Raw genomic sequence first — 114,235 nt, forward strand, 5'->3', positions numbered from 1 at the left:
CTTGACCTGCGCAACGCTCGTGGCTGGGTCAAGGCCAACAGCGCCGGCAAGTCCGTGCTCAACCTGTTCGCTTATACCTGCGGCGTTGGCCTCAGCGCTGCAGCAGGAGGCGCCCGCGAAGTGACCAACCTCGACTTCGCCCAGGGCAACCTGGCTGTGGGCCGTGAGAACGCAGGGCTCAACCCAGACCTGCCAACCATGCAGTTCATCCAGTCCGACTATTTTCCGGCCATCCGCCAGTTTGCCGACCTGCCGATCAGCAGTCGCCGCGGCCAGAAACTGCCGAGCTACCCGCGCCTGCAACCGCGCCAGTTCGATCTGGTATTTCTCGACCCGCCGGCCTGGGCCAAGAGCGCCTTCGGCACCGTCGACCTGCTGCGCGACTACCAGAGCCTGCTCAAACCGGCGCTACTGGCCACAGCCGACGGCGGCAGTCTGGTGTGCTGCAACAATCTGGCGAAGGTGGAGATGGAAGACTGGCGCCAACAGGTGCTGCGCTGCGCCGAGAAGCTTGGCCGCCCGGTACGCGACTGCCAGGTGATCAGCCCCGCCGCGGACTTCCCCTCGCAGGATGGCAAACCGCCGCTGAAGACCCTGATCCTGCACCTCTGACCTTGCTCCGACGCTCGACCGGGCAGCAGCAGGGACGACCGGAACCGAACCGTCGTGCCATACTCCAAGTCGTCTCCTCGTCTGGATAGATGCTGCCAAGCCATGCCCAAAGGACTGAAGCGCGCGCTGAGCGCACTGTTGATCACTCTTTTCCTGTACAGCCTGATCGGCTTCCTGATTCTGCCGGGTATCGCCCTGCGCGTCGCCAACCAACAACTGGCGCAGTACGCCACCGTGCCCGCTACCCTGCAGCGCGTGCAACTCAACCCCTTCACGCTCGAACTCAGCCTTTGGGGTCTGCGTATCGGCGACAGCGGTGAGGAACAGCTGGGGTTCCAGCGGCTGTACGCCAACCTGCAGAGCGACAGTCTGTGGAGCGGCGCACTGCACCTGAGCGACGTCGAACTCAATGGTGCGCATACGCAACTGCTGTTTGCCAAAGACGGCACGCTGAACCTGACTCAACTGTTCCAGCTACCGGCAAGCGAGCCGAAGCCGGAATCGACCAACAGCGAGCCGTTCCCGCTGCGCATCGACAACATCCGCCTGCGTGAGAAATCCCTGCGCTTTCAGGATCTGCGCCCCAGCGAGCCGGTGGAGTTCGCCTATGACAAGCTCGATCTGGAACTGCATAACCTCAGCACACTGCCAGGCGACAATGCAGACATGACGCTCACTGCCAGTGGCCCGCACGGCGCGCGGATCGACTGGCGCGGCCAGGTCAGCCTGACGCCGATCACCTCCAGCGGCAGCCTGAGCATCAGCGATGGTCACCTGAGCACTTTCTGGCCCTATGTCCGTGACGCCCTGCCACTGGTGCTCAAGGAGGGCCAGGTCGACCTCAGCAGTGACTACCAACTGGATCTGTCCGACGGCACCGAGCTGCAGTTGAGCAAGATCAAACTGCAACTGGCGCCCTTTGCCATCGATGCCCCTGACGGCAAGCCGCTGGTGCGCCTGCAACGCCTGGACGTCGACGGTAGCAGCCTGGACCTGGCCAAACAGCAGGTGGTGATCGGCCAGGTGCGCAGCCAGGGGCTGGAAGCCTGGGCCGCACGCGACGCCGATGGCCAACTCGACTGGCAGAAGCTGTTCGCCAAGCCAGCTTCTGCGCAAGACGCGCCTGCGACGCAAACCGAAGCCGAACCAGGCAAGGAGAGCAAACCCTGGCAAGTGCTGCTGCAGGACGTGCAACTGCGTGACTACAAGGCCCATCTGGCGGACCGCGTACCGGAACAAGAGGTGGCCCTCGAGGTTGGCCCGCTAAACCTTGACCTGCAGAACTTCGACAGCCAGGGCGACAAACCCTTCGACCTCCGTCTCGATACAGGCCTGGGCAAACAGGGCAAGCTGCAAGCTTCTGGCAATGTGCAACTGAGCCCCATCAGCGCCCAGCTCAAGGTCGTTACCAACGACATCGACCTGCGCCTGGCTCAAGCCTACCTGAGCCCTTTCATCCGCCTGGAACTGCGCAGCGGCCTGCTCGGCAGCGACCTCAACGTGCAACTCAAGAGCACCGAGCCACTGGCCCTCAGCGTCACCGGCAGTGCCCAGGTCGACCAGTTGCATACTCTCGACACCCTGCGCGAGCGCGACTTCCTGCGCTGGAAGCAGGTGCGGGTCAAGGGCCTGGATTATCGTCACGGCGAAAGCCTGGCCATCGAAGGCGTGGAGCTGGATCAGCCCTACGCACGCTTCGTCATCAATGAAGACCTGACCACCAATGTCAGCGAGCTGATCGTGCCGCAGCCGCAAGCCGCGGCCGCAAGCAAAGCAGATGACAGCAAACCGCTGGCGATCCATATCGGTGGCGTGGCCATCAACGACGGCTCGGCCAACTTTGCCGACTTCAGTCTGACGCCCAGCTTCGCCACCGCGATCCAGCAGATGAATGGCCGCATCGGGGTGCTCGACAACCAGAAACCCCAGGCCGCCAGTGTCGACATCACCGGCAAGGTCGACCGCTACGCGCCGATGAGCATCAAAGGCAAGCTGACACCCTTCGATCCGCTCAATAGCCTCGACATCGCCACCAGCTTCAAGAACGTCGAGCTGACCACCATCACCCCCTACTCCGGCAAGTTCGCCGGCTATCGCATTCGCAAGGGCCGCCTCAACCTCGACCTGCACTACCGCATCGAGCAGGGTCAGCTGAATGCCGAGAACAAGGTACTGGTGGAGAACCTGCAGCTGGGCGAGCGGGTCGACAGCCCCGACGCAGTGGACCTGCCGATTCGTCTGGCGGTCGCCCTACTCAAGGACACCCAGGGCCGTATCGCTATCGAGCTCCCCGTGCAAGGCGACCTGAACAATCCGCAGTTCAGCGTCATGCCCATCGTCTGGCAAACCCTGCGCAATCTGGTCTTGCGTGCCGCCCAGGCGCCGTTCAAGTTCGTTGCCGGACTGGTCACTGGCGGTAGCGATACCGACCTCAGTACCGTGCCCTTCGATGCCGGCTCGGCCGGCCTGGATGCTGATGCTCGCCAGGCACTGGATACCCTGGCCAAGGCATTGCAGGAACGTCCGGCGCTGCGCCTGGAAGTCGAGGGCCAGAGTGCAGAGAAAGCTGACGGCCCTCTGCTGGCCGAACAGCGCCTGCAACGTGAGTTTCGTGAAACTTGGTACAAGGTGCTGCAACGCCGTGGTGACAAGGTACCGGCTAGCGCGGAGGAGCTCGAGGTGGACGAAGACGAGCAGGCAGCGCTGCTCGAAGGCATCTATCGCGCCCGCCTGAAACAGCAGCCGCCGAGCGAGTGGAACGACCTGGATAGCGAACAACGCACGCAGAACATGCGCCAGGCGGTGGTGAATTCCTGGGCTCAAAGCAAGCTGCTGCTGCGCCAACTGGCTCAGCAACGGGCAGCGGCTATCAAGGATTATCTGGTCGAGCAAGGCAAACTGGATGACGAACGGGTCTACCTGATCGATGTCAATCTGGGAGAACCCGAGTCCAATGGACGTGTGCTCACCCCTCTGCATCTGGATAGTGAATGATGAAAAGCCATCACCTTCTGACCTTGGCGGCACTACTCGCGGTTACCGCCAGTCCGCCTCTGCATGCCGAAACCATGCGCTGCGGCAGCCAACTGGTCAGCCTGGGAGATCGAGCCTTCGAGGTAGAGCGCAAATGCGGCACGCCGGTGTATCGCGATCCAATAGGCTATACGCTGGGTGGCTATGACAGGCGTGAATATCGGGTAGAGGAATGGGTATACGGCCCCACCAACGGCATGCTCAGCATCCTCCGCTTCGAGGGTAACCGCCTGGTGGAAATCGAACGCCGCCGCGAGCACTGATCAGGAGTTCACCGTGCCGAACCGCAAACACCTGCTCTGGCTACTGCTGCTGCCCGCTCTGGCCGAGGCATCTTCCACCTATCGCTGCGGCAGTGCCTTGGTCAGCAAGGACGCGCCTACCAGTGAAGTACAAAGCAAATGCGGCGAGCCAGTCAGTCGCGACTTTCTCGGCTACAAGGAAGTCACCGATGTTTATGGCTTTCGCAATGAGGTGAACGTCGAGGAATGGATCTACGGCCCGAGAAACGGCATGTACCATTTTCTCCGCTTCGAGGGTGGTCGCCTGACCGATATACGCAGCAAGCGCGGCGACTGACAAAACGCTGGGCGCAAGCCCGGACTGGCGCTCGCCTCGCATAAAAATCAAGGCCCCGCCGGTCACACCGGCGGGGCCTTCGAGCGTCCGTGCTGGTCGCTATCCGTGCGGAGGTAGCGTCCATGCCTGCAGCCATCCGTGCTGGTGGACATCCATATCTGAAACGTTCCGTGAATCTATGGCATCCGTGCCAGGCTATCCGTGCTTAGAGCTTGTCGCTGAAGTCGCGCAGCTCTTGCTGGGCCTTTTCCTTGGTCCAGCCATAACGTTCTTGCAGCTTGCCGGCCAGGTATTCGCTGTGGCCCTCGGCGACGTCCACGTCGTCATCGGTCAGATTGCCCCAACGCTCCTTGATGCGACCGTTGAGCTGCTTCCATTTGCCTTTGATGATGTCGCTATTCATGGTCATTCTCCCAGTGACTGAGGGTGAGGCCGGGCGCTGGCCCGGCCGGCTCGGCTATCAGTCCGCGGTTTTCAGGGCATCGGCGGACACGTCACGCACACCCTCGATTTCCTTGGTCTTGGCGATAGCCAGATCACGCTCGGCATCGGTCGCCACTACGCCGGACAGGGAAACCACGCCTTGGTTGGTCTCGACCTTGATGTCCAGAGCGCTGAGATCCGAGTCGGCAACGAAAGTGGACTTCACTTTGCTGGTGATCCAGGTGTCGGATACCGCCTGCTCGGCTTTATCCACAGTGTCATTGGCTGCCAGCATGGTCGGCTCTGCGGCAAAAGCTGCGGAGGCCAGAGACATGCTCAGCACGGCAGCGGTCAGGGTGGTAGCGGCAAAACGGTTGATTGGCTGTTTCATGATTCGACTCCTGTACATTCCAGACAATCTGCAAACCAACTCCTGGTTGCAGGTTCACTAGTACTATTGCAGGGGCTGTGCCAGCTTTTTATATAAAAATAAATCCATTAAAAACAATGACTTAACTGAAATACAAGAAAGGCCATTGATTGCATTTCGCCAAGTCGGGAAAAATCTCTCGGGCAATTTGCACGGTTTTCCAGATGCACACCTTAACCAATGAGCATCACGCCAGTTACAGAGCCTCAGGTGAAACCAACGCGGTGTGCCTACCAACAACGTACCGCTAGGCAACTGCACCGAATGAAGCCCTTGAATGCAGACGAGCGAGACTGCCCATGGCCGATCCAGAGGCAGTCAGGAAAAAAGTTCGCGAGAGTCTTCCAGCGGTGGCCCGCAGCGTGACGGCCAGGGATGACAAGCCATAAAAAAGGGCTCCCGTAGGAGCCCTTCTCGTTCACGCTAGCGAGGGGTCGCTTAGACGCCGGAGGCCTCGGCAGCCGCTACGTCCTTGATCGACAGCTTGATACGGCCGCGGTTGTCCACGTCCAGTACCAGAACCTTCACTTCCTGGCCTTCTTTCAGGACGTCGGTCACCTTCTCCACGCGCTGATCGCTCAGCATGGAGATGTGCACCAGACCGTCCTTGCCCGGCAGGATGTTGACGAAGGCACCGAAGTCAACGATGCGCTCGACCTTACCGACGTAGATCTTGCCGATCTCGGCTTCCGCGGTGATGGCCAGCACGCGCTGCTTGGCAGCCTCGGCCGCTTCCTTGGTTTCGCCGAAGATCTTGATCGAGCCGTCGTCTTCGATATCGATCGAGGCCTTGGTCTCTTCGCAGATACCACGGATGGTGGCGCCGCCTTTGCCGATAACGTCGCGGATCTTGTCCTGGTCGATCTTCATCGCCAGCATGGTCGGAGCGTTGGCCGACAGCTCGGTACGCGACTGAGCGATCACCTGGTTCATCTGGCCGAGGATGTTCAGACGGGCTTCCAGCGCCTGCTCCAGCGCCTGCTCCATGATCTCTTCGGTGATGCCCTGGATCTTGATGTCCATCTGCAGTGCGGTCACACCGTTGGCGGTACCGGCTACCTTGAAGTCCATGTCGCCGAGGTGGTCTTCGTCACCGAGGATGTCGGTCAGAACGGCGAATTTCTCGCCTTCCAGCACCAGACCCATGGCGATACCGGCAACCGGCGCCTTCATCGGCACACCAGCGTCCATCAGCGCCAGGGAAGCGCCGCAAACCGAAGCCATGGAGGAGGAACCGTTGGACTCGGTGATTTCCGACACCACGCGGATGGTGTACGGGAACTCGTCGTCCTTCGGCAGCATGGCAGCAACGCCACGACGGGCCAGACGGCCGTGACCGATTTCGCGGCGACCAGTGGCGCCCATGCGACCACACTCACCGACCGAGTACGGCGGGAAGTTGTAGTGCAGCATGAAGGGGTCTTTCTTCTCGCCTTCGAGGGTGTCCAGCAGCTGCGCATCGCGCGCGGTACCCAGCGTGGCAACCACCAGCGCCTGAGTTTCACCACGGGTGAACAGCGCCGAGCCGTGGGTCTTGTCCAGTACACCGACTTCGATGTTCAGGCCACGCACGGTGCGGGTGTCACGACCATCGATACGCGGTTTACCGTTGACGATGTTCTCGCGCACGGTGCGGTATTCGATCTCGCCAAAGGCTTCCTTGACTTCACCGGCAGTAGGCTGGCCTTCTTCGCCGGAGAACTTGGCCACGACCTGATCGCGCAGCTCGCCCAGACGCGCGTAGCGGTCCTGCTTGATGGTGATGGTGTAGGCCTGGGAAATCGCCTCACCGAACTCGCCACGAATGGCGTTCAGCAGTGCGGTGTTTTCCGGCTTCGGCTGCCAGTCCCAGGTCGGCTTGCCAGCTTCAGCAGCCAGCTCGGCGACGGCCTGGATGACCACCTGGAACTCCTCATGGGCAAACAGCACGGCGCCCAGCATCTGGTCTTCGGTCAGCTCTTGGGCTTCCGACTCGACCATCAGCACGGCGTCCTTGGTACCGGCCACGACCATGTCCAGGCTGGAAGCCTTGAGCTGCTCGTAATTCGGGTTCAGCAGGTAGCCAGTTTCCGGATGGAAGGCGACGCGGGCGGCACCGATCGGGCCGTTGAACGGAATGCCGGAGATGGCCAGAGCGGCCGAGGTACCGATCATCGCAGCGATGTCCGGATCGGTCTTCTTGCTGGTGGAAACCACGGTGCAGATCACCTGCACTTCGTTCTGGAAGCCTTCCGGGAACAGCGGGCGGATCGGACGGTCGATCAGACGCGAGGTCAGGGTTTCTTTCTCGGAAGGACGCGCTTCACGCTTGAAGAAACCACCTGGGATCTTGCCGGCAGCGTAGGTCTTTTCCTGGTAGTGCACGGACAGCGGGAAGAAGCCCTTGCTTGGGTCGGCAGTCTTGGCGCCGGTTACCGCGACCAGCACGCTGACGTCGTTGTCGACGGTGACCAGCACGGCACCACTGGCTTGACGGGCAATACGGCCAGTCTCGAGGGTTACGGTCGACTGACCGAACTTGAATTGCTTGATTACCGGGTTCACGGTGTCTTCCTTCTCTTTGTTGCCTTGGGGGAAATCTGAAAGCGGCACGGGAGTCGGACCCAATGCATCCTTCGAAAAGCCAAAAGCTGGAAGCCCGGAGCCGCAGGTCAGGGTCATGCCCCGACTTGCCGCTCCGAACTTCCAGCTTCCAACTTGTGCAGCTCGCGTCTATTAACGACGCAGGCCCAGGCGACCGATCAGGGCGCTGTAACGACTGGTGTCTTTACCCTTCAGGTAGTCCAGCAGCTTACGACGCTGGTTAACCATGCGGATCAGACCACGACGGCTGTGGTGATCTTTACCGTTGGCCTTGAAGTGACCTTGCAGCTTGTTGATGTTGGCGGTCAGCAGGGCTACCTGCACTTCCGGGCTACCGGTATCGCCTTCAGCTTGCTTGTAGTCGTTAACGATCTGAGCTTTTTCTTCAACGCTGAGTGCCATGTTGGCTTCCTCTCATCTGGAAACTGCCGAAGCAGTCTCAATAGGCCGGGAATCGCTTCCCGTGTTTTAAAAAGAGGTATGACCGTGCCTACTAACAGCCACCCTCGCAGCACCGAATGACAGCTTCGCTACCACCCGGCTTCGACCTTGCGGTCGAACCATCCGGTGCTATGCACCGGTATAAATCAAACGACGCGGCGCGATACGCCCATCGTCACTCACTTCACCGATACCGATGAAGCGACCATTGTGATCCTGCACGCGGACCATACCGAACTTCGGTGCTTCCGGTGCCCGTACCGGCTGCCCTTGCAACCAGTAGAACGCGCTGTTCTCGGAGAACTGCAGCAGCGGCCAATCCAGCAGGCCGCTGTCGACCGGCTGCAGGAAGCGATCAAGCGCTTCATTGCCGCCTTCGGCATGCGCCGCTTCCAGCTCTTCCAGAGTCACGGTGCGTGACAGGTCGAACGGGCCAGCCTTGGTTCTACGCAGTTCGGCGACGTGTGCGCCACAGCCGAGCAGTTGGCCAAGATCCTCAACCAGGGTGCGAATATAGGTACCCTTGCTGCAATCGACCGCCAGCCGCGCCTGCTCGCCTTCACAGGCCAGCAATTCCAGGCGCGCAATAGTAACAGAACGCGCTTCGCGCTCCACTACTTCGCCTGCGCGCGCCAGCTTGTAAAGCGGCTGGCCGTCCTTCTTCAGAGCCGAGTACATCGGAGGTATCTGTTTGATTTCTCCACGAAAACGCGGCAGCAGGGCTTCGATTTCGCTGCGACCAACGGTCACCGGCAAACGCTCGATCACCTCGCCTTCGGCATCGCCGGTGGTGGTGGTCACGCCCAGTTGAGCGACCGTCTCGTAGCCCTTGTCGGCATCGAGCAGGTATTGCGAGAACTTGGTCGCCTCACCGAAGCACAGCGGCAGCACGCCGGTGGCCAGCGGATCGAGGCTGCCGGTATGCCCCGCCTTCTCGGCATTGAGCAACCAGCGCACCTTTTGCAGCGCCGCGTTGGAGGTAAAGCCATGCGGCTTGTCGAGCAGGATGATGCCGTCGACCTTACGACGAATACGTTTGACCTGAGCCACGCTTATTCCTCGCCGCCGCCCTGATGCTTGCGATCTTCCGCCACCGCACGCTCGATCAGCGCCGACAGCTCGGCACCACGGCGGATGCTGGCATCGTACTGGAAGTGCAATTGCGGGATGGTGCGTACCTTCATCGACTTGCCCAGCAGCATGCGCAGGTAACCGGCCGCCTCGGAGAGGATCTCCAGGTTGAGCTTGATCTGCTCGGCGTCGTCATCCTTGCCCATCACAGTGATGAACACCTTGGCATGGGACAGGTCGCGGCTGACATCCACGGCGGTGATGGTGACCAGGCCCAGACGCGGGTCCTTGATCTCACGCTGGATCAACACAGCCAGCTCTCGCTGCATCTGGTCGCCGATACGCTGGGTACGGCTGTAATCTTTGGCCATTTCTTACTTACCTTTCCTTCGCCCTGGCGCCTTGTCGGCACCGGACGTAAAAGCGGCAAACGCCCGGCCGCGCATGAGCGGGGCCGGGCGTTGCATGATCAAGGGGTTGCGCTTACAGACTGCGCGCGACCTGGACCTTCTCGAACACTTCGATCTTGTCGCCGACCTTGACGTCGTTGTAGCTCTTCACGCCGATACCGCACTCCATGCCGTTACGCACTTCGGCGACGTCGTCCTTGAAGCGACGCAGCGATTCCAGCTCGCCTTCGAAGATCACCACGTCCTCGCGCAGTACGCGGATCGGACGGTTACGGTAGACGGTGCCCTCGATGACCATGCAGCCAGCGACAGCGCCGAACTTAGGCGAACGGAACACGTCACGGACTTCCGCGGTACCCAGGATGTTCTCGCGAACATCGCTGCCGAGCATACCGGTGAGCGCCTTCTTGACGTCTTCGATGATGTCGTAGATGACGTTGTAGTAGCGCATGTCGAGGCCTTCGGACTCGACGATCTTGCGCGCACCGGCGTCAGCACGGACGTTGAAGCCGAACAGCACGGCATTAGAAGCCAGCGCCAGGTTGGCATCGGATTCGGTGATACCACCGACGCCGCCACCAACCACACGCACTTGCACTTCGTCGTTGCCGAGGGTGCTGAGCGAGCCTTGCAGAGCTTCCAGAGAACCACGCACGTCGGCCTTGAGGACGATGTTGAGGGTTTTCTTCTCTTCCTGGCCCATGCTTTCGAAGATGTTTTCCAGCTTGCCGGCATGCGCACGAGCCAGCTTGACCTCGCGGAACTTGCCCTGACGGAACAGAGCCACTTCGCGGGCCTTCTTCTCGTCGGCCACTACCATCATCTCGTCACCGGCATCCGGTGTGCCGTCCAGGCCGAGGATCTCGACCGGAATCGACGGACCGGCTTCCTTGATCGGCTTGCCGTTCTCGTCGAGCATGGCACGCACGCGGCCATAGTTGACGCCGACCAGGACCATGTCGCCCTGACGCAGCGTACCGTCCTGAACCAGCACGGTGGCCACCGGGCCACGGCCCTTGTCCAGACGCGACTCGACCACCACACCACGACCCGGAGCGGTCGGAGTGGCTTTCAGCTCGAGTACTTCAGCCTGCAGCAATACGGCTTCGAGCAGCTCGTCGATACCGGTACCGGCCTTGGCGGAAACCGGTACGTAGGGGGCATCGCCGCCCCACTCTTCCGGAATCACGTCCAGCGCGGCCAGGCCGTTCTTGATGTTGTCCGGGTTGGCTTCCGGCTTGTCCATCTTGTTCACCGCGACCACGATCGGCACGCCAGCGGCTTTCGCGTGCTGTACGGCTTCCTGGGTCTGCGGCATCACGCCGTCGTCAGCAGCGACGACGAGGATGACGATGTCGGTGGCCTTGGCGCCACGGGCACGCATCTGGGTAAACGCGGCGTGACCGGGGGTGTCGAGGAAGGTCACCATGCCACGCTCGGTTTCCACGTGGTAGGCACCGATGTGCTGGGTGATGCCACCGGCTTCACCGGAAGCCACCTTGGCGCGACGGATGTAGTCGAGCAGCGAGGTCTTACCGTGGTCGACGTGACCCATTACGGTCACCACCGGTGCACGGGACAGCGCCTCACCTTCGAACTTCAGCGATTCGGCCAGGGAATCTTCCAGAGCAGTGTCGCTGACCAGGGTCACCTTGTGGCCCAGCTCTTCAGCAACCAGCTGGGCAGTTTCCTGATCCAGTACCTGGTTGATGGTCGCCGGAGTACCCAGCTTGAACATGAACTTGATGATTTCAGCGGCCTTGACCGACATCTGCTGGGCGAGATCGCCCACGGTGATGGTCTCGCCGATCTTCACATCGCGCACCACCGGGCCGGCCGGAGCCTGGAAGCCATGCTGGTTGCGCTTCTTCATCTTGGCCTTGCCACGACCGCCGCGACGGAAGCTATCGCTTTCCTCGTCGACACTGCGCGGCGCACTGCGCGGAGCAGGAGCCTTTTCCTTGACGGTCGGGCGATGCTGCGTGTGCTTGCGATCGCGGCGCTCGTCTTCATCGCGCGCCTTTTCAGGACGACGGACTTCTTCCTTCTTGCGCTCGACCTCGGCAACCGGAGCGGCTACGGCCGGCTCACTGACAGGTGCCGGGGCAGCGACGGCAGGTGCCGTAGCGGCTTCACTGGCGACAGCAGCTGCCTGGCGCTTGGCTTCTTCTTCAGCCTTGCGCTTGGCTTCTTCCTCGGCCTTCAGACGCTCGGCCTCTGCAGCAGCCTGCTGGGCTTCCAGCTCACGCTGCTTCTCCGCTTCGAGTTCTTCCGGGCTGCGCTTGACGAAGGTCTTCTTCTTGCGCACCTCAACGCTGATGGTCTTGCTGCCAGCAACCTTGAGGGTGCTGGTGGTCTTGCGCTGCAAGGTGATCTTGCGCGGTTCTTCGACCTTGTCGCCGTGACTGCTCTTGAGATGGGCCAGCAAGGCCTGCTTCTCACTATCGGTCACTACTTGTTCGGCGCTACTGTGGGACAGACCAGCTTCACGCATCTGCAGCAGCAGGCGCTCTACCGGAGTGTCGACCACTTTGGCCAGTTCTTTCACCGTGACTTGCGTCATGCATCTTTCTCCTCAGGCCGCAACCGCTTATTCGAACCAGTGGGCTCGAGCGGCCATGATCAGCTTGCCGGCACGTTCTTCGTCGATGCCGTCGATGTCGAGCAGGTCGTCGATCGACTGCTCGGCCAGGTCTTCACGGGTAATCACGCCGCGCAGCGCAAGCTCCAGAGCCAGCGCCTTGTCCATGCCTTCCAGTTCCAGCAAATCATCTGCCGGATGGGCATCGGCCAACTTCTCCTCGTTGGCGATCGCCTTGGTCAGCAGACGATCCTTGGCCCGTGCACGCAGCTCGTTGACGATGTCCTCGTCAAAGCCATCAATGCTGAGCATTTCTTCCATGGGTACGTAGGCAATCTCTTCGAGACTGGTGAAACCCTCTTCGACCAGGACTTGAGCCAGTTCTTCGTCGACTTCCAGCTCGTCGATGAAGGACTGCATGATGTCGCCGGTTTCCGCCTGCTGCTTGGCCTGGATGTCCGCTTCGGTCATGACGTTGAGCGTCCAGCCGGTCAGCTGACTGGCCAGACGTACGTTCTGACCGCCACGGCCGATGGCCTGCGCCAGGTTGTCCTCGCCAACGGCGATGTCCATGGCATGGGCATCTTCGTCAACGATGATCGCCGCGACTTCTGCCGGCGACATGGCGTTGATGACGAACTGGGCCGGGTTGTCATCCCACAGCACGATATCGACACGCTCACCGCCCAGCTCGCCGGACACGGCCTGAACGCGAGAACCACGCATACCGATGCAGGCGCCCTGCGGATCGATGCGCTTGTCTTTGGAACGTACGGCGATCTTGGCGCGCGAACCCGGATCACGGGATGCGGCCTTGACGTCGATCAGCCCTTCGGCGATCTCCGGCACTTCGATACGGAACAGCTCGATCAGCATTTCCGGCGCGGTGCGCGACAGGATCAGCTGCGGGCCGCGGTTCTCGGTACGAATTTCCTTGAGCAGGGCACGCAGACGCACACCAACGCGGAAAGTCTCACGCGGGATGATGTCTTCGCGGGCCAGCAGTGCCTCGGCGTTATTACCCAGGTCTACGATGACGTTGTCGCGGGTCACCTTCTTCACGGTACCGGAGATGATTTCGCCCAGGCGCTCGCGATAGGCATCGACCACTTGCGCACGCTCGGCTTCGCGCACCTTCTGCACGATGACCTGCTTGGCGGTTTGCGCGGCGATACGGCCGAACTCGATGGACTCGATCTTCTCTTCGAGCACGTCACCGATCTTGGCGCTGGCTTCGACAGCCTGCGGCATGTCATCGGTCAGCTGGTAAGCCGGGTCTTCGAACTCGGACTCGTCCACCACCGTCCAGCGACGGAAGGTCTCGTAACTGCCGTTGTGTCGGTTGATCGACACACGCAGATCGACTTCGTCTTCGAAACGTTTCTTGGTGGCGGTCGCCAGAGCCAGCTCCAGCGCCTCGAAAATCACGCCTGCCGGTACACCCTTTTCATTGGATACCGACTCAACAACCAGCAGTACTTCTTTGCTCATCGTACGCCTCGCCTTTCGCAATCCATTGGTTCTGCGCAACCTGCGTCACGTTCACGCCATTGGCGCTGGATACGTGCACTGCCGCGCTACCTTCACGCTATCTGCGCCTGCATGCGGCACCACCACGTGGGGCACGGCCAGTACGCAGAAATCGCGCCTCAATCAAATCGGGGGATGATGTTGGCCTTGTCGATCAGGTCGATCGGCAACAGGTATTCGTGGTCATCCACCTGCACCACCACGTCCTGCTCCTCCACACCACGGAGAAGGCCCTGGAAGTTGCGTCGCCCATCGAAAGGCGAGCGCAGCTTGATCTTCACCTGTTCACCGACATGTGTCGCGAACTGTTCAAGAGTGAACAACGGACGATCCATGCCAGGAGAAGAAACTTCCAGCGTGTACTCCGAGGAAATCGGGTCCTCGACGTCGAGTACACCACTGAGCTGACGGCTGACGATTTCGCAATCATCGATGAGAATGCCGTCGGCCTTATCGATATAGACACGCAGTAGCGAATGACGCCCCTGCGACAGGAACTCGATGCCCCAACATTGATAACCGAGCGCTTCGATTACCGGGGCCAACAAGGCCTGCAACTGTTCTAGCTTGCTCGACACTTAACGGCCCTCGTGCATGCTGTGCAAATAAAAAATGGGCGAAACGCCCATCCCGTCAGTCCGCCTAAAGGTGGACTGTGTATCCAACGAAGAACCTTTCTACGATCTCGCGAGCTAGAGCCATGCAAGGCAAAAACAAGCGAGGATGCGGAGTTTACGAGCTGCAAATGAGCAATCCGAGCCTGTTTTTAACGCAGCAGGGCCGACGCGCAGCAGATCGTAAACGGTTCTAACAAAAAGCCCCTGAAAAGGGGCTTCTGAAACTGGTTGCGGGGGCAGGATTTGAACCTACGACCTTCGGGTTATGAGCCCGACGAGCTACCAGACTGCTCCACCCCGCGTCAAAGCTGGGCCGAAATTATACGGCCACCCCCTTACGGGGGTCAACCAAACACTCCAGCAACAAGAAAGCCCGCGAACTGCGGGCTTTCTTGAGTATGGTACCGAGGAGGGGACTCGAACCCCTACAGCCTATGGCCACTACCACCTCAAGGTAGCGTGTCTACCAATTCCACCACCTCGGCAAAACTGTTACTGCTCTGGAGCCTCCGGCACATCCGAAGCATCGGACGCTGGAGCTTGCTCTTCGAGCACCGGCACGTCTTCGACAGCCGGTTTTTGTTGAACCTCCAGAACCGCTGGATCTGGCAGCCCAACCTGAGTCAGTGCATCAGCTTTTTCTTTAGCAAAGAACGCTAAACCCAAGCTGGTAATGAAAAAACCTGCGGCAAGTATACCAGTAAACTTACTCAGAAAGGTAGAGGAACCTTGGCTTCCGAATACAGTTGCCGAAGCCCCCGAACCGAACGACGCACCTGCGTCAGCACCTTTACCCTGCTGCAGCAAAACCAGCACTACAATCCCGATCGCACCCAGCAGGTGCAGAACAACAATGACGGTTTCCAGCATTCTTCAGTTTCCTGCAGCGCGACAGATCGCACCGAATTCATCCGCATTCAGAGAAGCCCCACCTACGAGCCCCCCATCGATATCCTGCATACCGAACAACTCGGCTGCACTGGCGGCCTTAACACTACCGCCATAAAGAATTCTTAGCCCGTCCGCCACCTCGACATCCTGCAGCGCAACTTGCGCACGGATCGCCGCGTGTACCTCCTGGGCTTGCTCAGGCGTGGCGGTCAGGCCGGTACCAATGGCCCATACCGGCTCATAGGCAACCACAGCATTCTTCAGCGACTCGACACCCAAGGCATCGATCACCGCAGCCAACTGGCCACCTACCACACCCAGCGTTGCATTCGCTTCACGCTCTTCGCGGGTCTCACCAAGACAGAGCACAGGCGTAAGCCCGGCTTTCTGTGCAGCTGCAAACTTGCCGACGACCACATCATTGCTTTCACCCAGAATCAGGCGACGCTCAGAGTGTCCTACCAGCACCAGCTCACAACCACCATCGACCAACTGACTTGTCGCCAGCTCACCAGTCAAGGCGCCCTGCTCTACCTGTGCCGCACAGTCTTGCGCGCCCACCTTCACAGCGCTACCAGACAGACCAGAAACGACCTGTGCGATATGCATACTGGAGGGGAACACCGCGACCTGCACACCAGCAGGCAAGTCCTGCTGACACAGCCCTTCGATCAGTTCTGCGACGCTTGCGCGGGTACCGTGCATTTTCCAGTTACCAGCGACTAAGGGGCGACGCATGTTTTACCTCGTCGATCAAAGAGGGCGCAGATGTTACCCAAGAGCATCTTCGGTAGCAAGCAAATCAGGCACAGACTTCAGCAACAATTTTAGCCAATTCATCAGCATAGCTACGTACAGCGTCCGCCTCATCGCCCTCGACCATCACCCGAACGAGCGGCTCGGTACCGGACTTGCGCAGCAATACACGACCACGCCCAGCCATTTGCTCGGTAACGCGTGCACATGCCTCTTTGACAGAGGGGTGCTCGAGCGGATCAACCGCACCGGAGAAACGCACATTAACCAGAACCTGAGGACACTTCTTCAGATCACTGCGAGCCTCGACCAACGTCTGCTCACGACGCTTGAGCGCCATTAGCACCTGCAACGCAGCGATGATGGCATCGCCGGTAGTCGTGTGTTGGAAGCACACCAGATGTCCGGAGTTTTCCCCGCCCAACAGCCAGTTGCGCTCCAGCAGTTCGGCGATCACGTAGCGGTCACCCACCTTGGCGCGCACGAAAGGAATGTTCAGTTGCTCGAGCGCCAGCTCGAGCCCCAGGTTACTCATCAGCGTACCGACTACGCCACCGCGCAGACGTCCGCGCTCCTGCATATCGCGAGCGATGATGAACAACAACTCGTCGCCGTCGACGATCGCACCGTACTGATCGACCATCAGCACGCGATCAGCATCACCGTCGAAAGCGATGCCGAGATCAGCCTGTTGCGCCACGACCTCTGCTTGCAACGCGGCAATGTGGGTGGAACCACAGCCATCGTTGATATTGAGGCCATCGGGCTGCGCCGAGATGACCCGCACTTCGGCGCCCAGCTCGCGGAACACGCTCGGCGCAACCTTGTAGGCCGCACCGTGGGCGCAATCGATGACAATCTTCAACCCCTTGAAGCTGGTACCACTGGGTACGCTGCCCTTGCAGAACTCGATGTAACGCCCGGACGCATCGTTGATACGCGAAGCCTTACCGATCTCAGCAGACTCAACCACAGTCATCGGTTGATCGAGCAGTTCCTCGATCATCAACTCGACATCATCCGGCAACTTGGTGCCTTCACTGGAGAAGAATTTGATGCCGTTGTCATCATGCGGATTGTGCGACGCACTGATGACAATCCCCGCGTCAGCCTGAAAGGTACGGGTGAGGTAGGCGATGGCAGGCGTTGGCATCGGCCCGAGCAACTGCACGTCAGCACCCGCTGAGGCCAGACCAGCCTCGAGCGCTGACTCGAACATGTAACCGGAGATGCGCGTGTCCTTGCCGATCAGGATCCGGCACTTACCCTGCTTGCGAAAAGCCATGCCCGCAGCCCAGCCGAGCTTGAGCATGAAATCAGGAGTGATCGGAAACTGTCCAACGCGACCACGGATGCCATCTGTGCCGAAGTACTTTCTAGCCATGAGTCTTTCCTTGTTATTGCGCTGCTTCAACCGCAGCGATCATGCGCACGACGTCGACCGTCTCGGCGACATCATGCACACGTAGAATATGTGCACCCTTGGTCAACGCCAGAGCAGCCAGCGCCAGACTGCCGTACAAGCGCCCTCCGACCTCATGACCGAGCACCTTGCCGATCATGCTCTTGCGCGAGACACCCACCAGTAGCGGCCGACCCAGTTCGGAGAGCTCGCCCATGCGCTTGAACAGCGCCAGATTATGCTCCAGCGTCTTGGCAAAACCGAAGCCCGGATCGAGCACGATACGCTCAGCGCGAATACCAGCCGTCGCACATGCCTGCATGCGCTCGACAAGAAAGTCATGCACCTCACTGACGATATCCGGGTACTGCGGATCATCCTGCATGTTGCCCGGCTCACCACGCATGTGCATCAGACAGACCGGCAGACCACTATCGGCTGCAGCGTCCAGCGCGCCATCACGCTGCAAGGAGCGCACGTCGTTGATCAGCCCCGCACCCAGACGCGCGCTTTCACGCATGACGGCAGGTGTCGAGGTATCGACCGAGATGATCACATCCAGCTCACGCGCAATGGCCTCGACCACTGGCGCGACTCGCTCCAACTCCTCGGTCGGTGACACAACACGCGCACCAGGGCGAGTGGATTCACCACCGACATCGATCAACGTCGCGCCGGCACTGACCATCGCCGCGGCATGACGCAACGCCGCATCGCGAGCCGTGAAGCGGCCACCATCGGAGAAAGAATCTGGGGTGACATTGAGGATGCCCATCACGTGCGGGCGGGACAAATCAAGAAGCCGGCTGCCACAGGGCAGCCGGCTCGGGTGTTGCGTGAAGGACATAGACGACCTTAGTGCTCGGCGGCAGGGCCACCAATAGGCTTCTCGGGACGACTGGGCTCATCGACCTTGGTTTGCGGTGCACCAGAGTCACCGCCACCATCCCAACCGCGCGGCTCGCGAGGCTCGCGGCCATTCATGATGTCGTCGATCTGATCGGAGTCGATGGTCTCGTATTTCATCAGCGCTTCAGCCATGGCATCGAGCTTGGCCCGATTCTCCACCAGCAGCCGCTTCGCGGTGTCGTAGCATTCGTCGATGATGCGACGAACCTCTTCGTCGATCAGCTTGGCAGTTTCGCCGGAGACATTGCTGTGTTGGCTGCCCATGCTGCGCCCCAGGAAAACCTCGCCCTCTTCCTCAGCGTACATCAGCGGACCGAGCTTCTCGGACAGACCCCACTTGGTGACCATATTCTTGGCCAGCTGAGTGGCACGCATGATGTCGTTGGAAGCACCGGTGGTGACGCCGTCGAACCCCAGGGTCATTTCCTCGGCGATACGGCCACCGAACAGCGAGCAGATCTGACTGATCAGAGCCCGCTTGCTCAGGCTGTAACGATCCTCTTCCGGCAGGAACATGGTCACGCCAAGAGCGCGACCACGCGGAATGATGGACACCTTGTAAACCGGGTCATGCTCGGGAACCAGCCGGCCGACGATCGCATGCCCCGCCTCGTGGTAAGCGGTATTGAGCTTCTCCTTGTCGGACATGACCATGGTCTTGCGCTCGGCGCCCATCATGATCTTGTCCTTGGCCAGCTCGAACTCCTTCATCTCCACCAGGCGCTTGCCAGCACGGGCAGCGAAAAGGGACGCCTCGTTGACCAGGTTGGCCAGGTCGGCACCGGAGAAGCCCGGAGTGCCACGCGCGATGACTGCAGCGTTGACGTCATCACCCATCGGCACCTTGCGCATGTGTACTTTCAGAATCTGCTCACGACCACGGATGTCGGGCAGGCCTACGACCACCTGACGATCGAAACGGCCGGGGCGCAGCAGCGCGGGGTCAAGTACGTCAGGACGGTTGGTTGCGGCGATGACGATGATGCCGTCGTTCATCTCGAAGCCATCCATCTCGACCAACAACTGGTTGAGAGTTTGTTCACGCTCGTCGTGACCACCGCCCATGCCGGCGCCACGATGGCGGCCGACCGCGTCGATCTCATCAATGAAGATGATGCACGGCGCATGTTTCTTGGCCTGGTCGAACATGTCACGGACACGCGAAGCACCAACACCCACAAACATTTCCACGAAATCGGAACCGGAAATGGTGAAGAACGGCACCTTGGCCTCACCGGCCACAGCCTTGGCCAGCAAAGTCTTGCCGGTACCCGGCGAGCCGACCATCAGCACGCCGCGGGGGATGCGGCCACCAAGACGCTGGAACTTGCCCGGATCACGCAGAAACTCGACCAGCTCACTGACCTCTTCCTTAGCTTCATCGCAACCGGCGACGTCAGCGAAGGTGGTCTTGACCTGATCTTCGGAGAGCAGACGCGCCTTGGACTTGCCGAAGCTCATCGGCCCGCCCTTGCCGCCGGCACCACCCTGCATCTGGCGCATGAAGAACATGAATACCGCAATGATCACCAGGATCGGGAAGCTCGCCACCAGCAACTGGGTCCAGATGCTCTGCTGCTCCGGCTGCTTGCCCTCGATAACGACGTTGTTGTCGATCAGATCGCCAATCAAGCCGCCGTCCTGGATCGCCGGACGAATGGTCTTGAAGCCGTCACCGTCGGTGCGCTTGCCGGTGATCACATAACCGTCAACAGTGACGCGCTCGACGCGCCCCTCCTTGACCTGCTCGATGAACTGCGAGTAGCTCAGGGTCTGCGGCTCGCTCGGGCTGGAAAAATTGTTCATCACGGTAACCAGCACCGCCGCGATGATCAGCCACAGAATCAGATTCTTTGCCATGTCGTTCAATTAGCTACCCTCTGGAGCAGGCCTCGTGGTGAAGCACGCTTCCCATGACGACCAATGATATACCGGCCTAACTTACACCAAACGCCTGCATCCCGCAGGCACCGTCTGTAACCCTTTATGAGGCTCCTACCTCTTTAGACCGACAGGTCGGGCGGTCGTTGCAGCTCACAACCCGCGAAACCCTCGCGCTAACAGATACTGCTCACGAGAACGATCGCGCGAAGACAGTGGCTTGCGCATTTGCACCTTGTCGAAGGACTCACGGACCTGCTTGTGGTACGCATCGAAGCCTTCGCCCTGGAAAATCTTGATCAGAAAATCACCGCCCGGACGCAAAACCCGCCCGGACAGATCCAGCGCCAGCTCGCACAGATACATGGCGCGCGCCTGATCAGCGGTCCTCACCCCACTCATATTGGGGGCCATATCCGAAATAACAAGGTCTACCGGATTTTCTCCGATAGCCTGGAGAATCTGCTCGAATACAGCGTCCTCGGTAAAGTCCCCTTGAATGAAGGTCACATCCGGGATGCTGTCCATCTCGAGAATATCGGAAGCGATCAGCCGTCCCTTGTCACCGATCACCCGGCTGGTGACCTGCGACCAGCCACCCGGCGCGGCGCCGAGATCGACCACGGTCATGCCGGGGCGCAGAATGCGGTCCTTCTCCTGAATTTCCAGCAGTTTGTAACTGGCGCGCGAACGATAGCCGTCCTTCTGCGCCATCTTCACGTAAGGATCGTCGAAATGTTCTTTCAGCCAACGCTGGCTGGTCTTGGAACGTGCCACTGAAACCTCGGACTCAACGGGTCATGAATAACTGCGCGGGCTCGGGTAAGATAGGCGCCGTTTTCCAGACCGAATTAGGTACTAACGATTATGCCGCTCACTCAAGAGCAGAAGAAACAATTCAAATCTATCGGCCACCACCTGAAACCTGTATTGATCGTGGCCGACAATGGTTTGACCGAGGGCGTGCTGGCAGAGCTGGACCGTGCCCTGAACGATCACGAGCTGATCAAGGTACAACTGCGCCTCGCCGAACGCGAGGACCGCCAGGCCGCCATCGTGGCCCTGTGCGAAAGTGGACGCGCCGAACTGGTTCAGTCGATCGGCAAGGTCGCCCTGCTCTATCGCAAGAACCCCAAGCCGAATCGCAGCCTGTCCAACGTGATTCGCTACCAGGGCTGACACCGGCAGGCGGCGTCATCAGGCGCCGCGCGTCTTCCCCGGCACGGGTTGCAGCACCAGCAGCAACCCGCAGAACGCCATTACCAGATAGCTGAAGCGTAGCCAGTACTCGCTCTCGGGCCAGTAGTACAGAACGGCGAGGTAACTCAGCGCCATCAGCGCAACGGTCAGCAGCAGCTGGCCGCGCACATCCCTCAGCAGACTGGAAAGCCCCTCGGCACGCAGCAAGGCCAATGCCTGCAGCGCGACGCCGACTGCTGCCAGACCGACCAGCAACGGCGCCAGGCGCGCAGCGATTTCCTGCACCAGCAAGGGAGCCAGGCCGGTCTGCTCAATGGCCGGCAGGATGACGAATTGCAGCAACCACAAGCCGCCCACCCAAAGGGTCTGGGCCAGCTGCCAACTGACAGCTGAAGCCCGCGACGGCTGCCTTGGCTTAAATGTGGCGGACTTCGACAATCTCGTACTCGATCAGGCCGCTAGGGGTTTGCACGCCGACCACATCACCCTCGCTCTTACCCACCAGAGCACGTGCGATGGGAGATGCGACGGAGATCTTGCCCTGCTTGATGTCGGCTTCGTCTTCACCGACGATCCGATAGGTCACGCTCTCGTCGGTTTCGACGTTGGCGATCTCCACAGTGCTGCCAAAGATCACCTTGCCGGTGTGCTCGATGGTGGTGACATCGATGATCACTGCGTTCTGCAAGCGGCCTTCGATATCGCGCACACGCGCCTCGACCATGCCCTGCTCTTCACGGGCGGCATGGTATTCGGCGTTTTCCTTGAGGTCTCCCAGCTCACGCGCCTCGGCGATCGCCTGGCTCAGTGCCGGACGACGCACCTTGGTCAGGTGCGCCAGCTCCTCTTCCAGGGCGCGAGCGCCCTGGACGGTCATGGGGTATTTGTTCATGCCTTGATTCCTGCATGCAGATCCTGCAGACGGCGCACGGTCTTCTCCGGACCGAATTTGAGCGCCTCACAGACCGCCTGCCCCGCCGCGATGGTGGTGGTGCAGTAGATCTTGTGCTGCAGAGCGTTACGACGGATCGAGTAGGAGTCAGCAATGGACTGACGCCCCTCGGTGGTATTGATGATCAGGGTGACCTCGTCGTTCTTGATCATGTCGACCACGTGCGGACGACCTTCGGTCACCTTGTTCACCCGGCGTACCGGCAGCCCGGCAGCCTCGATCACCTTGGCGGTACCGGCAGTGGCGACGACTTCGAAGCCCAGGCTGACCAAGTCACGAGCGACCTGAACGGCCTCGGCCTTGTCATCCTCACGCACGCTGATGAACGCGCAGCCGGTGTTCGGCAGGATCTCGCTTGCACCGACCTGAGCCTTGGCGAAGGCTTCGCCGAAGCTGTCGCCGACACCCATGACCTCACCGGTGGATTTCATCTCTGGGCCGAGAATCGGGTCGACACCCGGGAACTTGGCGAAGGGGAACACCGCTTCCTTGACGCTGAAGAACGGCGGGATGATCTCTTCGGTGTAGCCCACTTCCGCCAGAGTCTTGCCAGCCATGACGCGCGCAGCCACCTTGGCCAGCGACTCGCCGACGCACTTGGAGACAAACGGCACGGTACGCGAAGCGCGCGGGTTCACTTCGATGACATAGATGTCTTCGCCCTGCACGGCCATCTGCACGTTCATCAGACCGACCACACCGAGCTCCAGGGCCATTTTCTTGACCTGTTCGCGGATCTCGTCCTGGATGTGCGCCGGCAGCGAGTACGGCGGCAGCGAGCACGCGGAGTCACCGGAGTGCACGCCTGCCTGCTCGATGTGCTGCATGATCGCGCCAATGACCACGGTCTCGCCGTCGCTGACCGCATCCACGTCCACCTCGATGGCGCAGTTGAGGAAGCGATCCAGCAGCACCGGGCTGTCGTTGGACACTTTCACCGCTTCGCGCATGTAGCGCTTGAGCTCTTCTTCCTGGTAGACGATTTCCATCGCCCGGCCGCCCAGTACGTAGGATGGACGCACCACCATCGGGTAACCGATGTTCTTCGACAGGGCCAGGGCCTCGTCTTCGCTACGCGCGGTGGCGTTGGCCGGCTGACGCAGATTCAGGCGCTGCACCATCTGCTGGAAGCGCTCACGGTCTTCGGCGCGGTCGATGGCCTCGGGGCTAGTACCGATGATCGGTACGCCAGCTTCTTCCAGGGCGCGGCAGATCTTCAGCGGCGTCTGACCGCCGTACTGGACGATCACGCCTTTCGGCTGCTCGACGCGGACGATTTCCAGCACGTCTTCCAGGGTGACCGGCTCGAAGTACAGGCGGTCGGAGGTGTCGTAGTCGGTGGAGACGGTTTCCGGGTTGCAGTTGACCATGATGGTCTCGTAACCGTCTTCACGCATGGCCAGCGCCGCGTGTACGCAGCAGTAATCGAACTCGATGCCTTGGCCGATACGGTTCGGACCGCCGCCGAGGATCATGATCTTGTCACGAGTGCTCGGATTGGCCTCGCACTCTTCCTCATAGGTCGAGTACATGTAGGCGGTGTCGGTAGCGAACTCGGCAGCGCAGGTGTCGACGCGCTTGTACACCGGCAGCACTTTCAGCTTGTGACGATGAGCACGCAGGCTCTTCTCGGAAACGCCCAGCAGCTTGGCCAGACGCGCATCGGAGAAGCCTTTGCGCTTGAGCTTGAACATCAGGTCGCAGTCGATGGCCGACAGACCCAGGGTCTGCACGGTGGCTTCGTCCTTGATCAGATCCTCGATCTGTACCAGGAACCACTCGTCGATACGGGTCAGATCGAAGACTTCAGCCACGCTCTTGCCGGCGCGGAAGGCATCGGCCACATACCAGATGCGGTCAGCGCTGGGCACGGTCAGCTCGCGACGCAGCGTGCTTTCGGCTTCCGGGTCGTTCAGATCGAGCTTCGGATCGAAGCCGGCAACGCCAACCTCCAGACCGCGCAGGGCCTTCTGCACCGACTCCTGGAAGGTACGGCCGATGGCCATGACCTCACCGACGGATTTCATCTGGGTGGTCAGGCGGGCGTCGGCCTTGGGGAATTTTTCGAAGGCGAAACGCGGAACCTTGGTCACCACGTAGTCGATGGCCGGCTCGAACGAAGCCGGGGTGCGACCGCCGGTGATGTCGTTCTGCAGTTCGTCGAGGGTGTAACCCACTGCCAGCTTGGCGGCGATCTTGGCGATCGGGAAGCCGGTGGCCTTGGACGCCAGTGCCGAGCTGCGCGATACGCGCGGGTTCATCTCGATCACGACCATGCGGCCGGTGTTCGGGCAGATGCCGAACTGCACGTTGGAACCGCCGGTTTCCACACCGATTTCACGCAGCACCGCCAGCGAGGCGTTGCGCATGATCTGGTATTCCTTGTCGGTCAGGGTCTGCGCCGGCGCAACGGTGATCGAGTCACCGGTGTGCACGCCCATCGGGTCGAAGTTCTCGATGGAGCAGACGATGATGCAGTTGTCCTTCTTGTCGCGGACAACCTCCATCTCGTATTCCTTCCAGCCGATCAGCGATTCGTCGATCAGCAGTTCGTTGGTCGGCGACAAGTCCAGACCACGGGCGCAGATTTCTTCGAACTCTTCACGGTTGTAAGCGATACCACCGCCGGTGCCGCCCATGGTGAAGGACGGACGGATGATGCACGGAAAACCCACCTGTTCCAGCACGCCGTAGGCTTCTTCCATGCTGTGAGCGATACCCGAGCGCGGGCAGGCCAGGCCGATGTCCTTCATCGCCTTGTCGAAGCGCGAACGGTCTTCGGCCTTGTCGATGGTGTCGGCGTTGGCACCGATCATCTCGACACCGAACTTCTCCAGCACGCCGTGGCGCTCCAGGTCCAGGGCGCAGTTCAGCGCGGTCTGGCCGCCCATGGTCGGTAGCAGTGCATCCGGACGCTCCTTCTCGATGATCTTGGCCACGGTGGCCCACTTGATCGGCTCGATGTAGGTGGCGTCGGCCATGGCCGGGTCGGTCATGATGGTGGCCGGGTTGGAGTTCACCAGGATGACGCGGAAGCCCTCTTCACGCAGGGCCTTGCACGCTTGCGCGCCGGAGTAGTCGAACTCACAGGCCTGGCCGATGACGATGGGGCCGGCGCCGAGGATCAGGATGCTTTTGATATCTGTACGTTTTGGCATGGTCTTCTCGAATTCTCTGCTCGGCGGGCTTAGCGGCGTTTGGCCATCTCATTGATGAAACGGTCGAACAGCGGCGCAACGTCGTGCGGGCCTGGGCTGGCTTCCGGGTGACCCTGGAAGCTGAAGGCCACCTTGTCGGTACGCTCGATGCCCTGCAGGGTGCCATCGAACAGCGACTTGTGAGTGGCGCGCAGGTTGGCCGGCAGAGTCGCCTCGTCGACGGCGAAACCGTGGTTCTGGCTGGTGATCATCACCACGCCGGAATCCAGGTCCTGCACCGGGTGGTTGGCGCCGTGGTGACCATGGCCCATCTTCACGGTCTTGGCACCGGAGGCCAGCGCCAGCAACTGGTGACCCAGGCAGATACCGAATACCGGGATCTCGGTTTGCAGGACTTCCTTGATCGCGGCAATCGCGTAATCGCACGGCTCGGGGTCACCGGGGCCGTTGGAGAGGAACACGCCATCGGGATTGAGCGCCAGCACTTCGCTGGCCGGAGTTTGCGCCGGCACCACGGTCAGGCGGCAGCCGCGGGCGACCAGCATGCGCAGGATGTTCAGCTTGACGCCATAGTCATAGGCCACCACGTGGTACGGCAGTTCACCCGCCGGAATCAGCGGATGGCTGTCGCTTTCCAGATTCCACACACTGGAACGCCACTCGTAGGAACTGGCGCAGGTCACTTCCTTAGCTAGGTCCATACCTTTGAGGCCTGGGAAGCTGCCCGCCAACTCCAGCGCTTTCTCTTCGGTGGCATCAGCGCCGGTGAGGATGCAGCCGTTCTGCGAACCTTTCTCGCGCAGGATGCGGGTCAGGCGACGGGTATCGATACCGGCGATGGCAACGGTGCCGTTCGCGCTCAGGTACTCGTCCAGCGGCTGCTTGTCACGCCAGTTGCTGGAGATCAGCGGTAGGTCGCGAATGATCAGGCCGGCAGCCCATACGCTGCAGGACTCGGCGTCCTCCGGCGTGGTGCCGGTGTTGCCGATGTGCGGATAGGTCAGGGTAACGATTTGCTGGGCGTAGGATGGATCGGTAAGGATTTCCTGATAGCCGGTCATGGCGGTATTGAACACCACCTCTCCGATGGTCTGGCCATCGGCCCCGATGGAATCGCCGCGAAAAATACTGCCGTCAGCAAGGGCCAAAATGGCAGGTTTGGGGGCTGGCTTAGTCAAGAAGACCTCCGTCTCGATCAAGGCTTGAAGCAAACGCAGGTTGTAAAAAAGCGGGATGACGTGTGAAGGTCATCCCGCTTTTTTATTTGAGCCATTCTGCGTAACTTTTAGTGGACACACTAAAACAGGAAGCTTACAGGAAAACCCTTTTTCGGTCCACCCGAGAAGACGCCTCCCTCACACATTTCTCAACGCAGCCCCAGCACATCCTGCATGTCGTACAGCGCAGGCGAACGCGATTGCAGCCACAGCGCCGAACGCACTGCACCCTTGGCGAAAGTCATACGACTGGAAGCCTTGTGGGTAATTTCTACGCGCTCGCCTTCGGCGGCGAACAGCACGGTGTGATCGCCGACCACATCACCGGCACGCACAGTGGCGAAGCCGATGGTCTCGCGCTCACGCGCCCCGGTCTGCCCTTCGCGGCCATAGACGGCAACTTTCTGCAGATCGCGACCCAATGCATCGGCCACCACCTCGCCCATGCGCAGCGCCGTACCCGATGGTGCATCGACCTTGTGCCGGTGATGCGCCTCGATGATCTCGATGTCCACGTCATCGCCGAGCACGCGCGCCGCCGTATCGAGCAACTTCAGGCACAGATTGACGCCAACGCTGAAGTTGGCGGCAAAGACGATGGGAATCTGCTTCGCCGCTTCGCTTAGTTGCTGCTTTTCCTCGGAGGTGAAGCCGGTGGTACCGATGACCATGGCCTTGCCTGCCTGACGACAGACCTCCAGATTCTTCAGGGTCACCGACGGATGAGTGAAGTCGATCAGCACGTCGAAATCATCGACCACCGCAGCCAAGTCACCCGCCAGGGTCACGCCGATCTTGCCCAGGCCGACCAGCTCACCCGCATCGGCGCCAATCAGGCTGCTATCGGCACGGTCGACAGCGGCGCTGAGCTTGGCACCCTCGGCCTGGCTCACCGCCTCGATCAGGGTCTTGCCCATGCGCCCGGCGGCGCCCATCACTGCAATACGTTGCATAGCCATTCAGCTCCAAGCTGGCGCCCCGGCAAACAGCCGGGGCGCTGAGGGATTAAACGTCGCCGAAGAAGCGCTTGACGCCTTCGAACCAGCCACTGGCCTTGGGCGAATGGGAGTCGTCACCCTGCAGCGACTTGCGGAACTCCTCGAGCAGCTCGCGCTGACGCTTGTTCAGGTTGACCGGGGTTTCCACCGCCACCTTGCACATCAGATCGCCCGCCGCACCGCCGCGCACCGGAGCCACGCCCTTGCCACGCAGACGGAACAGCTTGCCGGTCTGCGTGCCTTCCGGAATCTTCAGCTTGACCCGGCCATCAAGGGTCGGCACTTCCAGCTCGCCACCCAGCGCTGCGTCGGCGAAGCTGATCGGCACTTCGCAGTACAGATGCTTGCCATCGCGCTGGAAGATCGCATGCTCACGGACGTTGACCACGACATAGAGGTCACCAGCCGGGCCACCATGCGAGCCAGCCTCGCCTTCGCCGGACAGGCGGATGCGATCACCGGTATCGACACCTGGCGGCACCTTGACCGACAGCGTCTTGCTCTCTTCCACACGACCCTGGCCATGGCAGCTGCCACAGGGGTCGGTGATCATCTTGCCGCTGCCGTGGCAGCGCGGGCAGGTCTGCTGTACGGAGAAGAAGCCCTGCTGCATGCGCACCTGACCGATACCGCCACAGGTGGTACAGGTGACCGGGCTGGTGCCCTTCTTCGCACCAGTGCCATCACAGGTCTTGCAACCCACCAGAGTCGGCACGCGAATGGTCACGGTGGTACCGCGCACGGCCTCTTCCAGGTCCAGCTCCAGAGTGTAGCGCAGGTCAGAGCCGCGCTGAGCGCCGCCACGCGAACCGCCACGACCACCAGCCCCCCCGAAGAAGTCACTGAAGACGTCGCCAAAGATGTCGGAGAAGTTGGCACCACCGAAACCGGCACCGCCGCCAGCGCCCATCTGCGGATCGACCCCGGCATGGCCGTATTGGTCATAGGCCGAACGCTTGCTGGCGTCGGAGAGCACCTCGTAGGCCTCGTTGGCCTCCTTGAATTTCTCTTCGGCCTCTTTGTCGTCCGGGTTGCGGTCCGGGTGGAACTTCATCGCCAGGCGCCGGTAAGCCTTCTTCAGCTCGGCCTCACTGGCGCCGCGCTCGACCCCCAGAACCTCGTAATAGTCTCGTTTTGCCATAGTTGTGCTGCACTCTCAGATTCGTGAGCTCCAGATACGCCGACGCGGGAGAAGGCTCCCGCGCGGCGAATCCTGACCGCCTGATGCGACGGCGGAGCGATAAGCAGAGGGCGACACACCCTTCGCACTAACTTGAGTGAAGGGTGCACGCGCATCCCTTACTTGTTCTCCTTGACCTCTTCGAACTCAGCGTCGACCACGTCGTCACCGGCATCCTTGGCGTCATTGGCATCCGCCTGAGCGGCACCGGCCTGCGGCTGCTCGGCATACATTTTCTGCGCCAGCGGCGAAGTCGCTTCGGACAGGGCGTTCATCTTGGCTTCGATAGCCTCTTTATCATCGCCCTTCACCGCCACTTCCAGCTCGCCAATGGCTTTCTCGATGGCAGCCTTCTCTTCGGCAGTGGCCTTGTCGCCCGCCTCGGTGAGCATCTTGCGGGTGGCGTGCACCAGCTGGTCGCCCTGGTTGCGCGCAGTGGCCAGCTCTTCGAACTTGCGGTCTTCCTCGGCATTGGCCTCGGCGTCACGCACCATCTGCTCGATTTCTTCCTCGGACAGACCAGAGTTGGCCTTGATCACAATGGACTGCTGCTTGCCGGTGGCCTTGTCCTTGGCGGACACATGCAGGATACCGTTGGCATCGATATCGAAGGTCACTTCGATCTGCGGCACGCCACGTGGAGCCGGCGGAATCTCGGCCAGGTCGAACTTGCCCAGAGACTTGTTCTGACCAGCCTGCTTACGCTCACCCTGCAGCACGTGAATGGTCACGGCGCTCTGGTTATCGTCGGCAGTGGAGAACACCTGCGATTTCTTGGTCGGGATGGTGGTGTTCTTCTCGATCAGCGCGGTCATCACGCCACCCATGGTTTCGATACCCAGGGTCAGCGGGGACACGTCCAGCAGCAGCACGTCCTTGACGTCGCCAGCCAGAACCGCGCCCTGAATGGCAGCGCCCATGGCCACGGCTTCGTCCGGGTTGACGTCCTTGCGCGGCTCCTTGCCGAAGAACTCGGCAACGGTCTTCTGCACCAGCGGCATGCGAGTCTGACCACCGACCAGGATCACGTCGTCGATCTTGCTGACGTCGATACCGGCGTCTTTCAGCGCAGTGCGGCACGGCTCGATGGTGCGCTGCACCAGGTCTTCGACCAGCGACTCCAGCTTGGAACGGGAGATCTTCACGTTCAGGTGCTTCGGACCTGTGGAATCTGCAGTGATGTACGGCAGGTTGACGTCGGTCTGCTGACTGGAGGACAGCTCGATCTTGGCCTTCTCGGCAGCTTCCTTCAGGCGCTGCATGGCCAGCGGGTCGCCCTTGAGGTTCATGCCGGTTTCTTTCTTGAATTCGTCGACGAGGTAGTCGATCAGGCGGATGTCGAAGTCTTCACCACCGAGGAAGGTGTCACCATTGGTAGCCAGCACTTCGAACTGGTGCTCGCCGTCGACTTCGGCGATCTCGATCACCGACACGTCGAAGGTGCCGCCACCCAGGTCATAAACGATCACGGTGTGGTCGCCCTTGGCCTTGTCCATGCCGTAGGCCAGCGCAGCTGCGGTCGGCTCGTTGATGATGCGCTTGACGTCCAGACCGGCGATGCGACCGGCATCCTTGGTGGCCTGACGCTGGCTGTCGTTGAAGTAGGCCGGCACGGTGATCACCGCTTCGGTCACTGGCTCGCCCAGGTAATCCTCGGCGGTCTTCTTCATTTTCTTCAGCACTTCGGCGCTGATCTGCGGCGGCGCCATCTTCTGGCCGTTGACCTCGACCCAGGCGTCGTTGTTGTCAGCCTTGACGATCTTGTACGGCACCATCTGGATGTCTTTCTGTACGACATCCTCGTCGAAACGACGGCCGATCAGACGCTTAACCGCGTACAGGGTGTTGTGCGGGTTAGTCACTGCCTGGCGCTTGGCCGACTGGCCAACCAGGGTTTCGCCATCGTTGGCGTAAGCGATGATGGACGGCGTGGTACGAGCGCCTTCGGCGTTCTCCAGCACCTTGACGTTGCCGTTTTCCAGAATGGAGACACAGGAGTTGGTGGTCCCCAGGTCGATACCGATGATTTTGCCCATGAATATTCTCCCGAAACTTTGATTTTTCCGTCGCCGCGCTTCGCAGGCGCCGGTAGCACTAAAACGCTTGACTCAGAAATGGGGTCGCCCCCGAAAATTTCAAGCCTGCTCGTCGATGGACGGCGGCGGCGTGGTCGGCGCCTTGCTCACCACAACCATGGCCGGACGCAGCAGGCGACCGTTGAGCAGATAGCCCTTCTGGAACACCTTGAGCACCGAATTCGGCTCGACATTGACGCTCTCTTCCATCGCCATGGCCTGGTGATGCTCCGGGTTGAACGGAGCACCATGCGGGTCTACTGCTTCCAGCTGGTGACGCGCCAGGGTGTCGATCAGCAGCTTGAGGGTCAGTTGCATGCCCTCGCGCACCCCCTTGATCGCCTCATCATCCGGGTTGGACAGCTCCAGGCCACGCTCCAGACTGTCGACGATCGGCAGCAGGTCGTTGGCGAATTTTTCCAAGGCGAACTTGTGCGCCTTCTCCACATCCTGCTCGGCGCGACGGCGCACATTCTGCAGCTCGGCAGCCGTGCGCAACGATTGATCCTGCGCCGCAGCCAGCTGCTCTTCCAGGGCCTGTACACGAGCCGCCAGGTCGTCGCTCGACGCAGCGTTCTCGGCTGCCTGAGCCTCGGGGTTCTGCGTATCCAGGTTCTGTTCGTCAGCCATGCCTATCTCCTCTCGAATGAATCGGCGCGAGTCCGACTCGCGCACCTGCCGCCTATATGGAGTCAAATCCACAGCTTTCAAGGGGCGATAAAGGAGGATTGTCAGGGAAAGAAAAAACACTGTATAAATAACCAGACATCAAATTCGGGAGCGTTCGCCATGCTGGTGCACCTGTCCATCCACAATTACGCCATCGTCGACCACCTGGACCTCGAGCTGGATGCCGGCATGAGCGCCATCAGCGGCGAGACCGGCGCCGGCAAGTCGATCATGCTCGACGCCCTCGGCCTGTGCCTGGGTGACCGCGCTGACAGCGGCGTTGTGCGCCCAGGTAGCGACAAGGCGGACATCCTCGCCAGCTTCGACCTGGCCGAGATTCCCGAAGCCCGCGCCTGGCTCGCCGAGCGTGATCTGGACAACGACGGCCCGTGCATCCTGCGCCGGGTGATCACCGCCGAGGGCCGCTCGCGCGGCTACATCAACGGCAGCCCCTGCCCGCAGGCCGACCTCAAGGCACTGGGTGAGCTGATCATCGATATCCACAGCCAACACGAACACCAGTCGCTGCTGAAAGCCGACACCCACCGCCGCCTGCTCGACGAGTACGCAGGCAGCCAGGAACTGGCGCGCCAGGTGCAACTGGCCGCACAGCGCTGGAAGCAGACGCGCAATGAACTGCAGCGCATCTCCAGCCAGGGCGACGAACAACGCGCCCGCCACCAGCTACTCAGCTACCAGCTGGAAGAGCTGGAAAACCTCGCCTTGGGCGAAAACGAACTGGAGCAGCTGGAGCAGGAACACAAGGCCCTGAGCAACGCTGAAGCCCTGCTCGGCGCCTGCCGCCAAGTACTCGACCTGTGCAGCGAAAGCGATGCCGGCAACGTGCTGTCGGCGCTCACCGCCAGCCTCAATCGTCTCGGCGGCTTCGGTGGCCAAGGCAGCGCACTGGGTGAAGCGAGCAACCTGCTGGCCAGCGCACAGATCCAGGTCGAAGAAGCGGTAGGCGAACTGAACCGCTTCGTCGACCATTTCGACGCCGACCCCGAACGCCAGCAGTTTCTCGAGGAACGCCTGGACAGCATCTACACCCTGGCGCGCAAGCACCGCGTCCAGCCCAGCGAACTGGCCGCACTGCAACAGCAGTTATTCGAAGAGCTGGAAGGCCTCAACGCCGATGACCAGGCCAGCGAACGCCTGACCGAAGAGCTGGCAGCCTATGAACGCCACTATCAGGAAAAAGCCGCGGAACTCAGCACCCTGCGCGGCAATGCAGCCGAGCGCCTGGCGGCAGCCGTCGAGCAGGAAATGCAGGCACTGGGTATGCCAGGCGGCCGTTTCAATATCCAGCTACAGGCCATCAACAGCGAGGAGCCGCACGGCAACGGCCTGGAAGCCGTGGAGTTCCTGGTCAGCGCAAACCCCGGTCAACCGCTGCGAGGCCTGGCCAAGGTTGCCTCGGGCGGTGAGCTGTCGCGCATCAGTCTGGCAATCCAGGTCATCACCGCACAGACCTCACGGGTGCCGACTCTGGTGTTCGATGAAGTGGACGTCGGCATCGGCGGCCCGACCGCCGAAGTGGTCGGCCAACTCCTACGCCGCCTAGGTGAACGTGGCCAGGTACTGTGCGTCACCCATCTTCCGCAGGTGGCTGCGCAGGGCCACCAACACCTCTTCGTGCACAAACGCCGCGGCGAGGATGCCACGTCCACAGCTGTGAGCAAGCTGGACGAAAGCGGCCGCGTCGAGGAGATCGCGCGCATGCTCGGTGGCGTCGACCTGACCGAAGAATCTCTGGCGCACGCACGCAAGATGGTTACCAGCGCACAAGCTGCCTGAAACAACATGGCCGGTTGCAATCCGGGCTACGGCAAAACAAAAAGGCGACCCGAAGGTCGCCTTTTTCATCGCAGCAGAGCTATCAGCTCTTCTTGCGTACGTACAACACCAGGTTGTGATCAACCAGTTCGAAACCGTGCTCCCTGACGATTTCTTTCTGGCGCTTCTCGATTTCGGAATCGAAGAACTCGATCACCTCGCCGGAGTCGACGCAGACCATATGGTCATGGTGACCACTGTCGGCCAACTCGAATACCGCGTGACCGCCATCAAAGTTGTGGCGTACGACCAGCCCAGCAGCTTCGAACTGGGTCAGTACGCGGTATACGGTGGCCAGGCCAACATCCTCGCCCGCCTCCATCAGTGCCTTGTAAACATCCTCCGCACTCATGTGGCGGTGCTCGGCATTGTCGAGCATTTGCAGGATTTTGACCCGTGGCAGAGTCACCTTCAGTCCAGCTTTGCGCAGTTCGTTATTTTCAACCATGGTCTGCTTTCTCATGGATGCTGCTTCGCAGCACCCTTCAATACGGGTATGATCCGGGGTTCAAGTTGCCCAAGATAGTGGAAGTCACCCTCCGATGCAAAAAACCAAGCTCTTGCTGACCAGCCTGTCGCTGACCGGGCTCTTCGCACTCGCCGGTTGTTCATTCCCCGGGGTTTACAAGATCGACATTCAACAGGGCAATGTCGTGACACAGGACATGATAGACCAGCTTCGCCCTGGAATGACCCGACGCCAAGTGCGGTTTATCATGGGCAACCCGCTGATTACCGACACCTTCCATGCCGATCGCTGGGATTATCTGTACAGCATCCAGCCGGGCGGCGGTCAACGCCTGCAGGAGCGTGTCAGCCTGGTATTCGACGGCAGCGACCAACTGGTTGGCCTGGCGGGCGATTTCATGCCGGGTGTAAGCCGCGACCAGGCCATCCTCGGCGAAGACAGCGACACCACCAACGCACAGCCGCAGGCCAAGCCTGAGGACAATACACCGCCTGCTCCGGGCTCGCTGCTGGAGCAGATCCAGCGCGAAGTCGATCAGGTAGAGACCGTTCCGGTGCCGACTCCAGAACCACTGGATACCGAGCCGCAGTAGTCTCCTGAAATGAAAAAGCCCGGACTCGCTCCGGGCTTTTTCATATCTGCGCAGGGTGCATGCGATGAAACGGCGCTAATCAGGCTGACTCACTGCCCTCTTCCCTGGCCTTGGCTTTTGCTGCGCGCTGCTTACGCACTTCTTTCGGATCGGCAATCAGCGGTCGATAGATCTCAACCCGCTCACCCTCTTCCAGCACACGCTCTTCCGGCTTGTTGACTGCCTTGCCGAAAATCCCCAATGGCGCCTGGCTCAGATCCAGCTCGGGAAAGAACTGCTGCATGCCGGAGCACAGCGCCGCTTCGCGCACCGTGGTGCCGACAGGGACCGACAGGCGCAGCAGCTTCTGCCGCTCGGCCAGCGCATAGACCACCTCGATCGCGATGCTCGGCTTATCCATACAATTGCTTGGCTCGCTGACAGAAGGCATCGACCATGGTGTTGGTCGCTTGATTGAACAAAGGCCCGAGCGTGGCGCGCACCAGAGGGCCTGCATAATCGAAGGTCAGATCCAGGCTGATCTTGCAGGCTTTGTCGCCCAGCGCCTTGAACTCCCATACACCATTGAGGCTGGTGAACGGCCCCTCCTGCAAGTTCATCTCGATGCGCTGTCCTGGCTGCAGCACGTTACGCGTGACAAAACGCTGGCTGATGCTGCCCTTGGCCACCTCAAGACTGGCCAGCATGTGGACCTCGCTGACCTCCAACACCTCGCTTGCCCGGCACCAGGGCAGAAACTGCGGATAACTGGCAACATCATTGACGAGGTCAAACAGCGCCTGCGCCGGATAAGGCAGCAACGCCGAGCGCTGGATTCGAGTAGTCATTTACTTGCTCAGCTCCGCGATGAAAACGATCAGTACGCCGATTGGCGCTACCACGCGAATCAGCCAGAGGGCGAGATTGAACAGCAGCGGGCTCCTGATTGCCAACTCGTCACGTACCGTCTCACGACTCAGTACCCATCCGGCGAACATGGCAAAAGCCAAACCACCCACGGGTAACAGGATGCGGCTGGTCAGGTAGTCGATGCTGTCGAAGAAGGTCTTGCCCCCTTCTACCCCCCATTGCAACAGATGAAAGCCATCTTCGGCAAAGACGAAGAACTTGGCCTCGGCCCAGACATTGAATGACAGCACGGTGCCCATGCCCACCAGCCAGCAAAATAACGCCAGCACGGCAGTGACCGATGTGCGACTGCGGCCACTTTTCTCGACGAAATAGGCGACTGCCGGTTCGAGCATGGAAATCGAAGAGCTCCAGGCCGCAACCGCCACCAGGACGAAGAAGATCAGCCCCATGACCTGACCGAAGGGTACGTTGCCAAAGGCGATAGGCAGCGTCACGAACATCAGCCCTGGCCCGCCACCTGGTTCGAGACCGGCCGCAAAGACGATGGGAAACAGCGCCAGCCCGGCCGTCAACGCCACCAGCGTATCGAGCAGGCCGACGGTCAGCACCGTGGCACCAATCGAGGCCTTTTGCGGCATGTAGGCGCCGTAGACCATGATCGCGCCAACACCCACGCTGAGCGTAAAGAAGGCATGCCCCATGGCAGCGAGGATACCGCCCTGCACCTTGCTGGCATCAAAATGAAAGAGGAAGTCGAACCCCTCTCGGAAATGCCCGGTGGTGAAGCTGTAACCCAGCAACACCAGTAGCAGCACGAACAGCAGCGGCATCATGATGCGCAGGCTGCGCTCCAGCCCGGCCACGACGCCTCTGGCGATGACGAAAGCAGTAATCAGCATGAACAGGGTGTGCCACAAGGTCAGCCGCCATGGGTCCGCCGTCAGCCCGCCGAAGGCCGCGCCTGCACCTTCGGCACTGATGCCGGTAAAGTCGCCACGCCACATGCCAAGGATGTAATCCAGCGACCAGCCGGCTACCACGCTGTAGAAGGAAAGAATCAACAGAGCGGCGACCATCCCCACCAAGGCTGCCAGCGACCAACGCGTAGAAGCACCCGCTTCGGCCGCCAGGCTTTTCATCGCGTTGACCGGGCTCTGCCGGCCACGCCGACCGATTAGTGTTTCCGCCAACATGATTGGCACACCCACCAGCGCGATGCAGAACAGGTACATGACGACGAACGCTCCGCCGCCGTACACCCCGGTCATGTAGGGGAATTTCCAGATGTTGCCGAGACCGACAGCCGAACCGGTAGCAGCCAGGATGAATACCCAGCGGCTGGCCCATGCACCATGAATTGAAACCTTATCGCTCGCCATTACGGCCAACACCCCATTACCGCGGGAAAAAGATCGCGCATTGTCGAAGATTAGCCGGGGAGGCTCAAGCACAGCCCCGCAAAGTCCCATAGCGCAGGCGCTGGCGACTCCCTATAATGCGCGCCCTATGGCTAAGCAAAAGAAACATCCACAAGGCACCATCGCGCTGAACAAAAAGGCGCTGCACGATTATTTCGTCGAACAGAAGTTCGAGGCGGGCGTTGCCCTGGCTGGCTGGGAAGTGAAGAGCCTGCGCGCCGGCAAGGCGCAGCTGGTAGACAGCTACGTGCTGCTCAAGGACGACGAAGCCTGGCTGATGGGCGCACATATCACCCCGTTGAAAACCGCCAGCACCCACGTCATCGCCGACCCGATCCGTACGCGCAAGCTGCTGCTGAACAAGCGCGAACTGGACAAGCTGTTTGGCGCCGTGCAGCAGAAAGGCTACACCTGCGTCGCCTTGTCGCTGTACTGGAAACAGCATCTGGTCAAATGCGAAATTGCCCTGGCCAAGGGCAAGAAGGACTTCGACAAGCGTCACGTCGAGAAAGAGCGCGATGCCAATCGCGAAGTCCAGCGCGCCATGCGCAGCAAGGGCAAAGACGACTAAGAACAGCAGCGGCGCCGCGCTTTCAGCAGTCGCTGGCGCCTGCGTTCACAGTCCCTGACGCCGCTGAGCTCGCGCCACGCGTTGAGCCTCCAGCTGGACCTCAGACAGCACTTCCTGCACATAATCGATGTGTCGATTCGACAGGTCACGCGCCTCATCGGCACGTCCCTCAATGATCGCCTCGTACAACGCACGGTGCTGCGTGATGAGCATGTCGCGGGTTTCCGAACGCTGCGCATACATACCGCCAATGTTGGTCACCACGTTACGCTTGAGCAGATCGAACAGGCCACGAATGGTGTGCAACAGCACGGCATTGTGGCTCGCCTCGGCAATCGCCAGATGGAAACGCGCATCGGCCGCGCCTTCTTCCGCACGAGTCACCTTGCCTGCGCGCGCGTAGCAATCCTGCAGCGCCTCGAAGGCGTCGCTCAGACGCTGGCGATCGATATCCGTGGCGCGCCTGGCGGCGTAGTAGGCACAAGAACCTTCCAGCGTATGACGGAACTCCAGCAGATCACGCTGGGCGTCTTCCTTGTTCTCCAGCAAATTCAGCAGTGGGTCGCTGAAGGTCGAGCCGAGTGATTCGGCGACATAGTTACCGCCGCCCTGCCGACTGACCAGCAACCCCTTGGCGACCAGCTTCTGGATGGCCTCGCGCAAAGACGGCCGGGACACACCAAATTGCTCGGCAAGCGCACGCTCGGCAGGCAGCCGCTCGCCGGCACGCAAGGTGCCCTCGAGAATCATGGTTTCCAGTTGCGCGACGATGTCGTCCGAGAGACGACGCTGTCGCACCAGACCTACTTCCATCCCGCGCTTCTCCATTGGTTTGACCAGGCCGTATGCAGCATGGCGCAAGCCTATAGCGCCAGTCATCGACGAACAAGGCGGCATTCTACGACCAAAGTCTTAGCGCTGCGATTTGACAGCGCATTGATCGACTTTTAACCTGACCCGGCAATTTTGTAAATTGGTATTACCAATTTCTACTTCAATAACAAAAACGTGTCGTCGAGGTCACGCCATGAAGTTGCATAGCGCTGCACGTCTGCCGAATACCGCATCCCCTCTACTGCGCCGCGTGCGCTTCGCCGCGGAGTAAGCTCAATGTCCACCGGAATTCTCGCCCTGCTGGCGTTTTCGCCGATTCTTCTGGCCGCCATCCTGTTGATCGGCCTGCGTTGGCCGGCCAAACATGCAATGCCCTTGGTCTACCTGCTGACAGCAGCCGTCGGCCTGTTCGCATGGGACATGACCTTCACCCGAGTCCTGGCCTCAACCCTGCAAGGCCTGCTGATCACCCTCGGCCTGTTGTGGATCATCTTCGGCGCCATCCTGCTGCTGAACACCCTCAAGCACTCAGGTGGCATCACCGCCATTCGTGCCGGCTTCACCACCATCAGCCCTGACCGCCGTATCCAGGCCATCATCATCGCCTGGCTGTTCGGCTGCTTCATCGAGGGCGCCTCTGGCTTCGGCACACCGGCCGCCATCGCGGCACCGCTGCTGGTGGCCATCGGCTTCCCGGCCATGGCCGCCGTGCTGATGGGCATGCTGGTACAGAGCACACCGGTGTCCTTCGGCGCCGTGGGTACGCCGATCATCGTCGGCGTCAACACCGGCCTAGATACCGCGACCATTGGTGCTCATCTGCTGGAGCAAGGCTCTTCCTGGGCGCAGTTCCTGCAACTGATCACCAGTGAAGTGGCGATCATTCATGCCACCGTCGGCGTGCTGATGCCGACCATCATGGCGATGATGCTGACGCGTTTCTTCGGCGAGGAAAAAAGCTGGAAGGCCGGGCTGGCCGTGCTGCCGTTCGCGATCTTCGCCGGCATCGCCTTCGTCGTACCCTACGTCATCACTGGCGTGTTGCTCGGCCCGGAATTCCCGTCCCTGCTCGGCGGCCTGATCGGTCTGGCCATCGTAACCAGCGCCGCACGTGTCGGTTTCCTGGTACCGAAGAAGACCTGGGACTTCGCCCCGGCGGACAAGTGGCCAAGCGAGTGGCTGGGCACCGTTGAAATGAAGCTGGACGAGCTGACCGCCAAGCCGATGAGCGCCCTGCGTGCCTGGCTGCCCTACGTGCTGGTGGGCGCTTTGCTGGTGATCAGCCGTGTATTCCCGCAGGTGGGTAATGCGCTGAAAGCCGTGGTGGTGAACTTCCCTGACCTGCTCGGCGAGGCTGGCGTCAGCGCCAACTTCCAGCCGCTGTACCTGCCGGGTGGCATCCTGGTCGCAGTGGTTCTGGCCACCTTCTTCCTGCACGGCATGAAGGCGCGTGATCTGGGCAAGGCCGTGAAAGAGTCGTCCAGCGTTTTGCTCAGCGCCGGTTTCGTATTGCTGTTCACCGTGCCGATGGTGCGTATCCTGATCAACTCCGGCGTCAACGGTGCCGAGCTGGCCAGCATGCCGATCCTCATGGCTCGCTGGGTGGCCGACAGCGTTGGTGGCATCTATCCGTTGCTGGCACCGAGTATCGGGGCACTGGGCGCCTTCATCGCCGGTTCCAACACCGTCAGTAACATGATGTTCAGCCAGTTCCAGTTCGGTGTAGCCAGCAGCCTGGGTATCTCCAGCGCGCTGATCGTCGCAGTTCAAGCCGTGGGGGCGGCCGCCGGCAACATGGTGGCGATCCACAACGTGGTCGCGGCATCGGCCACCGTTGGCCTGCTGGGCCGCGAAGGCAGTACCCTGCGCAAGACCATCTGGCCGACGCTGTACTACGTGCTGTTCACCGGCATCATCGCGTTGATCGCGATCTACGTGCTGGGCATCAGCGACCCGCTGGTAGCTCGCTGAGCGAACGACCACGATGCGCCCCGGCCATGCCGGGGCTTTGGCCGTCAGGCTACGCTTCCCCTTTTCAAGCAACAGGATGAGCACATGATCATTTCTGCCTCTACCGACTACCGCGCCGCAGCTCAAAGCAAGCTGCCGCCCTTCCTGTTTCACTACGTCGATGGCGGTGCCTACGCTGAGCACACCCTGCGCCGCAACGTCGCCGACCTGTCAGACATCGAGCTGCGCCAGCGCGTGCTGAAAAACATGTCCGAGCTGGACCTGTCCACCGAGTTGTTCGGCGAGAAAATGTCGATGCCCGTTGGCCTGGCCCCGGTCGGCCTGACCGGCATGTTCGCCCGCCGCGGCGAAGTGCAGGCGGCCAAGGCAGCGGCGGCCAAAGGCCTGCCCTTCACCCTGTCCACCGTGTCGGTGTGCCCGATCGAAGAAGTGGCGCCGGCCATCGACCGGCCCATGTGGTTCCAGCTCTACGTGCTGAAGGACCGCGGCTTCATGAAGAACGCCCTGGAGCGGGCCAAGGCCGCCGGCTGCTCGACCCTGGTGTTCACCGTCGACATGCCGGTACCCGGCGCGCGTTACCGCGACGCCCACTCGGGCATGAGCGGCCCGAACGCGCCGCTGCGCCGTATGCTGCAAGCCATGACTCACCCGCAGTGGGCCTGGGACGTTGGCCTGCTGGGCAAGCCGCACGACCTGGGCAACATCTCCGCCTATCGCGGTAACCCTACCGGTCTGGCCGACTACATCGGCTGGCTGGGCGCCAACTTCGACCCGTCGATTTCCTGGAAGGATCTTGAGTGGATCCGCGATTTCTGGGATGGCCCGATGGTCATCAAGGGCATTCTCGATCCGGAAGACGCCCGTGATGCGGTGGCCTTCGGTGCCGACGGCATCATCGTCTCCAACCACGGCGGTCGTCAGCTCGACGGCGTACTGTCCAGCGCCCGTGCGCTGCCGGCCATCGCCGATGCGGTCAAGGGCGAGCTGAAGATCCTCGCCGACTCCGGCATCCGCACCGGCCTCGACGTGGTGCGCATGCTCGCCCTGGGCGCCGATACCGTGCTGCTCGGCCGCGCCTTCGTCTATGCCCTGGCTGCAGCTGGTGGCGCCGGCGTAAGCAACCTGCTCGAGCTGATCGAGAAGGAAATGCGCGTGGCCATGGTCCTGACCGGCGCCAAATCCATCGCCGAAATCACCCCGGACCTGCTGGTAAAGGAGCGTTGATCCAATGACCGCTGCCGTCAGCACCACCCTGGCCCGTGATGACCTTCTGGCGCAGATGCGCCAGATCGTCGGCGCCAGCCATGTCATCACCGATGAGCAGGCCACGCGGCGCTTCCGCAAGGGCCATCGTACCGGCGAGGGCAATGTTCTCGCGGTGGTACGTCCGGGCTCGCTGCTGGAACAGTGGCGTATTCTGCAGGCGGCGGTCGCAGCCGATCGCATCGTCATCATGCAGGCGGCCAACACCGGTCTCACCGGCGGCTCCACGCCCGACGGCGCCGACTACGACCGCGAGATCGTGCTGATCAGCACCCTGCGCATCACGGGCGTGCAACTGATCAACGACGGTCAGCAGGTCGTGTGTTTACCCGGTGCCACCCTCGACCGCCTGGAACAGGCGCTGGCACCGCTGAACCGCGAGCCCCATTCGGTGATCGGCTCGTCCTGCATTGGCGCCTCGGTGCTCGGCGGTATCTGCAACAACTCCGGCGGCGCCCTGGTGCGCCGCGGCCCGGCCTACACCGAACTGGCGCTGTACGCGCAGGTAAAGGACGACGGCTCGCTGGAGCTGGTCAATCACCTGGGGATCGAGCTGGGCGACAGCCCCGAGGAAATCCTCAGCCGTCTGCAGAAAGGTGATTACACCCCGCAGCAGGTGCGCAATGCAGACACCGGCAAAGCCTCCGACGCACGCTACGGCGAGCACGTGCGCGACGTCGACGCCGATACTCCGGCACGTTTCAACGCCGACCCGTCACGCCTGTTCGAGGCCTCCGGCTCGGCCGGCAAACTGTGCCTGTTCGCCGTACGCCTGGACACCTTCCCGAAGGAACCGAGCACGGTATTCTACATCGGCAGCAACGACCCGCACGACCTGACCGAAGTGCGCCGTCACCTGCTGGCCAAGCTGCCGCGCCTGCCCATTGCCGGCGAATACATCCACCGCACCGCCTTCGACATCGGCGAGAAGTACGGCAAGGACACCTTCCTGGTGATCGACAAGTTCGGCACCGCCAAGGTACCGGCCGCCTTCGCCATGAAGAGTCGGGTAGACGGGTTCTTCGAGCGCTTTGGCCTGCGCGGGGTGACCGACAAGGTGATCCAGGCCGTGATGAACCTGCTGCCCAGTCACCTGCCGCAGCGCATGCGTGAGTACCGCGACCGCTTCGAGCATCACCTGCTGGTACGAGTGTCCAACGACACCCTGGAGCTGACCCGCACCTTCCTCGCCGAGTATTTCGCTGGCAGCAACAGCGGTGCCTACTTCGAGTGTGACGCAGAGGAAGGCCGCAAGGCATTCCTGCACCGCTTCGCCGTGGCCGGCGCGGCGATCCGCTACCGCGAGGCACATCGCAGCAGCGTCGAGGACATCCTCGCCCTGGACATCGCCCTGCGCCGCAACGACCGGGACTGGGTCGAGACGCTGCCGGACGAGATGGAAGAGCGAATCATACACAAGCTCTACTACGGGCACTTCTTCTGCCACGTGTTCCACCAGGACTACATCGTCAAGAAAGGCAACGACCCGATCGCCATGGAACATGCCATGTGGAAGCTATTGGACGCGCGCCGCGCCGAGTACCCGGCCGAACACAACGTCGGCCATCTGTACGTGGCCAAGCCGGCACTGGCTGGCTTCTACCGCGAACTGGACCCGACCAACAGCTTCAACCCCGGTATCGGTCACACTTCGAAGAAGAAGCATTGGGGCGATTGCTGCTAAGACGCCAAAGCTTTACGTAGGAGCGGCTTCAGCCGCGAACCGACCACGAACTTCGTGGCTGAAGCGGAATGCCGCCCAGCCGCTCCCACAAAAGCTCCGCAGCCGGATGCAATCGCGGCATCCGATGCCGATTCCCCTACAAAAACGAAGGCCCGCCGAATTGGCGGGCCTTTGCATTTAACGCAGCAACCGATCAGGCGAAGACGATCTCGTCGCCATCCACCTTGGCCTTGACCTGCACACCGGGGGCGAAGTCGCCAGCCAGGATGCGCTGCGCCAGCGGGTTCTCGATCCAGCGCTGGATCGCACGCTTGAGCGGACGCGCGCCATACACCGGGTCGTAACCGACGGCGATCAGCTTGTCGAGCGCCTCCGGCGTCAACTCCAGGCTCAGCTCACGCTCAGCCAGACGGCCACGCAGACGCTGCAGCTGAATCTCGGCGATGCCGGCGATCTGCTCGCGGCCCAGCGGCTCGAACACCACCACCTCGTCGATACGGTTGATGAACTCCGGACGGAAGTGGCTGCCCACCGCGTCCATCACCGCCGCACGCTGCGCTTCCTTGTCACCGACCAGCTCCTGAATCTGCGCCGAGCCGAGGTTGGAGGTCATAACGATGACGGTGTTCTTGAAGTCCACGGTACGCCCATGGCTGTCGGTCAGGCGGCCGTCTTCGAGCACCTGCAGAAGAACGTTGAACACGTCCGGGTGGGCCTTCTCCACCTCGTCCATGAGCACCACCGAGTACGGCTTGCGACGCACCGCTTCGGTCAGGTAGCCACCTTCCTCGTAGCCCACGTAGCCGGGCGGCGCACCGATCAGGCGGGCGACGCTGTGCTTCTCCATGAACTCGGACATGTCGATGCGCACCAGCGCTTCTTCGGTGTCGAAGAGGAACTCGGCCAGCGCCTTGCACAGCTCGGTCTTGCCCACCCCGGTCGGGCCGAGGAAGAGGAACGAGCCGCTCGGGCGGTTGGGGTCGGCCAGCCCGGCACGGGAACGCCGCACCGCGTTGGAAACCGCCACCACGGCCTCGTTCTGACCGATCACACGCTGGTGCAGCAGGCCTTCCATCTTCAGCAGTTTCTCGCGCTCGCCTTCAAGCATCTTGCTCACCGGGATCCCGGTCCACTTGGACACGACCTCGGCGATTTCCTCGTCGGTGACCTTGTTGCGCAGCAGCTGGTTCTCGCTCTTGCCATGCTGATCGACCATCTGCAGGCTGCGCTCCAGATCAGGGATCACACCGTACTGCAGCTCTGCCATGCGGTTGAGGTCACCCTTGCGCCGCGCGGCTTCCAGCTCGGTCCTGGCCTGCTCGATCTTCTGCTGGATTTGCGCCGAACCTTGCACCTCGGCCTTCTCCGACTTCCAGATCTCGTCGAGGTCCGCGTATTCCTTCTCCAGCTTGGCGATGTCGTCTTCCAGTTTGACCAGACGTTTCTTGGTCGCCTCGTCATCTTCCTTCTTCAGCGCCTCGCGCTCGATCTTCAGCTGAATCAGGCGACGATCCAGGCGATCCAGCTCCTCGGGCTTGGAGTCGATTTCCATGCGAATGCGGCTGGCCGCCTCGTCGATCAGGTCGATGGCCTTGTCCGGCAGCTGACGGTCGGTGATGTAGCGGTGGCTGAGCTTGGCCGCGGCGATGATCGCGCCATCGGTGATGGTCACCCCGTGGTGCACTTCATAGCGCTCCTTGAGGCCACGCAGGATGGCGATGGTGTCCTCCTCGCTCGGCTCGTCCACCAGCACCTTCTGGAAGCGGCGCTCCAGCGCGGCGTCCTTCTCGATGAACTGGCGGTATTCGTCCAGGGTGGTGGCACCGACGCAGTGCAGCTCACCGCGCGCCAGTGCCGGCTTGAGCATGTTGCCGGCATCCATGGCGCCCTCGGCCTTGCCGGCGCCGACCATGGTGTGCAGCTCGTCGATGAACAGGATGATGCGCCCTTCCTGCTTGCTCAGTTCGTTGAGCACTGCCTTGAGGCGCTCCTCGAACTCGCCGCGGAACTTGGCGCCGGCGATCAGCGCGCCCATGTCCAGCGACAGCAAGCGCTTGTCCTTGAGGCCGTCGGGCACTTCGCCGTTGATGATGCGCTGGGCCAGGCCCTCGGCGATGGCGGTCTTGCCCACGCCGGGCTCGCCGATCAGCACCGGGTTGTTCTTGGTGCGCCGCTGCAACACCTGAATGGTGCGGCGAATCTCGTCGTCACGGCCGATCACCGGGTCGAGCTTGCCGTCCTCGGCACGCTTGGTCAGGTCGACGGTGTACTTGTCCAGCGCCTGGCGCGACTCCTCGATATTGGGGTCGTTGACTGCCTGGCCGCCGCGCAGGTTGGCGATGGCGTTTTCCAGGGCCTTCTTCGACACGCCCTGACCGAGCAGCAGCTTGCCCAGCTTGCTGTTCTCATCCATGGCGGCGAGCAGCACCAGCTCGCTGGAGATGAACTGGTCACCCTTCTGCTGGGCCAGGCGGTCGGCCTGGTTGAGCAGGCGCGCCAGGTCCTGCGACAGGTTGATGTCGCCGGTGGGGTTCTGCAGTTTGCCGAGCTGATCCAGCTCGCGGGTCAGGCCCTGACGCAGGCTGTTGATGTCGAAACCGACCTGCATCAGCAGCGGCTTGATGGAACCGCCCTGCTGCTCGAGCAGCGCCTGCATCAGGTGCAGCGGTTCGATGGCGGCATGATCCATGCCCACGGCCAGGGATTGGGCGTCGGAGAGTGCAAGTTGCAGCTTGCTGGTCAAACGATCGATACGCATAAATGTCCTTCCTCCAGAAGAGCGGGCCGGGACTACATCCCCGAAAACCGATACCCGCCGAGATGAAGACTAGATAAGGACGATTACGCCGTATTCAAGATCAGGCGATTTGATCCAGATCAACCGCGACTCATAGCCAGGTGACCTGCTGCTCGAGCGGGAAGCGCAAACGTGGGTTGTATATACCCTTATCACCCTGGCGACCGACGGCCAGGAGCATGATCGGTATCGCCTGGCGCGGAATATCCAGCACATGGCGCAGGCGCACTTCGTCGAAACCTTCCATCGGGCAAGTTGCATAACCATGGCTCTGGAAGGCCAGCATCAGGTTCTCCGCCGCCAGTGCAGTGGACTTCACCGCCCACAAACGCATGTCCGCCTTGCTGTTGGGCGTACGCATCAGGGCCTTGCGCAATCCCACCAGGCGCACCAATTGGCGCTTGAACAGCCCGAGCAGGCCCATTGGCCCCTGGTTGTACTGAAACGGCGCCGTCTTGCTGTAGAAACTGCGAATACGCGCCGGCACCTGCTCTTCGGGCCAGTAGTCGATGATGTTCTGGCAAGCCTGACGCCAGGTATCCGGGCGCGCCAACACGGCGATAATCAACGGCGCGCGTGCAGCGTTCTGGCCCATGCAGACCGGGTGCAGCTTCGCCAGCAGAGCCGGCTCACGAATGATCTGAAAGCTCCATGGCTGCAGGTTGCAGGAGTTCGGCGCCAGCACGGCCAACTCCAAGCAGTCGCGGATCACTTCCTCCGGCACCGATTCCGGGCTGAAACGGCGCACCGCCCGGCGACTCTCAATCAGCACGCGCAGTTCGACCGGCGAGGCGGCGGCAGGCTGGTGCTCGTTGGAAAAGCTGGTCATCGGTGCACTCCTCGGCAAGTCGTCCGATTAAGCAATCGTGCGAGCGCACGAACAAGAGCGCATGAAGAAACGGCCGCGAATTTGGCCGATTAACGGCGCCTGCACCTCATTGGAGAATGCAGGCGCAGCCACTTAGAGGCCGAGAGCTTTCTCGACAGCCTGGGTCAGCGCCGGATCATCCGGCGTGGTTCGTGGTGAGAAGCGCGCCAGCACACGGCCGTCCTGACCAACCAGAAACTTCTCGAAGTTCCAGGTGATATCGCCGGGAAACTCGGCGCCCTCACCGGCAAGCAGACGATACAACGGATGGCGCCCCGGACCGTTGACCTCCAACTTGCTGCCCAACGGAAAGGTCACCCCGTAGTTGAGGCTGCAGAACTCGCGAATTTCTTCCTCGCTGCCTGGCTCCTGACCTGCGAACTGGTTGCAGGGCACGCCGAGCACCGTGAATCCATTGCCCTTGTACTGCTGGTAGAGTTTTTCCAGCCCGGCGTATTGAGGTGTCAGGCCACACTTGGAGGCAACGTTGACCACCAAGACAACCTGACCCTTGTAGGGCGCCAGCGGCAGTTCCTGGCCGTCCAGCGCACGGAGATTGAGATCGTGAAAGGCACTCATGACGAACTTCCTCAGCGAATTCAGTGCGGCGGATGCGGGGCTCTGAAACGGTTGATACAGAGACATCGGGCATACATGAAAAAGGCGCCCTAAGGCGCCTTGATCGCAAGCTTCAGCTTAGCAGTGGTTCCGCCAGGGGGAACGACCGCAAGTCGCCCGACAGGCAACTCAGTGGTGATGACCACCTTCGCCGTGAATGTGACCATGGGCCACTTCTTCCTGGCTGGCGTCACGCACGTTAACCACCTTGACCTTGAAGTTCAGACGCTGGCCCGCCAGCGGGTGGTTGCCGTCTACGGTCACTTCATCGCCGTCGATGTCGCGGATGGTGACGATCTGCATGCTGCCGTCCGGACCGGAAGCGTGGAACTGCATGCCCACTTCCAGGGTGTCGACGCCTTCGAACATGGCGCGGCTCAGGGTAGCGACCAGCTCGGCGCTGTATTCGCCGTAGGCCTCTTCCGGCTCGACGGAGACTTCGACTTCGTCACCGGCCTGTTTGCCCACCAGAGCCTTCTCCAGGCCGACGATGATGTTGCCGGCGCCATGCAGGTACACCAGTGGCGCGCCGCCGGAGGAGCTGTCGATCACCTCGCCGGCATCGTTGGTCAGGGTATAGTCGATGGAGACGGCCTTGTTGGCGGCGATCAGCATGGGGAGACCTTTTGCGAAAGATAAATGAACGAACAAGTCTAACCAAGGCTGACCACGATTGCGACCCAACTCCAGACAAACGGGCCGTGCGTATCGTTGATTTTCGTCAGGATGAGCATGGCGACTGGGTGGCAGTCTTGTCGTGTGGCCATACTCAGCACGTCCGCCACCGACCACCCTGGCACAATCGGGCCTGGGTACTCGATCCCGAGCAGCGCCAGGCCAGAATAGGTAGCCCATTCGCCTGTGGCTGGTGTGCCCAGGATCGGTCGCACGAAGCCCCCAAGGAAACTTAAATGTCGGCACGCAACATTCTGGTGATCAACTGCGGCAGTTCGTCGATCAAGTTCGCGTTGGTCAACGAAGCGCAGGAAACCTTCATTCTCAGCGGTCTGGCCGAGCGCCTGGGCAGCCCCGAAGCGGTGCTGCACTGGCAGTTGGGAGATAACAGGGACAGCCTGGTGCTACCCGGCGCCGATCATCGCCAGGCCCTGTCCCACTTGTTACCGCTGGTGCAGCAGGCAGCGGCTGGTGAACTGCATGGCATTGGCCACCGCGTGGTACATGGCGGTGAATACTTCTCCGGCGCCAGCCGCCTGGACGCCGCCAGCCTGCAGGCGATCCGGCAGATCGCACCGCTGGCGCCATTGCACAACCCGGCCAACCTGCACGGCATAGAGGCGGCGATGAAGCTGTTTCCCGATCTGGTTCAAGTCGCGGTCTTCGACACCGCCTTCCATCAGAGCCTGCCCGAGCACGCCTTCCGCTACGCCGTGCCGCAGGCGCTGTATGCCGAACACGGTGTCCGGCGCTACGGTTTTCACGGCACCAGCCACCGTTATGTCAGCCAGAAGGCCGCGCAGATGAGCGGTCTGGCAATCGAAGCAAGTAGCTGGCTGGTCGCCCACCTGGGCAATGGCAGCTCCACCTGTGCCGTGGAAAACGGCCACAGCCGCGATACCAGCATGGGGCTGACACCACTCGAGGGCCTGGTAATGGGCACACGCAGCGGCGACGTCGACCCTAACCTGCACAGCCACCTGGCGCGCACCCTGGGCTGGAGCCTGGAACAGATCGACGCCATGCTCAACCACGACAGCGGCCTGCTTGGCCTCTCCGGCCTGTCCAATGACATGCGCACGCTGGAACTGGCGCGCGAGCAAGGCCACACAGGCGCGAGCCTGGCCATCGAAGTGTTCTGCTACCGACTAGCAAAATCGCTGGCGGCCATGAGCTGCGCCCTGCAGCGTCTCGATGGCGTGGTCTTCACCGGAGGCATCGGCGAGAACTCGGCGCTGATTCGGCGCAAGACCCTCGACCATCTCGGCCTGCTCGGGCTGCAGCTCGATGAGCAGGCCAATGCCCGCTGCGTACGTGGCATCGCCGGCGCAATTCACGCAGAAGGCCACCCGCGTGTGCTGGTGGTGCCGACCAATGAAGAGCGGCAGATCGCCCTCGACACTCTTGCCCTGCTCGACTGAGGCTTTTTCATGCATACATTCTTCATCGCCCCCACCGGTTTCGGTGTCGGTCTCACGTCCATCAGCCTCGGCCTGGTCGGTGCGCTGGAACGCAGCGGCCTCAAGGTCGGCTTCTTCAAGCCCATCGCCCAGCCGCATGCCGGCGACCTCGGTCCGGAGCGCTCCAGCGAACTGGTGGCACGCACCCACGGCCTGCACTCACCCAAGCCGCTGCCACTGAGCCATGTCGAGCGTATGCTCGGCGACGGCCAGCTCGATGAACTACTGGAGGAGATCATCAGCCTCTACGAACAGGCAGCCGCCGGCAAGGACGTGGTCATCGTCGAAGGTATGGTGCCAACGCGTCACGCCAGCTACGCGGCACGGGTCAACTTCCATCTGGCCAAGAGCCTGGACGCCGACGTGATTCTGGTCAGCGCGCCGGAGGACGAGAGCCTTACCGAACTGTCCGACCGCGTGGAGATCCAGGCCCAGCTGTTCGGCGGTCTCAAGGATCCCAAGGTGCTCGGCGTGATCCTCAACAAGGTGCGCAGCGAAGACGGCATCGAAGCCTTCGCCGAGCGCCTGGAAGAGTTCTCGCCACTGCTCAAGACCGGCGACTTCCGCCTGCTCGGCTGCATTCCCTGGCAGGATGAGTTGAATGCACCGCGCACCAAGGACATTGCCGAACTTCTCGGCGCGCGCATCCTCAATGCCGGCGACTACGAACAACGACGCATGATGAAGATCGTGCTCTGCGCCCGCGCCGTGGCCAACAGCGTGCAGTTGCTCAAGCCCGGTACCCTGGTGGTGACCCCCGGTGACCGTGACGACATCATTCTTTCAGCCTGCCTGGCCGCAATGAACGGCGTGCCGCTGGCCGGTCTGCTGCTGTGCAGCGACTCCGCCCCCGACCCGCGCATCATGGAGCTGTGCCAGGGCGCCCTGGCCAGCGGCCTGCCAGTGATGACGGTGAGCACCGGCTCCTACGACACCGCCACCAACCTCAACCGCCTGAACAAGGAAATCCCGCTGGATGACCGCGAGCGCGCGGAGAAAGTCTCCGACTTCGTCGCCGGCCACATCGACCATGACTGGCTGAGTACCCGCTGCGGCACACCACGCGAGCTGCGCCTGTCGCCACCGGCGTTTCGTTACCAGTTGGTGCAACGGGCCAAGGCTGCAGCCAAGCGCATCGTTCTGCCCGAGGGCAGCGAACCGCGCACCGTGCTGGCTGCCGCCATCTGCCAGGCACGCGGCATCGCCCGCTGCGTGTTGCTGGCCAAGCCGGAAGAGGTGCAGGCCGTTGCGCGCGCGCAAGGTATCGAGCTGCCGGATGGGCTGGAAATTCTCGACCCGGACCTGATACGCGGCCGCTATGTCGAACCGATGGTCGAGTTGCGCAAGGGCAAGGGACTCAACGCGCCGATGGCCGAGGCACAACTGGAAGACACCGTGGTGCTGGGCACCATGATGCTGGCGCTGGACGAGGTGGACGGCCTGGTCTCCGGCGCTATCCACACCACAGCCAACACCATTCGCCCCGCCCTGCAGCTGATCAAGACCGCACCAGGCTACAACCTGGTGTCCTCGGTGTTCTTCATGCTGCTGCCGGACCAGGTGCTGGTCTATGGCGACTGCGCGGTGAACCCCGACCCCAACGCCGAACAACTGGCGGAGATCGCCCTGCAGAGCGCAGCCTCCGCCCAGGCCTTCGGCATTCCCCCGAGAGTGGCCATGCTCAGCTACTCCACCGGTGACTCCGGCAGCGGCGAGGAAGTGGAAAAGGTCCGCGCCGCGACCCGCCTGGCTCGCGAGAAACGCCCGGAGCTACTGCTCGACGGCCCGCTGCAGTACGATGCCGCCGCCATCGAAAGCGTCGGCCGACAGAAAGCACCTAATAGCCCGGTCGCCGGTCGTGCCACTGTATTCGTGTTCCCCGACCTGAATACCGGCAACACCACCTACAAGGCCGTGCAGCGCAGCGCCGAGTGCATCAGCGTCGGCCCCATGCTGCAGGGCCTGCGCAAGCCGGTGAACGATCTGTCGCGCGGGGCACTGGTCGATGACATCGTCTACACCATCGCCCTGACGGCGATTCAGGCTGCCGACCGGCCGAGCTGAGTGCGGGTACGGACGTAGGGTGCGCCCTGCGCACCGCGCGGGGCGCCCCCTACGAGCAGATGGACCAACGGGTCACCACTGGCACTTGCAGGTCAGTGCACAACCGTTACCCTTGGCGCCAAACCAGCTCGCCGCACGGAACGCCGCAGCTCTTGCAAACGAAACGGGGCTCAGAGAAAGCCCCCATTCTCAGGCTGCCCGCCGGGCGCGCAGCCTGCTTACGGAGGCGTTCGCCCGATGCTGCACTTTCTCCCTGCGCCGCTACGCGGCCTGATCGCCGGGCTGTTGCTGGCACTCAACACCCTGTTCTGGTGCTGGCCGTTGTTCTTCGTCGCGCTGCTGAAACTGCTGCTGCCCTTCGCCACCATCCAACGTGCGCTGCGCTTTCTCATGCACGGCATCGCCGAAAGCTGGATAGGCGTGAACAAATTCTGGATGCGCCTGGTTGGCCATATCGAATGGAAGATCGAGGGCCTGGAACGTTTCGATACCCGTCACTCCTATCTGGTGACCAGTAACCATCAGAGTTGGGTCGACATTCTGGTGTTGCAGTACCTGCTCAACCGACGCATGCCGCTGCTGAAGTTCTTCCTCAAACAGGAGCTGATCTGGGTGCCGGTAATCGGCCTGTGCTGGTGGGCGCTGGAGTTTCCCTTCATGAAGCGCTTCAGCAAGGAATACCTGGCCAAATATCCGGAAAAGCGTGGCCAGGATCTGGCGACCACACGCAAGGCCTGCGCGCGTTACAAGACCAACCCGGTGGCGGTGTTCAACTTCCTCGAAGGCACGCGCCTGACTCCGGCCAAGCATGCCCAGCAGCAATCACCGTTCAAGTACCTGCTCAAGCCCAAAGCCGGCGGCATTGCCTTCGTACTCGACGCCATGGGCGAGCAGCTGCACGCCATCGTCAACGTCACCATCCACTACCCACATGGTGTGCCCGGCTTCTGGGACCTGCTCAGCGGGCGCCTGGATGCTGTAGAAGTGCGTTTCAAGCAGGTCGACATTCCAGGCGAATTCATCGGTCGCAATTACGATCAGGACGAAAGCTACCGCCTGGCGTTCCAGCAGTGGGTCAACCGCCTGTGGCAAGAAAAGGATGCGGAGCTGGCCGAACTTGACCAGAACGCCTAAGCGCCAACCTCGGCGCTCCTGGCGGATCATGGCCCTGGATTGCGTCCGGCTACGGTAAGGTGCGTCGTACGCGCCTGATCTTTCGCCGATGCCGGGCGGTGCGCGTCGCGCACCTAGGGTTTAGGCCCGGATAGCGGCAGCTGACTCCAGTCCAGCTGCGCCGGTATGTGCAATGCGGCATCGGCCGCGATACCCGGAGCCACCAGAAACCCCTGCATGATGCTGCAGTGATGCTGCGTCAGCCACTCCCGCTGGGCCTGGGTTTCAACACCCTCGGCGATGACCTCCAGGCCCAGGTGATGCCCCAGATCGATGATGGTGCTGACCACCGCGGCATCACGCGGTGAGTCGAGCATATTGCTGATGAACAGTCGGTCGATCTTCAGCGTGTCCAGCTCGAAATGGCGCAAGTAAGCCAATGACGAATAACCGGTGCCGAAATCATCGATGGCGATCTTCACCCCCAACTCGCGCAGGTGCCGCAGTTGTGCCTGAGTCAGCTCAAGATCCTGCATCAAGGCACTTTCGGTGACCTCCACCTCCAGCTGACTGGGTTTGAGGCCATGAATTTCCAGCACGCGCTGCAGATCGGTAACCAACTGCGGCATGCCGAACTGCACCGGGCTGACGTTGAGACTCAGCACCATGTCCTCGCCGAACTGACGCTTGAATACGGCCAATTGCCTGGCACCTTCGCGGAAGATCCACTCGCCCACGCGGTTTATCAGCCTGGTTTCCTCCAGCAAGGGAATGAACACGTTCGGCGCCACGGTGCCGGCCACCCGATGCTGCCAGCGCAGCAGCGCTTCGAAGCCACGCAGACGCCCGCTCGCCAGCTCGAACTGCGGCTGATAGACCAGCACGAAATCGTCATTCTCGATGGCGTGGCGCAGGCTTTCCTCGAGCATCAGTCGAGAGCGCGCGCGACCGTTCATCTCAGGCGAGAAGAAGCGGTACTGCTGGCGCCCGGCACGCTTTGCCTCGTACATGGCCATATCGGCAGAGCGCAGCAGGCCTTCGACACTCTGCCCGCATTCCGGAAAGCAAGCGATGCCGACGCTGGCGCCGAGGGTGAAATCCACACCGTCGAGGGTATGCCGTACCGATACCAGCTCGATCAGTTTTTCCGCGACCTTGGCGGCATCCTCCGGATGACCCAGGTTGTCCAGCAACGCGGTGAATTCATCGCCACCAATGCGCGCCAGGCTGTCGTAGGGGCGCAGGCACGCCTTGAGCTGTTCGCCCACCCGGCGCAGCAACTGGTCGCCAACGTCATGGCCAAGTGAGTCGTTGATGCGCTTGAAACCATCCAGATCCAGATAGAGCACCGCGACCCGCTGGCCGCTGCGTTCGATGCGCGCCAGTGCCGACTCCAGGGCCTGATGGAAACCGCGCCGGTTGAGCAGCCCCGTGAGTGAATCGGTTACCGCCTGCGACTCCAGCTGCGCGTGCAGGTTACGCACCACCGACATGTCCAGCGCGATCAGCACCATGGCCCGCTGCAACCTTGGTAGCGGAGAACAGGACAGCGCCACCGGCAGGCAGCCGCCGTCGAATGTGCGCAGCATGGCCTCATGCACGCGGTAAGTCGCTTCACGCCTGAAGTGCAGATAGAACTCCGACTGCAACCAGCCATCATCACTGATGGGGTTCTTGAGGAAGGACAGCAGCTCAGCGCCCTCAAGGTCGCCTACCTCGCCATTGAGCATCTGCGCCATGGCTGGATTGGCGAACTGGATACGGCCATCCTCACCGACCACCAGAATGCCCTCTGCGGCATTGGCCAGCACCGAAGCATTGAAGGCGCGCGCGCTATCGAGCTGCTGGGTAAGCTGCTGCAATTCGATACGGTTGCTTTCGTGCTCCAGCAGGCTGTGAATCTTGTGACGCAGCACGCTGGGGTCGAACGGTTTGAGAACGAAGTCCACGGCCCCTGTGCTGTAGCCACGCAACACCGCTTCATGGGTCTGCGCGATGGCGGAGACGAAAATGATGGGCGTCAGCCGGGTACGCGGGTTGCCGCGCATCAGTCGCGCGACTTCAAAGCCATCCATGCCAGGCATCTGCACATCCAGCAGCACCAACCCGACATCCTCTTCGAGCAAACAGCGCAGGGCTTCTTCGCCCGAGCTGGCGCAGCGCAATTGCCACTCGCCATCCTCGAGCAGCGCCTGCATGGCTTCAAGATTTTCTACACGGTCATCCACCACCAGCAGAACCTGCCTGGCGGGTACGGCGGCGGTCTTGCTCTGCGCCTGGGCCATCGTTACTCCCCTATCCTTCGCCCTTGCACCAATCACTCCTGTCTTCAGGGTAGATCATTGCCAGGTGATGGCACGGATGACGTACCCAACCAGCGCTCCAGCAACGCCAGCAGATCATCACGCTTGACCGGTTTGGCCATGTAATCGTCTGCACCGGCGGTGATGCACTTCTCGCGATCGCCCTTCATCGCGTGAGCCGTCAGCGCGATGATGGGTATCTCGCAGCCATGCTCCTGCTTGAGCAGGCGCGTAGCGGTATAGCCGTCCATATTGGGCATCGCCATGTCCATCAGGATCAGGTCGAAGGTATCGCGCTGATAGCAGGCGATGGCCTCCAGGCCATCCTTCGCAGAACTGACCTGCAAGCCAACCTCGTCCAGCAGAGCGGTCAGAGCGTAGACGTTGCGCACATCATCATCGACCAACAGAATGCGTCTGCCCTGCAGGGGATTTGCCTGCTGCGGTGTGCGCACTTCGCCCAGGAACCCTTGCACCGCCTGGCACAGCGCATCGGTGTCATCGCCATGCTTGCGCACCACGACCGCGCTGTAGCGGCGCAGACGCTGCAGGGTCTGCTGGGTAACGTCCACACCGGTGTTGATGACGAGACGCGTACCTTGCAGCGGGCGAAGCTGGTTGAGACTGTCGAGCAGCGCGAAACCATCCTGATCAGGCAGATCGAGATCAATCACCAGCGCGCAGAACTGCCCCTGCACGTATGCCAAGCGCGCCTGTTCGCCACTTGCGCAACTGGTGACCTGAAAGCCCAGTTCGGTCAGTTGCTGGCGGTAGTGTTCACGCTCTACCTCGACATCCTCCACAAGCAGCAACGCTCGTTCATGCGCAGCACCATGCTGCAGCTCGACGAAGACCTGTTCCAATTCATCGCGGCCGATGGGCTTGACCAGATAACGCGTACCGTCGTCATTCCACCCTGCTGGTTGAGGTACGCAGGAGATGATATGCACCGGTGTGTGACGGTGTGTCGGTTGCGCGCGCAGTCGTCGGAACAGCTGCCAGCCACTGAGATCCGGCAGCAGGATGTCGAGAATCACCGCATTGAAGGATTCCTGCTGCAGTAATCCGAGCGCCTGCATTCCGGTGCGACAGTGAACGCTGGAAAACCCGTGGGAATGAGCTTCTTCGGCGATCACTGCAGCGAAATTGGCATCATCTTCGACGATCAGCAGAGGCGGCCCTTCCCCTGCGCGCTGCGGCCCCTCGACAGGTACTTCGGCACTGACCACCCCTGCCTGCACCGGCAACCTGACCGTGAAGGTCGAGCCCTGCCCCGGCGCGCTTTGCAGGCTGATATCGCCATCCAGGGCGAGGATCAGTTGACGGGTGATCGCCAGTCCCAACCCAGTGCCACCGAAACGCCGGCTGGTCGAACCGTCGATCTGCTGGAAGGCCTGGAATATCTGCTCGTGTTGCGATGGATCGATGCCGATACCGCTGTCACGAACACTGAAACACAACAGCTCGCGCTCATCCTCCAGACGCCCCTGGCTGCTCACCGTCAGCGTGACCTCACCCTGATCGGTGAACTTCAGCGCGTTGGAAAGGAGGTTGCGCAATATCTGATGCAACCGTACCCGGTCGGTATGGATGATGCGCGGCACACCGGCGTCAAGCTGGGTATGCAGACGCAAACCTTTGAGCTCCGCCATGGGGCGCAAGCTGGCATCCAACTCCACCAGCACGTCCTGCATGTTGATCGGTTCGAGCTTGAGTTGCACTCGCCCGGACTCGACCTTGGCCAGATCCAGTACATCATTGATCAACTGCAGCAGATCGCTGCCGGCACGATGGACGATATCGGCATGCTTGGCCTGCTTTTCCGTGAGATTTCCCGCCAGGTTCTGCCGCAACTGGTCGCTGAGAATCAGGATGCTGTTGAGCGGAGTACGCAGCTCATGGGACATGTTGGCGAGAAATTCGGACTTGTAGCGGTTGGCCAACAACAACTGCTCGGCTTGCTCACGCAGCTTCTGCTCGGCAGCCTTGCGCTCGCTGATATCGATGATGACCGCCTGCACCAGATTTTCGTCGCCACTGCGAATGGGAGAGAGACCGACCTCGAGAGGGATCATGCGCCCTTCACGGTGCTGGCCGAACAACTCACGGTTACCCCCCATTCGCCGTTGCTCAGGCATCGCCTGATAACCGCGGCGCAGCCCTACATGGCTGCCCCGTTGAGCGGCGGGGAGCAGCATCTCGACCGGTTCGCCGAGCAGCATCTGCCGCTCATAACCGAAAAGCAGTTCGGTCTGCCTGTTGACCATGGCGATGCGCCCGAGCCCGTCCACCAGAACGATGGCGTTCGGCGAAGCCTCGACCACCAGGCGAAAGCGCTCCTCTGCCACCTTGCGCGCACGCAGGTCGACCAGGTTGATCAAATAGCTGCCGCCCTCGTGCAGAGGATTGAGGCTGATACTGACCGGAACGAGATCACCCCGTAGCGTGCGCACCGTGCGCTCATCACTTTCGGCCAATTGCTCCTGCAGTTCCTTGGGAGACTCGATACTCGGCAGTACGCGCAGGATGGATTCGCCCGGTAGTGCATTGAGCGTGCAGTCGAACAGCTCGGCGGCACTGCGGTTGGCCATCTCGATGCGCCCCTTGGCATCGCAGAGCAGAGTCGCAACCGGCAAACGTTCCAGTAGCAGACGGAAACGCTCCTCACGCTCGCGCAAGGCCAGGGTAGAACGCTCGCTGATCTGCAATTTGCGTTCGCGCTGGTAAAGAAATCCGCCCACCAGCAGCGACAACAGCAGAGTGGCCGCCAGTCCGGCCCAGAGGCCAAGAGTCCCCGTGCGTTCCCTCAGGCTACGCTCGTACTCGGGCGTTCCGACTATCTCCAGCGCCCAGACCCGTCCATACAGGGGCAACTCCAGATTGCGGCGGAACCGGGGCTCCCAGCCATCGTCCGGCAAAAAGCCATCCAGCAAGGCGACATCCGGAGCCCCCTGATCCTTGAGGTGCACGTCGAACAAGCGTCCCTGCGCCGCCAGAATGCCTTCCATCAGGTCATGGCTGCGGAATGCACCGTGAATGATGCCCAGCAACGCCTCCCGACGCTGTTCGAACGTATTGAGTGGTACGCCTTGGCGGAACACCGGCAGGAACAGCAGCACCCCCTGCTGGACGTTGACATCGGTTTCCTGACGCAGCACCACCGGCCCACTCAAACTGGCATCGCCGGTTTCAAGGCTGCGCTCTATGGACTGCTGCCTACTGGCCTCGCTGAGCATGTCAAAGCCGAGTACTCGGCGATTGCGCCAGTCCAGAGGGCTCACATAGTCGATCGGCAAATAGTGGTCCCGCTCCCCGGCGGGAAAGACCTGATAATCAAGACGCCCGTCAGCGTTCAACTCAGCTCGAAAATCATCCAGTTGCGCTGGCGTCAGATAACGCGACCAGGCCACCGCCTGGATACCCGGATAGCGGTCTTGCAGTTGCAGTTGATCCAGCGCCCTTTCCCACTCGGCGGGAGAAACGCGATCACTTCCCGTCATCAGCCCGGAAACGCCACGCAGAACCATTTCATAAGCCTGCATACGCGCCATTACCCGCTGGCCGATATCCTGCGCTTCAAGCTCGAAACGGTGCCGGTTGTCCTCCCATTCGCGCTCTTGCAGGGTGTTCCATTGCCAGAAAATCAAGCCTCCCAGCCCCAACAGCAAGCCCAACGCAACCAGCAAAGGCGTCCATGGCCGAGGTGGCCGCTCGACAGCTCTGTCTTCCATTCGCTCTCCTTCGGTCATCCAGAACCAACGCGCCCGGCCTGCGCCCGCGCGGACTTTGCAGAACCACTGCTAGCATTCTAGTCAGGTTTTGAATGGATGGCCTTTTGCCAGAGGAGAGACGACAAGCGGTCGGAGATAACCGCCAGCTCTTCGCGGCTGATGCTCAGCGAGCGGGCCGCAGACAAATGAAAAAGCCCCCGGGGAACGGAGGCTTTTCTGCTACGTAATAGCTGTTACAGCGGACGCAGGTTGATCTCTACACGACGGTTCTGGGCGCGTCCGGCCTCGCTGGCGTTGCTGGCAATCGGTTGGCTCGGGCCAGCACCGTAGGCGGAGATTCGCTGGCCAGGCACGCCATTGGCGGTCAGGTAGTTGGCCACGCTCTGCGCACGACGCTGCGACAGGCTCTGGTTGAGCTCTTGCGAACCGGTACTGTCGGTATGGCCGACAATGTTCACCCCGTTCTTGTCGAACTCCTTGAATACCAGCACGAGCGAATTGAGGGTCTGATAGAAACCACTGGAAATATCGGCCGAATTGCTGGCGAAGGTGATATTGCCCGGCATGATCAGTTTCAGATCATCGCCAATGCGCTGTACCTGCACCCCTGTACCTTGCAAGGTCTGGCGCAGCTTGGCTTCCTGAGTGTCGACGTAGTAACCGTAACCGCCACCGGCTGCGCCGCCAACGGCAGCACCAATCAAGGCTCCCTTGGCACGGTCTTTCTTGCTTGAAGTCGCCGCTCCGATCACCGCACCGGTTACGGCGCCGACGCCACCATAGATCCCCGCTTTACCGGCCTGCTGCTCACCGGTGTACGGATTGGTGGTGCAGCCAGCCATGATGGCCATGACCGCAGTGACTGCGATCAGATTACGCCTGGTCTTCATAACGTTTCCTTAGGATTTCTTCTGGTATCGGGCAGACATGCCGCCATCTTCGAGCCGCTAGAGGGCGGCGAAGTTCAACCTAAGCTTACCAGCCAACGCGTGGCAGGACTGCGACGCAGGGCAGATCCCCTGCCCGGCCGCCATGGCTATTGCACACCGGGTAACGGCCGCAGCGTCACTTCTACGCGACGGTTCTGCGCACGGCCCTCAACCGTCGCATTGCTGGCCACCGGCTGATCTGGCCCCATACCGCGGGTGCTCAGACGCCCCGGATCGACACCCTGAGCGAGCAGGTAATCGGCGACGCTCTGCGCACGGCGCTGCGACAGATCCATGTTGTAGCTGTGCGAGCCGGTACTGTCGGTATGCCCCACGATTTCGATGCTGTTCTGGTTGTACTGACGGAAGGAGTTGGCGAGGTTATTCAACGGTTGGTAGAAGCTGCTGGCGATCTGCGCAGAGTCTGTGGCGAAGGTGATGTTGCCTGGCATGACCAGCTGAATCACATCGCCCTGACGCTGCACCTCGACGCCAGTGCCCTGCATGCTGCGACGCAGCTCTTCTTCCTGCTTGTCGGCGTAATAACCATAACCAGCTGCAGCTGCGCCAGCCACTGCGGCGCCGATCAGGGCCCCCTTGCCGCGGTTATCGTGGTTGATCAAGGCGCCCGCCGCCGCACCCGCGAGCGCACCGATACCGCCGTAGGTCGCGGTGCGATTGGTACTGGGCGCGCTCTGATCGTAAGGATTCTGCGAAGCGCAGCCGGCCAGCAGCAGCGCAGAGGAGCAAAGGACAATCAAGGAGGAACGGAACATGAAGGCATCTCCATGAACGGGGGGATGATGGCCTTTTGATCGACATTTCCTCGATTAGTGCCCGTCAGGCGCGAATAAAGGGGTTCTCGCGCATCTCGTCGCCCAGCCGCGTATCGGGGCCATGGCCAGTCACCACGGTGGCATCTTCATCGAGCCTGTACAGACGTTGCTTGATCGAGCGCTCGATGGTGGCGTAGTCGCCGCCCCACAGATCAGTGCGGCCGATACCTCGGCGAAACAGCGTATCGCCCGCGATCAGCAGCTTGGCCTCTTCGAACCAGAAGCTCATCGAGCCCGGCGTGTGCCCAGGCGTATGCAGCGCTACGCCACAGCCGCAGGCCAGCGCCTCATCGTCATCCAGCCAGCGGTCCGGGGCCGGCACCGGCGTGTAGGGCACACCAAACATGCGGCACTGCATCTCGAGGTTGTCCCAGAGAAACTGATCGTCCTTGTGCAAATGCAGCGTGGCGCCAGTTTTCTCCTTCATCTGCCCGGAGGCCAGGAAGTGATCGAGATGGGCATGCGTGTGAATGATGCTCACGACCTTGAGCCCGTGGGCCTCCAGACGCGCCATGATCAGATCGGGATTGCCACCCGGGTCGACCACGATGGCCTTCTTCGTCAGCGGGTCACCGATGATGGTGCAGTTGCACTGCAAAGGCCCTACGGGGAAGGTTTCGCGGATCAGGGCTGGGCGTTCGGCGGTGCTCATCAGGTGGCCTCGTTTCGATAGTCGCCAGGCAGTTTACCGGTCCACTTGCGGAATGCACGACGGAAGTTGGATGAGTCGCTGAAGCCCAGCAACTGAGCGATCTCATAAAGGGGTAAGTGGGTAGTGGTCAGGTATTGCAAGGCCAGGCGCTTGCGCACGTCATCGAGCACCTGCTGGTAACTGGTGCCCATCTGCGCCAGATGCCGGCGCAGGCTGCGGCCACTGGTATGCAGAGCACGCGCAGCGCTGTCCAGGTCAGGGAAGTCGCCAGGGCGGGCCAGCAACAGTCGACGCACCCGAGTCAGCAACGCATCCTGCACATCGAGACTGGCCAGCAGCGCTTCGCACTGCTGCTCGCACATCTGTACCGTGGCCGGGTTGGCCAGGGCCATGGGGCGATCCAGATAATGCCGCGGTAAGCGTAGCCAGTGGCAGGGCTGCTCGAACTGGGCCGCGACGCCGAACACCTCGACATAGCGCTCAGCATACTCCGGCGCGGCATGCGCAAAGCCAACGGCGAGCCCTTGCAACGCTTCGCCCAGCAGAAAGCGCGCGATGGTGTGAATGCTGGTCAACAACCCCTCGGCGGCAAAACGCGATTGCCCGCCCATGGGGAAGGACTCGACCGCCCGCAACTCCATGGCATCGCCCTGCTCCACCAGCTCCAGCTCATACGCCAGGCCGAGTACGCGGTAATACTTCAAGGCAAACTGCAGCGCCTTGCCCAGATCCGCGCTGGACAGCACAGCATAGCCGAGGATGCCATGGGTGGAGACATTGAGGCGTTGCCCCAGCACCAGGCCGAGTGCCGGTTCATCACAGCGCTCCAGTGCGGCCTGGGTCAGCAGGTGGAAGTCGAGGAAGGACAGCCGGCCATTGGGGCTGGCCAGTACTTCGGGGCGTACTTGTGCGGCGGCAAACAGTTCGGCGCGTGTCTGGCCCAGCTCTTCGCTCAGCGCCAACAATGCCTCGGCGTAGGCCACAGGTACCAGTTCGGCAGTGAGGTTGAGGGCGTGCTTCATGAATGGGCTGTTCCGGCAACTGGCCGTAAATGACCGTCCTGAACACAAACCTTAACCCAGCGAATCACTGTTCGCGGTTGTACTGCCGCCCTAACTTTCTGCTGGAAAACGGCACTGGCCAGATATGACTGTCACCTTGGCTGTTACGAACCTGTGACGAGCCGCGCATGGCGCCCATAGTGGACGCCAGTCAAACAGCGCAATGGAGCCCTCATGGCCAGTACCACACCGGACGGTTTGCAGATTCGCCCCAGACACATGGACTTCGATCTGCCCAACCCGCTGCCACGCCACTGGAACGGCGGCGACGCCTTCAAGACCCATCTGTTCGACGCCATGTCGGTGTTGTTTCCCGACGGCGAACGTTTCTTCATCGATTCGGTGCGCCAGTTCCGCGACCGTATCGACGACCCTGTGCTCAAGGAACAGATTCGCGGCTTCATCGGCCAGGAAGGCCATCACAGCCGCGAGCACCTCGAGTACAGCCAGCGTCTGCGTGACCTCGGTTATAACGTTGAGCGCATCGAGAAGCGTGCCCGCGCGCGCATCCGCTATACGCAGAAGAAGTTCTCGCCACAGCGGCAACTGGCCGCGACCGCGGCGCTGGAACACATCACCGCGATCATGGCCGATGGCCTGCTGCGAAACGATGCGCACATGGCCGACGCCCATCCCACCCTGGCTCGCCTGTGGCGCTGGCATGCGCTGGAGGAGACCGAGCACAAGGCCGTGGCCTTCGACGTTTACAACCAGGTATGCGGCAGTCGCAAGCTGCTGCGCCGGGCAATGCTCATGGGCACCTTCTTCTTCGTGCTCGATACCACCCGGGGCCTGGCGCACATGCTCAAAGTCGATGGTCTGCTGTGGAACTGGCGCGTATGGCGCGACGGTATCCGCTGGATGTGGGGCAAGGAAGGCGTTTTCCGCCCGCTGATCAGCACCTACCTGGACTTCTTCAAGGACGGTTTCCACCCCTGGGAGCACAACAACCTCGACCTGCTGCACGCCACTCGTGAGGAGTTCGACGGCACACTGCAGTCCCAGGCCAGCGCCGCCTGAAGCGTGCAGCTGCCAAGCGATGCATGAAAAAGCCCGGCTCTGGCCTAATGCTGATCAGAAAGCCGCTTTGCGTAGGAGCCCCGGGGCGAAGCGCTTCGACTCCGCGTCGTACGGGTTCGCAGCGGGGCGCTGCTCCTGCACATTCGACACATTGGAGCTTAACTGACTGGCATTAGACTCTGGCGGGCTTTTTCATGGCCCGGATGTCTCCGGGCCACTTCCAGGGCGCGCTCACCCGCTCAGAAACCTCATCGCATCGGCGGCGCTCTGCTCGGGAATTTCCTCCATGGGGATGTGCCCGACGCCTGGGTAGACCTTGACCTGAATCCCCGGCAGATCACGCCGCCATAACGGCACGTGGCGAGGCGAAATCCAGCGATCACACTCGCCCCACATCAGCAAGGTTGGCGCCGTGATCTGCGCGACCTGCTCAGGCGTCGCGTGCAGTTCTTCCTTATTGACCTTCAGCAGCACACGGAAGATATCCATCATGCCGCGACGGTTACCCGGCCTGCGCGACAGGTCGTAGTAGCGATCGACCACACCTGGCTTGATACGCCCCGGTTCGCCATAGACCTCCTTGATGCCCTGAGCGATCAATGCACGCGGCATCCACATCGGCATGGCCAGGGTAGCGCCAGGCAAGGCGGCGGCGGCAATCATCCAGGGCACCTTGTGCATGGGGTAACCGGCCGGGTCGATGAGTACCAGCTTGCCGACCCGCTGCGGTTGGGCCAGGGCGAAGTTCCAGGCGATGTAACCACCCAGGGAGTTGCCGGAAATGTCGGCCTTCTCCACCTGCAGGTAATCGAGCAACAAGCCCAGCACATGAATCATGCGCTCAGCCGAGTAGCGGCCATCACGCGCAGGCCCGGTCAGGCCGAAGCCTGGGACATCGAAGCGGATGATGCGGTAGTCAGGGGCGAAGGCCTGCACCCAGCCATCCCAGGTGTGCAGCGAGGCGACCACGCCATGGATCATCACCAGGGTCGGCTTGTCGCGACTGCCCTCGTCACGGTAATGAATGTTGAAGCCGTCGAGTTCGATATAGCGCGAGCCCTGGGCCGCGTTGCCATAGCGCTCCTTGAGGCGTTCCAGAGGCAAGGCGCCAAAGCCCAAACGGGCCAAGCCGGCAGCAAGAGGCGGCTGCAAGGACAGGCTGTTAACGGTCATGCTCAGTACCCCGATCTTGTTGTAGGTATGGCCATCAGAACATGAGCAGCGCCAGCAGATCGCCCAACCTTGGGATTGTTACCGCCCCGAACCGAGCATCGAAGCGCGTCGAGGCGACTCCCCAACCAAGGCGCGGGTGACGTGACGCCACTGCCTGAGTACTCTGGAGCGACCCAAGCCACGGATAGCTGACGTGCCACGCCCCTCAAGATCTCGCCTGTTCCTGCCGCTGGGCCTCATGCTGCTCTGGCTATCGCCGGCCGGGGCGGCTGAGTTGTTCTATCTCGGCCAGCGCATACCGGATATTCACAAACCCTGGCGCAGTCATGACTACCGGCAGCTGCGTGAGGCTCTGGAAAAGGTCGACAGTACCCAGGCCAACGCCCTGCCGCGACGCAGTGGTGAATTCACCGGGCCGATCTACCAGCGCATGGTTTCAGCGGAAAATTTCCGCCCGCAGCTCAACATTTATTCACCTCTGGAACTGCGGCAGAACGAAGCCCGTGAGGTGTTGTTCGAGCTCAAGGAGCTGATGCGCCTGTACTTCGACTTTCGCGCCAAGCAGCAGCCCTATGCCGCCGAGGCCCTGGGGCTGATGAGCTATTCGCTGCGCCAGCAGGCCATCCTCTTCACCCTGACCACCGAGTTCTGGATGACCCTGTCGCAGGGCGAGCAGAGCAACCCGGTACGCCTGCAAGGCCTGCAGGAAACCAAGGCCGCAGCGGCCATGCTCAGCGGCAGCGCCCTGGACTACCTGGAACTGACCCAGGCCTTCGGCCGCGACGAGCTGCTGCTGTACAGCGTCGAGCTGAGCCAGCAACTACCTGAGCTGTTCGTGCACTTACCTGTGGATGTACAGGGGCAATTGCTGACTCGCATCGAAGATATCGCCACGCATCATCGTTATCCGCAGGTGGGCCAGGACATGGCCGCATTACTGCCGGTGTTGCAGATGATCCATCAGGATGTGCAGAGCAAGCTGTCGCAATCTGTCAAACCGGCAAGCAAAGCACCTGTGCTGGACCTGTCAGCACCGAGCTCACTGCAATAGACCGAGCCCTTTGGCCCGTGCGACAGCCTGAGTACGCCGTTCGACACCCAGCTTGCTGTTGATATGGCGGGCATGGGTTTTGACGGTATGCAGCGAGATGAATAACCGCTCGCTGATTTCCTGGTTCGAGCAACCACGGGCAATCAGTTGCAGCACGGCCAGTTCACGGCCGCTGAGTTTCTCGGCCAGCGGTTCCTGCTCCGGCATGGGCTCGTCGGTACTTTGCGACACCGCCGGCAACTGCGCCAGCAACTCGTCACGCAATGGGCAAGCCTGACGCAACAACAGGCGCTCACGCAGCCACCGCGGCTGATGCTGCAGCAACTCGATGAAAGGCAGCAAAGCACCGCCCTGAGCGATATCCAGACAGCTGTCGAGCAACTGCTGCGCCTCTCGCTCGCGCCCGGTCTGTTTCAGCAACTGCGCCAGCTGGGCCTGCGCCATCAGCCCGACCAGTTGTCCACCCAGCCCCTGGGCACGCTGCGGCAGGGCCCGAAGCCGGCGTTCGGCACGCTCCACCCCCCCCTGCAGACGCTCCAGAGCGGCGTACTGCAAATCGATATGCATGGCCAGTTGCGGATGAAACTCCGGCGCCAATGCCCGCCCCTGCTCACCATAGGTTTCTGCCAGTTGCGGCAACCAGGCAGCCGCCAGCTCGACCTGCCCCTGTCGCAGCCACAACTCGCACTTGATCAGCGTGATCATTGCCAGGTAATAGATCGCTGGCACATCCCACACATGCATCAAACGTTCGGCCTCACCGAGCAAGGCAAACGCCTCGGCAGGCCGGCCATCTTGCCCTTCCAGGCAGGCCAGCACGCAATAGCCGATCAGTACGCCCACATCGCGACAAGCCCTAGCCTCGGCGATCCCGGCACGCAAATGCGCAGCTGCCCGGGAGTCCAGGCGCAGGCTGAGCAGGTAGCCCTCATACAGGGTCAACCGCGCGCGCACGGAATAACTGCGTTGCACCGGCAAGCCTTTTAACAACTGCAGCCCCTGATGTACTTCGTCCTGCGCCCGCAACACTTCACCGCGTGCCTGCAACACACGAGCCCGTTCGTAATGAGCCAGCGCCTCGAACAGTGGATTACCGATACGCTGCGCCAGCTCCAGGGCATCACGATTGAGGCCGCGGGCGCGCCACAGGTCACCTCGCACCATGGCCAGGTTGGATAAAGCCGACAGGCACAGAAAATGCGGCCCATAACGCTCGACCGGCAGGCAGGCCAGCGCTTCGCTGCACTGTCGCTCGGCACGCTCGCCATCGCCACGGCCACGGGCAATTACGCCATCCAGCGCCTGCCACTGCGCCAGCAAACTGCGCTGGCTGGCCGGGTCGGCGGCGGGCAGAAAACGCCCGAGTTGTTCGAGCAGTTCCTGCGCCGCATCCAGCTGACAGGCCAGTGCCAACGCCCAGCCGTACAGCATGATCAACCGCGGTGTGCTGGCCAGCAGGTCGTCCGGCAGGTTGGTCTTCCAACGCAGCAGCATGGCCACGTTCTGCTCGGCCAGCATCTGTTCTTCGGACAGGTTCTGCACCAGGCTGGCCGCCACATCGGCCTGGCCGGCCAGCAGGGCCTGCTCGATGGCAGCGTCCAGCATGCCCTGTGCAGCGAACCAGCGGCAGGCACGCAAATGGGCGCCGTCATGCGAACGATGCAGCCCATCCCTGAAACGCGCATTGAGCAGGTCTGAGAACAGATGGTGGTAGCGGAACCAGTTGCCCTGCTCGTCGAGCGGGACGAGAAAGACCTGGTTGGCCTGCAACTGGCGGATGATGGCAGCACTGTCGCGACAATCACGCACCGCATCGCACAAATCAGCGCAGAAGCGCTCCAGACAGGCCGTGTCGTAAAGAAACTGCTGCACATCGACAGGCTGACGCTCGATCACCTCTTCGAGCAGGTACTCACGAATCAGCCCCTCACCGCCATGCAGTTCAAGGCATTCACCCGCTTCGCCCGACTCCTCCGCGGCCAGCATCCAGAGACGCAAACCAGCGATCCAACCCTCGCTGCGCTGGAGAATGCCCTCGACTTGTTGCTGCTCCAGATGCGAGCCCTGACTCGCCAGCAGCGCATCCAGCTCGGGCGCCGTCAGGCGCAGATCCTGCTCGTTGAGCTCAAGTAATTGCCGCGACAGGCGTAGCCGCGCAAGGTGCCAATCAGGTCGTTGCCGACTGGTGACCAGCAGCAGCACGCCAGGCGGCAGGTGATTGAGAAAAAACTGCAGACAGCGATCGAGGACCGGCCCCTGCGCAAGATGGTAATCGTCCAGTACCAGCAACAACGGCTGGCCATCATCCAGTTGCTGAGTCAGCTCATCGAGCAGGCCATCGAGCCACTGCTCGAAGGCGAAGGGTTGATGGCGCTGGCGCATCTTCAGAAGGCCGAGGGCCTCATCACCGAGCCTGGGGTAGAACTGCTGCAAACCTTGCAAAAGACGCTCGAGGAAACGTCCTGGATCGCCATCGCGCTCGCTCAATCCCAACCAGAGGCTATGCCAGTGATCGGGCAAGCCCTCGCAGAACTCGATCGCCAGTGAACTCTTGCCAAAACCGGCCGGAGCACTGACCAACAGCAAGCGCCCCTGCAAGCCCTGCTCAAGACGCTCGCAAAGCCTGGGCCTGGGCATATGCCCAGCAGGCAGAGGCGGCCGATAGAAACGAGCCTCAGCTGGCGTGGCCGGTGTGTAGGGAAAACCTGGCGAGCGGGAGAGATCTGTCATCGGCTGATTCTTGGAAGTGTTCTGTCTGCGTCAGCGGGCTCGATCTGGACTCAGCCTAGCGACTTGCAACAGCCATTAGAAGCGCTTGCTACAGTCCGTAACGAAAAAGCCGGCACAAGGCCGGCTTCGTCGTATTGCCTGGAGCAGGTTTAGCGAACGCCAGCCTGACGCAGAGCGGCCGGGGTGTAATCGCTGCCAGCGGCCTTGTAGTTGAAGTCGTAGGCCTGTTTCTCCTCGTTCTTCATACCCAGAGCCAGGTAGCGACCAGACAGCAGGTCGTACAGTGCTTCCAGCGTGTACCAGGGCACTTGCTTGTCGTAGTAGTACTGGGCATGAGCCTCAGCCACACGCCACAGGGTGCCACGGCCGTCGTAGTGGTCGATCAGCGCCGCTTGCCAGGTGTCCTCGTCAATGTAGAAGTCGCGTTTGGCATAGATGTGGCGCTCGCCCGATTTCAGGGTCGCGGTCACGTGCCATACGCGGTGCAGCTCGTAACGAGTCAGGTCCTGGTTGATGTGGCCGGCCTTGATGATGTCTTCGTACTTCAGGCTAGGCGAATCCAGCTTGTAGGCGTTGTAGGGGATGTAGATCTCCTTCTTGCCTTCCAGCTTCCAGTCGTAACGATCCGGCGCGCCGTTGTACATGTCGAAGTTGTCGGAGGTGCGCAGACCGTCAGCGGCGGTACCCGGGCCATCGTAGGACACCTGGGGCGCTCGACGCACACGACGCTGACCGGCGTTGTACAGCCAAGCCAGACGCGGTTCCTTCACCTGGTTGAGGGTTTCGTGCACCAACAGCACGTTACCGGCCAGACGCGATGGAGCGGTTACGCGCTGCTTGAAGTAGAACAGCACGTTGCTTTCCTTGCTCGGGTCGAAGTCGGTCAGCGCATCACGGAAGGTGAACTCGTCCTGGAAGTAGACCAACGAGTAGGAGCCGTTGGCCTGCGGTGTCGCCTGAGTCACCAGACGGCGCACGCTGCCACCACGGTAGCGGGTGATGTGGTTCCAGATCGCTTCCAGACCGTTCTGCGGGATCGGGAAGGGGTTAGCGGTCTGGAAGTTTTCCAGGCCGTTGCCGCCCTCCACCATTTTGGTATTGACCGCATTCTGCTTGGCTGCCTCGATCACCGCCGGCGGCAGGCTGGCCGAGCGGTGGGTCGGGTAGACCGGCATCTTGTAGCTGTCCGGATAGCGTTTGAACATCGCCAGCTGGCCGGGGGTCAGCTTGTCCTTGTACTGCTCGACGTTCTGCGCAGTGATGGTGAACAGCGGCTGCTCATTGGCGAACGGGTCGGACAAAAAGCCCTTGCTGTCGACGGTGCCGGCATTGGCAGGCAAACCACCGGTCCAGGCCGGAATCGAGCCATCGGCATTACCGGCCATCTCGGCGCCTATTGGCGTCAGGGTATTACCCAGCTTCGCCGCCTCGTCCGGCGACACCGCCGCCATCACGCTGGTCGCCAGCAGAGACAGGGTCAGGATACCGCTCTGCCACAGTTTTTTTGTTGTTTTCGCTTGCATCATCATTCCTCAAATTCGTGGCCGCTTAGAAGCTCATACCGAAGCTGAGCGCTACGAAATCGCGATCAACTGCAGTGTTGTATTTGCCATCAAAGAAGCTGGTATACGACAGGTCGGCGGTATAAGTGTTCTGATACTCGGCGTTCAGACCAAGGCTCACGGCCTTGGCACCTTCTGTGAACGAACCGTTCGGACCATACCCATCGACATCATGCGACCAAGCAACACTGGGGCGCAGGTTGATGCCCGCAAACACGTTCGGATAGTCCCAGATTGCCCGAGCGCGATAGCCCCACGCAGTACTGGTCACAAAACCATCGTCCTCACAATATCGAGAAACGTTTTTGCCATTCGGATTGTTACCCAAAGTAGAGGTATTCAAGCCCTGACAGGTCGGGAAGACGCCAACACCAGTTATCGCGTAGTTACCCGGCAAAGGCCCTGGCCCATAGATCGGGTCACGGCCATAACGAACATCACTGGAGCTCTCCAGACCACCGACATGCACGACGGCAACTTCACCAACCAGCGTCAAGCGGCTTGCACCCATGACCTGATCAAAGAAATGAGTGAAGGTTGTCTGAAACTGGGTGATCTCCTTACGCCGGTAGCCGTTCAGATCCTGCCCAGGCGCGCCATTGAGCAGTGAAACATTACCTACACCAGCACCAGCAAAAACTGGGGCCGCAGGGTTATAAGCTGCATCCGCCAATGGCTTGATACCCGCATAAAGAATATCAGTGGAGTTCAGTTGAACTGGAGCATTGGGACGGTAGCTCAACTCACCACTCCAAGCGGTTCCAGTAGGCAGTGTGGTGGCAAAGCTGATGCCATAAAGACGGATGTCCTCGGGATACTCCATAAAATAGTTGGAGTTGCCCGCAACCCTAAGAGGCGCCAGGGCAGCCAAAGCCCCCAGGGTTGTTGCGTTATAAAAGGCCGCGTCGGCACCGGCCGCACTAAAAATAGGAGTGCGGCTGTGATAGTTCATCGCGTAAAAGCCGAACTCAGTATCGAGCGGCTCGAACAAATAGCGGAAGGCAACCCCCCACTGCCCACTATCACGAGCATCACGGTCACCTGAGCGCGGAACGATAACCCCTTCACTACTAAACTCGACACCCTGAGCTTCAAGTACAGGGGCACCAGCGCCACCTGTCAGAGCTTGAACCTCGCTTCGTGTTCTCAGCACGGCGAGATTGCCGTCGCAACCATCAGCAACAATATCTGGCTGGGCAAAGAACGTACCGCAGTTATCAACAACCGTCTGATCCCACTCCAACTGATAAAAAGCCTCCATCGACAGGTTGTCGGTCAGGCTTTGCGACACATAAAACATATTGACCGGAATCAGACCTTCCTTGATTTCGGCACCTGGACGGCGAAACGCAGCAACATCGATAGGGTTGACCGCATTAACCCCTCCGCCAATGAATGTGCTCTCACCCCAGTTGACCACCTGTTTACCGAAGCGAACACTGCCCGGCATGTCACCAATGGCATAGTTGTGATAGATGAAAGCGTCGAGGATTTCCCCCCCGGAGGACTGAGCCCCCTCCTTGCGGTTGCTGTCACTGATGTCCTTGAACAGACGGCTCTCATCCTTCAGCTCAAAGTCATACCAGTACTTGCCACGTACGAATACGCCCGTATCGCCGTAACGCAACTCAAGGTCGTGCGTACCCTTGAATATCTTGGAGAAGGTTTCACCGCGCTTGAAGTTCAGCTTGGAGTCATCTGAGGTTTGCGACAGACCACGCCCACCATTGTTGAAACCTATCAAGTCCTTGTCAGCACTCTCGGTCGACCAACTTGCACCGACCGACAACTGCGAATCGAACTGACCTTCGATTTCACCGATATTGAAAGTGACGCCGAATGCCGGGGCGGCGAGGGTAGAAGCGAGGCTGACGGCCAGCGGCAGTTTTGCCAGGCGCCAGTAGGGTTTTGTTCTTGTTGTCATCGACGCTACTCCATGTGTTTTTTGTTATGGATGCATTGACTATAGCCAGCGGGTAGTACTGCTTGATCCCTCGAAAGTGTGATTTGCAGTCCCCAGGCACTCTGGCTCGCAGGTTTCAGGACCTGCGCCTAGCCAAGCATGGACGTGAAACAGCAATTAGCAAGCCAAACGCTTGTTTGACTGAGCGGTCACTTTCGCCGCCCAGTCACTCCGCACCTCACAGAGTGGAGAGAAACGCGCTGCCCGCCTCCTGCCACTGGGCGATTTCGACGCGAATGCGCTTCTTGTCCAATTTGCCGACACTGGTCTTGGGAATTTCAGTAACAAGCGCAATTTGCGTGGGAATCGCCCACTTGTTGATATGCCCCTGCTCGACGAAAGGCTTGAGATGTTCCTTCAAGCCCTTCGCATCCAGTGCTTCCCCATCACGCACCACCAGAAGCGCAAAAGGCCGCTCGCCCCACTGCGGATCGGGCACGCCAACCACAGCGACTTCGCGTACCGCGGCATGTCGGCTGATGAGATCTTCCAGTTCGAGCGAGGAAATCCATTCCCCACCGGTCTTGATCACATCCTTGATACGGTCGCGGATCTCGATGAAACCCATGCCGTCGATGGTTGCCACATCACCGGTGTGCAGCCAGCCGTGCGCCCAAAGCTCCTCGCCCTTCTCCGGCTCACGGAAATACCCTTGAGTCAGCCAGGGAGCACGCAATACCAATTCGCCTTGCGATTCGCCGTCGCTCGGCAATAGCTTGCCCTCGGCGTCCATGATCGCGGCTTCGACCAGCGGCACCGGAATACCAGCCTTGATGCGGTAGGCCGTGCGCTCGTCCTCGCTACCGGCACGCAGCTCCTCGTTGAGGTAGGCACAGGAGATCAGCGGGCAGGTTTCCGACATGCCGTAGGCCGCCGTCAGCTGAATCCCCCGCGCTTTGGCCGCCTCATACAAGGAACGGTTGAGCGCACTGCCACCGATGATCATCTTCATGCCGCCGAAGTCATGCCCCTGTGCGCCCGGCGCATTGAGCACCATCTGCAGGATGGTCGGTACGCAGTGGGAGAAGTTGACCTTCTCCTCCTTGATCAACTTACACAGCATGTCCGGCTCATAGCGACCGGGGTAGACCTGCTTGACCCCAAGCATGGTCGCCACATAGGGCACACCCCAGGCATGCACGTGGAACATCGGCGTGATGGGCATGTAGACATCGTCGTTACCCAGCAACCTGATGCTGTCCAGGCTACCCATGGTGGAAGCCATGGACAGCGTGTGCAGAACCAGTTGCCGATGAGTGAAGTACACCCCCTTGGGGTTGCCGGTCGTACCGGTGGTATAGAAGGTGGTGGCGACCGAGTTCTCGTCGAAGTCGGCGAAGTCGTAGCGCGGGCTGGCAGCCGACAGCAGGCTTTCATACTCCCCGACAAGATTCGGAAGCTCGGCGGTCTTGTCGTCTCCATCGGTCAGCAGCAGCGTCTTGTCGACAGTGGTCAGCTGTCCGGCAATCCCCTTGTACAGCGGCACGAACTCGCTGTTGACCAGCACGAAGCGGTCCTCGGCGTGGTTCATGGTGTAGAGGATCTGGTCCGGCGACAGGCGGATATTGATGGTGTGCAATACCGCACCCAGCATGGGAATGGCGAACATGCACTCCAGATAGCGATGACTGTCCCAATCCATCACAGCCACGGTATCGCCGGCCTTGACCCCCGCATCGCTGAGCACATTGGCCAGGCGAGCGACACGCTCGTTGAAGGTGGCGTAGCTGTAACGCAGCTTGTCGCGATAGACGATCTCGCGCGTTTTCTCATAACGACTACCGGATAACAGCAAGCGCTTGATCAGCAGCGGATAGGCATGAGCATTTTCAGCGGAAGGGATCAGTCGGGTCTGCAGCATGAAGTCACCTTGAGGCACGCTAGGAATGGGTATGCAGCGACTCTAGAGCGGTACCTGTACAGCGAAATCAGCCCAAAGAATGATTTGCTACGTGACCCTATGCTCACTTTTGGTCACAGGATAAGATCAATAACAGCACTCAGTATCCAAACTGGCCGTAGCAGGCCCTCCACTCCGCTTGAGGTAACACAATGTCCGATATAGTCATCGTCAGCGGCGCCCGCACCCCAATGGGCGGTTTTCAAGGCAGCCTGGCCAGTGTCGCAGCAGTCGACCTGGGCGCTGCTGCCATTCGTGAAGCGGTCAAGCGCGCTGGCATCGAGCCGGGCGACGTGCAGGAAGTGATCATGGGCTGCGTTCTACCCGCCGGCCTGAAACAGGGTCCCGCACGCCAGGCCTCGCTCAATGCCGGCCTGCCGGCGGCAACCGGCTGCACCACCATCAACAAATTGTGCGGCTCGGGGATGAAAGCCGTGATGATGGCCTTCGACTCGCTGAAAGCCGGCAGCAACCAAGTGATGATTGCTGGCGGCATGGAAAGCATGTCCAACGCGCCTTATGTGCTGGAGAAGGCCCGTACCGGCCTGCGCATGGGCCATGGTGAAATCAAGGACCATATGTTCCTCGACGGTCTGGAAGATGCGCGCACAGGCCGCCTGATGGGCTCCTTCGCCCAGGAGACCGCAGACAAGTACGGCATTACTCGCGAGGAAATGGACGCCTACGCCATCGAATCGCTGCGCCGTGCCCAGGCCGCGATCCACGACGGTTCGCTGGCGAACGAGATCGTGCCGGTTACCGTCACCTCGCGCAAAGGCGAGGTGATCGTGAAGGATGACGAGCAGCCGCTGACCGCCAACCTGGACAAGATCCCGACGCTCAAGCCAGCCTTCAAGAAGGACGGCACCATCACTGCCGCCAATGCCAGCTCGATCTCCGACGGCGCCAGCGCTCTGCTACTGATGAGCGCCGATGAAGCAGCCAAACGTGGCCTCAAGCCGTTGGCCAAAGTCGTGGCCCACGCCACCCAAAGCCAGGACCCGAGCGAGTTCACCCTGGCCCCCATCGGCGCGATGAGCAATCTATTGAAAAAGACGGGCTGGAGCAAAGACGAGATCGACCTGTTCGAGATCAACGAAGCCTTCGCCATGGTTACCATGCTGGCGATGCGTGAGCACGGCCTGGATCACGCCAAGGTCAACGTGTTCGGCGGTGCCTGCGCCCAGGGCCATCCGGTTGGCTCCACCGGTTCGCGGATCATCCTCACACTGATCAACGCCCTGCAGAAGAAAGGCGGCAAACGTGGCGTCGCCTCGCTGTGCATCGGCGGCGGTGAGGCCACGGCAGTGGCCATCGAGTTGCTGTAAACGCAAGCGTGGATACAACGGGCAACGTTCCGCGGCATCCACGATGAAGTTCCCGTAGGGTGCGCCGTGCGCACCGAGCAGGCACCGCACCCGGTGCACCCTACGAAGGAGCTGCTTCTAACGCATCTCAGTGAAGGCCAGTTTCACACCGATACCGACCAGCACCGCGCCCATCAGACGATCGAACCAATGCCCCATGCGCGCGAAACCGGCGCGCACGCGTTGTTGACTGAACAGCCAGGCCACCAGGCAGAACCACAACGCAGTCGCCAGCGCCAGGTAAAGGCCATAGCCAGCCTGCACGGCCAGCGGGGTATGCGGGTTGATCACTACCGTAAATAGAGAAAGAAAGAACAGCGTCGCCTTGGGGTTGAGCCCGTTGGTAACGAAGCCTGTCACGAAGGCGCCTCGACCACTGCGGACCTGCTCGACGAGGCTCAGCTCTGCGCTTGCAGGATCAGCCGGGCGAGCACGCAGCGCCTTGATACCGATATACAGCAGGTAGGCGGCTGCCAGCCATTTCAACGCATTGAACAGCACGATGGACTGCGAAACGATCAGGCCGATGCCCAGCAGCGAATACGTCACGTGCACCAGAATACCGGCGCCCACTCCGAAAGCAGTGAACAGACCCGCACGGCGTCCGTGGCCCACGCTCTCACGTACCACTATGGCGAAATCCGGCCCCGGGCTGGCAACCGCCAGCAGATGAATGAGGGCAACGGTGAGAAATTCACTCCAGTACATGACGGCTCCGCATCGACGATGAATGCTGTAATGGACTCTCCCCACACCACGGTTCTATACCGTAGTCACGACATTTGCCGAACGGGAGAGCGGTTATGAAGCGCATCGCTGTTGATCTGGCCAAATCCGTTTACCAAGTTGCCGAGAGTGTCCATTCCGGCCAGGTGGTGCAGCGTAGGCGGCTGAACCGAGAGGCGTTTGCTCGTTATATACAGGAGCAGAGCGAGCCCGTCGAATGGGTGATGGAAGCCTGTGGCACAGCGCACTATTGGGGGCGCACGATGCAGGCGCAGGGGCATCGGGTGATGCTGATTCATCCGCGTTATGTGCGGCCCTATCGCCGGCGCAACAAGACAGATCGTAACGACTGCGATGCCATGCTCGAAGCGGCTCGCTGCCGCGATATCCACCCAGTGCCGGTGAAAACGCAGGAGCAGCAGCACGTGCAACAGCTACACGGTCTGCGAGAAACCTGGAAGAAAGCCCGCACCCAGCGCATCAACTTGTTGCGAGGCATCTTGCGTGAAGCCGGAGTTGAAGCGCCGGCTCGTACCCGTGAGTTTTTGCGTGCGGCGCATGAGCTGATCGAGCGCCCTGAACTGGCGGCGCTTCGCCATCAATTACAGATCGTCCTGGCCGAGATCAACCTGCATGAGCAGTGCATGGCCGAATGCGAGCAACAGCTGCAGCGCTGGCACGCTGACGATGAGGTCGTGCGGGCGCTGGATGAAGTCAGCGGCATCGGCGTACTCACAGCCAGCGCGCTAAAGGCTGCTGTCGGTAAACCCGAGCGTTTTGCCAATGGCCGTCAGCTCAGCGCCTGGCTGGGTATGACTCCGCGCGAATTCAGTAGCGGCGACCGCCGCAAACTGGGGCATATCAGCCGGCAAGGCAATGTCTACGTGCGCACCCTTTTTATCCACGGCTCACGTGCCGCCTTACTGGCAGCTCAGCGTTGCCACGCACGCACACCGGAGAAACTGACGCAGCTACAGCGCTGGGCTATCGAGACGGCGGCGCGGATCGGCCACAACAAGGCAGCCGTGGCGCTGGCTAACAAGCTGGTACGGATCTGCTGGGCGGTGTGGTGTCACCAGCGACGCTTCAGCGGTAACTGGCAGAGCACAATGCCCGCCTGACGGCGGGCGTCATCAGGCAACATTTCTCGTGGTTGTGGTGAAGAGCGAAACTGTCGGAACAGGCGAGTCCTGCAGCGGAACAAGGCCGATAACAATGCTGATCCTGGTGATCGATTGAACGCTTGGCCCCCGCTGCGCGAACTACAGAATGGCCAGGGCGGTAGCGCCCACAACAGGCCGGATATACGAATGCAACCGCGCTGACGACAGGATCGAAAAGCTATTGCTCACTACTTGTGGGGTGAGTCCATATAGGTCTGTTAGGCTCGCCAATCTACTCTTGCGACCCTCCTGCGAAAAGGTACAGCTGATGAGCAACAGCCCACGCGCCGTCTTCCTCGACCACGCCTCCCTCGACCTTGGCGACCTCGACATGCAGCCCATGCAGCAGGTCTTCGCCGAGCTGACCCTGCACGCCCACACGCAGCCGGACCAGGTCGCCGAACGCTTGCGAGGCGCACAGGTTGCCATCAGCAACAAGGTGCCGCTGAACGCTGCCACTTTCGCCGCGTGCCCGGAGCTGAAGCTGGTACTGGTAACGGCAACCGGTACCAACAATATCGATTTGCAAGCAGCCCGCGAGCACGGCGTGACCGTTTGCAACTGCCAGGGCTACGGCACTCCATCCGTAGCGCAACACACCCTCATGCTGCTGCTGGCTCTGGCCACGCGCCTGCCGGATTACCAACGCGACATCGCCGCCGGCCGCTGGCAGCAAGCCAGCCAGTTCTGCCTGCTGGACTACCCGATCGTCGAACTCGAAGGCAAGACCTTGGGCATGCTCGGCCATGGCGAACTGGGCGGTGCAGTCGCCCGCCTGGCCGAAGCCTTCGGCATGCGAGTGCTACTCGGTCAGTTGCCAGGCCGCCCACCTCGAGCCGACCGCCTGCCGCTGCATGAGCTGCTGCCGCAGGTCGATGCACTGACCCTGCACTGCCCGCTCAACGAGCAAACGCGCAACCTGATCGGTGCCGCTGAACTGGCGCTGATGAAGCCGCGTGCCTACCTGATCAACACCGCTCGCGGCGGCCTGGTCGACGAACAGGCTCTGGCCGACACCTTGCGCAGTGGCCACCTGGGCGGCGCGGCCACCGACGTGCTGCTGCAGGAACCGCCGAAGGACGGCAATCCGCTGCTGGCCGCGGATATTCCACGCCTGATCATCACTCCACATAGCGCTTGGGGCAGCCAGGAGGCACGCCAGCGCATCGTCGGCCAGGTCGTGGAGAATGCCGCCGGCTTCTTCGCCGGTGCGCCGCTGCGAGTCGTCGGGTAAGCTGCGCAGCTTTTTCAGGCAGGTACCACCATGGATCCGCGAAGCGAAGTTCTCCTACGTCAGGCCGAGCTGTTCGATGGCAACGTGTTGCTGGCCGGCCTGCCAGCCGACGACCTGCTCGGCGGCTTGCCGCAGGCCAGCGGCTGGAGCTGGCATGCCGGCGACCTGGCGTCTCTGGCGGCGCGCTTCCCGGGCCGTAGCCACTTCGACACGCTGATGCCGGCAGGCGACTACTGCACGGCAGTGCTGTTCCTGCCCAAGTCGCGGGAACTGGCGGACTACCTGCTGCAAGCTCTGGCCGCACGCCTGGCGGGCAAACCGCTGTACCTGGTCGGCGAAAAGCGCGGCGGCATCGAACGCGCCGCCAAGCAGCTCGCCCTCTACGGCAAGCCGCGCAAGCTCGACAGCGCACGCCACTGCCAGTTGTGGTGCGTGACCATTGAACAGGCGCCGGCGCAACCGGACCTGCAGGCGCTGGCGCAGAGCTACTCCCTGCCACTGGCCGATGGCCCGCTGGAGATCGTCACCCTGCCAGGTGTCTTCGCCCACGGTCGCCTCGACCGTGGCAGTGCCCTGCTGCTGGAACACCTGCAGGATCTGCCCACAGGTCATCTGCTGGACTTCGGCTGCGGTGCCGGCGTGCTCGGCGCAGCGCTCAAGCGCCGCTATCCGTCCAGCCGGGTAACCCTGCTCGATGTCGACGCCTTCGCGCTGGCCAGCAGCCGCCTGACCCTGGCACGCAATGGCCTGGAAGCCGAGGTGATCGCAGGCAGCGGTATCGAATCCGCGCCTGACGAGCTGAGTGCCATCGTCAGCAACCCACCTTTCCACCAAGGCGTGCACACCGACTATCAAGCCAGCGAGAATCTGCTGGCCCAGGCTGGCCGCCACCTTACCAAGAGTGGCGAATTACGCCTGGTAGCCAACAGCTTTCTCAAGTACCCACCGCTGATCGAACGCCACCTCGGTCCGTGCCGCACCCTGGCCGATGCCGAGGGTTTCCGTATCTACAGCGCACGACGCTGAACAGGCTTGCTTCGCCCTAGGCACTTGTGCACAATTGCGCCCGTCCTAGGGGAGTAGTCTCCCGCGAGCGCCCAGCTCGCCAGGCATGCGTCAACACACTTGCTCCGCAGAGCATGGCGCATGCGACCCAAGGCCTACCCAGATAGGCCTGCGGTTTGACAAGACCTATGACACGCACAACCTCACCCGGGGCGGGAAGGTCGTTCGTGTCATATGCCGTGTCTACCCGCCCCTTTAGGAACCCTGATGCTGGAATCCCTGTTCGTCCCCACCTTCATCGTTGCCCTTGCCGAAATCGGCGACAAGACGCAGCTGCTTGCCTTGTTGCTGGCCGCACGCTTTCGCAAACCCTGGCCGATCATCTGGGGCATCATCGTCGCCACCCTGGCCAACCATTTCGCGGCCGGTGCAGTGGGCAATTGGGTAGCCAGCTTCTTCTCCCCCGCAACCCTGAGCTGGATCCTGGCAGCCAGTTTCGTTGCAGTGGCGGCCTGGACGCTGGTGCCGGACAAACTGGATGACGATGAAGCATCCGGCCTGAAGAAATACGGCCCCTTCCTCACGACCCTGATCGCGTTCTTCCTCGCAGAGATGGGTGACAAGACTCAGGTCGCGACCGTGATGCTGGCCGCCCAGTATCCGCACTTCATCCTGGTGGTAGCCGGCACGACGCTGGGTATGCTGCTGGCCAACGTACCCGTTGTATTAGCAGGCAATTTCGCCGCCGAGCGCTTGCCTCTCACACTGATCCGCCGCCTGGCGGCTTGTGCCTTTGCCGCACTGGCCATCTATGCCGGTTACCAGGCCATGAAACTCAGCGGCCTGATCTGACGCATTAATGACGTCAACAGACTGGCATTTCGGCCAATCCCCTCCCCCCATGACCTGCTGTTAAAGTGCGTTCCACGTCACACAAGCAGCAGCCAAGGCGCCAGTAGCAGGGAGAGCAACATGTCATTGGATGATCGTAAGAAGGTGGTGTGTCAGCACATCGACCTGGTCTGGAACAGGGGTCGTCTGGCTTTGGCCGAGCAACTGCACGCCCGCGACTTTCTCTACAAGAGCTCGTTCGTCGGGCACCCGCTCGACAGCGGCAACTTCGTCCAGTTGGTGCAGAGCATTCGCGCGGCCATGCCGGATCTGCAGGTCGTCATAGAGGAATGCATCGCCGAAGGCCATAAAGTGGTGACCTGGAGTACGCTGATCGGCACCATTGAAAAGCCGGCACTCGGCTATCAGCCCAGCGACAAAGTGCTGAGCATTTCGGCAATGGCCTTCTGGACGCTGACGCCAGGCAACGAAATCCAGGAAATTTGCACCATGTTCGACATGGAAAGCTTCCGCTCGCAACTAGGCCTGAACACACGCTCGTTCGCCGAGAAGGCCCTTCCCTGAAAAGACAGCGGCGCGCCAGCCACGCCGCGTCTCGTTCAAAGCACGCTCAGCGGCTCGCTCGAGCCTGCTCGTACAACGGCATGACCTTGGGAATCGCCGCCTGCAGAGAGGCGATGCGGCTGCTGGATGATGGGTGCGTGCTCATGAACTCGGGTGGCGCGCCGCCGCCAGCGGCCTCCATCTTTTGCCACAAGCTGATAGCGGCATTCGGGTTGTAGCCGGCCCGCGCAGCCAGCTCCAGGCCGATCAGGTCAGCCTCGTTCTCGTTACCGCGACTATTGGGCAATGTCAGGCTGTACTGCACGACGGTATCGGCCAACGCCAGGCCGCTCTCACCCAGTCCCAACAACGCGCCGGCGCCCTGTTTCGCCATTTCAATGCCATAGGCCTTGGACATGGCCTCGCGGCTGTGTTCACGCAGGGCGTGCGCCATTTCGTGCCCCATGATCGCCGCGATCTCATCATCGCTCAGCTTGAGCTGCTCGATGATGCCCGTATAGAAAATGATCTTGCCGCCCGGGCCACAGTTGGCATTGAGCTCGGGACTCTTGATCAGATTGACTTCCCACTGCCAGTTGGCGGCATCCGGGCGAAAACGCGGCGCTTGCGGAATCAGGCGAGCGGCGACGGTCTGCAGACGCTTGGCATTGGCACTGCTCTTGTCCAGCGCGCCCTTGCTCGACGCCTCACTCAGCGTTTGCTGATAAGACTGCGCATACATCTGGTTGACCTGATCAGCCGACAGCATGCTGAACATGTACTGCTTGCGCTCAACACCTACCGCACCAGCACTGGTGGTATTGACCGCCTGACAACCGGACAGCAGCAGTGCTGCCATCAGGCCACTCAGTTGAAAAACCTTGCTCATCGAGCGACCTCCTTGAATGGGACGCCCTATGCTAGGCCGCCCCCAGCACTCGGGCAACCGCACTACTTGCGTGATGGCCCAACGCAATCTTTGCTGAAAGCATCGCTGGCCGCGATCTCGCGCCACGTCGCTAAGGTTCTGCCCTACTACGGCCGATAAGCCGTAACAGGCGCAAGTTGCGTTCGGGAGCTCATATGAAGTTCAAGTCGATCCAGTTTTCCGTCGCGTTTCTCGCAGGTGCCAGCGTGCTGGCAGTCGTTGCCGCGCTGGTTCTCTACGCCCTCTTTGCCAGCGACCGCACCCAGACACTCGTGGAGCAACGAACCCAGACGTTGCTTGAGCAAGTCATCGAGCAACGCCTTGGCGCGCTGGCGCAGGCCCAGGTCAGTGCGATCCAGCGCGAACTGGAAGCCCCCTTGCAGATCACTGCGGATTTGGCGCGGATCAACGCCATGCTCGGCATGACAGACGACAATGGCAGCCCGCTGCTGAGTATCAGCCGCGAAGAGCTGGCCAATCTGGTGCATGAAACCACTGCGCAAAACCCCAAGCTGCTGGGCAGCTACATCGGCTGGGAGCCAAACGCCTTCGATGCCAGCGACGACCTTTATGCCGGCAGCAAGGAAAATGGCTATGACGGTACAGGCCGTTTCCTGCCCTGGTGGTATCGCAACGCCGACGGCAGCCTGGGCATAGATTCGATTGGCTCGACCGAAAGCGAAGAGCTCCTGCCCACCGGAGTAAGGGCAGGCGAGTATTACCTCTGCCCCAAGGAACGCAAACGTCCCTGCGTGATCGATCCGGCGCCCTATGACGTGGGTGGCAAGATGACCATGCTCGCGTCTTTCACTTCACCGATTCTGGTCAATGGCGAGTTTCGTGGCATCGCCGGGGCCGACCTCGCGGTCAACTTCATTCAGGACCTGCTGGTCAAAGCCGACTCGCAGCTCTACGACGGCGCCGGGGACATGGCGCTGATTGCCGCCAACGGACGCCTGGTCGCCTCCACCAAAGCGCCGGATAAGCTCGGCGAACCCGCCACCCTGCTGCTCGACGCCAACGAAGTAAACAATCTAGGCAAACTGCAGGCAGGTCACCCCATCTACTCCATCGATGCCGCAGAAGATCCGGAGCACAGCCATATCGAGCTGTTTCTCAGCTTCGCTATCGGACAGAGCGATGCACGCTGGGTGCTGATGGTGGTGCTGCCCCTTAAAGCCGTCATGGCAGACCTCTATCAACTACAGGACGACCTGACCGCTCAGCGCGACAGCGACACCCTCGGCATGACGCTGGTGGGCCTGCTCATTGCAGGCATCGGCCTGCTGGTTATCTGGTTCGTCGGTTATGGTATCGCCCGCCCGCTGCGGCAGATGGTCGGCATGCTCGACGATATCGCCAAGGGAGATGGCGACCTGACCGCACGCCTGCAGGTGGATCGCAATGACGAACTCGGGCAAATCGCCCAGGGGTTCAACGCCTTCCTGGCCAAACTGCAGGCGATGATCGCCAACGTGGTGACCTCGGTACAGCAGGTCAGCGACTCTTCCGAACACACGGCCGATATCGCCATCCGCACCAATCAGGGCGTGCAGAAACAGCTCGCAGAAATCGAACTGGTGGCCACCGCGGTGCATGAGATGACCGCGACCGCTCAGGACGTCGCGCGCAATGCCACCCATGCCGCAGAAGCGGCCAATCACGCAGATCGCGCAGCCAATGAAGGCAAGCAGGTGGTGCATGAAACCTCGGTAGCCATTGCCGCCCTGGCCAGCGAAATTGGCCGCGCCGTGGGCGTGGTGCAGAACCTGGCCAAGGACAGCGAGAACATCAATGCCATTCTGGTAGCGATTCGCGGCATTGCCGAACAGACCAACCTGCTGGCACTCAACGCCGCCATCGAGGCCGCTCGGGCTGGCGAGCAGGGTCGCGGTTTCGCCGTGGTCGCCGATGAGGTTCGCAACCTCGCGCAGAAAACCCAGCAGGCCACCGAAGAAATCCAGAGCATGATCCAGCAGCTGCAGCAAGGCACCCGCGAAGTGGTCAAAGTCATGGAGCAGAGCCAGAGCAAGACCGATGACAGCGTGCAGCACGCCAATCAGGCCGCCAGCTCTCTGGAGTCCATTACTCAGGCCGTCTCGGTGATCAATGACATGAACACCCAGATCGCCAGTGCAGCCGAAGAGCAGAGCGCAGTGGCCGAGGATATCAACCGCAACGTCACCAATATCGGCCAGGTCGCCAACGAAGTCGCCAGCGGTGCCGACGAAGCCAGCCAGGCCAGCGCCCAACTGACCAAACTGGCCGAACAGCAACGGCGTTTGATCAATCAGTTCAAGGTGTGAATGGAGAGGGTTGGCAGGGAGCAAGCCGCGCACCTGCCAATCGCCTTATCTCAAGCCGGTGTCAGACACTCCGGAGCGTCCAGCTTCGGATCGTTGACCAACGTCGCCAGAGGGCGTTCACGTAGCGCAGCAGAAGGTTTGCCCAGCAAGGCGGCCAACTGCTCGGGAGGAGTATCGCTGCCGAGCCAGAGCGCCTGCTCTGGCTCATCGAGAATCAGCGGGCGACGAAGCGAAGCTGCAGCTTGGGTCACCAGGGCGACGCTCAGGTACTCATGGCCGCCCACGGGATAAATTTCGTAGAGCGCGGCGAAATACATCAGCGGCTCACCATTGGTCATCCAGTACGGGCGCTTCCGCGCAGCTCCACGCCATTCGAAAAAGCCGTTGGCCGGCAGCAGGCCACGGCGCTGACGAAAAGGTTCACGAAACATCGGCTGCTCGGCCAGTGTTTCGGCACGTGCATGAGCCGGGGTTTTGGAAAGATCCTTGAGCCAGGCCGGCGTCAACCCCCAGCGCGCTGCAGCCAACTCCCTGCCTTCACTACCCGCACGCAACAGCAGCACCTGACTATTTGGCGCGAGATTCCAGTGCGGCTGCTGATCAGCGGGAAAGCCAGGCAGCGCAGCGAAAGCAGGCGACCAGCGAAACAGGGCGTAACGTCCACACATGAAACAGCTCGACAGGCAGGGGGCGATTCAACACAGCAATACGCCCTGGAACGACTCCGGCGCATCACCGGGTACAGGTTGTGCGGCATTGTACTCGGCGATCAGCACACGTGCTTGCTCAGCGTCCGCATCGCCCACCACCAGCGCCAACAGGCCGCATGCGGGCAATTCCCCCACAGCCCCCACCAGATGCTGCCCCTGCAAATGTGCGCCTATGCCCTCGCTGGCCAGCATATCCACCAGCAACTGCCCTTCCAGCAGGTTTTCCGGCTCGTAGATTCGCTGCATCAGTCATTCTCCCCGCGCACATCCAACTGCCATTCTTCCCCGTCGGTGCGCAACTCGAACTCGATGGGCCGGCAACACACCGGGCAATCCTCGATATAGGATTGGTCCCCCGCCGACAGGTCAAGCACGGCCTCGACCGGCTCCCCGCAGTAGGGGCAGTGATAGGCCTCGGTTTGAAGCATCGTAGGCTCCTTGTGACTTCGCGGTACAATCGCCGGTCTATTGCTGACCCTGCCAGACAGGTTGTCGTTTTTAACCTTAGTCGTTTTAGATCAAGAGAGCATGATGGGCGTATTCGATGCCATCCGACCTTATGCCGATGAAGAAGTGCGCCCGGTACTGGCGCGCCTGCTCGCCGACCCGGCGTTTCTCGGCACCCTCACCCATTTTCGCTTTCCGCGCTTGGCAGGGTCATTGGGCTGGCTGCTCAAGCCGCTGATTGCCCTGCGCCTGCGCAGCGAGTTCGCCGATGTCGACTCGGTAAGCAAGTTGCAGGCGAAGATCGAACCCTATATCGATCGCACCATCGAGCATGCCAGCGACGGCATCAGCTATTCCGGGCTCGAGCACTTGCAATCGGGCAAGCCCTATCTGTATCTGGCCAATCACCGCGACATCGTCATGGATCCGGCCTTTGTCAACTACGCCGTTTTTCATGCCAAGCTGCAAACGCCGCGCATCGCCATTGGCGACAATCTGCTGCAGCGCCCGTTCGTCAGCGACCTGATGCGCCTGAACAAGAGTTTCATCGTACACCGCTCGATCAGCGGTCGCCGCGAGAAGCTGGCGGCCTATCAGCTGCTCTCGGCCTACATCAACCACTCGATCCGCGAAGACGGCGAATCGATCTGGATCGCCCAGGCCGAGGGCCGCGCCAAGGATGGGGATGACCGCACCGACTCGGCCATCCTCAAAATGTTCCACATGAGCCGCAAGGACGAGTCATTCGCCGAGGTGATCGACTCGCTCAACCTGATCCCGGTGTCGATCAGCTACGAATACGACCCCTGCGATCTGGCCAAGGCCCGCGAGCTGAGCATTCGCGCCGCCACCGGCAGCTACACCAAGGCCGCCGGCGAAGACGACACCAGCATCGCCCTCGGCATTACCGGTTACAAAGGCCGTGTGCATCTGCACTTCAGCCCGCCGGCAGTTGGCCTGGAAGACACCAAACAACTGGCGCAGGCGCTGGATCGGCAGATCCTCGGTCAGTACCGCCTGTTCCCGGTGCACTACCTGGCCTACGCCATGTGGGAAGGCCGTGATCCAGAGCTGCAGGTGCCGGCAGCCAGCGAGCTGTTCAGCAAGGCAGATCTGAGCAAGGCCGAAGCCGAATGGAACAAGCGCCTTGGCGCCTGCAGCGAAGCGGAAAAACCCTTCCTTGTCCTGCAATACGCCAACCCGGTGCGAAATCAGTATCGGGTCAAGGCTGGCCTGCCACTCTAAGGCGGACCGCAATGAGAAACGGCAGCCTGATGGCTGCCGTTTTCGTTTATCGCGTCACCTACAGGCGAGTGCTGAACCAAGACAGCAGCAACGCCGAGCCCAGACAGATCGCACCAAAGCGATAGAAGAAGCGATTGATGCGCTGAGTGCGCTCATCCAGCAACAGCGCCTCATCCATCGCGCCCTGCGCGAACACCCGCGCCAGGCCGCGCTGCTCACGCACACGAGTGGCCAGGCACAGCCAGGCGCCCGCCAGGGCGAAGAACAACGCCAGAGCATTCACGGCTCCCGCGGGATGAGCCAGGTACAGCGACCACACGACCTGAAGCGACATCTGACACCTCGTGATCAGCTTGGTGCAACAATAGGGAAAGCGCACCAGGATAGGGATTTCAGGCTGAAATCAGCAGTATTTCAGCCACCGAAAGACGTCGCGCAGTGTACTGAAAGACCACTTTTATAAGGTTCGTTTCCGACGAACGTAGGCCGCTATCCCGAAATCGTCTGAAAACTGTCATAAGCCTGGCCTAGGGTTTGTATCTCTCAAGGTGACCAAACAGTCACGACTGTTCTTGGAGACTACCCCACGTCCTAGGAGGACTTGCCATGCTCAATCCCCAACCGCTGGATCGCGACTACCTGATCGACTCGCTGGATGAAGTGGATGCCGTGGTCGACGAACTTTCCTTCAACGTCCAAGACCAGCACTGGCTGGTGTACTGCGCCCTCGGCGGGCATGAGCATTACGACCTGCCGGACATCGACAACCGCACCGGCATGAGCCTGCCGGAGCTGTACGATCAGGCCGCCTGAGCCTCCGAACAAACGAAAACGCCCCGCAATGCGGGGCGTTGTTCGTTACGGCAGCAGCTTTACTGCAGCAACACCTGGCCGATGGTCGGGTCCTTGAACGCGCGAGTCAGCGCGTCACTGATCACATCGCCAACAAGTTTGCTGTTGGTCTGCTGGTTCGGCGCAGTACCGAAGCGCTGATTCAGCGAGGCACCATAGCGGCCGGTATAGCGGCGGCTGCCACCCTGCACATCGGCACGAATGGAGGCAGAGATGTCAGCCTCGGTGACGTACATGCCCTCTTTCGGCGACTGGTACTTCAGCTCCGCCAGAGTGATGGTCAGCTGCGGCGCATTGTAGGCATTGGCCGAAGGAGTGAACCCCAGCAGACGCACTGCCGCTTCGGCCTCGGCCTGAAGTTTGGGCAGCAGGTTCTCACCACTGACGCTGATGGAACTGGTTTCCGGGTACAGGCCGCCACGCGTCCCCAACACAGGCGACGAACGACCATCGACCACGCGCACCACCACCGGCTGTCCCTGCCCGACCGGGGTCAGCGAACTGGTCAGCTTGGGTTGCGGGGTGAGTTGCTGAGGGCTGAGGGCGCAACCAGCCAGAGTCAGGCTGGTGGCAGCAAGCAGGGCGATCAACGCACGGTGCAGCATGCTCATCTCTCCGAGTGAGGTAAAAGTGGCCGGCAGTATACCCAGCGCTGCCTGGCGCCAACAGTGGTAGGACTGCGCTGGCAGCGACGTGGTTCCTGTCATCACCCTGTCACTCATTCAGGGCATAAAGACTGCAGCCCTAAACGCTGGAGCTCAGTCATGCTATTGCGCCGCCTGTTCAGCCGCTCTCGTCCGATGCGCCATTTCGCCCTGCTCGATGCCCAGGGGCATTGCCGTGCCCTGCGGCAGATGCAGGAGCATCCGGCTCAGCCTGGCTGGGTGGAAGTCAGTGAGCCAAATGCATCCTGGCTGGGCGCTCCCCTGCCTGCCGGAGCCCGCATGACACCGGTCGTCACGCACGCACCAGCCGCTCGCCCGTTGGCGGCCTGACCGGCGGAAGAAGAAAAGTCACGCAAGAGCGATCAATTTCCCCTCTTTCACCGTTATACTCACGCCCCGATTATAAGGACGTCTCCTGATCGGGCCGCACGACCTCGCCGATGCAATGTCATCGCCCCGCCCCAGAGAGTCGCCCACTTCGAGCTGCCGTATCCGGCCAGCCGCTTTAGCCCATATGCAGAACCGATAGCAGCCATGCAATGCATGACATGCGCGGGCAAAAGCGCGCCAAGGCAGTCGAGCTTTTGAGGTTCACCGCTCCAAAAGAGCGTGAAAAAACGGTTTTTACAACTTCACAAGAGTGTGGCGAACAGATGAACAACTTTGCGTCCGCAATTCCCAGCCTTGAGCCTCCCCGCCGAACGGCCCGGCCTCACACCTGAGTCCGTCGGCATTGCCCTGAAAGGCCGAACGGCCACCCATCTGGTGCAGATTTTCTTGGAGAGAGGTTAATGGCGCATAACGATTACCAAAGCGTGGATGTAGTGCTGGTTGGCGCCGGCATCATGAGCGCGACCCTGGGCGTACTGCTCAAGGAACTCAACCCTGGTATCACGCTGGAAGTGGTAGAGCTGCGCGAATCCGGTGCAGTGGAAAGCTCCAATCCCTGGAACAACGCCGGGACCGGCCACGCCGCCCTGTGCGAGCTGAACTACACACCGGAGGGCGCTGACGGCAGCATCGACATCAAGAAGTCGGTGACCATCAACGCCCAATTCGAAGAGTCCAAGCAGTTCTGGGCCTACCTGATCGCAAAAGGCGCGATCGATTCGCCAAAGACGTTCATCAACCCCGTCCCACACATGAGCTTCGTGCGCGGCGATAGCGGCAAGGCCTTCCTCAAGAAGCGCTTCGAGGCGCTGCGCCAGCACCATGCCTTCGCCGACATGGAGTACACCGAGGATCGCGCCACCATCGCCGATTGGGCGCCGCTGCTGATCCCCGGCCGTGACAGCAACGAGCCGCTGGCAATGACCCGCGTGCAGGCCGGCACCGACGTCAACTTCGGTGCGGTCACCGAGCAGATGCTCGCTTACCTGACCACCCAGCCCAACGCCAAGGTCACCTGCAACCAGAAGGTCACCGACCTCACACGTGACAGCGAAGGCTGGCTGGTGGACATCAAGGACACCCGCTCCGGTGCCACGCGCAAGCTCAAGAGCAAGTTCGTCTTCCTCGGCGCCGGTGGCGGCGCGCTGCCGCTACTGCAACTGTCCGGCATTCCGGAAGGCAAAGGCTTCGGTGGCTTCCCGGTCAGCGGCCAGTGGCTGCGCTGCGACAACCCGGAAATCGTCAAGCAGCACCAGGCCAAGGTCTACAGCCAGGCTGCCGTAGGTTCGCCGCCGATGTCCGTGCCGCACTTGGACACCCGCGTGGTGGATGGCAAGAAATCCCTGCTGTTCGGCCCTTACGCCGGCTTCACCACCAAGTTCCTCAAGCATGGCTCGTTCCTCGACCTGCCACTGTCGGTACGCCCCAACAACCTCGGCCCGATGCTGGCGGTGGCGCGCGACAACATGGACCTGACCCGCTACCTGATCAAGGAAGTGATGCAGTCCGAGGCGCAGCGCCTGGAAACCCTGCGCGGCTTCTACCCGGAAGCCAAAGCCGAGGACTGGCGTGTGGAAGTGGCCGGTCAGCGCGTGCAGATTATCAAGAAGGACGCCAAGAACGGCGGCATCCTGCAGTTCGGCACCGAACTGGTGGCTGCTGCAGACGGCACTATCGCCGCCCTGCTCGGCGCCTCGCCGGGTGCGTCGGTGACCGTGTCGATCATGCTCGACCTGATCCGCCGCTGCTTCCCCGAACAGGCCAAGAGCGAAGAATGGCGCAGCAAGCTGGACGAGATCTTCCCGGCCATGGCCGACGTTCTGGCCAAGGACGCCGAGCGCTACCGCGAAGTGCAGGCGCAGTCGAATCAGCGCCTGCAGCTGGACCAGCCCAGCGCCTGATCCACTCGACAAAAAACCGCCCCTCGGGGCGGTTTTCTTTTAGATGCAGGGTGCGCCGTGCACCAGTCCAGGCATCGGATGTCGGTGCGCACAGCGCACCCTACGGCTTGCCCCAAGGCAGAATCGGAATGGCTGTCACCGCATTCTGCGGGCTGCCCTCGATCACCCGGTCGCTGTAGACCAGATACACCAGCGTGTTGCGCTTCTCGTCGAAGAAACGCACCACCTGCATGGTCTTGAACACCAGCGACGTACGCTCCTTGAACACTTCCTCGCCGTCCTTGAGCTTGCCCTTGAACGACACAGGCCCGACCTGACGGCAGGCCAGAGACGCCTCGGCACGGTCCTCGGCCAGACCCAGTCCGCCCTTCACACCGCCGGTCTTGGCTCGCGACAGGTAGCAGGTCACACCCTCGACCTTGGGATCATCGAAGGCTTCGACGACGATCTTGTCGTTCGGCCCAAGCCACTTGAACACCGTGGATACCTCGCCGATGGTCTCGGCCAGTACCAGCCCCGGCAGTAGCATGACACCCAGCGCAATGCCCTTGAACAGACGCATACCTTGCTCCCTATCTAGACCAGAATCAGGTTATCCCGGTGCACCAACTCGGGCTCATCGACGTAACCCAGCAACTTTTCGATGGCATCGGTGGACTGGCCAATGATCTTCTGCGCTTCCAGCGCACTGTAATTGACCAGACCACGGGCAATCTCCCGCCCGTCAGGCGCCACGCAAACCACCATCTCACCGCGGCGGAAACTACCCTGTACGGCCTTGACCCCCACAGGCAACAGGCTCTTGTGATCCTGTTTGAGCGCCTTGACCGCACCGGCATCGAGCACCAGGGTGCCACGCGTTTGCAGATGCCCAGCCAGCCACTGCTTGCGCGCTGCCAGCAAACCGCGCTCAGGCGCCAGCAAGGTACCCAGTCGCTCGCCGGCGTGCAGACGCGCCAGCACCTGCTCGATGGCGCCGCCAACGATCACCGTATGCGCACCAGAGCGCGCAGCCAGGCGCGACGCACGCAGCTTGGTCTGCATGCCACCACGCCCCAGCGCCCCGCCTACGCCACCGGCCACGGCATCCAGCGCCGGGTCATCGGCACGTGCCTCGGAAATCAGCTCGGCATCGGGGTTGTGCCGCGGGTCGGCGTTGTACATACCGTCGCGGTCGGTGAGGATCACCAACAGGTCGGCTTCCACCAGGTTGGCCACCAACGCGGCCAGCGTGTCGTTGTCACCGAAGCGGATCTCGTCGGTGACCACCGTGTCGTTTTCGTTGATCACCGGCACCACGTCGAGCCCAACCAGCGTGCGCAGGGTGCTGCGGGCGTTGAGGTAGCGCTTGCGGTCGGACAGATCGTCATGGGTCAGCAGAATCTGCGCGGTGCGCCGGTTGTGCTCGGCGAAGCTCGACTCCCAGGCCTGCACCAGGGCCATCTGACCGATAGAGGCAGCGGCCTGCAGTTCATGCATCGCACTCGGTCGCGCGGTCCAGCCCAGGCGACTCATGCCGGCGGCCACCGCGCCGGACGACACCAGTACCAGCTCCACACCCTGCTCACGCAGCGCCACCATCTGCTTGACCCAAACCGCCATGGCCGCACGGTCCAGTCCGCGCCCGTCGGCTGTCAACAACGCACTGCCGATCTTTACCACCCAGCGCTTGGCGCCGGTCACCTTGTCACGCATGATCTTCCTGCCTTAGTCAGACACGGCGGGTTCCAACCCACCTACAAAAACGCCGCAATTAAGCGGCGTTGGAAAATTTGCTTAATCCCGGACGTAAATGATTTCCGGGCCGTCGTCATCTTCATCGTCGAAGAAGTCGTCGTCCTCGTCGATATCCTCGACGCTGCGCACCCCCGACTTGCGCAGTGCACGCTGGTCGTCCAGGGCCTGCAGACGGGCACGCGCCTCATCTTCGATGCGCTGATCCAGCTCGGCCAGCTCCTCGGCGAAAACCGGATCCTCGGCGATGCGCTCACCACGCACCTCCAGGTAATGCATGATGTCGCGACTGATGCGCTCGGTGCCGTCGCGACTGATGGCGGACACCACATAAACCGGGCCCTGCCAGTTGAGACGGGCAACGATATCGGCCTTGCGCGCCTCGCGCTCGTCCTCCGGAATCTGGTCCATCTTGTTCAGCACCAGCCAGCGGTCACGCTCGGCCAGCGCCGGGCTGAAGCGGCCCAGTTCATCGATGATGATCTGCGCGGCCTCGGCCGGATCACTCTCGTCCAGCGGCGCCATGTCCACCAGGTGCAATAGCAGGCGAGTACGCGCCAGGTGCTTGAGGAAGCGAATGCCCAGGCCAGCACCTTCGGAGGCGCCTTCGATAAGCCCCGGAATGTCGGCGACCACGAAGCTCTTGAAGCGGTCGACGCTGACCACGCCCAGGTTCGGCACCAGGGTGGTAAAGGGATAATCGGCAACCTTCGGCTTGGCCGCGGAAACGGCGCGAATGAACGTGCTCTTGCCGGCGTTGGGCAGGCCCAGCAGGCCGACGTCCGCGAGGACCTTCAGCTCCAGCTTGAGATCGCGCGAGTCGCCCGGCTTGCCCGGCGTGGTCTGCCGCGGCGCACGGTTGGTGCTGGACTTGAAGCGCGTATTGCCCAGACCGTGCCAGCCGCCCTGAGCGACCATCAGACGCTGACCGGCCTTGACCAAGTCGCCGATGACTTCCTGGGTGGCCACGTCAATGACTGTGGTACCGACCGGCACCGGCAGTATTAGGTCTTCACCCTTGGCGCCGGTGCAGTCGGTGCTACCACCCTTCTCGCCATTCTGGGCGTGGAATTTGCGCGTGTAGCGGTAATCGATCAGGGTATTGAGGTTCTCGTCGGCCTCGAGGAATACCGAGCCGCCATCACCACCGTCGCCGCCGTTGGGGCCACCCTTCTCGATGAACTTCTCACGGCGGAAGCTCATCATGCCGTTACCGCCGTCACCAGCTTTTACAAAAATCGATACTTCGTCGACGAATTTCATCAGTCTGCCTCCCGCGTCACAGGCGGGCTGGGGGAACGCTTGCCGAATCATCCAGAACTAGCGGATTGGGCAAGCGCACCAAAGATACACAAACAAAAAAGCCCCGTCCTACGGACAGGGCTTTTCCAGCGTGCAGGCGATTAGGCCTGAACAACGCTCACGTAGCGACGGCCGAAAGCGCCCTTCACTTCGAACTTGACCACGCCTTCGACTTTAGCGAAGAGGGTGTGATCTTTGCCGATGCCCACGCCGAAACCGGCATGGAACTGGGTGCCGCGCTGACGCACGATGATGTTGCCGGCCTTGATGACCTGGCCACCGTACATTTTCACGCCAAGGCGTTTACTTTCGGAATCGCGGCCGTTACGGGTAGAACCGCCAGCTTTTTTGTGTGCCATGAGTCAATACTCCTATAAAGGGATCGGGCCGACGAATCAGGCCTGGATACCGGTGATTTTGATCTCAGTGAACCACTGGCGGTGGCCCTGACGCTTCATGTGGTGCTTACGACGGCGGAACTTGATGATGCGCACTTTGTCGTGACGACCTTGCGAAACGACTTCGGCAACCACTTTGGCACCGTCTACGACCGGGGCGCCGATTTTAACGTCGTCGCCATTGCCGACCAGCAGAACGCGATCGAAAGTCACGGCGTCGCCAGTGGCGAGCTCGAGTTTCTCGATCTTGAGGAATTCGCCTTCGGTGACTTTGTATTGCTTGCCACCAGTAACAATTACTGCGTACATGGTAAATCTCCGTTGATCCTGCTCACCCAGCGCTTTAGAAAAGTCGTTATTGGCTGGCATGGCTGCTCGGGGCCGGAATTGACACCCTTGCAATTGCGTAAGGCAGGGAAATACCCAGGGGGAAGTTCAGGGTGCGCGATTGTACGCAAGCACCGAACGCTGCGCAAGGCCCGCTAGTGCTTGCCTTGACAGCCCCTACCCTGCCACCTAGCATGCCGCGCAGTTTAGAAGGAGCGCCCTTTGTCGATGCAACCCCAGGCTTTCTACCGCGTGGTGGCGGACGATTTCACCGCCGTCGACGGCATCATCCGCCAACAGGTGGTCTCTCGCGTTCCGCTGGTGGAAAAGATCGGTGACTATATCATCTCCGCCGGCGGCAAACGTCTACGCCCGCTGCTGGTTTTGCTGAGCGGTCGTGCGCTGGGCTATCAGGCCGATGACCTGCGCCTGCTCGCTGCCACCATCGAGTTCCTGCACACTGCAACCTTGCTGCATGACGACGTGGTCGACATGTCCGACATGCGCCGTGGCCGCAGCACCGCCAACGCTCAGTGGGGCAACGCACCAAGCGTGCTGGTGGGCGACTTCCTTTATTCCCGCTCCTTCGAAATGATGGTCGAGCTCGGCTCCATGCCGGTGATGAAGATCCTCTCCAACGCCACGCGCGTGATCGCCGAGGGCGAAGTGCTGCAGCTGTCCAAGGTACGCGACGCCAGCACCACGGAAGAGACTTATATGGAAGTCATTCGCGGCAAGACCGCGATGCTTTTCGAAGCCTCCACCCACGCCGCCGCCGCCCTGGCCAACGCCAGCGAGGCGCAGCGCGAAGCCCTGCGTACGTTCGGTGACCACCTGGGTATCGCCTTCCAACTGGTCGATGACCTGCTCGACTACAAGGGCGACGCCGCCAGCCTGGGCAAGAACGTCGGTGACGACCTGGCCGAGGGCAAGCCGACCCTGCCGCTGATCTACACCATGCGTGAAGGCACCGAGGAACAGGCTGCCCTGGTGCGCCGCGCAATTCAGAAAGGCGGCATCGAAGACCTGGAAAGCATCCGCGCCGCCGTGGAAGCCGCCGGCGCCCTGGACTACACCGCCCAGCTCGCGCGTGACTACGCCGAACGCGCCATCGCCTGCCTGGAAGTGCTGCCGGCGGGCGAGCACCGCGATGCACTGGTCGAGTTGAGCCGCTTCGCCGTAGCGCGCACTCATTGAAGCAGCGGTGCGCACGGCGCACCCTACAGTCCAAGCCAGAACACCGCCCGTAGGGTGCGCTGTGCCCACCAGCTGACAGAAACAAAAACGCCCCGAACCAGTCGGGGCGTTTTTTGTTTTAGGGGTGCGGTTTACAGGCGCAGGCCGCCGTCCAGTTCCAGGATACGACCGGTGTAGTAGTCGTTCTCCAGGATGTAGGCCACCGAATGGGCGATCTCAGCCGGTTTGCCCATGCGCTTGAGCGGGATGCCCGCGGTCATCTTCTCCAGCGCTTCCGGCTTCATGCTGCCGGTCATCTCGGTTTCGATGAAGCCCGGTGCTACGCCAGCGACACGAATGCCGTAGCGTGCCAGCTCCTTGGCCCAGACCACGGTATCGGCTGCCACACCAGCCTTGGCGGCGGAGTAGTTGGCCTGCCCAATGTTGCCGGCACGGGAGATCGAGGAGATGTTGACGATCGCCCCCTCGTTCTTCAGCTCGATCATCTTCGCCGCCACTTCGCGGGTGCAGAGGAACACGCCGGTCAAGTTGACATCGATCACCGCCTGCCACTGCGCCAGGCTCATCTTGGTCATTTCGCCGTCCTTCACCCGGATGGTCAGACCATCGCGCAGGATGCCGGCATTGTTGACCAAGCCATTGATCGCGCCGAAGTCGTCAGCGACCTGGGCGACCATATGGGTAACCTGATCTTCATCGGCGACGTTGCACAGGTAGGCACGCGCATCGCCACCAGCGGCCTTGCAGGCAGCCACGGCTTCGTCGAGTTTTTCCTGGTTCAGATCCACAAGCGCCAGCTTGGCACCCTTGGCCGCCAGGTACTCACCCATGGCGCGGCCCAGTCCCTGACAACCGCCAGTGACGATGATGACTTTGTCTTTCAGTTGCATCGCTTTATCCCCTCAAGGTGCAGCATTTACAGACCCCGCTGATGCCCGTGAAGCGCTATGCTAGGGCGTCTGTCCGTTTATGACGGATTCTTTGCGAGGAGTCATAAGGTGAGCGTGAAAGCCGGCAAGCATGCACGAGAATTGCTGCTCAAGGAATACCGTGGCGTGCTCAGCACCCACTCCAAGGCCATGCCGGGCTTCCCTTTCGGATCGGTCGTGCCCTACTGCCTGGACGCCGAGGGCCGGCCACTGATCCTGATCAGCCGTATCGCCCAGCACACCCATAACCTCGGGCAGGACGCCAAGTGCTCGCTACTGGTCGGCGAACGTGGCGCAGAGGATGTGCAAGCGGTCGGTCGCCTCACTTTGCTCGCCGAAGCACGACAGTTGCATGACGAAGACGAAATAGAGGCAGCCGCCCAACGTTATTACCGCTTTTTCCCCCAGTCGCGCGACTACCATCGGGCGCATGATTTCGATTTCTGGCGGCTGGAGCCGGTACGCTGGCGCTTTATCGGCGGTTTTGGTGCCATCCACTGGCTCGACCAGGTGACCCTGGCCAATCCCTTCACGACGGACGGCAGCGAAACGAGCATGGTCGAACACATGAACGCAGACCACGCCAGCGCCATTGCCCACTATGTCGAACTGGCTGCGCTACCACAGCATGAACCAGCGCAAATGGCCGGTGTCGACAGCGAAGGCTTCCACCTGCGCATCGGCCAGAGCCTGCACTGGCTGCCCTTCCCGACACCCTGCAACAACCCCGGACAGGTGCGCGCAGCCCTGGTGGCGCTGGCCCGCGCCGACCAATGGCCTGAAGTCGACAGCGCTTAAGCTTGAATTCAGGGCAAGACCCCATACTTACTTCCTACTGGAAGCTCGCTTCCGCCAAGGATTCTCCGACCATGCGTGCGTTTCTGTTTCTGTTTCTGCTGTTCCCGATCATCGAGCTGGCCGTACTGATCAAGGTCGGCGGCGCCATCGGCGTGCTGCCGACGGTGATGCTGGTGATCGGCACCGCCATTCTCGGCAGCGTCCTGCTGCGCGTGGCAGGTGTTGCCACCGCCTGGCGCGCCCGGGAAAAGCTCTCGCGCGGCGAACTGCCCGAGCAGGAGATGCTCGAAGGCTTGCTGATCGCGGTCGGTGGCGGCCTGCTGCTGCTGCCCGGCTTCATCAGCGACATCTTCGGCGTACTCTGCCTGATCCCCTTCACCCGTCGCCTGCTGGTCGGCAAGATCCGCCGTCGCGCCGAGGAACAAGCGCTGCGCCAACGCGCTTTCTTCGATGACCAGGCGGCCCGCTCTGGACAAACCCGTCCAAACGTTCTCGAGGGCGAGTACGAGCGCCGCGACTGATCCATACAGCATCTGCAGGGCCGGCTTGCCGGCGATCAGCCAGGGAGATCGCCGGCAAGCCGGCCCCTGCGCACGAGCGTCAGACTCCGCTGCTTGCCGCCAGCACCCTTCCACCTCTGCAGCGTAAAAATTTTCACCTGCCCCCTTGAAATGCCTTTGCCCGCCCACATGTATGCAGTCACCGCAAGGTGCCTGCCCTACGAGGCAGTCCGACTTTCGCGGTACGCATAGCGTGCCGCACCCGGCCCCGCCGGATTTTACAAACCCGCCGACCACGCAAGAGTCGGCAAGTTGGCCATTCAATTGTTAGGAGAGATCGACAATGAAGCTTCGTCCTCTGCATGACCGCGTCGTGATCCGTCGCAGCGAAGAAGAGACCAAAACCGCAGGCGGCATCGTGCTGCCGGGCTCGGCCGCCGAGAAGCCGAACCAAGGTGAAGTCGTTGCCGTCGGTACCGGCAAGGTTCTGGATAACGGCGAAGTCCGTGCCCTGGCCGTCAAGGTCGGTGACAAGGTGGTATTCGGCCCTTACTCCGGCAGCAACACCGTCAAAGTCGACGGCGAAGACCTGCTGGTAATGGGCGAGAACGAAATCCTCGCTGTCATCGAAGCCTGATTCCGACGAATCTCCGTTTAACCTTCAAGAATTTGAGGACTGATCAACATGGCTGCTAAAGAAGTCAAGTTTGGCGATTCCGCCCGCAAGAAAATGCTCGTAGGCGTCAACGTACTGGCCGACGCCGTCAAAGCCACCCTCGGCCCGAAAGGTCGTAACGTGGTTCTGGCCAAATCCTTCGGCGCCCCGACCATCACCAAAGACGGTGTTTCGGTTGCCAAGGAAATCGAACTGAAAGACGCCTTCGAAAACATGGGCGCCCAGTTGGTCAAGGACGTTGCTTCCAAGGCCAACGACGCTGCCGGTGACGGCACCACCACCGCTACCGTTCTGGCTCAAGCCATCGTCAACGAAGGCCTGAAGTCCGTCGCTGCCGGCATGAACCCGATGGACCTGAAGCGCGGCATCGACAAGGCCACCACAGCCATCGTTGCTCAGCTGAAAGATCTGGCCAAGCCGTGCGCCGACTCCAAGGCTATTGCTCAGGTTGGCACCATCTCCGCCAACTCCGACAGCTCTATCGGTGACATCATCGCCGAAGCCATGGACAAGGTCGGCAAAGAAGGCGTCATCACCGTTGAAGAAGGCTCGGGCCTGGAAAACGAACTGTCCGTCGTAGAAGGCATGCAGTTCGACCGTGGCTACCTGTCCCCCTACTTCATCAACAAGCCGGACACCATGGTTGCCGAGCTGGAAAGCCCGCTGCTGCTGCTGGTCGACAAGAAGATCAGCAACATCCGCGAACTGCTGCCGGTTCTCGAAGCCGTTGCCAAAGCTGGCCGTCCGCTGCTGATCGTTGCTGAAGACGTCGAAGGCGAAGCCCTGGCCACTCTGGTGGTCAACAACATGCGTGGCATCGTCAAAGTTGCAGCCGTCAAGGCTCCGGGCTTCGGCGACCGCCGCAAGGCCATGCTGCAGGACATCGCCATCCTGACCGGCGGCACCGTGATCTCCGAAGAAGTTGGCCTGTCCCTGGAAAGCACCACTCTGGAGCACCTGGGTAACGCCAAGCGCGTCGTCCTGAACAAGGACAACACCACCATCATCGACGGTGCTGGTGCTCAGGTCGACATCGAAGCCCGCGTTGCGCAGATCCGCAAGCAGGTCGAAGAAACCTCTTCCGACTACGACAAAGAGAAGCTGCAAGAGCGTCTGGCCAAGCTGGCTGGCGGTGTTGCCGTGATCAAGGTTGGCGCTGCCACCGAAGTCGAGATGAAAGAGAAGAAAGCCCGCGTCGAAGACGCCCTGCACGCTACCCGTGCTGCTGTTGAAGAAGGCGTGGTACCTGGCGGCGGCGTGGCCCTGGTTCGTGCTCTGCAGGCCATCGACGGCCTGAAAGGCGACAACGAAGACCAGAACGTCGGTATCGCTCTGCTGCGTCGCGCTGTTGAAGCGCCGCTGCGTCAGATCGTTTCCAACGCCGGTGGCGAGCCGAGCGTCGTGGTCGACAAGGTCAAGCAGGGTTCGGGCAACTTCGGCTTCAACGCCGCTACCGATACCTACGGCGACATGATCGAGATGGGTATTCTCGACCCGGCCAAAGTAACCCGTTCGGCTCTGCAGGCTGCAGCTTCCATCGGTGGTCTGATGATCACCACCGAAGCCATGGTCGCCGAATCGGCTGACGACAAGGCCCCGGCCATGCCTGACATGGGTGGCATGGGCGGTATGGGTGGCATGGGCGGCATGATGTAAGCCAACCGGCCCCTCGCTGTACCAAGAACCCCGCGCCAGTCGCGGGGTTTTTTATTGCCTGAAGAAAGCCACCCCGTCGTTCTGAGACGAAAATGCGACATCGAGTCATTTATCGTGGACCTGGGAACGCTGTTTGCTTATGTTTCGTTACAACCCTGAACGACGCAGTAACCGTTCATGAGGCGGAAGCTGTGCAAACCCAATAGAAGAAGAACAACATGGCCTTATGCACTACGAGCAACATTCCTCAACAAGCATTCCAAGACTGGTGGCAGCAACAAGGCGATTGGGTCGAAGAACCCAACGTTCGACGCGGCGGAGAAAGCGGCGTACAACGCCTGCTCGATCAGAGCGGCGTGCTCTACGCCAAGAAGCAGGTCGGCCACATCTACCGTAGCCTGCTGTATCCACAGGGGCGCCCCACCGTACTGCGCGAGCGCAGAGCCCTGCAGGCACTTCCCGCCCTGGGAGTGCTGGTGCCGAAGATGATCTACTGCGGTATCGACTACGATGCCCAGCAGGGCTGGCGTGGCCTGCTGGTAACCGAAGAGCTCGAAGGCTTCGAGAACATCGAAGTCTGGTACGAGAATGGAGGCCGCGAAGCTTGCGGCGAGGCCGTGCACGCCCAATTGCTGCAACTTGTTGGTGCAACCCTGGCGCGCATGCACCTGGGACGCTGGCAGCACGGCTGCCTGTATGCCAAGCATGTGTTCGTACGCATCGACGGTGACACGCCACAGGTTGCCTTGCTGGACCTGGAAAAAAGCCGCCGCCGCCTGACACGTGTGCAGGCCGCCCAGCACGACCTGCCGCAGCTACGCCGCCACAGCCCCTGGTCCGATGCAGATTGGCAGCAGGTACTTTGCGGCTATCGCGAGATATTCGCAGAGGGCGCACGAGGTCTCGGCACACCTCTTGCCTGAATTTTGACCGCCGGCCCGGGCCGGCGGTCTTGCTTTGGCCACAACCCGCTTCATCTGCAAACTCCCCCACCAGGATGTGGCTCTACCGCGCACCTTTTGCGCCAGGTAGCGACGGGCGTCGTCAGGACGCCAACTGCCAGGGCTGGCTGTTACAGGTGTCCAGTACGGGCACCAAAGGTTACGTCCAAGCGTTACCCAACACAGTGTTGAACCATTCATGGCGACGCATGTCTGAGCTCAGCCCTGAAGGGTGCCAGCCATGCGTAATGACCGCTCGTCGCACAGATAGGCGATACAGCAGTGGGTGATCTAGGTTTAGCGAACAGCGTTTGGCAGCGCTTTCAAGGGGTTAGCAAAATGAAATTAGAAATAGCACGAGGTTTGTTCCTCGGCCTCGCCCTCAGCGTAACGGCACTCGCCGCCGCTGCCTGGCAGGAACCCGGCCCGCGCGTGCTCGACGCGCACGACTGCCGCAGTGAGCAGGTATGCCCCAGCGCCCCGTTGCGCAAGCAGGTGCAGCTCGCCGTCAAGCCGGACGCCAACCTGCTGGTATTGATGTTCGGCCTCAGTGGCGCAATGAAAGGCGAGCACTGATCAGCTCTGATCACCGCGCACTACCGCCAACTGGCGAGCGCGGTCGAGTGTCATGCGCACCAGGCAGTCATAGCTGAACTCACCGAATACCGAGTACGGCCGTGCATCGCCATAAGGCTTGCACTCGGCATCGCGCATCGCCAGCCACTGCCGCTGCGCCTGACGCAGGCCCTGCCCGGCCTCATCCGATAGCTGGCGCAAACGCTCGCGATAAGTCGTATTGAGCAAGGCATCGGCCTCGCCCAGCACCAGCGCCGTCATCCCACCCTGCAGCACAACGTTCTGCGGCAGCGCCTGCGGCATCTCTGCGTTCCAGTTATAGAAACCATTGGTCTCCACCCGCAGACGCGCGGTGGGGCGGCTATAAAAGTCGCCGTGATGCGGCTGTAACCCAGTGCGGTAAACCAGTTCCAGATAAATTGGGTCGCTGGCCCGCGCAGGCTTGGCCAACAAAGTCTGGCGCAGCAACGTAACCGGACCATTGCCTTCATCCAGGGTCAACTCCAGGCAACTGTCTGCCGCCAGTTGCTCGGCCGGGGAGGAGGCCAACGGACAATCGTTGACGATGGATTCCTGATCGCTGCCAAAGGCTTCGTCGAGCACCCGCACCAGCAGACGCACCTCAGGCGCCTGGGTGAAATCGGCCTGCACGATGGTCGCGGTGAGCGTGGCTTCGGCCAACGCAGTCAACGGCAACAGACACAACACGAACGACGCAGCAGCACGCATGGATGACCTTCCTTGGTAGAGAACTCGAAGCCGTCATCATCCGGGTCGGGCCAGTTGCTGACAAGCCAGCATCGCGCAAGACGAGCAGGCGTTCTCGCAAGTCTGGAGTACAGGCTGATAGTGGCGTTTTAGAGCAGCGCGTTCAGTTTTGTTTAAGTAAGAATCCTTATCGTCGAGCCTGAAAGTGACCAGCCGCTCACTGGCGTTTGGCCAGCAGTCGAGAACGTCGTTCACGGCACTATCAGGAGAAAGCACGATGAGCTCAACCGCTACCCGCACAGGAAAAACCATCCGATCCACCGAGTCGCAAGCTGCGCTCAACACCCTCGTTCGCGGCTTCCAGCGTTTTCGCCAGGGGGTCTACCCGCAACAGCAGGCACTGTTCCGTCGCCTGGCCACAGCGCAGGCACCGAGCGCCATGTTCATCACCTGCGCCGACTCACGCATCGTCCCCGAGCTGATCACCCAGAGTGATCCCGGCACGCTGTTCGTGACCCGCAATGTCGGTAACGTGGTGCCGCCCTACGGCCAGATGAACGGTGGCGTCTCTACCGCCATCGAATACGCCGTGCTCGCCCTCGGCGTGCAGCACATCATCGTCTGCGGCCACTCCGACTGTGGCGCGATGAAAGCCGTGCTCAACCCGCCCAGCCTCGACGGAATGCCCACGGTGCGTGCCTGGCTGCGCCACGCCGAAGTCGCGCGCAGCGTGGTCGCCAACAACTGCAGTTGCGGCAGCGCCCACGAGACCCTCGGCGTGCTGACCGAGGAAAACGTGGTGGCCCAGCTCGATCACCTGCGCACCCACCCTTCCGTCGCCGCACGTCTGGCCAGCGGCCAACTGTGCATCCATGGCTGGGTCTACGACATCGACGCCGGCACCATCCGCGCCTACGACGCCGTCAGCGGCAGCTTCCAGCCGCTGGATGGCGACGAAACGCCCTCGGCCACCCCCGCACCGCGCTACGCCAGCGCCTGACCCACACGCACTCGCCTCCCGCCTCAACGATGACGCGGGCACGGCCAGCATTTGCCTGCACCTTAGGTAAGGAGAACCTCAGCATGAATGTATTTCGCACGCTGCCACGGGACGCGCTGGCGTCCGTGGTGGTCTTTCTCGTCGCCCTGCCGCTGTGCATGGGCATCGCCATCGCCTCCGGCATGCCGCCGGCCAAGGGCCTGATTACCGGCATCATCGGCGGTCTGGTGGTCGGTTTTATCGCTGGAGCGCCACTGCAGGTCAGCGGCCCGGCGGCCGGCCTCGCCGTACTGGTGTTCGAGCTGGTCCGCAGCCACGGCATGGCGGCGCTCGGCCCGGTACTGTTGCTCGCCGGCCTTATCCAGCTGGTCGCCGGCTCCCTGCGTCTGGGCGGCTGGTTCCGCGTGACCGCACCCGCCGTGGTCTACGGCATGCTCGCCGGCATCGGCATCCTTATCGTGCTATCGCAGGTGCACGTGATGATCGACGCCTCGCCCAAGGCCTCCGGCCTGGACAACCTGCTGGCCTTCCCCGGCGCCGTCGGCGAAGCCCTGAGCATGCTCGGTGGCAACGCGATGATCGCCGGTACACTGGGACTCGGCACCATCGCCTGCATGTGGCTGTGGGAACGTTACCGCCCAGCGCCACTGCGCTTTCTGCCCGGCGCCCTGGTTGGCGTGACACTCGCGACCCTCACCAGTTTGTGGCTGACACTGCCGGTCAAACGCGTGGAGCTGCCGGCCAACCTCGGCGATGCCATCGACTGGATCACCCCGCAAGCGTTGACCAGCCTGGCAGACCCGCAGTTGCTGGTCGCCGCCCTGGCCATGGCCTTTATCGCCAGCGCCGAGACCCTGCTCTCCGCCGCCGCGGTGGACCGCATGCACGACGGCCCGCGCGCCCGCTTCAACCGCGAACTCTCCGCCCAGGGCATCGGCAACATGCTCTGCGGCGCGGTCGGTGCGCTGCCGATGACCGGCGTGATCGTGCGTAGCTCGGCCAACGTGCAAGCCGGCGCCCGTGGCCGAGCCTCGACCATCCTCCACGGCGCCTGGCTGCTGGCTCTGGTCGCCCTGCTGCCCAGCGTGCTGCAAAGCATCCCGGTGGCCAGCCTCGGTGCGGTACTGGTGTACACCGGCTGCAAACTGGTCGACCCCAAGGCCATGCGCAACCTCGGCCAGTACGGCCGCCTACCGGTGATCATCTACATCGCCACGGCGCTGTGCATCGTCTTTACCGACCTGCTGACCGGCGTGCTGGTGGGCTTCGCCCTGACCCTGCTGAAGCTGATCTGGAACGCCTCGCAGCTGCGCATCAAGCTGGTGCCCACCGGCCCGGACAGCGCCGAACTGCGCATGAGCGGCTCGGCCACCTTCCTGCGCGTGCCGCAACTGGCCAAGCGCCTGGCCGAAGTCGAGCCCGGCACTCGCCTGCACCTGAGCCTGGCGCGGGTCAGCTACATCGACCACGCCTGTATGGAACTGCTGGAAGACTGGGACCGCTCCGCCCGCGCCCAGGGCGGTGGCCTGGAAATCGTCGAAGGTGCGGCGTTGAAACGCCGGGTGGAGGGCGGGCAGCGCACGGCACTGGCCTGAACGCAGCCTGGCTCACTCACGCAGGGCGCGTGGGTGAGTCAGGTTGATCAGACGGAGGAAAAGCTTCGCCCTCCTCGCGTCGATCATTCAACTCTGCCCAGCCGTAGCCCGGATGAAATCCGGGGCCATTGCCAGCACTTCCCCGGATTGCATCCGGGCTACCACTTAAGCAGCCCCCTCCCCTGCCCCGTCCGCTTACGCCACGCAAGCGGGAGGGGAACTGCTCGCGATCCGTCAGTAACCTCAGTCGTACTCCGAGACCTTCGCGGCTAAAGCCGCTCCTACGGGAATCCTCGACGGGGCGGTTGGCATGGGTTTGCGGCGATTGGCACATACAAAATGGCCGAAATGCGCCAAGCTATTGCCATTCCATCTGCTCGTCCGAGGACTCGATCATGCGCCTGACCCTTTGCTACTCCTTCGCTTTGCTGCTCGGCCTCAGCGGTTGTGGTGCAGGAGAGACGGCGGCGACGGCCACCTTGCAGGCAGAGCAGGCCAAACAGGCGCAGCAGCAGATGGAGCAGCTCAAGCAGCAGATCGACCAGGCCAACGCACTGAACAATCAGCGCCTTGAACAGGCCATCGATCAGGCGCAGTGAACAGGGATGTCTGGGGCAATGGCTGCGAGCTGCCAGCCAGCTACGCGCTGAAACCAGAAGGCCGGTCTTGTGACCGGCATTCGCGTTTCAGCTGTGCGGTAGTCAATGGAGTGGCAACTCAACACTTTCCTGATGAGCAGAACCCTTTATAGTACGCGGCCATTTCTGCAGCACGACAAGGATGTACTCCGGATGTTCTCCCGCAAATCAGCCGCCATGCTCGTAGCCGCGCTTATCGTCAGCGGCTGCTCCACTGCTACCTGGGTCAAGCTTCCCGAAGACAGCACGCTCATCGTCAACGAGCGCCCGGCCCGCTATAACCAGGGTCTGGTCAAGACGCGCCCGTTCTCCTGGGGCGCTGCCGGCGGTGTGCCGTACCGACTGGAAGACAAGCAATCCCATGTTCTGCAAGACGGACGTCTGAGAACACGCTTCCGCGTTGCCTCGATCTTCTGGCCCCCGGTAGGTATTGCCTACTGGCCGATGGGCTTCGGCCAGCGCTGCTACGACCTGACCGGTCCGCAGCCACAGACCTGCACCTATCAGGATCTGGTCGACCTGCGCCGTAACCATCGCCTGTCGCGTTGATGCAAAAAAGGCCGGTCTCATGACCGGCCTTTCGTTTACCGCTTGAGCTCACTCAACCATTGCTGGGGAAGGCGAACTGCGCGGCCTCGTGGCTCTTGCGCGCCGGCCAGCGTTGGGTGATGGCCTTCTTGCGCGTATAGAAGCGCACGCCGTCCGGGCCATAGGCGTGCAGGTCGCCGAACAACGAGCGCTTCCAGCCGCCGAAGCTGTGGTAGCTCACCGGTACCGGCAGCGGCACGTTGACGCCAACCATGCCCACTTCGATCTCGTCGCAGAACAGACGCGCGGCTTCACCGTCACGGGTGAAGATGCAGGTGCCGTTGCCGTACTCGTGATCGTTGATCAGTTGCATGGCGTCTTCCAGGCTGCCGACGCGGACGATGCACAGCACCGGGCCGAAGATTTCGTCGGTGTAGATGCTCATGTCCTTGCTGACGTTGTCGAACAGCGTGCCGCCAACGAAGTAACCATTTTCGTTACCCGCAACCACCAGATCACGACCATCGACCACCAGCTTGGCGCCCTGCTCGACACCGGCATCGATGTAACCCTTGACCTTGTCGCGCGCAGCGGCGGTAACCAGCGGGCCCATGTCCAGGCCGCAGGACGTGCCGGCCCCGATCTTCAGTGCCTGGATCTGCGGGACGATCTTCTCCACCAGCGCATCGGCGATCTGGTCGCCCACGCACACGGCCACGGAGATGGCCATGCAACGCTCGCCGCAGGAGCCGTAGGCGGCGCCCATCAGCGCGCTGACGGCGTTGTCCAGGTCGGCATCAGGCATCAGCACCGCGTGGTTCTTGGCGCCGCCGAGGGCCTGTACGCGTTTGCCGCGCTTGGTGCCTTCGCTGTAGATGTATTCGGCGATCGGCGTCGAGCCGACGAAGCTCAGCGCCTTGACCTCTGGCGCTTCGATCAGCGCGTCAACCGCGTCCTTGTCGCCGTTGACCACGTTCAGCACGCCCTTGGGCAGACCCGCCTGGTTCAGCAGTTCGGCGATGAACAGGGTGGAGCTCGGGTCGCGCTCGGACGGCTTGAGGATGAAGCAGTTACCGCAGACGATGGCCAGCGGGTACATCCACAGCGGCACCATGGCCGGGAAGTTGAACGGGGTAATGCCGGCAACCACGCCGATCGGCTGCAGATCGGTCCAGGCGTCGATATTCGGGCCGACGTTGCGGCTGTATTCGCCCTTGAGGATTTCAGGAGCGGCGCAGGCGAACTCGACGTTCTCGATGCCGCGCTTGAGTTCGCCGACGGCGTCCTCGAGGGTCTTGCCGTGTTCGGCGCTGATCAGCGCGGCGATCTCGTTCTCGTTCTGCTCCAGCAGTTGCTTGAAGCGGAACATGATCTGCGCACGCTTGGCCGGCGGCGTGTTGCGCCAGGCCGGGAAGGCCGCCTTGGCCGCGTCGATGGCCAGTTGCATGGTGGCGCGGTCGGCCAGGCCGACGGCTGCGGTGGAATCACCGGTGGACGGGTTGAACACCGGGGCGCTGCGACCGTTGCCAGCAACGCGTTCGCCGTTGATCAGGTGGGGGATATGGCTCATGGGGTTCTCCATCAAGAAATCGGGTACTGGGGAGAGGCGCCCTCTCCCCCGGCCCCTCGCCCGCAAGCGGGAGAGGGGAGCAAGGCATCAGTCAAGCGTGTTCAGCACGTCACCGACGGCGTTGAACACGCGGTCGAGATCTTCGATCTTGGCATTGAAGGTTGGGCCAAACTGCAGGGTATCGCCACCGAAGCGGACATAGAAACCGGCCTTCCACAACGCCATGCCAGCCTCGAATGGGCGGATTACCGCGTCGCCATCGCGCGGAGCGATCTGCAGGGCGCCGGCCAGGCCGCAGTTGCGGATATCGACGATGTGCTTGGCACCCTTCAGGCCATGCAGGGCCGCTTCGAACTTCGGCGCCAGCTCGGCAGCCTGCTGGATCAGGTTCTCGCGCTTGAGCAGCTCCAGCGTGGCCAGGCCGGCGGCGCAAGCCACCGGGTGCGCCGAGTAGGTGTAGCCGTGGGTGAACTCGATCATGTGCTCCGGCGAGGGCTGCTGCATGAAGGTGTTGTAGATCTCGCTGGAAGCGATCACTGCACCCAGCGGCACCGCACCGTTGGTGATCTGCTTGGCGACGTTCATCAGGTCCGGCGTTACACCGAAGTACTCCGCGCCACTCCACTTGCCCATACGGCCGAAGCCAGTGATCACCTCATCGAAGATCAACAGGATGTTGTGCTGGGTGCAGATCTCGCGCAGACGCTGCAGGTAGCCAACAGGCGGCACGATGGCGCCGGCCGAGCCGGACATCGGCTCGACGATTACTGCGGCGATGTTGGAGGCATCGTGCAGTTCGATCAGCTTGAGCAGCTCGTTGGCCAGCTCCACGCCACCGGTTTCGGCCATGCCTTTGGTGAAGGTCATGCCCGGCTGCAAGGTGTGCGGCAGGTGGTCGGCGTCCATCAGTTGGCCGTACATCTTGCGGTTGCCGCCGATGCCGCCCAGCGAGGTGCCGGCAATATTGACGCCGTGGTAGCCACGGGCGCGGCCGATGAAACGAGTCTTGCTCGCCTGCCCTTTCAGACGCCAGTAAGCCTTGGCCATCTTCACCGCGGTGTCGGCACACTCGGAGCCCGAGCCGGTGAAGAACACGTGATTGAGCTCGCCCGGCATCAGGTCGGCGACCTGCTCAGCCAGCTTGAACGACAGTGGGTGGCCGTACTGGAAACCCGGGGAGTAGTCGAGGGTGCCGAGCTGCTTGGCCACGGCCTCCTGGATTTCCTTGCGCGAGTGACCAGCACCGCAGGTCCACAGGCCGGACAGGCTGTCGTAGATCTTGCGCCCCTGGTCATCGACCAGCCAACTGCCCTCGGCACCGACGATCAGGCGCGGGTCACGCTGGAAATTGCGGTTGGCGGAGAACGGCATCCAGTGCGCATCCAGCTTGAGCTGGCTGGCCATGGACGGGGTTTCGGTCTGCGGCATGTTCATCGGAGGAGCCTCACTTGGGCAGGCAATCGGATGTAGGAGCCCGCTTGCGGGCGATGATCGCCGGCAAGCCGGCTCCTACAGGGTAGTTGTCAGCAAAGGTGCCACGGGCATAGAGTCAGTAAAACAAAACTCTTCGCAACTTCAGTTCAGGAACCACTAAACATATGAGCAGCCGTCGTCCCGATCCGCTGGCGCAGGTCAGCGACTTTGAAATTCGCCTACTCAAATTGTTTCGCAGCGTGGTGGAATGCGGCGGTTTCTCCGCGGCGGAGAGCGCATTGGGGATTGGCCGCTCAGCCATCAGCCAGCAGATGAGCGACCTCGAACAACGCCTCGGCCTGCGCCTGTGCCAACGCGGCCGTGCAGGTTTCGCCCTGACCGAGGAAGGTCGCGAGGTGTACCAGAGCACCCTACAACTGTTGGCCGCCCTGGAGAGCTTTCGCACCGAGGTCAACGGCCTGCATCGCCATCTGCGCGGCGAACTGAACATCGGCCTCACCGACAATCTGGTCACCATCCCACATATGCGCATCACCAACGCCCTGGCGCAGCTCAAGGTGCAAGGACCGGACGTGCGCATCAACATCCGCATGACACCGCCCTCGGAAGTCGAACAAGGCGTGCTCGATGGCCGCCTGCACATCGGTGTGGTGCCGCAGGTAACGGCCCTCTCCGGCCTGGAGTACCAGCCGCTGTACGACGAACGCTCGCTGCTTTATTGCGCTGTGGGTCATCCGCTGTTCTATGTCGATGATCAGTTGCTGGAAGACGCGCGCCTCAATACCCAGGAAGCCATCGCCCCGACATTCCGCGTGCAGCCCGAAGTGCAGAGCCACTATCAGGCGCTCAACTGCACGGCCAGCGCCTCGGACCGCGAAGGCATGGCCTTTCTCATCCTTACCGGGCGCTATATCGGCTACCTGCCCGACCACTATGCCCAGGCCTGGGTGCAGCAGGGCCGCCTGCGTGCGCTCAAGGCCGACAGCCGCTACTACGACACCAACCTGGCAGCGGTAACGCGCAAGGGCCGCCGCGCCCACCTGGTGCTGGAGAGCTTTCTCGAAGCACTTGCCAGCAGTTGAGCCGCTTCGCTTTCACTCACTACCGAAGCTCCACTTGAGTGCAATACGCCCCATTGCAGGGCGCGGATTCGCTCGGCCGCAGAACCAGAAACTGAATACCAAGTCAGGAATATTCGTATGCACTTGATGGAACAACAGTTTCAGCAACGTTGCACACAACCCTTCGACAAGCTGATCAGTTGGACAGCTTTTTGCAATACGGCGATCACCTGACCACTTGGACAGGAAAAAAGAAAAATGATGATCTTCAGGAGCCAAGATGAACGCCAGTCGCAAAATGATGCTCGCCGCCTGCGGCCTGCTGCTGACCAGCCAGGCATACGCCGATAGCCCGCTGTTGTGGCAGAACAACAGCCTTACCTACCTGTATGGCAAGAACTTCAAGGTAGAGCCCGCCATCCAGCAGACCATCACCTTTGAGCATGCCAGCGGCTGGAGTTGGGGCGACATGTTCCTGTTCGTCGACCAGAAGTTCTTCAATGGCGAGGAAAACGGCGTTGGTGACACCCGCACCTTCTATGGCGAGTTCAGCCCGCGCCTGTCGTTCGGCAAACTGCTGGGCAAGGACCTGTCGTTCGGCCCGGTCAAAGACGTGCTGCTGGCCGCCACCTACGAGTTCGGCGAGGACGAGACCGAAGCCTATCTGCTCGGCCCCGGCTTCGATCTGGACATTCCAGGCTTCAACTTCTTCAAGCTCAACTTCTACTACCGTCAACCCGATGGTGACCGCGTGGACCGCGACGGTGACGGCAAGCCGGACGGCAGCGGCGTCTGGCAGGTGACCCCGACCTGGTCCTACACCCTGCCGGTGGGCAAATCGGACGTACTGATCGACGGTTACATCGACTGGGTGGTGGACAACGACGCCAGCTACCACAGCAACTACCACATCAACCCGCAGATCAAGTACGACCTGGGCAAGGCGATGGACTGGGGCGACAAGCAGGTCTACGTCGGCGTGGAATACAGCTACTGGAAGGACAAGTTCGGCATCCAGGACAGCTCGTCGTTCACCACCACGCAGAACACCGCCAGCCTGCTGCTGAAGGTTCACTTCTGACTGGCGCTGCCGATCCGCCATTGCGGGTCGGTTCTTGCAGCCTGATCCCGACTTCTCACGAGAACGCTCATGACCACTGAATCGCCCTCCTCGTCCGACCTGATCTACGGTCTGGACGACCGCCCCGCACCGCTGCCGGCGTTCTTCGCCGCACTGCAGCATGTACTGGCCTGCTTCGTCGGCATCGTCACGCCGACGCTGATCATCGGCGGCGTGCTCGGCCTGCACGAGCAACTGCCCTATCTGATCAGCATGGGCCTGATGGTCTCCGGCGTCGGCACCCTGATCCAGGCGCGCCGGCCATTCGGCATCGGCGCCGGAATGATCTGCGTGCAGGGCACCAGCTTCGCCTTCCTCAGCGCCGTGCTGGCCGCCGGCCTGATGGTCAAGGCACGCGGCGGCAGCCCGGACGAAATCCTGGCGATGATTTTCGGTGTGTGCTTCTTCGGTGCCTTCATCGAGATGGTGCTGAGCCGCTTCATCGGTCGCCTGCAACGCATCGTTACGCCGCTGGTCACTGGCATCGTCATCACCATCATCGGCATCAGCCTGATCAAGGTCGGTATCACCGATGTCGGCGGCGGCGTGAAGGCGGAAAACTTCGGTGCGCCGATCAATCTGGCGCTCGGCGCCCTGGTGCTGCTGACCATCATCGTTCTCAACCGCCTGAGCAATCCCTGGCTGCGCCTTTCGGCGATCATCATCGGCCTGCTGCTCGGCTCGCTGGTGGCCTGGTTCACCGGCGTGCTGGTGCCCAAGCCGCTGCCAGACTTGCCGCTGATCAGCCTGCCAATGCCATTTCGCTACGGCTTCGACTTCGACTGGATGGCCTTCGTCCCGGTAGCGCTGATCTACCTGATCACCGCCATCGAAACCACCGGCGACCTGACCGCCAACTGCATGATCTCGCGCCAGCCGATCAAAGGCCCGCAGTACCTGCAACGGATCAAGGGCGGCGTCTTCGGCGATGGCATCAGCTCGCTGATCGCCGCCGTGTTCAACACCTTCCCCAACACCACCTTCAGCCAGAACAACGGGGTCATTCAACTCTCCGGCGTCGCCAGTCGTCATGTCGGCTACTACATCGGCGCACTGCTGGTCGTGCTTGGCCTGTTCCCCATACTCGGCGCCATCCTCCAGCAGATTCCCAAGCCGGTACTGGGCGGCGCCACCCTGGTGATGTTCGGCACCGTCGCAGCAGCCGGTATCCGCATTCTCGCGCAAGCCCCGCTTGACCGTCGCAGCCTGCTGATCATGGCCACCAGCTTCGGTATTGGCCTGGGCGTGTCCAGCCAACCGGAACTGCTGAGCCAGATGCCCAAACTGGTGCAGAACGTATTCGGTTCAGCCATCACCAGCGGCGGGCTGACGGCAATCCTGCTGAACCTTCTGCTACCACTGGAGCGGCAGAGCGCAGAGGACTGAAAGACCTGGCTGACCGGTCAGCAGACATCTTGCCGAAAGAAGGCGGCGTCAAGCCTCCACCGCCATTTAGATGACGGCCCGATTCTTGCTGGCAATTAGCCAGATAGCAGCGCATGAGCCGACTACCCTGGTTGGCTCATGCGGATGTCGCCACGCTTCCACCTCAAGGGGTCATGATGTTTTTCTTCAAACCGGTTCTGGCGTTGATGAACCGCGCCCGCTACGCCCACAAATTCCTGCTGATCTTCGCTGTATTCATGCTGCCCTACTGCTGGCTTTCGGTAAGCAAGCTGCTGGACGTGAACACCACGCTGGAGCAATCCCGCCATGAGCTGCAGGGTTTGCTGACCCTGGAGCACTACCTGCCGCTGTACCGCCAGGCGCTTGATCAAGCCGGTATGCACGTGATCGGCTACGCACGTAACAGGGATGACGCCAAGCAGGAAATCGAGCGTCGCAGCCAGTTGCTGATCAGTGCCAGCAGCGAACTCAACACCTGGCTGGATGGCGGTCTGTTCGCCGAAATGAAAGTCGCCGAGAGCGACCCCGGCTACGACGTGGACAAGAAAGTGACGGTACAAGGGCTGAGCTCGCAGATGATCGAGCATGTCAGCCCGGTGCATACGCTAAGCGCCAATATGCGGGAAATCGCCGCGCTGTCGAAGCTCAGCCAGGACAGCAATCCGCGCATCTACCGCAACGTCGACCTGCTGCTCAATCAGCTGCTGCCGCTTTACGAAGCGCTTAACCAGACACGCACTTACGCCGGCTACATGACCGCTTACGGCTTTCTCGAATCCTCGTCACGCGCAGCCATCACCAACCAACTCGGTACCTTGCAGCGTTACGCCGGAGGTATCGAGGGCAAGGGCAATGCCGAGGCGCAGCAACTGATGAGCACTGCAGCCCGCGATGCCGCCGAGCTGTACAAGCGCGAGATCGTCGACACCTACACCCAGAGCGGTTACTTCGACCAGAACGCGGTGAGTCAGTGGCTGCAACGCTACGACTCCTACGCGCCCTATGCCGCGACGCTGGACCAGGCGGCAGAGCTATTACTGGAAGAAACCGCGACACTGCTGCAGGCACGTGCCGATGCCAATCTCAATGCCCTGATCCTCTGGGCGGGCGCGCTGTCCCTGGCAGTGGCAGTGCTGGTCTATCTGTTCGTCGGTTTCTACCTCTCGGTTCACGGCGCCATCGCCAAGCTGACCAGTGCAACGCGGCGCATGGCCGAGGGCGATCTGCGTACCCGCGTCGAGACCGCCGCCCGTGACGAACTGGGCGATCTGGCCCAGGACTTCAACGACATGCAGGCGCGCATGAGTCAGTTGATCGCGCAGGTCTCGCAGTTCTCCGAAACCACGCTGGGCAAGGCGCAGAACGTCAGCGACAGCGCCTCCACCAGCCAACGCAGCGTCGAGCGCCAGGCCGGCGAACTGGAGCTGATCGCCACCTCGATGAGCGAGCTGGTGAGCAACGTCCAGGAGGTCAGCCAGAACTCCCATGTCACCGCAGAGAAAGCCAACACTGCCGGCGACAAGTGCCGCGAGGGCCGCGTGCAGGTGGATCACGCCGTATCACGCATCAACCAGCTGTTCAGCGAAATGGACGACTCCATCGACGCCATCACCGCCGTCGAGAAGGAAAGCGGCGAAATCGCCAAGGCCGTCGACCTGATCAAGAGCGTGGCCGAACAGACCAATCTGCTGGCACTCAACGCCGCCATCGAAGCGGCCCGCGCCGGCGAGCAAGGCCGTGGCTTCGCGGTAGTGGCTGACGAAGTGCGCAGCCTGGCCATTCGCTCCCACGAGCTGACTGGCGAAATCGACCAGACCATCGAGCGCCTGCGCCAGCAGGTCGGCAGTGCGGTGAAGATCATTCGTGGCAGCCATCAGAGTGCCGCGCAGAGCGTCGAGCAGGTGACCCTGACGGCGAACATCTTCGAGGCTATCACCGACAGCATGGATCAGATCATCGATCACAACGTGCAGATCGCCTCGGCTGCCGAGCAGCAGGCCGCCGTGGTTCAAGGCGTCGAACAGAACACCCTGGAGATCAAGACGCTCAGCGAGAGCAATGCGCAGGAGGCCCAGAGTACCGTGCAGGTCAGCAGTGAGCTGACCGGGATGACGCGCGATTTGCACGGGCTGATCGCCAACTTCAAGGTGTGAAACACGGTCGAGGCTCCAGTCCAAACTCGCGCCAGCATGGTGCGCAATGCACCCTCACT

General features: G+C 61.5%; 102 protein-coding genes, 2 tRNA genes, 2 pseudogenes and 1 riboswitch. Of the genes and pseudogenes, 44 read left to right on the forward strand and 62 right to left on the reverse strand.

Annotated elements, in window-relative coordinates:
• From ACJRW5_RS18625 to ACJRW5_RS18640, 4 genes are all read left to right on the forward strand, one after another.
• Positions 1 to 612: class I SAM-dependent methyltransferase (locus ACJRW5_RS18625; RefSeq protein WP_484571986.1), on the forward strand; the 612-nt coding region annotated here is incomplete at its 5' end.
• 102 nt (positions 613 to 714) lie between these two features.
• Positions 715 to 3,606 (forward strand): DUF748 domain-containing protein, encoded by a 2,892-nt coding sequence (locus tag ACJRW5_RS18630; protein ID WP_484571987.1) that lies wholly within the window; start codon positions 715 to 717, stop codon positions 3,604 to 3,606.
• Positions 3,606 to 3,908: a DUF2845 domain-containing protein gene (locus tag ACJRW5_RS18635; RefSeq protein ID WP_484571988.1), complete on the forward strand. Its 303-nt coding sequence runs from the start codon at positions 3,606 to 3,608 to the stop codon at positions 3,906 to 3,908. Before ACJRW5_RS18630 ends, ACJRW5_RS18635 begins: the two co-directional genes overlap by 1 nt.
• Before the next feature lie 13 nt (positions 3,909 to 3,921).
• Positions 3,922 to 4,224 carry a DUF2845 domain-containing protein gene (locus tag ACJRW5_RS18640; RefSeq protein ID WP_484571989.1) on the forward strand — a complete coding sequence of 101 codons (303 nt, stop codon included), beginning with the start codon at positions 3,922 to 3,924 and terminating at the stop codon, positions 4,222 to 4,224.
• 205 nt (positions 4,225 to 4,429) lie between these two features.
• Here the strand turns inward: ACJRW5_RS18640 and ACJRW5_RS18645 are convergent, their stop codons facing one another.
• The 17 genes from ACJRW5_RS18645 to rlmE form a co-directional block, all read right to left on the reverse strand.
• On the reverse strand, positions 4,430 to 4,627 hold the full coding sequence (locus ACJRW5_RS18645; RefSeq protein WP_047588204.1) for a CsbD family protein: 198 nt from the start codon (positions 4,625 to 4,627) through the stop codon (positions 4,430 to 4,432).
• 57 nt (positions 4,628 to 4,684) lie between these two features.
• Positions 4,685 to 5,038, reverse strand: coding sequence for a BON domain-containing protein (locus ACJRW5_RS18650; RefSeq protein ID WP_484571990.1), 354 nt, complete (start codon positions 5,036 to 5,038; stop codon positions 4,685 to 4,687).
• 477 nt (positions 5,039 to 5,515) lie between these two features.
• On the reverse strand, positions 5,516 to 7,621 hold the full coding sequence (gene pnp / locus ACJRW5_RS18655; protein ID WP_484571991.1) for a polyribonucleotide nucleotidyltransferase: 2,106 nt from the start codon (positions 7,619 to 7,621) through the stop codon (positions 5,516 to 5,518).
• Between the two features lie 171 nt (positions 7,622 to 7,792).
• Entirely contained in the window at positions 7,793 to 8,062 is a 270-nt protein-coding gene (rpsO, locus tag ACJRW5_RS18660) for a 30S ribosomal protein S15 (RefSeq protein WP_004424394.1), read from the reverse strand.
• Positions 8,063 to 8,230: 168 nt separating this feature from the next.
• Positions 8,231 to 9,151, reverse strand: coding sequence for a tRNA pseudouridine(55) synthase TruB (gene truB, locus ACJRW5_RS18665; RefSeq protein WP_484571992.1), 921 nt, complete (start codon positions 9,149 to 9,151; stop codon positions 8,231 to 8,233).
• 2 nt (positions 9,152 to 9,153) lie between these two features.
• Positions 9,154 to 9,543 carry a 30S ribosome-binding factor RbfA gene (gene rbfA / locus ACJRW5_RS18670; RefSeq protein WP_484571993.1) on the reverse strand — a complete coding sequence of 130 codons (390 nt, stop codon included), beginning with the start codon at positions 9,541 to 9,543 and terminating at the stop codon, positions 9,154 to 9,156.
• 112 nt (positions 9,544 to 9,655) lie between these two features.
• Entirely contained in the window at positions 9,656 to 12,145 is a 2,490-nt protein-coding gene (infB, locus tag ACJRW5_RS18675; RefSeq protein WP_484571994.1) for a translation initiation factor IF-2, read from the reverse strand.
• A 27-nt stretch (positions 12,146 to 12,172) separates the two neighbouring features.
• Positions 12,173 to 13,654: a transcription termination factor NusA gene (nusA, locus tag ACJRW5_RS18680; protein ID WP_484571995.1), complete on the reverse strand. Its 1,482-nt coding sequence runs from the start codon at positions 13,652 to 13,654 to the stop codon at positions 12,173 to 12,175.
• 158 nt (positions 13,655 to 13,812) lie between these two features.
• Complete coding sequence (gene rimP / locus ACJRW5_RS18685) at positions 13,813 to 14,271, reverse strand: ribosome maturation factor RimP (RefSeq protein WP_037050820.1); 459 nt, start codon at positions 14,269 to 14,271, stop codon at positions 13,813 to 13,815.
• A gap of 264 nt (positions 14,272 to 14,535) precedes the next feature.
• Positions 14,536 to 14,612 (reverse strand) — tRNA-Met (locus tag ACJRW5_RS18690).
• Between the two features lie 97 nt (positions 14,613 to 14,709).
• Positions 14,710 to 14,795, reverse strand: a tRNA-Leu gene (locus tag ACJRW5_RS18695).
• Positions 14,796 to 14,802: 7 nt separating this feature from the next.
• Entirely contained in the window at positions 14,803 to 15,180 is a 378-nt protein-coding gene (gene secG / locus ACJRW5_RS18700) for a preprotein translocase subunit SecG (RefSeq protein ID WP_024309416.1), read from the reverse strand.
• 3 nt (positions 15,181 to 15,183) lie between these two features.
• Positions 15,184 to 15,939 carry a triose-phosphate isomerase gene (gene tpiA / locus ACJRW5_RS18705; RefSeq protein WP_484571996.1) on the reverse strand — a complete coding sequence of 252 codons (756 nt, stop codon included), beginning with the start codon at positions 15,937 to 15,939 and terminating at the stop codon, positions 15,184 to 15,186.
• Between the two features lie 64 nt (positions 15,940 to 16,003).
• Positions 16,004 to 17,341: a phosphoglucosamine mutase gene (gene glmM / locus ACJRW5_RS18710; protein ID WP_484571997.1), complete on the reverse strand. Its 1,338-nt coding sequence runs from the start codon at positions 17,339 to 17,341 to the stop codon at positions 16,004 to 16,006.
• A gap of 13 nt (positions 17,342 to 17,354) precedes the next feature.
• On the reverse strand, positions 17,355 to 18,206 hold the full coding sequence (gene folP / locus ACJRW5_RS18715) for a dihydropteroate synthase (RefSeq protein ID WP_484571998.1): 852 nt from the start codon (positions 18,204 to 18,206) through the stop codon (positions 17,355 to 17,357).
• 8 nt (positions 18,207 to 18,214) lie between these two features.
• The gene (gene ftsH, locus ACJRW5_RS18720) at positions 18,215 to 20,128 is read right to left on the reverse strand and encodes an ATP-dependent zinc metalloprotease FtsH (RefSeq protein ID WP_484571999.1); all 1,914 of its coding nucleotides are present in this window, start codon (positions 20,126 to 20,128) and stop codon (positions 18,215 to 18,217) included.
• Positions 20,129 to 20,302: 174 nt separating this feature from the next.
• On the reverse strand, positions 20,303 to 20,926 hold the full coding sequence (gene rlmE / locus ACJRW5_RS18725) for a 23S rRNA (uridine(2552)-2'-O)-methyltransferase RlmE (RefSeq protein WP_484572000.1): 624 nt from the start codon (positions 20,924 to 20,926) through the stop codon (positions 20,303 to 20,305).
• 90 nt (positions 20,927 to 21,016) lie between these two features.
• Here rlmE and yhbY point away from each other — a divergent pair, with 90 nt between their 5' ends.
• Entirely contained in the window at positions 21,017 to 21,328 is a 312-nt protein-coding gene (yhbY, locus tag ACJRW5_RS18730; protein ID WP_484572001.1) for a ribosome assembly RNA-binding protein YhbY, read from the forward strand.
• A gap of 18 nt (positions 21,329 to 21,346) precedes the next feature.
• On the opposite strand, the gene ACJRW5_RS18735 is transcribed toward yhbY, so the two are convergent.
• The 8 genes from ACJRW5_RS18735 to grpE form a co-directional block, all read right to left on the reverse strand.
• Positions 21,347 to 21,787 (reverse strand): DUF4149 domain-containing protein, encoded by a 441-nt coding sequence (locus ACJRW5_RS18735; protein WP_484572002.1) that lies wholly within the window; start codon positions 21,785 to 21,787, stop codon positions 21,347 to 21,349.
• Positions 21,765 to 22,241, reverse strand: a complete 477-nt coding sequence (gene greA / locus ACJRW5_RS18740; protein ID WP_484572003.1) for a transcription elongation factor GreA — start codon at positions 22,239 to 22,241, stop codon at positions 21,765 to 21,767. The genes ACJRW5_RS18735 and greA overlap by 23 nt, the downstream gene beginning before the upstream one ends.
• Entirely contained in the window at positions 22,238 to 25,459 is a 3,222-nt protein-coding gene (gene carB, locus ACJRW5_RS18745) for a carbamoyl-phosphate synthase large subunit (RefSeq protein WP_484572004.1), read from the reverse strand. The genes greA and carB overlap by 4 nt, the downstream gene beginning before the upstream one ends.
• Before the next feature lie 29 nt (positions 25,460 to 25,488).
• A complete protein-coding gene (gene carA, locus ACJRW5_RS18750; protein ID WP_484572005.1) occupies positions 25,489 to 26,637 on the reverse strand; it encodes a glutamine-hydrolyzing carbamoyl-phosphate synthase small subunit in 1,149 nt (382 codons plus the stop codon).
• Between the two features lie 188 nt (positions 26,638 to 26,825).
• On the reverse strand, positions 26,826 to 27,629 hold the full coding sequence (gene dapB / locus ACJRW5_RS18755; RefSeq protein WP_484572006.1) for a 4-hydroxy-tetrahydrodipicolinate reductase: 804 nt from the start codon (positions 27,627 to 27,629) through the stop codon (positions 26,826 to 26,828).
• Between the two features lie 52 nt (positions 27,630 to 27,681).
• The gene (dnaJ, locus tag ACJRW5_RS18760) at positions 27,682 to 28,815 is read right to left on the reverse strand and encodes a molecular chaperone DnaJ (protein ID WP_484572007.1); all 1,134 of its coding nucleotides are present in this window, start codon (positions 28,813 to 28,815) and stop codon (positions 27,682 to 27,684) included.
• 158 nt (positions 28,816 to 28,973) lie between these two features.
• Entirely contained in the window at positions 28,974 to 30,890 is a 1,917-nt protein-coding gene (gene dnaK / locus ACJRW5_RS18765; RefSeq protein ID WP_484572008.1) for a molecular chaperone DnaK, read from the reverse strand.
• Positions 30,891 to 30,989: 99 nt separating this feature from the next.
• Positions 30,990 to 31,559, reverse strand: a complete 570-nt coding sequence (grpE, locus tag ACJRW5_RS18770) for a nucleotide exchange factor GrpE (RefSeq protein ID WP_484572009.1) — start codon at positions 31,557 to 31,559, stop codon at positions 30,990 to 30,992.
• Between the two features lie 159 nt (positions 31,560 to 31,718).
• Between grpE and recN the strand changes: the two genes are divergently transcribed.
• Positions 31,719 to 33,395 (forward strand): DNA repair protein RecN, encoded by a 1,677-nt coding sequence (recN, locus tag ACJRW5_RS18775; RefSeq protein ID WP_484572010.1) that lies wholly within the window; start codon positions 31,719 to 31,721, stop codon positions 33,393 to 33,395.
• Between the two features lie 82 nt (positions 33,396 to 33,477).
• Here the strand turns inward: recN and fur are convergent, their stop codons facing one another.
• Positions 33,478 to 33,882, reverse strand: coding sequence for a ferric iron uptake transcriptional regulator (gene fur / locus ACJRW5_RS18780; RefSeq protein ID WP_418807744.1), 405 nt, complete (start codon positions 33,880 to 33,882; stop codon positions 33,478 to 33,480).
• Positions 33,883 to 33,976: 94 nt separating this feature from the next.
• Here fur and ACJRW5_RS18785 point away from each other — a divergent pair, with 94 nt between their 5' ends.
• Complete coding sequence (locus ACJRW5_RS18785) at positions 33,977 to 34,495, forward strand: outer membrane protein assembly factor BamE (protein WP_484572011.1); 519 nt, start codon at positions 33,977 to 33,979, stop codon at positions 34,493 to 34,495.
• Positions 34,496 to 34,574: 79 nt separating this feature from the next.
• Here the strand turns inward: ACJRW5_RS18785 and ACJRW5_RS18790 are convergent, their stop codons facing one another.
• The 3 genes from ACJRW5_RS18790 to ACJRW5_RS18800 are packed head-to-tail and all read right to left on the reverse strand — an operon-like array spanning position 34,575 to position 36,726.
• The gene (locus tag ACJRW5_RS18790; RefSeq protein WP_484572012.1) at positions 34,575 to 34,895 is read right to left on the reverse strand and encodes an RnfH family protein; all 321 of its coding nucleotides are present in this window, start codon (positions 34,893 to 34,895) and stop codon (positions 34,575 to 34,577) included.
• Positions 34,888 to 35,322 carry a type II toxin-antitoxin system RatA family toxin gene (locus ACJRW5_RS18795; protein WP_484572013.1) on the reverse strand — a complete coding sequence of 145 codons (435 nt, stop codon included), beginning with the start codon at positions 35,320 to 35,322 and terminating at the stop codon, positions 34,888 to 34,890. The genes ACJRW5_RS18790 and ACJRW5_RS18795 overlap by 8 nt, the downstream gene beginning before the upstream one ends.
• Complete coding sequence (locus tag ACJRW5_RS18800; protein WP_484572014.1) at positions 35,323 to 36,726, reverse strand: sodium-dependent transporter; 1,404 nt, start codon at positions 36,724 to 36,726, stop codon at positions 35,323 to 35,325. It lies immediately after the preceding gene.
• A 127-nt stretch (positions 36,727 to 36,853) separates the two neighbouring features.
• Here ACJRW5_RS18800 and smpB point away from each other — a divergent pair, with 127 nt between their 5' ends.
• Positions 36,854 to 37,336 (forward strand): SsrA-binding protein SmpB, encoded by a 483-nt coding sequence (gene smpB, locus ACJRW5_RS18805; RefSeq protein WP_037050873.1) that lies wholly within the window; start codon positions 36,854 to 36,856, stop codon positions 37,334 to 37,336.
• A gap of 45 nt (positions 37,337 to 37,381) precedes the next feature.
• Here smpB and ACJRW5_RS18810 read toward each other — a convergent pair whose 3' ends face one another.
• Positions 37,382 to 38,149: an FCD domain-containing protein gene (locus ACJRW5_RS18810; RefSeq protein WP_484572015.1), complete on the reverse strand. Its 768-nt coding sequence runs from the start codon at positions 38,147 to 38,149 to the stop codon at positions 37,382 to 37,384.
• Positions 38,150 to 38,446: 297 nt separating this feature from the next.
• Here ACJRW5_RS18810 and ACJRW5_RS18815 point away from each other — a divergent pair, with 297 nt between their 5' ends.
• The 3 genes from ACJRW5_RS18815 to dld all read left to right on the forward strand — a co-directional run bounded on the left by ACJRW5_RS18815 (position 38,447) and on the right by dld (position 43,088).
• The gene (locus tag ACJRW5_RS18815; protein WP_484572016.1) at positions 38,447 to 40,141 is read left to right on the forward strand and encodes an L-lactate permease; all 1,695 of its coding nucleotides are present in this window, start codon (positions 38,447 to 38,449) and stop codon (positions 40,139 to 40,141) included.
• An 84-nt stretch (positions 40,142 to 40,225) separates the two neighbouring features.
• Positions 40,226 to 41,365 (forward strand): FMN-dependent L-lactate dehydrogenase LldD, encoded by a 1,140-nt coding sequence (gene lldD, locus ACJRW5_RS18820; protein ID WP_484572017.1) that lies wholly within the window; start codon positions 40,226 to 40,228, stop codon positions 41,363 to 41,365.
• Between the two features lie 4 nt (positions 41,366 to 41,369).
• On the forward strand, positions 41,370 to 43,088 hold the full coding sequence (gene dld / locus ACJRW5_RS18825; protein ID WP_484572018.1) for a D-lactate dehydrogenase: 1,719 nt from the start codon (positions 41,370 to 41,372) through the stop codon (positions 43,086 to 43,088).
• Between the two features lie 193 nt (positions 43,089 to 43,281).
• Here the strand turns inward: dld and clpB are convergent, their stop codons facing one another.
• The 4 genes from clpB to ACJRW5_RS18845 form a co-directional block, all read right to left on the reverse strand.
• Positions 43,282 to 45,846, reverse strand: a complete 2,565-nt coding sequence (gene clpB / locus ACJRW5_RS18830) for an ATP-dependent chaperone ClpB (protein WP_484572019.1) — start codon at positions 45,844 to 45,846, stop codon at positions 43,282 to 43,284.
• Between the two features lie 130 nt (positions 45,847 to 45,976).
• Positions 45,977 to 46,714, reverse strand: a complete 738-nt coding sequence (locus tag ACJRW5_RS18835; RefSeq protein WP_484572020.1) for a nitroreductase family protein — start codon at positions 46,712 to 46,714, stop codon at positions 45,977 to 45,979.
• 132 nt (positions 46,715 to 46,846) lie between these two features.
• Positions 46,847 to 47,332: a glutathione peroxidase gene (locus ACJRW5_RS18840; protein WP_484572021.1), complete on the reverse strand. Its 486-nt coding sequence runs from the start codon at positions 47,330 to 47,332 to the stop codon at positions 46,847 to 46,849.
• Between the two features lie 168 nt (positions 47,333 to 47,500).
• A complete protein-coding gene (locus ACJRW5_RS18845) occupies positions 47,501 to 47,986 on the reverse strand; it encodes an FKBP-type peptidyl-prolyl cis-trans isomerase (protein WP_484572022.1) in 486 nt (161 codons plus the stop codon).
• On the opposite strand from ACJRW5_RS18845, the pseudogene ACJRW5_RS18850 reads away from it, so the two are divergent.
• The 4 genes and pseudogenes from ACJRW5_RS18850 (at position 47,955) to ACJRW5_RS18865 (ending at position 52,704) form a co-directional block, all read left to right on the forward strand.
• Positions 47,955 to 48,282, forward strand: a pseudogene (locus ACJRW5_RS18850) (DUF3565 domain-containing protein). The gene ACJRW5_RS18845 and the pseudogene ACJRW5_RS18850 sit on opposite strands and share 32 nt — an antisense overlap.
• A complete protein-coding gene (locus ACJRW5_RS18855; RefSeq protein ID WP_484572023.1) occupies positions 48,283 to 49,467 on the forward strand; it encodes an acetate kinase in 1,185 nt (394 codons plus the stop codon).
• A 9-nt stretch (positions 49,468 to 49,476) separates the two neighbouring features.
• Complete coding sequence (pta, locus tag ACJRW5_RS18860) at positions 49,477 to 51,570, forward strand: phosphate acetyltransferase (RefSeq protein ID WP_484572024.1); 2,094 nt, start codon at positions 49,477 to 49,479, stop codon at positions 51,568 to 51,570.
• A gap of 237 nt (positions 51,571 to 51,807) precedes the next feature.
• Entirely contained in the window at positions 51,808 to 52,704 is an 897-nt protein-coding gene (locus ACJRW5_RS18865) for an acyltransferase (RefSeq protein WP_484572025.1), read from the forward strand.
• A 113-nt stretch (positions 52,705 to 52,817) separates the two neighbouring features.
• On the opposite strand, the gene ACJRW5_RS18870 is transcribed toward ACJRW5_RS18865, so the two are convergent.
• The 6 genes from ACJRW5_RS18870 to ACJRW5_RS18895 all read right to left on the reverse strand — a co-directional run bounded on the left by ACJRW5_RS18870 (position 52,818) and on the right by ACJRW5_RS18895 (position 62,156).
• Positions 52,818 to 54,968: a putative bifunctional diguanylate cyclase/phosphodiesterase gene (locus tag ACJRW5_RS18870; protein WP_484572026.1), complete on the reverse strand. Its 2,151-nt coding sequence runs from the start codon at positions 54,966 to 54,968 to the stop codon at positions 52,818 to 52,820.
• Between the two features lie 44 nt (positions 54,969 to 55,012).
• Positions 55,013 to 58,717 carry a response regulator gene (locus ACJRW5_RS18875; protein ID WP_484572027.1) on the reverse strand — a complete coding sequence of 1,235 codons (3,705 nt, stop codon included), beginning with the start codon at positions 58,715 to 58,717 and terminating at the stop codon, positions 55,013 to 55,015.
• Between the two features lie 233 nt (positions 58,718 to 58,950).
• Positions 58,951 to 59,607, reverse strand: coding sequence for a YiaD family glycine zipper/OmpA-like lipoprotein (locus tag ACJRW5_RS18880; RefSeq protein ID WP_484572028.1), 657 nt, complete (start codon positions 59,605 to 59,607; stop codon positions 58,951 to 58,953).
• 146 nt (positions 59,608 to 59,753) lie between these two features.
• Positions 59,754 to 60,422: a YiaD family glycine zipper/OmpA-like lipoprotein gene (locus ACJRW5_RS18885; RefSeq protein WP_484572029.1), complete on the reverse strand. Its 669-nt coding sequence runs from the start codon at positions 60,420 to 60,422 to the stop codon at positions 59,754 to 59,756.
• 64 nt (positions 60,423 to 60,486) lie between these two features.
• Positions 60,487 to 61,134, reverse strand: coding sequence for an MBL fold metallo-hydrolase (locus ACJRW5_RS18890; RefSeq protein ID WP_484572030.1), 648 nt, complete (start codon positions 61,132 to 61,134; stop codon positions 60,487 to 60,489).
• Entirely contained in the window at positions 61,134 to 62,156 is a 1,023-nt protein-coding gene (locus ACJRW5_RS18895; RefSeq protein WP_484572031.1) for an AraC family transcriptional regulator, read from the reverse strand. The genes ACJRW5_RS18890 and ACJRW5_RS18895 overlap by 1 nt, the downstream gene beginning before the upstream one ends.
• A 213-nt stretch (positions 62,157 to 62,369) precedes the next feature.
• Here ACJRW5_RS18895 and ACJRW5_RS18900 point away from each other — a divergent pair, with 213 nt between their 5' ends.
• Positions 62,370 to 63,215 (forward strand): metal-dependent hydrolase, encoded by an 846-nt coding sequence (locus tag ACJRW5_RS18900; protein ID WP_484572032.1) that lies wholly within the window; start codon positions 62,370 to 62,372, stop codon positions 63,213 to 63,215.
• Positions 63,216 to 63,446: 231 nt separating this feature from the next.
• Here ACJRW5_RS18900 and ACJRW5_RS18905 read toward each other — a convergent pair whose 3' ends face one another.
• On the reverse strand, positions 63,447 to 64,388 hold the full coding sequence (locus ACJRW5_RS18905) for an alpha/beta fold hydrolase (RefSeq protein WP_484572033.1): 942 nt from the start codon (positions 64,386 to 64,388) through the stop codon (positions 63,447 to 63,449).
• A gap of 193 nt (positions 64,389 to 64,581) precedes the next feature.
• Between ACJRW5_RS18905 and ACJRW5_RS18910 the strand changes: the two genes are divergently transcribed.
• On the forward strand, positions 64,582 to 65,439 hold the full coding sequence (locus tag ACJRW5_RS18910) for a hypothetical protein (protein ID WP_484572034.1): 858 nt from the start codon (positions 64,582 to 64,584) through the stop codon (positions 65,437 to 65,439).
• Here ACJRW5_RS18910 and ACJRW5_RS18915 read toward each other — a convergent pair.
• From ACJRW5_RS18915 to ACJRW5_RS18930, 4 genes are all read right to left on the reverse strand, one after another.
• Entirely contained in the window at positions 65,428 to 68,169 is a 2,742-nt protein-coding gene (locus ACJRW5_RS18915) for a winged helix-turn-helix domain-containing protein (protein WP_484572035.1), read from the reverse strand. The two genes, ACJRW5_RS18910 and ACJRW5_RS18915, sit on opposite strands and share 12 nt — an antisense overlap.
• A gap of 149 nt (positions 68,170 to 68,318) precedes the next feature.
• Positions 68,319 to 69,692: a DUF1329 domain-containing protein gene (locus ACJRW5_RS18920; RefSeq protein ID WP_484572036.1), complete on the reverse strand. Its 1,374-nt coding sequence runs from the start codon at positions 69,690 to 69,692 to the stop codon at positions 68,319 to 68,321.
• Between the two features lie 25 nt (positions 69,693 to 69,717).
• Entirely contained in the window at positions 69,718 to 71,655 is a 1,938-nt protein-coding gene (locus ACJRW5_RS18925) for a DUF1302 domain-containing protein (protein WP_484572037.1), read from the reverse strand.
• 217 nt (positions 71,656 to 71,872) lie between these two features.
• Positions 71,873 to 73,555, reverse strand: coding sequence for a fatty acid--CoA ligase (locus ACJRW5_RS18930; protein WP_484572038.1), 1,683 nt, complete (start codon positions 73,553 to 73,555; stop codon positions 71,873 to 71,875).
• Between the two features lie 191 nt (positions 73,556 to 73,746).
• On the opposite strand from ACJRW5_RS18930, the gene ACJRW5_RS18935 reads away from it, so the two are divergent.
• On the forward strand, positions 73,747 to 74,922 hold the full coding sequence (locus tag ACJRW5_RS18935) for a thiolase family protein (protein ID WP_484572039.1): 1,176 nt from the start codon (positions 73,747 to 73,749) through the stop codon (positions 74,920 to 74,922).
• Between the two features lie 117 nt (positions 74,923 to 75,039).
• Here ACJRW5_RS18935 and ACJRW5_RS18940 read toward each other — a convergent pair whose 3' ends face one another.
• Positions 75,040 to 75,669, reverse strand: a complete 630-nt coding sequence (locus ACJRW5_RS18940) for a LysE family translocator (RefSeq protein WP_484572040.1) — start codon at positions 75,667 to 75,669, stop codon at positions 75,040 to 75,042.
• Positions 75,670 to 75,764: 95 nt separating this feature from the next.
• Here ACJRW5_RS18940 and ACJRW5_RS18945 point away from each other — a divergent pair, with 95 nt between their 5' ends.
• From ACJRW5_RS18945 to ACJRW5_RS18965, 5 genes are all read left to right on the forward strand, one after another.
• Positions 75,765 to 76,808, forward strand: coding sequence for an IS110 family RNA-guided transposase (locus tag ACJRW5_RS18945; protein ID WP_484572041.1), 1,044 nt, complete (start codon positions 75,765 to 75,767; stop codon positions 76,806 to 76,808).
• Positions 76,809 to 77,118: 310 nt separating this feature from the next.
• Positions 77,119 to 78,084: a 2-hydroxyacid dehydrogenase gene (locus ACJRW5_RS18950; protein ID WP_484572042.1), complete on the forward strand. Its 966-nt coding sequence runs from the start codon at positions 77,119 to 77,121 to the stop codon at positions 78,082 to 78,084.
• 30 nt (positions 78,085 to 78,114) lie between these two features.
• A complete protein-coding gene (locus ACJRW5_RS18955; RefSeq protein ID WP_484572043.1) occupies positions 78,115 to 79,110 on the forward strand; it encodes a methyltransferase in 996 nt (331 codons plus the stop codon).
• Between the two features lie 36 nt (positions 79,111 to 79,146).
• Positions 79,147 to 79,334: riboswitch (yybP-ykoY riboswitch) on the forward strand.
• A gap of 25 nt (positions 79,335 to 79,359) precedes the next feature.
• A complete protein-coding gene (locus ACJRW5_RS18960) occupies positions 79,360 to 79,941 on the forward strand; it encodes a TMEM165/GDT1 family protein (protein WP_484572144.1) in 582 nt (193 codons plus the stop codon).
• A gap of 120 nt (positions 79,942 to 80,061) precedes the next feature.
• Positions 80,062 to 80,505 carry an ester cyclase gene (locus ACJRW5_RS18965; protein ID WP_484572044.1) on the forward strand — a complete coding sequence of 148 codons (444 nt, stop codon included), beginning with the start codon at positions 80,062 to 80,064 and terminating at the stop codon, positions 80,503 to 80,505.
• A gap of 46 nt (positions 80,506 to 80,551) precedes the next feature.
• On the opposite strand, the gene ACJRW5_RS18970 is transcribed toward ACJRW5_RS18965, so the two are convergent.
• Positions 80,552 to 81,373: a M48 family metallopeptidase gene (locus ACJRW5_RS18970; protein WP_484572045.1), complete on the reverse strand. Its 822-nt coding sequence runs from the start codon at positions 81,371 to 81,373 to the stop codon at positions 80,552 to 80,554.
• A gap of 194 nt (positions 81,374 to 81,567) precedes the next feature.
• Here ACJRW5_RS18970 and ACJRW5_RS18975 point away from each other — a divergent pair, with 194 nt between their 5' ends.
• The gene (locus ACJRW5_RS18975) at positions 81,568 to 83,718 is read left to right on the forward strand and encodes a methyl-accepting chemotaxis protein (protein WP_484572046.1); all 2,151 of its coding nucleotides are present in this window, start codon (positions 81,568 to 81,570) and stop codon (positions 83,716 to 83,718) included.
• Between the two features lie 50 nt (positions 83,719 to 83,768).
• On the opposite strand, the gene ACJRW5_RS18980 is transcribed toward ACJRW5_RS18975, so the two are convergent.
• The 3 genes from ACJRW5_RS18980 to ACJRW5_RS18990 are packed head-to-tail and all read right to left on the reverse strand — an operon-like array spanning position 83,769 to position 84,856.
• Positions 83,769 to 84,386 carry an SOS response-associated peptidase gene (locus ACJRW5_RS18980; RefSeq protein ID WP_484572047.1) on the reverse strand — a complete coding sequence of 206 codons (618 nt, stop codon included), beginning with the start codon at positions 84,384 to 84,386 and terminating at the stop codon, positions 83,769 to 83,771.
• A gap of 27 nt (positions 84,387 to 84,413) precedes the next feature.
• Positions 84,414 to 84,674 (reverse strand): putative signal transducing protein, encoded by a 261-nt coding sequence (locus ACJRW5_RS18985; protein ID WP_484572048.1) that lies wholly within the window; start codon positions 84,672 to 84,674, stop codon positions 84,414 to 84,416.
• On the reverse strand, positions 84,674 to 84,856 hold the full coding sequence (locus ACJRW5_RS18990; RefSeq protein ID WP_484572049.1) for a CPXCG motif-containing cysteine-rich protein: 183 nt from the start codon (positions 84,854 to 84,856) through the stop codon (positions 84,674 to 84,676). Before ACJRW5_RS18990 ends, ACJRW5_RS18985 begins: the two co-directional genes overlap by 1 nt.
• Positions 84,857 to 84,959: 103 nt before the next feature.
• Between ACJRW5_RS18990 and ACJRW5_RS18995 the strand changes: the two genes are divergently transcribed.
• The gene (locus tag ACJRW5_RS18995) at positions 84,960 to 86,120 is read left to right on the forward strand and encodes a 1-acyl-sn-glycerol-3-phosphate acyltransferase (RefSeq protein ID WP_484572050.1); all 1,161 of its coding nucleotides are present in this window, start codon (positions 84,960 to 84,962) and stop codon (positions 86,118 to 86,120) included.
• Positions 86,121 to 86,178: 58 nt separating this feature from the next.
• Here ACJRW5_RS18995 and ACJRW5_RS19000 read toward each other — a convergent pair whose 3' ends face one another.
• Positions 86,179 to 86,454, reverse strand: coding sequence for a hypothetical protein (locus ACJRW5_RS19000; RefSeq protein WP_484572051.1), 276 nt, complete (start codon positions 86,452 to 86,454; stop codon positions 86,179 to 86,181).
• A gap of 272 nt (positions 86,455 to 86,726) precedes the next feature.
• On the opposite strand from ACJRW5_RS19000, the gene ACJRW5_RS19005 reads away from it, so the two are divergent.
• Complete coding sequence (locus tag ACJRW5_RS19005) at positions 86,727 to 86,933, forward strand: hypothetical protein (RefSeq protein WP_037050948.1); 207 nt, start codon at positions 86,727 to 86,729, stop codon at positions 86,931 to 86,933.
• 59 nt (positions 86,934 to 86,992) lie between these two features.
• Here the strand turns inward: ACJRW5_RS19005 and ACJRW5_RS19010 are convergent, their stop codons facing one another.
• Complete coding sequence (locus ACJRW5_RS19010; RefSeq protein ID WP_484572052.1) at positions 86,993 to 87,577, reverse strand: YajG family lipoprotein; 585 nt, start codon at positions 87,575 to 87,577, stop codon at positions 86,993 to 86,995.
• Between the two features lie 159 nt (positions 87,578 to 87,736).
• Between ACJRW5_RS19010 and ACJRW5_RS19015 the strand changes: the two genes are divergently transcribed.
• A complete protein-coding gene (locus ACJRW5_RS19015; RefSeq protein WP_484572053.1) occupies positions 87,737 to 87,967 on the forward strand; it encodes a hypothetical protein in 231 nt (76 codons plus the stop codon).
• Between the two features lie 461 nt (positions 87,968 to 88,428).
• Positions 88,429 to 89,928, forward strand: a complete 1,500-nt coding sequence (mqo, locus tag ACJRW5_RS19020) for a malate dehydrogenase (quinone) (RefSeq protein WP_484572054.1) — start codon at positions 88,429 to 88,431, stop codon at positions 89,926 to 89,928.
• A 100-nt stretch (positions 89,929 to 90,028) separates the two neighbouring features.
• Here mqo and ACJRW5_RS19025 read toward each other — a convergent pair whose 3' ends face one another.
• The 5 genes from ACJRW5_RS19025 to rplU all read right to left on the reverse strand — a co-directional run bounded on the left by ACJRW5_RS19025 (position 90,029) and on the right by rplU (position 93,671).
• Positions 90,029 to 90,490 carry a CreA family protein gene (locus tag ACJRW5_RS19025; RefSeq protein WP_484572055.1) on the reverse strand — a complete coding sequence of 154 codons (462 nt, stop codon included), beginning with the start codon at positions 90,488 to 90,490 and terminating at the stop codon, positions 90,029 to 90,031.
• A gap of 14 nt (positions 90,491 to 90,504) precedes the next feature.
• On the reverse strand, positions 90,505 to 91,623 hold the full coding sequence (proB, locus tag ACJRW5_RS19030; RefSeq protein ID WP_484572056.1) for a glutamate 5-kinase: 1,119 nt from the start codon (positions 91,621 to 91,623) through the stop codon (positions 90,505 to 90,507).
• 81 nt (positions 91,624 to 91,704) lie between these two features.
• Positions 91,705 to 92,925 (reverse strand): Obg family GTPase CgtA, encoded by a 1,221-nt coding sequence (gene cgtA / locus ACJRW5_RS19035; protein ID WP_484572057.1) that lies wholly within the window; start codon positions 92,923 to 92,925, stop codon positions 91,705 to 91,707.
• Positions 92,926 to 93,065: 140 nt separating this feature from the next.
• A complete protein-coding gene (rpmA, locus tag ACJRW5_RS19040) occupies positions 93,066 to 93,323 on the reverse strand; it encodes a 50S ribosomal protein L27 (protein WP_484572058.1) in 258 nt (85 codons plus the stop codon).
• 36 nt (positions 93,324 to 93,359) lie between these two features.
• Positions 93,360 to 93,671, reverse strand: coding sequence for a 50S ribosomal protein L21 (gene rplU, locus ACJRW5_RS19045; RefSeq protein ID WP_484572145.1), 312 nt, complete (start codon positions 93,669 to 93,671; stop codon positions 93,360 to 93,362).
• Between the two features lie 246 nt (positions 93,672 to 93,917).
• Between rplU and ACJRW5_RS19050 the strand changes: the two genes are divergently transcribed.
• A complete protein-coding gene (locus tag ACJRW5_RS19050; protein ID WP_484572146.1) occupies positions 93,918 to 94,886 on the forward strand; it encodes a polyprenyl synthetase family protein in 969 nt (322 codons plus the stop codon).
• Between the two features lie 131 nt (positions 94,887 to 95,017).
• On the opposite strand, the gene ACJRW5_RS19055 is transcribed toward ACJRW5_RS19050, so the two are convergent.
• Positions 95,018 to 95,776: an SDR family oxidoreductase gene (locus ACJRW5_RS19055; RefSeq protein WP_484572059.1), complete on the reverse strand. Its 759-nt coding sequence runs from the start codon at positions 95,774 to 95,776 to the stop codon at positions 95,018 to 95,020.
• A 108-nt stretch (positions 95,777 to 95,884) separates the two neighbouring features.
• On the opposite strand from ACJRW5_RS19055, the gene ACJRW5_RS19060 reads away from it, so the two are divergent.
• The 6 genes from ACJRW5_RS19060 (at position 95,885) to ACJRW5_RS19085 (ending at position 100,962) form a co-directional block, all read left to right on the forward strand.
• The gene (locus ACJRW5_RS19060; protein WP_484572060.1) at positions 95,885 to 96,613 is read left to right on the forward strand and encodes a HugZ family pyridoxamine 5'-phosphate oxidase; all 729 of its coding nucleotides are present in this window, start codon (positions 95,885 to 95,887) and stop codon (positions 96,611 to 96,613) included.
• 71 nt (positions 96,614 to 96,684) lie between these two features.
• Positions 96,685 to 97,134, forward strand: a complete 450-nt coding sequence (locus ACJRW5_RS19065) for an FxsA family protein (RefSeq protein WP_484572061.1) — start codon at positions 96,685 to 96,687, stop codon at positions 97,132 to 97,134.
• Positions 97,135 to 97,456: 322 nt separating this feature from the next.
• Positions 97,457 to 97,750 (forward strand): co-chaperone GroES, encoded by a 294-nt coding sequence (locus ACJRW5_RS19070; protein ID WP_484572062.1) that lies wholly within the window; start codon positions 97,457 to 97,459, stop codon positions 97,748 to 97,750.
• Between the two features lie 48 nt (positions 97,751 to 97,798).
• The gene (gene groL, locus ACJRW5_RS19075; RefSeq protein WP_484572063.1) at positions 97,799 to 99,445 is read left to right on the forward strand and encodes a chaperonin GroEL; all 1,647 of its coding nucleotides are present in this window, start codon (positions 97,799 to 97,801) and stop codon (positions 99,443 to 99,445) included.
• A gap of 218 nt (positions 99,446 to 99,663) precedes the next feature.
• A complete protein-coding gene (locus ACJRW5_RS19080; protein ID WP_484572064.1) occupies positions 99,664 to 100,368 on the forward strand; it encodes a lipopolysaccharide kinase InaA family protein in 705 nt (234 codons plus the stop codon).
• Between the two features lie 357 nt (positions 100,369 to 100,725).
• Positions 100,726 to 100,962: a hypothetical protein gene (locus ACJRW5_RS19085; protein WP_484572065.1), complete on the forward strand. Its 237-nt coding sequence runs from the start codon at positions 100,726 to 100,728 to the stop codon at positions 100,960 to 100,962.
• Here the strand turns inward: ACJRW5_RS19085 and ACJRW5_RS19090 are convergent, their stop codons facing one another.
• Positions 100,963 to 101,691 (reverse strand): lysozyme inhibitor LprI family protein, encoded by a 729-nt coding sequence (locus tag ACJRW5_RS19090; protein ID WP_484572066.1) that lies wholly within the window; start codon positions 101,689 to 101,691, stop codon positions 100,963 to 100,965.
• A 256-nt stretch (positions 101,692 to 101,947) separates the two neighbouring features.
• Here ACJRW5_RS19090 and ACJRW5_RS19095 point away from each other — a divergent pair, with 256 nt between their 5' ends.
• The 4 genes from ACJRW5_RS19095 (at position 101,948) to ACJRW5_RS19110 (ending at position 105,452) form a co-directional block, all read left to right on the forward strand.
• Entirely contained in the window at positions 101,948 to 102,670 is a 723-nt protein-coding gene (locus tag ACJRW5_RS19095) for a carbonic anhydrase (protein ID WP_484572067.1), read from the forward strand.
• 83 nt (positions 102,671 to 102,753) lie between these two features.
• The gene (locus ACJRW5_RS19100) at positions 102,754 to 104,265 is read left to right on the forward strand and encodes a SulP family inorganic anion transporter (protein ID WP_484572068.1); all 1,512 of its coding nucleotides are present in this window, start codon (positions 102,754 to 102,756) and stop codon (positions 104,263 to 104,265) included.
• Positions 104,266 to 104,660: 395 nt separating this feature from the next.
• Positions 104,661 to 104,864, forward strand: a complete 204-nt coding sequence (locus ACJRW5_RS19105; protein ID WP_484572069.1) for a hypothetical protein — start codon at positions 104,661 to 104,663, stop codon at positions 104,862 to 104,864.
• Positions 104,865 to 105,056: 192 nt separating this feature from the next.
• Entirely contained in the window at positions 105,057 to 105,452 is a 396-nt protein-coding gene (locus ACJRW5_RS19110; protein WP_484572070.1) for a phosphatidylethanolamine N-methyltransferase family domain-containing protein, read from the forward strand.
• A 52-nt stretch (positions 105,453 to 105,504) separates the two neighbouring features.
• On the opposite strand, the gene ACJRW5_RS19115 is transcribed toward ACJRW5_RS19110, so the two are convergent.
• Both ACJRW5_RS19115 and aptA read right to left on the reverse strand, forming a co-directional pair.
• Positions 105,505 to 107,001, reverse strand: a complete 1,497-nt coding sequence (locus tag ACJRW5_RS19115; protein WP_484572071.1) for a CoA-acylating methylmalonate-semialdehyde dehydrogenase — start codon at positions 106,999 to 107,001, stop codon at positions 105,505 to 105,507.
• An 87-nt stretch (positions 107,002 to 107,088) separates the two neighbouring features.
• A complete protein-coding gene (gene aptA, locus ACJRW5_RS19120; protein ID WP_484572072.1) occupies positions 107,089 to 108,435 on the reverse strand; it encodes an omega-aminotransferase AptA in 1,347 nt (448 codons plus the stop codon).
• Positions 108,436 to 108,599: 164 nt separating this feature from the next.
• On the opposite strand from aptA, the gene ACJRW5_RS19125 reads away from it, so the two are divergent.
• Positions 108,600 to 109,517 carry a LysR family transcriptional regulator gene (locus ACJRW5_RS19125; RefSeq protein ID WP_484572073.1) on the forward strand — a complete coding sequence of 306 codons (918 nt, stop codon included), beginning with the start codon at positions 108,600 to 108,602 and terminating at the stop codon, positions 109,515 to 109,517.
• A 12-nt stretch (positions 109,518 to 109,529) separates the two neighbouring features.
• Here ACJRW5_RS19125 and ACJRW5_RS19130 read toward each other — a convergent pair whose 3' ends face one another.
• Complete coding sequence (locus ACJRW5_RS19130) at positions 109,530 to 109,775, reverse strand: hypothetical protein (protein WP_484572074.1); 246 nt, start codon at positions 109,773 to 109,775, stop codon at positions 109,530 to 109,532.
• A 1-nt stretch (position 109,776) separates the two neighbouring features.
• On the opposite strand from ACJRW5_RS19130, the gene ACJRW5_RS19135 reads away from it, so the two are divergent.
• From ACJRW5_RS19135 to ACJRW5_RS19150, 4 genes and pseudogenes are all read left to right on the forward strand, one after another.
• The gene (locus tag ACJRW5_RS19135; RefSeq protein WP_484572075.1) at positions 109,777 to 110,577 is read left to right on the forward strand and encodes an outer membrane protein OmpK; all 801 of its coding nucleotides are present in this window, start codon (positions 109,777 to 109,779) and stop codon (positions 110,575 to 110,577) included.
• Between the two features lie 69 nt (positions 110,578 to 110,646).
• On the forward strand, positions 110,647 to 112,002 hold the full coding sequence (locus tag ACJRW5_RS19140) for a uracil-xanthine permease family protein (protein ID WP_484572076.1): 1,356 nt from the start codon (positions 110,647 to 110,649) through the stop codon (positions 112,000 to 112,002).
• An 893-nt stretch (positions 112,003 to 112,895) separates the two neighbouring features.
• Positions 112,896 to 113,318 (forward strand): annotated as a pseudogene (locus tag ACJRW5_RS19145) (HAMP domain-containing protein); the annotation flags it as partial.
• Between the two features lie 144 nt (positions 113,319 to 113,462).
• Positions 113,463 to 114,176, forward strand: coding sequence for a methyl-accepting chemotaxis protein (locus tag ACJRW5_RS19150; RefSeq protein ID WP_484572147.1), 714 nt, complete (start codon positions 113,463 to 113,465; stop codon positions 114,174 to 114,176).
• Positions 114,177 to 114,235: the final 59 nt, after the last annotated feature.

This window comes from Pseudomonas pichavaramensis, from assembly GCF_050473265.1.
Lineage (GTDB): Bacteria > Pseudomonadota > Gammaproteobacteria > Pseudomonadales > Pseudomonadaceae > Aquipseudomonas.

Coding starts and splice junctions, on each gene's coding strand:
- ACJRW5_RS18925 (WP_484572037.1), bottom strand. CDS start 71,655: ATGACAACAAGAACAAAACCCTACTGGCGCCTGGCAAAACTGCCGCTG.
- ACJRW5_RS18920 (WP_484572036.1), bottom strand. CDS start 69,692: ATGCAAGCGAAAACAACAAAAAAACTGTGGCAGAGCGGTATCCTGACC.
- ACJRW5_RS18970 (WP_484572045.1), bottom strand. CDS start 81,373: ATGAGCAAGGTTTTTCAACTGAGTGGCCTGATGGCAGCACTGCTGCTG.
- ACJRW5_RS18875 (WP_484572027.1), bottom strand. CDS start 58,717: ATGGAAGACAGAGCTGTCGAGCGGCCACCTCGGCCATGGACGCCTTTG.
- nusA (WP_484571995.1), bottom strand. CDS start 13,654: ATGAGCAAAGAAGTACTGCTGGTTGTTGAGTCGGTATCCAATGAAAAG.
- ftsH (WP_484571999.1), bottom strand. CDS start 20,128: ATGGCAAAGAATCTGATTCTGTGGCTGATCATCGCGGCGGTGCTGGTT.
- ACJRW5_RS18930 (WP_484572038.1), bottom strand. CDS start 73,555: ATGCTGCAGACCCGACTGATCCCTTCCGCTGAAAATGCTCATGCCTAT.
- rpmA (WP_484572058.1), bottom strand. CDS start 93,323: ATGGCACACAAAAAAGCTGGCGGTTCTACCCGTAACGGCCGCGATTCC.
- ACJRW5_RS19135 (WP_484572075.1), top strand. CDS start 109,777: ATGAACGCCAGTCGCAAAATGATGCTCGCCGCCTGCGGCCTGCTGCTG.
- mqo (WP_484572054.1), top strand. CDS start 88,429: ATGGCGCATAACGATTACCAAAGCGTGGATGTAGTGCTGGTTGGCGCC.
- dnaK (WP_484572008.1), bottom strand. CDS start 30,890: ATGGGCAAAATCATCGGTATCGACCTGGGGACCACCAACTCCTGTGTC.
- ACJRW5_RS19110 (WP_484572070.1), top strand. CDS start 105,057: ATGTTCTCCCGCAAATCAGCCGCCATGCTCGTAGCCGCGCTTATCGTC.
- ACJRW5_RS18980 (WP_484572047.1), bottom strand. CDS start 84,386: ATGTGTGGACGTTACGCCCTGTTTCGCTGGTCGCCTGCTTTCGCTGCG.
- ACJRW5_RS18995 (WP_484572050.1), top strand. CDS start 84,960: ATGGGCGTATTCGATGCCATCCGACCTTATGCCGATGAAGAAGTGCGC.
- secG (WP_024309416.1), bottom strand. CDS start 15,180: ATGCTGGAAACCGTCATTGTTGTTCTGCACCTGCTGGGTGCGATCGGG.
- ACJRW5_RS18915 (WP_484572035.1), bottom strand. CDS start 68,169: ATGACAGATCTCTCCCGCTCGCCAGGTTTTCCCTACACACCGGCCACG.
- ACJRW5_RS19085 (WP_484572065.1), top strand. CDS start 100,726: ATGAAATTAGAAATAGCACGAGGTTTGTTCCTCGGCCTCGCCCTCAGC.
- yhbY (WP_484572001.1), top strand. CDS start 21,017: ATGCCGCTCACTCAAGAGCAGAAGAAACAATTCAAATCTATCGGCCAC.
- clpB (WP_484572019.1), bottom strand. CDS start 45,846: ATGCGTATCGATCGTTTGACCAGCAAGCTGCAACTTGCACTCTCCGAC.
- ACJRW5_RS18630 (WP_484571987.1), top strand. CDS start 715: ATGCCCAAAGGACTGAAGCGCGCGCTGAGCGCACTGTTGATCACTCTT.
- ACJRW5_RS19115 (WP_484572071.1), bottom strand. CDS start 107,001: ATGAGCCATATCCCCCACCTGATCAACGGCGAACGCGTTGCTGGCAAC.
- ACJRW5_RS19090 (WP_484572066.1), bottom strand. CDS start 101,691: ATGCGTGCTGCTGCGTCGTTCGTGTTGTGTCTGTTGCCGTTGACTGCG.
- recN (WP_484572010.1), top strand. CDS start 31,719: ATGCTGGTGCACCTGTCCATCCACAATTACGCCATCGTCGACCACCTG.
- ACJRW5_RS19105 (WP_484572069.1), top strand. CDS start 104,661: ATGCGCCTGACCCTTTGCTACTCCTTCGCTTTGCTGCTCGGCCTCAGC.
- ACJRW5_RS19070 (WP_484572062.1), top strand. CDS start 97,457: ATGAAGCTTCGTCCTCTGCATGACCGCGTCGTGATCCGTCGCAGCGAA.
- ACJRW5_RS18975 (WP_484572046.1), top strand. CDS start 81,568: ATGAAGTTCAAGTCGATCCAGTTTTCCGTCGCGTTTCTCGCAGGTGCC.
- pta (WP_484572024.1), top strand. CDS start 49,477: ATGCATACATTCTTCATCGCCCCCACCGGTTTCGGTGTCGGTCTCACG.
- ACJRW5_RS18835 (WP_484572020.1), bottom strand. CDS start 46,714: ATGACCAGCTTTTCCAACGAGCACCAGCCTGCCGCCGCCTCGCCGGTC.
- ACJRW5_RS18845 (WP_484572022.1), bottom strand. CDS start 47,986: ATGCTGATCGCCGCCAACAAGGCCGTCTCCATCGACTATACCCTGACC.
- ACJRW5_RS19100 (WP_484572068.1), top strand. CDS start 102,754: ATGAATGTATTTCGCACGCTGCCACGGGACGCGCTGGCGTCCGTGGTG.
- tpiA (WP_484571996.1), bottom strand. CDS start 15,939: ATGCGTCGCCCCTTAGTCGCTGGTAACTGGAAAATGCACGGTACCCGC.
- ACJRW5_RS18645 (WP_047588204.1), bottom strand. CDS start 4,627: ATGAATAGCGACATCATCAAAGGCAAATGGAAGCAGCTCAACGGTCGC.
- ACJRW5_RS18840 (WP_484572021.1), bottom strand. CDS start 47,332: ATGAGTGCCTTTCACGATCTCAATCTCCGTGCGCTGGACGGCCAGGAA.
- ACJRW5_RS18870 (WP_484572026.1), bottom strand. CDS start 54,968: ATGGCCCAGGCGCAGAGCAAGACCGCCGCCGTACCCGCCAGGCAGGTT.
- rplU (WP_484572145.1), bottom strand. CDS start 93,671: ATGTACGCAGTAATTGTTACTGGTGGCAAGCAATACAAAGTCACCGAA.
- ACJRW5_RS18785 (WP_484572011.1), top strand. CDS start 33,977: ATGCAAAAAACCAAGCTCTTGCTGACCAGCCTGTCGCTGACCGGGCTC.
- ACJRW5_RS19025 (WP_484572055.1), bottom strand. CDS start 90,490: ATGCGTCTGTTCAAGGGCATTGCGCTGGGTGTCATGCTACTGCCGGGG.
- ACJRW5_RS18965 (WP_484572044.1), top strand. CDS start 80,062: ATGTCATTGGATGATCGTAAGAAGGTGGTGTGTCAGCACATCGACCTG.
- ACJRW5_RS18895 (WP_484572031.1), bottom strand. CDS start 62,156: ATGAAGCACGCCCTCAACCTCACTGCCGAACTGGTACCTGTGGCCTAC.
- ACJRW5_RS18945 (WP_484572041.1), top strand. CDS start 75,765: ATGAAGCGCATCGCTGTTGATCTGGCCAAATCCGTTTACCAAGTTGCC.
- ACJRW5_RS18950 (WP_484572042.1), top strand. CDS start 77,119: ATGAGCAACAGCCCACGCGCCGTCTTCCTCGACCACGCCTCCCTCGAC.
- ACJRW5_RS19005 (WP_037050948.1), top strand. CDS start 86,727: ATGCTCAATCCCCAACCGCTGGATCGCGACTACCTGATCGACTCGCTG.
- smpB (WP_037050873.1), top strand. CDS start 36,854: ATGGCTAAGCAAAAGAAACATCCACAAGGCACCATCGCGCTGAACAAA.
- rpsO (WP_004424394.1), bottom strand. CDS start 8,062: ATGGCACTCAGCGTTGAAGAAAAAGCTCAGATCGTTAACGACTACAAG.
- ACJRW5_RS19150 (WP_484572147.1), top strand. CDS start 113,463: ATGAGCGAGCTGGTGAGCAACGTCCAGGAGGTCAGCCAGAACTCCCAT.
- ACJRW5_RS18650 (WP_484571990.1), bottom strand. CDS start 5,038: ATGAAACAGCCAATCAACCGTTTTGCCGCTACCACCCTGACCGCTGCC.
- ACJRW5_RS18815 (WP_484572016.1), top strand. CDS start 38,447: ATGTCCACCGGAATTCTCGCCCTGCTGGCGTTTTCGCCGATTCTTCTG.
- ACJRW5_RS18940 (WP_484572040.1), bottom strand. CDS start 75,669: ATGTACTGGAGTGAATTTCTCACCGTTGCCCTCATTCATCTGCTGGCG.
- ACJRW5_RS18955 (WP_484572043.1), top strand. CDS start 78,115: ATGGATCCGCGAAGCGAAGTTCTCCTACGTCAGGCCGAGCTGTTCGAT.
- dapB (WP_484572006.1), bottom strand. CDS start 27,629: ATGCAACGTATTGCAGTGATGGGCGCCGCCGGGCGCATGGGCAAGACC.
- glmM (WP_484571997.1), bottom strand. CDS start 17,341: ATGGCTAGAAAGTACTTCGGCACAGATGGCATCCGTGGTCGCGTTGGA.
- ACJRW5_RS18790 (WP_484572012.1), bottom strand. CDS start 34,895: ATGGATAAGCCGAGCATCGCGATCGAGGTGGTCTATGCGCTGGCCGAG.
- ACJRW5_RS18810 (WP_484572015.1), bottom strand. CDS start 38,149: ATGGAAGTAGGTCTGGTGCGACAGCGTCGTCTCTCGGACGACATCGTC.
- dnaJ (WP_484572007.1), bottom strand. CDS start 28,815: ATGGCAAAACGAGACTATTACGAGGTTCTGGGGGTCGAGCGCGGCGCC.
- aptA (WP_484572072.1), bottom strand. CDS start 108,435: ATGAACATGCCGCAGACCGAAACCCCGTCCATGGCCAGCCAGCTCAAG.
- groL (WP_484572063.1), top strand. CDS start 97,799: ATGGCTGCTAAAGAAGTCAAGTTTGGCGATTCCGCCCGCAAGAAAATG.
- ACJRW5_RS18635 (WP_484571988.1), top strand. CDS start 3,606: ATGAAAAGCCATCACCTTCTGACCTTGGCGGCACTACTCGCGGTTACC.
- ACJRW5_RS18880 (WP_484572028.1), bottom strand. CDS start 59,607: ATGAAGACCAGGCGTAATCTGATCGCAGTCACTGCGGTCATGGCCATC.
- greA (WP_484572003.1), bottom strand. CDS start 22,241: ATGAACAAATACCCCATGACCGTCCAGGGCGCTCGCGCCCTGGAAGAG.
- ACJRW5_RS19015 (WP_484572053.1), top strand. CDS start 87,737: ATGCTATTGCGCCGCCTGTTCAGCCGCTCTCGTCCGATGCGCCATTTC.
- grpE (WP_484572009.1), bottom strand. CDS start 31,559: ATGGCTGACGAACAGAACCTGGATACGCAGAACCCCGAGGCTCAGGCA.
- ACJRW5_RS19010 (WP_484572052.1), bottom strand. CDS start 87,577: ATGCTGCACCGTGCGTTGATCGCCCTGCTTGCTGCCACCAGCCTGACT.
- ACJRW5_RS18990 (WP_484572049.1), bottom strand. CDS start 84,856: ATGCTTCAAACCGAGGCCTATCACTGCCCCTACTGCGGGGAGCCGGTC.
- ACJRW5_RS18890 (WP_484572030.1), bottom strand. CDS start 61,134: ATGAGCACCGCCGAACGCCCAGCCCTGATCCGCGAAACCTTCCCCGTA.
- dld (WP_484572018.1), top strand. CDS start 41,370: ATGACCGCTGCCGTCAGCACCACCCTGGCCCGTGATGACCTTCTGGCG.
- fur (WP_418807744.1), bottom strand. CDS start 33,882: ATGGTTGAAAATAACGAACTGCGCAAAGCTGGACTGAAGGTGACTCTG.
- ACJRW5_RS18795 (WP_484572013.1), bottom strand. CDS start 35,322: ATGACTACTCGAATCCAGCGCTCGGCGTTGCTGCCTTATCCGGCGCAG.
- lldD (WP_484572017.1), top strand. CDS start 40,226: ATGATCATTTCTGCCTCTACCGACTACCGCGCCGCAGCTCAAAGCAAG.
- ACJRW5_RS19140 (WP_484572076.1), top strand. CDS start 110,647: ATGACCACTGAATCGCCCTCCTCGTCCGACCTGATCTACGGTCTGGAC.
- rbfA (WP_484571993.1), bottom strand. CDS start 9,543: ATGGCCAAAGATTACAGCCGTACCCAGCGTATCGGCGACCAGATGCAG.
- infB (WP_484571994.1), bottom strand. CDS start 12,145: ATGACGCAAGTCACGGTGAAAGAACTGGCCAAAGTGGTCGACACTCCG.
- ACJRW5_RS18900 (WP_484572032.1), top strand. CDS start 62,370: ATGGCCAGTACCACACCGGACGGTTTGCAGATTCGCCCCAGACACATG.
- ACJRW5_RS18935 (WP_484572039.1), top strand. CDS start 73,747: ATGTCCGATATAGTCATCGTCAGCGGCGCCCGCACCCCAATGGGCGGT.
- ACJRW5_RS19095 (WP_484572067.1), top strand. CDS start 101,948: ATGAGCTCAACCGCTACCCGCACAGGAAAAACCATCCGATCCACCGAG.
- ACJRW5_RS18885 (WP_484572029.1), bottom strand. CDS start 60,422: ATGTTCCGTTCCTCCTTGATTGTCCTTTGCTCCTCTGCGCTGCTGCTG.
- ACJRW5_RS19055 (WP_484572059.1), bottom strand. CDS start 95,776: ATGCAACTGAAAGACAAAGTCATCATCGTCACTGGCGGTTGTCAGGGA.
- cgtA (WP_484572057.1), bottom strand. CDS start 92,925: ATGAAATTCGTCGACGAAGTATCGATTTTTGTAAAAGCTGGTGACGGC.
- ACJRW5_RS19080 (WP_484572064.1), top strand. CDS start 99,664: ATGGCCTTATGCACTACGAGCAACATTCCTCAACAAGCATTCCAAGAC.
- ACJRW5_RS19065 (WP_484572061.1), top strand. CDS start 96,685: ATGCGTGCGTTTCTGTTTCTGTTTCTGCTGTTCCCGATCATCGAGCTG.
- ACJRW5_RS19000 (WP_484572051.1), bottom strand. CDS start 86,454: ATGTCGCTTCAGGTCGTGTGGTCGCTGTACCTGGCTCATCCCGCGGGA.
- carB (WP_484572004.1), bottom strand. CDS start 25,459: ATGCCAAAACGTACAGATATCAAAAGCATCCTGATCCTCGGCGCCGGC.
- ACJRW5_RS18905 (WP_484572033.1), bottom strand. CDS start 64,388: ATGACCGTTAACAGCCTGTCCTTGCAGCCGCCTCTTGCTGCCGGCTTG.
- ACJRW5_RS18800 (WP_484572014.1), bottom strand. CDS start 36,726: ATGGCGAGCGATAAGGTTTCAATTCATGGTGCATGGGCCAGCCGCTGG.
- ACJRW5_RS18865 (WP_484572025.1), top strand. CDS start 51,808: ATGCTGCACTTTCTCCCTGCGCCGCTACGCGGCCTGATCGCCGGGCTG.
- ACJRW5_RS18985 (WP_484572048.1), bottom strand. CDS start 84,674: ATGCAGCGAATCTACGAGCCGGAAAACCTGCTGGAAGGGCAGTTGCTG.
- folP (WP_484571998.1), bottom strand. CDS start 18,206: ATGTCCTTCACGCAACACCCGAGCCGGCTGCCCTGTGGCAGCCGGCTT.
- ACJRW5_RS19050 (WP_484572146.1), top strand. CDS start 93,918: ATGCAACCCCAGGCTTTCTACCGCGTGGTGGCGGACGATTTCACCGCC.
- ACJRW5_RS19125 (WP_484572073.1), top strand. CDS start 108,600: ATGAGCAGCCGTCGTCCCGATCCGCTGGCGCAGGTCAGCGACTTTGAA.
- proB (WP_484572056.1), bottom strand. CDS start 91,623: ATGCGTGACAAGGTGACCGGCGCCAAGCGCTGGGTGGTAAAGATCGGC.
- ACJRW5_RS18855 (WP_484572023.1), top strand. CDS start 48,283: ATGTCGGCACGCAACATTCTGGTGATCAACTGCGGCAGTTCGTCGATC.